Genomic DNA, 115,343 nt, shown 5'->3' with positions numbered 1-115,343 from the left:
AGATAGGCTAAGTCTTCTTTACTTTCAACTCCCTCAGCTAAAGCTAGTGCACCCATTTCGTGTGTAATACTCAGCACTCTCTTAGCAACCTTTTGTTTGGAAGGATCTTTACTTACACCATTCGTAAATTCTATGGCGAGTTTTACAAAATCCGGATCCATCTTTTTAAGTGTTTCTATATCATTAAAACCAACACCAACATCATCTAATGCATATTTAAAGCCATGAGATCGATAGTAATTCAGGATTCTCATTAAATGATTTAGATCCTTTACCTCATCAGTTTCCACAACCTCAAACACAACTTGTTCCGGTTCAATATCCATTTGTTTAATTAATTCGAAAGTAGAGGCAAGGCAATGTTCAGGCACATAAATAGCTGTTGGGATAAAATTGATAAAAATTAGCTTGTCTCCTACAACAGAAGCATTTCGTACCGCTTCTAATCGACACGTGCGATCTAATGAAAACACACGATTTCGAATTCTTGCAGCCTCAAACATTTTAAAAGGAGGAATAATCTTTCCTGTCTCATCTAGTCCTCTTGATAAAAGTTCTTGACCAACGATTTCTAATTGCCCCTCTTCTATACCAACGATAGGTTGATAATGTGTACAGATGGATCTATTTTTAATTACATCATCTACCCAAATCGCTTCTCTTTCAGCTTTAAACAAGGACAAAAGTTTTTTTTCTTTAACATTTTCTAATGGATTAACTACCTCTGATTGAACTGCATAAATAGATTTTATATCCATATGTGCCTCAAGATAGTCCATTAAATCGTATAGAACCGATTCAACCATCCAAAAGGTATGGTCATCTATTTGCTTCCAAAATGTTTCAGAGTAGTTACAGAAATAATGTATTAGCTGATCTATGTTTTGGTTTACACTGAAAAATACAGTATATCCTCTTTCTTTAGGTTGACAAACATCACAAATCATTTAGTTCTCTCCCCTTTTTCTTCCTAGACAATTATTATACGATGTTTAGTACTAATTGACTATAAAAAAGGACCAAAAAGCAAATGCTTCTTGGTCAAACATGTTAAGAAACTCTATTCTGTTTTTTTTTATTTTTCGTTAATTCCGTTTTAATATAAGAAATAAACTCATTCGCTTTTTGTTCAGGAGCTTTAGATAATAAACTTACCGTAATAAAGAGAGTTGTTGAAATGAGCAGTCCCCAAATTCCTGATGCGATTCCGAATGGTTTAATCTTGGCAAATTCGAGGTAAAGAACGATTACCCCACTAAAGATAACACTTGTCATTACACCTGCAGCTGTTCCTCTTTTCCAGAAAAATGCACCTATAATTGCAGGTACAGTAACCAGTAATCCAGCAGATGATGCAACCGATAGAACAGCAATTAAACTAACATTCATTTGTGCAAATAGATAGGCTAATATTGCAATGACAGGAATGACTAACTTACCTACTAATAGCTGGTGCTGATCATTTGATTTTTTAGATAGATTTCCATAAACATCACGTGCAAATAATGAGGATAACGTTAATAAAATCGAATCAATCGTTGAAATAGCAGCAGCCATAATCCCAACCATAACAATTGCCCCCAAAACAGGTGGAACTAATTCAGAAGAAAGAATCATAGGTGTCGCAAGGTCTGCATTTTCAAGTCCTGGGAACATAACGAGTGCTGAAAAGCCCCAGACTACAGAAACGATTGTATAGATAAAACCAAATACTAAGAAGCCCATTAGCATTCTTTTTAGACTTCCTAGTGAATCAGGCATAAATAACCTTTGGCTAACCTGAGGGTTAGATAAACTAAAAAAGAACCATGGTACGGTTAATCCTAAGAATGTTAAGAAACTAAAGAATCCATTCCCTGGAACTGTCAAAAATTCCGGATGATTTGTTTCAAGTGTGTTAAAGAATCCACTGGCTCCACCTAAACCATTAACGATTAACACAACAACAATCGTAGCAGTAATGATCATGACTAATGCCTGCAATGAGTCAGTCCATGCAACTGAACGAATTCCTGCGATATAAGAGAAGACAATCGCAAGAACTGTTGCGATAATAACACCGGTAGTAAACGGAATAGCATTATTCGTTACCCCAGATAGTAAATAGCCAACACCTGCAAGCTGGACTGCACTATAAGGTATTAAAAAGATACAAGATGCAATTGCAACGATGGCAGCAACCTTTTTATTTTGATAACGATCACCTAACATTTCGGAAGGAGTAACATAGCCATACTTCTTTCCTACTAGCCAGAACCTTGGACCGAAAATAGCTACTAAAGAGACTCCCATAAAATAAACAATTTCAAATCCATATGCGCCAATCCCACCCTTATACGTTAAGCCGGCTAAACCTACGAGCATAAATGCACTATATGTTGTTGCACTATAACTTAGCGCAGAAACAAAACCACCAAGTTTCCGTTCACCAAGGAAATAGCTTTCCATACTTGTTTGTTTACCACTTCTAGATAAGTATGCAATATATAAAGATACAACAATATAAATGGCTAGGGTCCACCACACTAAGGTCGTACTCATTCTGAATCACCCCAATTTTTTGTGAAAAAATAGTTAATAACGATGATTGCTATTGCTAGTATTGTCCATAATAAGAAGCTTCCGTACCAAGCAGTTACATTTGATAGGACAGTATATGGGAGTATGTAGCCTAGTAATATAATGACTACAATCATAAGGCCCCATTTTACTTCACGTGCCGTCAATAGAATCCCCTCCAATTTACCTAAATGTTATAAAAAATGAATTAAGTTCCATACTAATTATACAATAGGATATACAAGTGTAAAGACACTTTTAAAGAATGAAACTATTTATGGTGTCTTTTAGTTTAAGCAATTGTAGCATTTTATATAAGAAAAAAAGTCTCAAGACCTTAGAGGACCTTGAGACTTGTGCTGCTGATAGATCGCAGTTACCAACCTTTACGATTAGTAAGGTTAGTAATATGTGCTAGATGATGACGGCCGTGCCAGGCATATATACCAATATTTTTAGCAATTGAGATTTCTCCAGAGTCAGGATGAATAAAGGTCTTTTGTAAGTCTGAGGGGTTAAGGTCTCTCAAAAGAGTGACAAATCGTTTATGTAAAGATTCAAGTAAAGTTAACGAATTTTCAATCGGTAATATGTAATCTGTATGCTCTGCCCATCGTGCTTCTTCGTATGTTTTAATGACCGGTTTAAATTCAGTCAATGCAAGTTTTATACGAATAAATGCATTCATATGACTATCTGCTACATGATGCACTACTTGGCGAATGGTCCATCCACCTTCACGATAGGGTGTGTCCAGCTGTTCCTCATTTAATTTACTAACAGCATCACGCAGATATACTGGTAGACGTTCAATTTCAGTTATCCATTCCTTAATCACTTCACTAGTTAGTTCGTCACGAAACTGAAACTTTCCAATAGGATATCTCTCATTCATCTTTATCAACCCTTTCTATTTCCTAATTTAAATTATAAATTAGATTACAAGAAAAGGTTGTAGTAAAATGTAATACTTTAGATTGCCTTCACAAAAAATGTTCTATTTCGAGGGCCGTCAAATTCACAGAAATAGATTCCTTGCCACGTACCTAACAGAAGTCGACCTTCACTTACAACGATATACTGCGAAGCTCCAACTGTACTTGCCTTCATATGTGCGGCCGTGTTCCCTTCCATATGCCGATCTAATTGATGATTCCAGGGATATATTTCATCAAAGCGACGAATCATATCGCGTTTTACATCAGGGTCTGCATTTTCGTTAATCGTCATTCCAGCAGTCGTATGCGGACAATAAACAATTACACCACCTTCTAGAATTTCCCATTCACGAATCACATCTTGAACTTTCTCTGTCACTTCAATCATTTGACTACGATTGTTTGTTTGAATTGAAAACTTTTTTAACATGGAACCACACCTCTTATTAGTTTTTGAGGGCTTCATCATAAACTCTCTGTAAAAACTCTTCAACAACTTTATTGTTGCTATTTTCACTACTAAGTTTTAGCATCGCTCTACCCACAAAATTTACGCCTTTATTATGTCCTTCATAAATGAGTTTTGTATTGTTCTCATCTATCTTTAACAGAGTATACGATAATCTGATTTCAAAGGCTTTGCCTAATGTAAAATGTATCTCTTTATGCTTTTTGTCTTCTCTATCCTCGTAAGCCAATGTTTCAACGATATAGGTTTCTAACCGTTTACCTTCACGGTATGTTTGTTGATGCTTAGCCCCTACCTTGTGTTCCTGCTTATCAATTAATGTATGCTTCTCTACTTTTGGCATAATACTTTTTATATTATCATCCGAAAATAAACTCCATACCTTTTCAATGTTGGTTGGAATACTTTTTTCACTTTTCCAGTTTATCATTCATTCTTCTCCTTCCCAGATTCGACGAAGTCATCTATTTCTTTAATTTGTAGTTTAAGGTCTTTAATTTGCATCTGGATTTTTTCACGTTTTTCAAGTAATAATACTTCTAGATTTTCAAAAGACTCATCCTCCATCACTGAAATCATTTCTTGAATGCTAAACCCAAACCGCCGAAGTTTACCTAAAAGTATTGCCAAAAAGTAGCTTCCATCATCATAGTAACGATAGTTGTTTTTCTGATCAATGTAAGCGGGTTCTAGTAATTTTACCTCAGCGTAGTAACGCAGTGTTTCTTTGGATAAACCTGTCATTTCAGAGAACTCACTAACCTTGTGCATTTTAACCTCCTAGCACTATCCTAAACGGTGGTGTGCACCACACAGTCAACTGTCTTTTTATCATATTTATATTTCTTTCATAATAAAAGAGCGTCATTATTATATTGACGCTCATGCTTCCTTCACTCTCCACCTGACTCTTTCAATTGGAGTTAGTGTTCCGATTAAGGCGATTGCACTACTAGCTAGTAAAATACCAGTTAGTCCTTCAAAGGCAATAACCGATAATAATCCAAAGATGACAAGGTCAAACGCTGAATCTAGTACAGAAATGAGTGACAAAGTAGTTGCACGTATTTCAGATGGAATTAAATCATTTTTTAATTGTGAGTAAATGGGTCTTCTAATGGCTTGCCCAATTCGTAGTACAAAAAATGCTCCAATTACAATCCAAATCGATTCTCCTAAAATAGCTGACAAGAACAAACCAATAGTAGCTAGAGCTCCAGTAACGGTCATTAAGAGCTTTCTTGGAAAGCGGTTAGTAAACCACCCTACCGACTGTGATGCGAAAAAACCAAAAACAGCTGCAAGTGCATATAGTACTCCTATCATCACAACAGGGACACCTGCATTAGTAAAGATTGGTTGATTAAATGCTTCATAGACAGAATCCGCTGGGATAAACACAAGAGTAAAGTTTAAAAACAAGAGTAATAGAGTTGGAGCTTTTCGTATTGCTTTAATTCCTGATTTAACTTGAGTGAAAGGATTTTCTTTATAAAATCCTCCATAGTTGCTAGGATTTTTCACAAAGAAAATTAGTATCAATTCTACGAAATGAAATGCTAAGCCGAAAGCAATTAAAAAGACAAACTGTTGATCTTGTAGGTCTTGTGCGAAATAGGCACCAAATAATACAGCTAAAATCATGGATACGAACCCAGCGGATTGGATTTTTCCCATTGCACGATCCATACGGTGATTATCATTGTCTTCTTTAAGAGATTCATAGATTAATGCTTCATCTGCACCTGAGAAAAATGTAACCGAAAGTCCGTTTAAGGCACTAAACAGGAAAAACATCCAAGGGTCATGTGAGTATATTAAGACAACAATACTTATTATTTTAATAATTACTCCAATAAGAAACGATACTTTTGCTCCAAAACGATCGGCAACGACTCCACCTGGAACCTCACCCAGTAATACAGCTCCACTCCAAAAGATTTGTAGCCATAGAATATGGATTGGCTCTAGTCCTCTTCCTAAGTAAAAGAGGGTTAATACTGGTGCAATAAAATTGATCGTTCCAAAAAAACGAACCCAAAACATCACCCGTATATTGTGAGTTGAGATTGATTGTGTTTTCATAAAATTCTCCTAGATTTTTAATCTAAGCAATTTTACCTTTAAATTTCTGAATAATCAAATGAAACTAGATTGTTAGTCTCTTCTCCCCCAAAAAAAAGCTTGGAAAAATTTCCAAGCTTTCATCCTACGATGGATTGGTTGACCAAAGTCCTGCAGATTTAACAAATACACGACGGTTAAGTTTCAAATGAGCAACCATTAACTCTGCAAGATCCTCAGGTTGCATAAATTTATCTGGATTGTTTTCACTAATTAAGTTCGTTTCAATTGCAAGATCTGTGGCTACAGTACTAGGTGTTAAAGCACTAACACGAATGTTATGTTTCCTTACTTCCAACATGAGTGATTCAGTAAGACCTAATACGGCAAACTTTGATGCACTGTAAGCACTTGTTACAGGTGCTCCCTTTTGTCCAGCCGATGAAGAAACATTGATGATATCACCAGTTTTCTTCTCGATCATTCCTGGTAAGACAGCTCTTGTCGCATTGTATACACCCATTAAATTAACCCGGATAATTGACTCCCACTCTTCTGGAGTTAGGTCAAGAAAGCCCCCAAACTTTGCAATTCCTGCATTATTAATAAGAATATCGATTGAACCTAGGTCCTCCTTTATATGTTCAACTGCATTTGTTATAGAATCTAAATCAGCGACATCTCCAACTGCTGCTGATACCTCAACGTTATACTCATTTAGTTCCGAAGCTACTTTTTCTAGATTTTCCATTGTACGACCAATAAGACCGATGTTAACGCCTTCTTTTGCAAGAGCTAGAGCAGTAGCACGGCCAATTCCTCTTCCCGCACCAGTAATAAGCGCTGTTTTACCTTGTAAACTTTCCATTAAGAACACCCCTTTTATGTAAAATATCACCATACTAATATACCCAAAGCTCATGATTGTTAACATTGTTTTGAGTTGCGAAATATATTAAAGGTATTTTTAAAAATATCTCGAAAATAGTAAACAAACAGCAATGAATTGGAGGTATATAGGTTGTTAATTGAGATGATACAAACTAAAGTAAAGGAAAATCTCCCAAAATCTGTGGAAGATTTAAAGGAATTCTGTGGCTTACAGACTATTTCTGCTCAAAAAAAGATGATACCGGAAACGGTTCAATACCTTTTGAATTTCATTGAAGAACTTGGAGGTAAAACAAAGGTATTAGATGATATTGAAGGTGGACATCCAGTTATCTATGCTTCCTTTGAAGCGGGTCCTGGAGGAAATCCTGAAAAGACTTTATTATTTTACAACCATTATGACGTTCAACCACCTGAACCATTAGATGAATGGGAGACTCCCCCGTTTGAGTTAACTGAAATAGAAGGGAAATTATTTGCAAGAGGTTCTGCTGACAACAAAGGTGACTTAATGGCCAGACTAACTGCTATTAAAATTTTAAAAGAGTCAGAAGCTGGTCTACCTTGTCATGTAAAGTTTCTACTTGAAGGTGAAGAGGAAATCGGCAGTCCGAATCTTGAATTCTATTTAACCCAATACAATGAATTATTTAAGGCGGATGCTTGTATTTGGGAGCATGCTGATAAAGATGATAAAGACCGAGTCAGCTTAATGGCTGGTGTAAAAGGCATGGCTTATTTTGAATTAGTATGTGAAAGTGCAGATATGGATCTTCACTCTAAAGTTGGTGCCCTTGTTGATAATGCAGCATGGAGACTTACCCATGCACTTGCATCAATGAAAAATGATAAACATGAAATTTTAGTTGATGGATTTTTCGATGGAATCCTCCCTCCAACAGATTTAGAGTTGGAGTATGTAAGGAGTATACCTTTTGATGAGCAATCTATTTCGAACCTATATGGATTAAAGCAACCATTGATCACTTCTTATAATGGACAAGATCCTCGTGAGGCAAATATTTTTAACCCAACGATGACAATCTGTGGTCTCGAGAGTGGCTATTACGGAGAAGGTTCTAAAACTGTTCTTCCAAAAAAAGCGATGGCTAAGTTAGATTGTCGCTTAGTTCCTGGCCAGGATCCTGCCCATATTCTAGAATGTATTGAAAATCATCTTCAAAAACAAGGGTTCTCAGATGTGAAAGTAAAATTATTAAGTGGTGTAAGAGCATTCCGTTCTGATTTATCTCATCCATTTGTCACGCTTATGGTCCGTACAGCACAGGAAGTTTATGATACCGAAGTGGTACTATCCCCTAATAATACGGGTACAGGTCCAATGACCGAATTCGGACACCACTTGCAACTTCCTATCGTTAGTACCGGAGTAGGTTGGGCTCATTCTCGATTACATGCACCCAATGAATCCATTCGCCTTAAAGATTTTGAAGAAGGCATTGTTCATATAGCTTACATTATTTCAGAATTTGCTAAAACAAATTAATTCGACTTTTGAAAGTGTGGAAATTATTCTACACTTTTTTTTGTCTATGAACCAAGGCCTTTTTCTTGCCAAAAGAAAACAAAAATTTTAAACTAAGTAAAGTTATCGGAAAAATGTTAGAATGCCCCCAACTGCTGAACATCACCTAGTTTATCATTTATGGAATAGCCAAAAGAAAACAACAAACACTAACGTTAAACTCTATTTGAATACGTAAAATAGTGGTTCGTATTCAATGAATTAAAGGATGAATTATTCTTGAAAGTAGTCTTAGTTACACCTAATTTTCATCAACCTCGTGGAAACACAGTGACTGTCAGGCGGATAGCAAATGAGTTACAAAACTTGAAAGTGCAAACAGAGATTATTTCTATGACAGAGGATAATGTAGCAGCTACTTTCCTACCAGAAGCCGATGTTTATCATGGTTTTCATGCCTATCGATTTTATCGCTTTACGGAAAGACTCGAAAAGAAGCCTAAAAGCTATGTCATTACTCTTACTGGGACAGATCTAAATCATAATTTATTTGATGAAAAAACAAGATCAATTGTCGTTTCTTGCCTACAGAATGCTAAAGCGATACACGTATTTAATGAGGAAGCTAAACACATCCTGTTAAATGAAATACCTGGCATTTCAGAGAAGACTCACATTATTCCACAAGGCATAGACAGATTTCCGCTGGCTGACCTTGATTATAAAAAGGAAGAACATACATTTCTATTTGTCCTCCCTGCTGGAATTCGTAAAGTGAAAAATGTTCCTTTTGCTATTGAGTCTTTGGCACGTTTAAAAGAAAAACACCAGAATGTTCGTTTATGGTTAGTAGGTCCTGTCCTTGAGGAAGATGAAGGTAAAATTGTAGAAGAATTTGTACATACAAATAGTAGTTGGATTACCTATCTCGGGCAAGTACCGCATAAACAAATGGGTGCGATATACCAGCAAGCAGATTGTATACTCAATACATCTATATCTGAAGGTCAACCCTCTTCTATTTTAGAAGCAATGGCTCACGAGCTACCCGTGATTGTCTCTGATAATCAAGGCAATCGAAGCATCGTTACTCATCAAGAAACGGGGTTAGTTTATAACACATCAGACGAATTTCTTGATTATACAGAACAAATCATGAATAATAACGAATTAAGACAAATGTTAGGGAAAAAAGCTAAAGACTTTGTAGACCAACATCACAATAGTCAAAAAGAAGCAAAACATTTGTTTGATATCTATCAAGATATTCAATCTAATTAAGCAAGGAGTGAAAACCATGTCAAAAGAAGAAATAATTAAGCTTACCTCTTTATCTTCAAAAGGTGGCTGAGGATGCAAAATTGGTCCTGAGGACCTGGCGCAAGTTTTGCGTCACTTACCTAAATCTGTTCCAGACCCAAATCTGCTTGTTGGATTAGATACTTCCGATGATGCAGGTGTTTATAAAATTAATGATGAGATAGCGCTGGTTCAAACATTAGATTTCTTTACCCCTATTGTCGATGACCCATATATGTTTGGTCAAATTGCGGCCGCCAATGCATTGAGTGATGTGTATGCGATGGGTGGAAAACCACTAACTGTTATGAACATCGTCGGCTTCCCTATTAGTAAGCTTGATAAAAGCATATTAGCAGATATATTAGCAGGTGCTTCTGATAAAGTGAAAGAATCTGGGGCCGTTCTCGTTGGTGGCCACTCTATTGATGATAACGAGCCAAAATTCGGTTTATCCGTGACAGGTACAGTTCACCCAGAGCGTGTTCGTGCTAATGCAGCTGCCCAGCCTGGAGATAAATTAATACTCACAAAACCAATTGGTGTTGGAATATTAACCACAGCTATTAAGAGAGATTTACTTGGTGAAGCAGAGTTAAACGAAGTGATGCAGATAATGGCTGCACTAAACAAGGACGCAGCTGAAGCTATGGAGAATTTCCCTGTGAATGCTTGTACAGATGTAACCGGTTTTGGTTTACTTGGCCATGCTCGGGAAATTGCTGAAGGAAGTCAAACTGGAATTACAATCTATAGTGATAAAGTGCCAGTACTAAGTAGAACTCGAGAGCTTGCTGAGCAAGATATCATACCAGGTGGTAGTAAAAAGAATCATAAATGGCTAGCAGATTGTATTGATTATAGTGAAAATATTGATGAAGTAACACAGTTCATATTGTGTGATGCAGTTACATCTGGTGGATTATTAATTTCAGTACCAGAGTCTGACGCTGAATCTTTGTATCAAGCATTACTAGACAGAAATGTTCCAGCTGCGATTATTGGTGAAGTAACAAGCGATAAAGCTTGTAGAATTACTGTAGTGTAATTCAAAACGTAGTGCTTAGGTGCTTATGGCATTCCAATGGCTATATTAAGGACTCCATAGGGGTCCTTTTTAATTAAAATAATGAGGTGTAGAAAAATGAAAAAATGTTTACAAATTTATATGGTTGTCTGTTTAGTCTTTATCCTCTCTGCCTGTGGAGCGGCTGATGAAAGTGAACCATTTACAATTGGAGTTATTCCTGCTCAAACCGAGGGTTCAATGGAATCTGCAATGGAAAAGTTACAAACAACAATTTCTGAAGGTATAGGAAAAGACGTGAAAGTTGAAGTTTACCCTGATTATAATGGTGTAGTTGAAGCAATGAACTACAATAAAATAGATATGGCCTACTTTGGCCCATTAACTTATGTAATTGCCCATCAAAAAAGCGGCGCTCAAGCAATCATCACGCAAGTTATTGATGGTAAGCCTTATTATCATTCCTATGTTATTACACATAAAGATAGCCCATGGAACACTCTTGAGGACCTCTTAGAAGCACGTGGAGAAATCGATTTTGCTTTTGGTGATATTAACTCGACTTCTGGATCGTTAATTCCAAGTATTGAATTACAAGATCGGGGTGTATATCAATCTGAAGATGAACATGAATTTAAGTCAGTGCGTTTTACTGGATCTCATGACGCGACTGGGTTAGCCGTTCAGAATCAACAAGTGTCTGCTGGGGCAATTGACAGTGCTATTTATAACCAACTTGTAGAGTCAGGAAAATTAGATGGCGATCAACTTAAGGTTATCTGGACATCGAAGGAGCTTTTCCAATATCCATGGGCTGTTCATAAAGATCTAGATACTGAAACGATTAAAGCATTACAAGACACATTTTTAAGTATTACTGACCCAGAAATCCTTGATGCTTTTGGGGCAACTGGTTTTACAACTGCAACAAATGAAGATTATGAAAGTATTAAACAAGCAGCAATTAAACAAGGAATTATTGAAGAATAGAGCTGATTTTTCATGTGGTTTAAACCAAAGAGTATAGGCACTGCCCTCATACTTGGTATTCTCATTTATATAAGTGCCGTTTTTACTGAATTTGATTTATCAAAATTCAGGGACTTTCGTAATATGATTGACTTTTTATCACATTGGTTTCCAATGGATTTTTCAAAACTTCCATATATGATAAGAGACAGTGCTGAAACATTAGCAATGGCATTTCTCGGGAGCTTCCTAGGATTGGTTATTGCTTTACCAATCAGCTTTACCGCAGCCAGGAATACGACTCCTTCAAAATTTGTTTATCATTTTTCTCGAAGTACCCTTAGCTTTGTTCGCTCTATTCCGGAGATTGTTTTCGGTTTAATTTTATTAACAGCCCTAGGCCTTGGTCCCTTCCCTGCTGTATTGGCAATTATGTTTCACAATATTGGGGTTTTAGGAAAATTAATAAGTGAATTAATTGAAGCAGCAGATCCTGGACCACAGGAGGCCATGAAAGCAGTTGGTGCAAAAAGTGGATTTGGATACCTGTTTAGTATACTGCCGCAAATTTGGCCAAATGTTTTATCACAATACTTTTATCGATTTGAGGTTGCAATTCGAACATCTCTCATCTTAGGTTTCATTGGTGGCGGAGGGATTGGACAGCGGTTGTTTAACGATTTTAAGACGTTTCAATATTCTTCTGTTTCCTTAGATGTTTTAATCATTATGATTATTGTCATTATGGTGGACCTAATAGGCAGTAAAGTACGCAATAATGTCATTTAGAGGGGGAATCCCATTGTTATCTGTTACTAATCTTTCCGTTCGTTACACTGGTAGCGAAAGTGATGCTCTTTCTAACATCAATTTATCCTTTGAAAATCGGGAGTTTGTTTGTATACTTGGTAAAAGTGGTTCAGGTAAATCAACCTTTATCCGTTGTATAAATGGTCTTCAAAAACCAACAAACGGGGAAGTTTTTTATAAAGATACCTCCTTATCAAATTTGTCTGAAAAAGAACTGCGCATTGTTAGGCGTGAAATGGGAATGATTTTCCAACATTTTAACCTCATCCCCCGACTCACAGTAATGCAAAATGTCTTAACAGGTACATTTGGGTATCGATCTACTTTTAAAAATTTACTTGGATGGTTTTCACAAGAAGAAATTGACCGTGCCAAGCAAGCCATTGAAGATGTAGAATTAAATTCTCAAATGAATCGAAGAGTAGAGCAATTAAGTGGAGGTCAAAAACAAAGAGTAGGAATTGCTCGTGCATTGCTTCAGAATCCAAACGTATTTCTTGGTGATGAGCCGGTGTCAAGCCTTGATCCTGGTACCTCTACTCGCATTTTTACTTTGCTACAAGAAATACACGAAAGACACAACTTATTGACGATAATCAATGTTCATGACGTAGAGTTAGCGAAACGATTTGCTACAAGACTCATCGCGTTAAAAGAAGGAGAAGTTGTTTTTGATGGCTCTCCTAATGAGTTCAGTGACAAAGAGTTTAATCTAATTTATCATTCGAGTTCGGAAGAAGTGAAAGAGCTTGTTTATAGTTAGGTAAAGGAGAAATGTTGGTATGAATAAAAGTCCATGAGTGGTTGATCAAACAAGGGTCGTGTACGACTCAAGTGATAAAAATATAGTGACAATTGGATCACCTAACGAAAAGTCAGTTATTCTTACCTTCGATGACGGTCCAAGTAGAATCTTATCGCAGATTCTAGATGTCCTAAAGGATGAAAATGTGCCCGCTATGTTCTTTTGGCAATCCCGCTTGCTTCACCATGAGAGGCCATGGCTTAGAGTAATTAAAGAAGGTCATCTTATTGGAACTCATTCAATTAATCATAAAGATTTAGTGAAATTACCTTTTGAAAAACAGCTAAAAGATATAAAGACAAGTGTTAATGTAATTGAAGATATGACAGGTGAAAAGATATACTACTTCCGCCCTCCTTTTGGGCGGTATAATGAAGACACCCTTAAAGCAGCACAACAATTAGGATTAACAACCGTTATGTGGAGAATTGCCTCAATAGATTGGGAGTTAAAAGATAAGCCTCAACAAATAATATGCAATGTCGTTGATCACTTAGAAGAAGGAGCCATCATTCTACTTCACGAACTAAAACAAACCTTACACATTCTCCCAGAACTCATCCATGCAATTAGAAAAAAAGGCTACTCCTTTACCACTTTACCGCACCGGGGGTCAGGCCCCCGGTGACACAATTAATAGAAAAACAGCATGGTCTTATTGGACCATGCTTCTCCTTATTTTCCAAAAAGTACATAAACCACCTGCACGCTATTCATAAAAAGAGATCCCCCTGTATTCAAATTAATCTTTCTCTCTCCACCATGGTAAAGTAGACTTAGCCATATTAGATTGTAAGTGGACCGTTTCACCTAATTTTGGTGTTATCAATGTGACCCCTTTTGCTTCCGCTTCTACTAATGCACGTTCAATGGGCTCCTTCCAACTATGATAGGCCAATGTAAAAGCTCCCCAATGACTTAGTATCATATTTCTCCCAGCCACATCAAGATGAGCCTGAACTGATTCCTCAGGTTGCATATGTACGGCTGACCATCGCGGATCGTATTGACCACCTTCTACAATTGTATGGTCAAATGGACCATATTTCTTTCCGATTTGTTTGAAATGTGGCCCATATCCCCCATCCCCACTTACATAAATCCTTGAAGTTTTTCCTAATATGACCCATCCTCCCCATAAGGTACTGTCCCGATTAGTAATACCTCTTCCAGAGAAATGCTGTGATGGAACGAAACTAAAAGTAAACTCTGACCACAGTATTTCTTCCCACCAATTGAACTCTCTTATTTTATCTCTTTGTATTCCCCATCTCACTAAATGTGCGCCAACACCATAAGGTACGAAGAATTCACTTACTTTTTCTTTTAATTTAAGGATGGATGGATAATCTAGGTGATCGTAATGATCATGAGTGATTAGCACCGCATCAATAGGAGGAAGTTTATCAATAATTGCTAATACTTCTTTGCTATATCTTTTACTTCCTGCAAATGAAACAGGTGAAGCAGTTTGGCCAAACATTGGATCAACTAAAATGTGCTTTTTATCTATATTAAGTAAGAACGTTGAGTGACCGAACCAAGTCAGATTATCTTCACTAGAAATAGTTTTATTGTTGAAAGAAACAGGTAAAGGTGTCTTTGGTCTTCTCTCTTCTTTTCCTACCAATCCGTCTCTCATTAAGGTTACGATCGTTGCAGGACTCATTTTCATGTTTAAGTCAAATGTATTTACAAATTTACCATTTACATAATTCGGAAATGTTCGGTACATTTCTTTTTCTTCATCACTTAATGTACCACCAAACACTGGGTGTAACTTTAGAAAGAGGATAAGAGTTAATAGAAAAATAAGTATAAAACTTAGAATATAAAACATATTTTAATTTACTTGCTCCTTTCAACCTGGTAAGTTAAATTTATTGTAATAGTTTACCATACAGTTGACACGAAATTCCCTTTCGGAGAACAAAAAAACCAACTGTTTAAGCTTAAACAGTTGGTTAATTTAATAAAGTTAAGTTAATATCCTCTTTTCACCTTCGATTGCCTTAAGTGGATCTATGTTTTGTGTGAATTCAAGAGTACCAATGTATTTCCCACTCTCATCACGAACGGCAAAATAACGGATATATACATATTTATCACGGAACTTTATCCAGAAATCTTCTGTATCTTTTATACCAGATTTGAAGTCTCTTAAGAGGTCCTCAACTACATGTACACTTCTAGGTGGGTGACAGTTTTGTACTGTACGTCCAATTACTGCTTTTGTTCTAGCAAAGATACGTTCTTTTCCGTGAGAAAAATACCGAACAACATCGTCTTGGTCAATAAACGTAATATCTACTGGCAAATGGTTTAACATAAGTTCAAGCTGTTTTAACGATAAGATTCCAGTTTCCATTTTGATGAAACCTTCAGAGAGGGTATTTTCATTTATTGCTTTACGGTCTGGATACCACTCTTCTATTGAATCAATCAAGCATAAACCAATTTCATCACTTTCATGTGCTATTTTTATCCACTCATCTTCTGTTAAATTCATGAGAGCCATTGGAAATAAGATGTTTTCCTCACGATATACCATATTCAAAACTTCATTAATTACAAACGTCATCACATCTATAACCGCTTGGCTCTCCCCATTATAATTTGCTAATAGCCTCTTAGCATCTTTAATTCCATCACGGATAAAATCATCAATTCTCCACATATTGTTTGTGGGGCCATAGATTCCGTACTTCTCTAAATAAGGAAATAATAGGTTTTCTTTCCGACTGTAGTGCTTATCAATATCAAGTAATAAATTGCAATCTTCCAAAAGTTTGTTAATGCTTTCCGGTGAATCTGACTTAATAAATTCTTCTAAGTGAACTGTCACCTTTGTTTCAACCAACTTTGTGATTGCTTGATTTTCTAAAATAAATGTGTGCACGGGATGTCCAGGTTGATCCTCAGGGTGTTTCTCTCTCTCTACCTCAACAATTGATCCTTTTATAGTTTGTTGTTCACGGTTATTAATGATTTCACTCATAGTAGATACTCCTTTGCAAATAGGTTTCATCTTTAAGTGCGAAAAGTTCTCATTAATAACGTAACATGTTAGATAGATAAATTATGTGATTGGTGTCACATACTGGTGTTTATTCTAGATTTTGCTTCAATGATTTTACAAGAGCAACACTCAATATCTTCACCCCATTAAGCAGTGCATCTAAATCAAAACTCATTTCAGGATGATGTAATCCTGGCGATAAACCTGTACTTAAGCCTACTACAGTGGCTTGTAAATTAGGATAGGTTGCTTTATAAAAATGGAAGTCCTCTCCCCCAGGTGTGACTGGTGACGCTACGAGTCCGTTTTCTCCAAGTGCTTCCACTATAGCTTCACCTATCATATTCTCAAAAGCAGGACTGGGTTCGGCTGCGACCATTGTTGCCTGTGTTTCTATCGTGACCTTTGCATGATTTATTGAACCAGCGGTTGTTACTGCATGCTGGATTTTTTCCAAAAGCTCAGACATTAGTTCATTTCGTTCTGCTCGAACATCTATTCCAAATTCAGCGAAATCTGGAATAATATTAAGATTATCGCCTCCAGCTTTTACCATTGTCACTTTTGCTGATGCTGACACTGTCGGGTTAAGTTTTACCGAGTTAATAGATTGAAGGATGCTTCCTAATGAGTCAATCACGTTAATACCTAAATGGGGTCTTGCACCATGTGCTTGGATACCTTTTACTTCTCCTTTTAATAAGGTAGTTGCACCATGATAAATTGCTGGAGATGCAACACCAAATTCCATTTCTTGAACAGGTCTTAAGTGAATCCCCAGTAAGTAATCGAGGTCTGCAATAATCCCTTTTTCGATCAATGCTTGTGCGCCTTTTCCAGTTTCCTCTGCAGGTTGAAAGATAATCTTGATTAACCCCTTAGGCTCAAACCCAATCTCTTTCAAACATTTAATAGAATGTAGAACCATTGTCATGTGCGCATCATGACCACAACTATGATTTGCTTTCCATTCTCCATCAACAAGTTGCCATAGTGCATCCATATCAGCTCTTATTCCTACCGTTGGACCTTCTGAAGCACTCCCCCAGTATCCAATGACGCCTGGGTGGTCTTCAAAGGTTTCAACTTTTAGATTTAACTCCTGTAGTTGCTGACATAAATACTTTGTAGTATTTACTTCCTTCCAGCTTATTTCGGCATTTGTATGTAAATGGTTATACGTTGATTTTATTTGTTGTTCATTCGTCTTTACCCATTCCTGAATTGAGTTAATCATGTCTTCCTCCTACTTATTTTCGTTTATTCGCTAAAAAAGTTATCCAGTCGCCACTATCTATCAATTCTTTAAACATGGAACTTTTTGCATTAGGCTTATAATAAAGAAGAGCTTCATATTCTTGAGTGTCGGTATGAATGACTTGGATCTTTCTCTCATAGTAGTTGTTCTCGCCTTCTCCGTAATATCCTTCTAAATCATTTAGTTTTTCCAGTTGTGCTGCTGAAACCTCGTAGATTTCACCATAGACTGTACCTTCTTCGTTTTCTTGTAATACTGGATAACCTAGATGAGTGTCATAAAGGTAACCTTTTGTCCAAGCCCGATTTCCAATGCATTTAGCTCCATTTAAGATAAAATGGTTTCGTTCGTCCTTACGTAATGTTCCGTACACAAAAACTAGATGCTTTGTTTCCATCAAAATACCCCCGTAAAAATGATTTTATAAATGAATAAACTTTTTAATAAAATTGGGACATGCTATATGTAGGTACAAATTGCCATAAATAATGCAAATATGATTGTGGAGGCAGAAAATTGAGCTCAAATATTAAACTATCAAGTGCAGAAATTTCTAATCTGTGGTCTACATATGTTAATGACTCCTTAACCGTTTGCCTTATGACTCACTTTAAGGAAACTGTTGAGAATCAGGATATCAATCCATTGATAGACCAGACGATACAAGTTGCAAGAGATCATATGAATACAGTAAAAAGCTTATTTAATTTAGAAAGCATTGTACTTCCAGCTGGATTTCCTGTTGAAAAGCATGTTATTCCAAACGCACCGAAGTTATTTAGTGATCTTTTTTACCTTGAATACATGAGGCATATATGTAAAGTTGGTATAGGTTCACATGGAACAGCGATTACGTTATCAGCTCGAGAAGATGTTCGAGCGATTTATAGTGATTTTCTAAATGATGCAGTTAATCTTAATAATAACATCATGTCGTTCATGCAGAAAATTGGGGTTTTCATAAGAACTCCTAATATGCACTATCCTGAAGAAGTAAAGTTCGCTCACGATCAGAGCTATTTAAGAGGATATTTTGGTCATCGTCGCCCATTATTAGCTTTAGAAGTAACCCACTTAACTACGACTTCAATACATAATGTTTTAGGACAATCAACATGTTTAGGTTTTGCGCAAGTAATTGGTGAAGAGGAACTTCGACAATATTTCATTCGTGGAAAGAGAATCTCAGAAGATATTGTGGGTCATGTTCATGATATCCTATTAGATAGTGAGGTACCTGCCCCTATGACCTGGGATGCTGACCTTACAAACTCCACGACTGCACCTTTCAGTGATCAACTTATGCTATTTATTATTGGTACACTATCTAATGTTGGAATATCATTATATGGAGCAGCCATGTCAACTTCAATGAGACATGATGTTGGCGCTCTTTATGCCAACTTCATTCGAAAAGCTGCACTGTATGGTGAAGATGGTCTAAATCTCCAAATAGAAAGAGGTTGGTTAGAGCAACCACCTCAATTTATAGATCATGAAAAGCTTGCTAGAGAGAAGTAGAAAAATCTCTGCTTCTCTTTTTTACTACATTTATACACTCATATCTGTCCCTTTCGTCCAAAATATGGTACAATAATTAACAGAATTATCAATAATTATTTTATAAGGAGGAGTTTATGTACAAGTTAAAAGATAAAGAGATGATATTTATTTACACAGGTCCAGATGGATCAGGTAGAAAAACACTGGCCAAAATGGTGGCTACAACGTTTGACATGGAAACGATCCCCTCATTTACTACGCGCCCACCCCGTCCCTTCGAAACACACGGAAAGGATTATCACTTTGTAGGTGAAGAAACTTTTCTACAGATGAAACAGCAAGATGAATTTCTAGAGAGTGTTCAAATAGATGGATACTATTATGGTATTCGTGAACTCGATATCCAAAAAATCTTTAACAAGCATAAGATTGTTTATTTAACATTAAATACTGAAGGTGCACAATTGTTAAAAAATATGTACGGAGATCAAGTTGTACGAATTTTTGTTTACGCTGACAGAGATACTGTGATGCAGAGGCAAAAAGAGCGTGGTGATGATGAGTTAGCAATTCAGCGCCATATGAATCATTATGATGATACAATGGCTTACAAAGCTCAGTGCGAGCATTCATTACAAAATTATGACTTACCTCAAGTATCATTCCAAATTAGTGAAATTATAGAATCTTACTTAGAGAGAAACTTAATCGTGACTGATTATTAATTTCAAAAACCCTCAACATTAACGGTTGAGGGTTTTAATATTAGCTTATATTCTCTTGAACTTTTGTTTCTTCTGGCTTTTCTTTAGATAAGAACCAACCACCAATTGCAATTAATAACAGTACTGCATAGAAAGTGATTTTCCATTCTGGTGATTTAGCAAAGCCTTCTGCTAAAACTCCAACTTCTGGGTGGGATAGTGTAAAGACTGTAAGTTTAACACCTACCCAACCTACAATCATAAATGCTGCAATTTCAAGTCCAGGTCTCTTTTGTAAGAGTGTAACAAAATAGTTCGCTGCAAAACGCATGATGATTAATCCAATTAAACCACCGGCAAAGATGACAAGAAATTTACCACCGTCTAATCCACCGATTTTAGGAAGGTTTGTATTAGGAAGTGTTACAGCTAATGCTACTGCTGCAAGTATTGAATCAACTGCAAACGCGATATCTGCTAATTCAACTTTAATAACAGTGCCCCAAAACCCTGATTTTTTCTTCTCTTTTACCATTCCTGCTTTTTCTTTCTGCTTTTTTACCACTAGTTTTCTAAAAATATGATTAAAAGCAATGAATAGTAGGTAAAGCGCACCTAGTGCTTGAACCTGCCACACGTTTACAAGGAACGATATAGCAAAGAGTGAACCAAGTCGGAAAACAAATGCTCCGGCAAGTCCGTAAAACAACGCTCTTTTACGCTGCTCTTCTGGCAAATGCTTAACCATAATCGCTAAAACGAGTGCATTATCAGCTGCTAAAAGCCCTTCTATGGCAATTAATAAAAGTAATACCCAAGCATATTCTAGTAAAATTGAAATTTCCAATGAATGTTAACCCCCTTAGGTTAAAACGTTATTTTTCGATAAATTTATGTTTTTTCTTTAAAGACTCTGGTGCAATTTTAACGAATCTTTCTAAAACAAAAGAGGCTATGACAACATCATCAATGAGTCCTAAAAATGCCAGATAGTCTGGAATTAAGTCAAATGGGAAGAAAGCATAAGTTAGAAAAAACAAAACCCCTAGTGCTTTTTTATGAATCGGTACTTCATTTGTTAGAAAGAAATCCTTCAAAAAGGGGACAAATCTCCTGAATTTAAATATAAAAGTTATCCTTTTAATAAATTTCACTTTTATCACCTTTTTCTCTTTGTGATTTAAGGTTTTACAGAAATTTCATTGAATCCTTGAATCATTGTTACAATTGCGTTTTGATAACGAGGTGGGTTTTTCGCCTCTAGCGTTATCGAAGTTGAAATATGTGTTTCTAGTATGGTTAATAGGGACATCGTTAAAAATATGTTCCTTCATTTCAAGTGAAATCGTTTCTCCTTCTAATCTATTTAGTTATGATAAGAAGCCGATTTTTTTTACAAGTGTACTCTTCCCTTCGCAATTGTCTCAATTCGTTATTTTATTTAGATGAACTTAGTATTTGTTTCTCTTCAATGCGTTTCTCGATTTTTTCAAGCAAAAGTTTATCCTTCAGTAATTCCTCTTTATTTCTCTTCATTAGTTCTTCCATGGATAACATACCCTTTTTCATTACTCGTCAATCCTTTCATTATGGTTTTTATCTTTCAGTTGAGCCAGTTTCTGTATCTAGAATCATTTTGGCAAACAAAAAGACCTTCACCGTGGATGGTAAAGGCCTAATAAATCACAAAAAGACCCTTACCTGGTAGGTAAAGGTCTTGCTAACAACGTTTGTAATGTTGCCAACAAAGCCGAGAGTATATAACTCCGAAATGACGACTTTGTTGTAAAAGCTACTCCCCTTTAGGAGAAACTATTCAACTGTATGAACTAATAATATAGTAATCTATGTTTACTGTCAATTAATTATTTTTACACATCTTTAATTAGTATTAAATCATAATAAATTCTATATCCCTCCTATTTTTTCCTGTACAAAAAGGCATACTATCTATTAGATGCATTGATGGAGGCCATAAAAAATGAGCACGATTAAAGGGTTCTTAGAAGAACCATTATTATTGTTATTTTTTATTTTGTTTTTAGGATCATGGTTAGGCCAAACGAAGGTGAAAGGTCTGAATCTTGGTTCAGCTGGAGTACTTCTGGTTGCTATGGTGTTTGGTCATTTTGGTTATCAGGTCTCCCCTATTGTCCAAAACTTCGGACTTAGTTTGTTTATTGTTGCAGTTGGACTACAAGCTGGCCCTCGTTTTTTCAGGATGATTCGTACGAGTGGTGTAATATTTGGTATCATTAGTATTTTAATTGTACTACTTGCCGCTATTACAACTGTCCTTGTTTCAAAGGCCTTTAACCTTTCAGTAGCTTTGAGTATTGGAATTATGACTGGTGCCCTAACTAGTACACCAGGACTTGCAGCCGCACTTCAAGCAACCAATGACCCAATTGCATCTGTAGGATACGGAATCGCTTACCCTTTTGGTGTAATTGCAGTGGTCCTGTTTGTTCAACTATTGCCACGTGTTTTAAAAGTTGATTTACAAAAGGACTTACAACAGAAAAATAACCCGGTTAAAAGTGAAGAATCACCTGAAGTAATAACGATTGAAGTCACGAATCCAGCTATAAACAAGAAAACCCTACAAGAGTTGAAGTTTCATAAAAGTTACTCTGTTGTTATTAGTCGTGTTATCCGAGGACAACGTAGTATTATTGCCTTAAGTGACACTGTCCTTTTAAAGGGGGATCGCCTTGTATCAGTAGGAATTAGGTCAGAACTTGATAAGTTTTGTAGATACGCTGGTAAGGAAGTACCCACTGATTTACAAAATGTCGATCATATTAAACTACGCAGAGTAATCGTGGATTCGTATGATATTATCGGAAAAAACATCAGAGAACTTAATCTTAGAAGAGATTACGGAGTAACTGTGACTCGAATTGAACGTGGTGGGATTGAGTATAGTCAGAACACTCGTATACGTCTCGAACGTGGTGATGTGTTAACGATTGTAAGTAGTGAGGATCGTTTAAACGACGTCGAAATGTTATTTACTCGTAACAAGCTAACGGTCACGAATATTCATATCTTTTCACTCAGTATTATTCTGTTATTGGGTATATTACTTGGAATGTTACCAATCCACCTACCTGGCTTAGGCACACTAACTTTAGGAGTGGCTGGTGGTCCCTTGTTTGTTGCCTTAATCATTGGCCACTTTGGTAAACTAGGTCCGATAAAGGCAAGATATTACCAGCCTTCAAATCAGGTGATTGGGGATATTGGACTCGCGCTATTTTTAGCTGGTGCTGGAACAACCGCAGGACAAGGAATCGTAGATGTAATTCAAACAGAAGGTATTCGCTTAGTCATTGCCGGTGCGATTATTACAATTGTACCTATTGTTGCAGGATTTTTTATTGCCCGAAAAGTTTTTCACCTAAGTATAATCCATTCACTAGGAGCACTCTGTGGAGGAATGACAAGTACTCCAGGTTTAGGTGCTGTCAATCAACTGATTGACTCAGAGGATCCGGCAATTGCTTATGCTGCAGCCTATCCATTTGCGCTTATTTTGGTTGCTGTCGTCTCACAGCTACTAGTGTTCTTTCTTTAGGACATATTTCCGCTATTTATAGGAATTATCATAAATATATTCAATAAAGCCATCTCTGTACCCTTCTTGATCAATGATTTTCCTTACGTAATAAGGATCTCGTAAAAGACCTGTTTCCTTTGATGCATCAAGTATCATCTTTACTTCTTGCTTTTCTAGCAAGTCTTTAAACCAATCTTGCTCATGAAGTTCTTTCCATAATTCTTCTATATTTGGCTCTTTTATACGCAGTATGTATTTCTGAACAAAGCTAGTAACAAGTCCAACTGTCAACATACAAAGAAATAAGAAAAGCACCTTGTACCCCACCTTAATAAAAACGCTAAATGATATGAGGATCATTTAGCGTTTCAAGTTTATTTAACAGGATGTTTTTTCCGGAAAAATTGTTCTGGGACCCAGTCATTTATAGGATGTGATCGATGATGAGGTGGTTCAACCGCAACATGTGGAGCATGTTGCGGTTTGTCTTCTTGTTTAATAGCCTGCTTCAACGAGGCATTAAGTGGTTCCCATCTTTTTAAGGCCAAAACAAGTAAACCTAATACCACACCAGATAGAGCGTATATAATCCATGATAGTCCATTCACTTCTACATTACCCAATAACGCTCCACCTACTGACTTTCCACCAGCCTCTCCAAGCCCAGAAACAACATTTGATACTGCGAAAAATAGACCTATCATATTTGCTTTGGAGAGTTGTGAAATTGTACTATCTGTAGTCGGTAAAATGAGCATTTCACCGAAAACAAAAATGGCACCACTAAAAACCAAATGCCAAAATGTACTGGCAAAAAAGAGTGAACCTACTCCTAATCCTATAAAAACAATACCTGCACTTAATGCTGACAGTGGATGCACGCGGTCTATAAAACGTCTTGTAATAAATCGTTGTGTGAAAACAACAATCACACTATTAATTGTCCAAATCAGAGCAACATTTTCAGGAGAAGGTAATATAGTTGTAGCTCTAATCGGGAGAGCTAGAGACAATTGTGCATATAATGCCCAAATTAAGATACTTACTAAACTGAACACTAAGAAAGGTTTATTTTTTAAAACCTCACCATATGCCCCAATAGGAAGCTGAGGGCAAGGATCTTCTCCACAGCTTTTTGGTAAAAGTGTCCAACTTATAGCTGCTAGAACAGCATAAATCGAACCTGCTGCAAAAAATAGAATGGAAGGTGTTCCTGATATGAGAAAGAAAATAATAAGACCAGCAGTCCCAGTTCCAATATTTGCTGCAATACCTCTTAAAGAAAAAGCAGTAGTTCGATTTTCTTCAGAAGCAAATGCAGCGATAGAGGCTTTGATAGAAGGTGCATGAAGTCCGTTGCCGAGTCCCATTATAATCGCAGCAACTATAAGGGGGCCATATTCTATAAAGAATCCAAACAAGCTAATTCCAACACCAGCAATTAACGCGCCGAGTCCGATTATGAATCTTCGTCCAATTCGATCGGCTAATATCCCTCCAAATATACTTCCAAATTGAAAGGCAATTGCAATGGCGGCTAGGACGCTCCCAATTTTAGTCACCGAAAGGCCTGCATCGTTTTTTAGCATTATTGGTAAGATTGGCATGACTAATAATGTCCCTAAATGCGCTAATAAAACGCCTAAAAGTAAAATTTGTAGTGGACGTTCGAGCTTTGTGATTCCTTTAATAGCCATAGTTACCACCCTTCAGATAATAAAATAAATTCTCTGTTTATTGATGCCCTTCATTTTTAATAGTATCCAAACCAAAACGGTTATTCCCTTTTTCTTGCTGATAAAAAAGGAATTAGTATACAATAACTACAGAAAGGAAGTGTTACGATGGCAATAAAGTTACCTCACATTGAAGATTCTGACCGAACATTCTATTTACCACCAAAAGGACAATTCGAGACTTTTACAGATGAAACAGACTATGAAGAAAAGGTTAGAGAATGGGGACTTTCCACTACGAAGGAAGTAAAAAAAGAGTTTTGGTATAAAGAAGCTACGTTTCAAAGGCTTGTTACTATCAAGGGTTACGAAGTATACGGTGAAGGAAATGAGTATAACACGATTGTTATTGAATTTCAGGATGGTAATTTAACCTGTATCCACCCTGCCTACTTAAAAGAAATGCAATCACCAAGTTTTGGCAAAGCAAGTGCATTAAATGACGAGGAAACATCACCTACTTCTAAAAGTAAAATAGAAAAAGAAGAGACTGCACCAACTACACCAGTGTCAAAGGCAAACAAGAAAGACCTTCCTGAAGACAAGCCTGTAGCTAGTAAGGAAAAAACAAAAGAAGAAAAGCCAACGAAAATAGATTTACCAGAAGATAAAGTACATATGACAGCAACTGTAAAACAATTTGCATTAAGCTGGAATCATTTTAATGAGGAACATGATGAAGTTGTCGTTCTTGAAAATGTCGTCATTGAACAAGATGAACCTATTGAAGTTGGACTTGCATGGTGCTCCCATTCGAAAACATTAAAAAAGTTTGAATTAGTACCAGGAGAAAAGCTTGAATTTGATGGCAAGATTGTCAAAAAAAGATTGCCTAAAGGTAAGGACGTAGAGGAAGAGTTCATTATAGAAGACCCAGTGCCTTATAAGGTAAATAACCCTTCTAAAATTAAGAAGAGCTAAAGGACATTATTAAGATGTTCCTTTAGCCTTTTACTTATTAAACTCTTTCAGGTGCAGAAATTAATCCACGTTTCACATTACTTTCTATAAGATTTAGTTTTTTATCAAGTTTAATAATTGCAATAAACGGTTCATCGATTTTAGATTGGTAGCGTAGGTCGAACCAATGTACCTCGTACCCATCTTTGTGATTAATTATGTTTGCGTGCAAATGTGTAGAATGTAACATCAAATAGTGAACAAATGAATGTTTTCGAGAAGCACGGATGATTTCGTTTTTTTCAGAAGCTTTCATTAACACTTTCGACCAAACAACACTATTTTTTTCAAATTTACCTAATTTGTATTGCTGATTATAGCTAGCAATGACTCCCCAATGGTTTAACCGAAACGAAGGAATAAGTGTATATGTGGCACCTGGCTCACTCTCTATCGTGGTTTGTTTCAACACACTTTGATGTATTATAAAACGGAGTAAAATATAAAGTACTATGGCGATATATATGATTATGAAAACAAGTCCAGAATGGAAGCCAACTAACCATAATGCAATTCCAACTACATGTAAACTCATTATAAATGGGTCGAAAATCGGTAAAATATTTAGTGCAAACCATTTATGAGTAATTGGACGGAATGCTTGAGTTCCGTAAATGTTACAGATGTCAAATAACACGTGTACAATTACAGCTAATAAGGTCCAGAAGAAAAACGTCGTAAAAAACAATCCCCCATTGGCCAATGTTGCTAGACTAGCAATGGATAATGCAAGTAACACTTGTGCAATCAGCGAATGGCTCATACCACGGTGCATTTTAACATACGTATCATTTCCTTTGTACTTATAGAGAAAATCAATATCAGGTGCATTTGAACCTACAATTGTACAAAAAAACATTGACGTAAGAAGTTCTGGATGATTAACCATGGTCGGATCTATAAAAGATAAACCACCTAATCCGACTCCTGTAATCACATGAGTTGACGTATCCATTATACTACCACTCCCCCTTACACTCTTCCGATTTTATTTTCAGCATGTTGCCAATAATAGGTTTGCAAAACATCATTAATAATTGTATCTGTGGCATGAGGTACATAAATGTTGGATAAGGAAGCTTTCATCTCTATCAATCTCTGTTCTTCAAAAACGAGTTTTTGAGTATCTTCTACTAAATCTTCCCACTTATCATGTAAAACGGCAGCACCGTTCTCCTGAAAATAAAGTGCATTCTCCCTCTCCTGTCCAGGTGTTGCTCCAGTTAACACAATTGGAACATTCTTAACTACGGCTTCAGATAATATAATTCCACCTGGCTTAGTAATGACACATGTTGCTAGCTCAAACAATTCAGCCATTTCAGTAACGTACCCTAAAATACGTATGTTTTTTTCCTGATGGAATTTAAGTTGTAGCTGATCATGGAGCTCAGTATTTTTCCCGCAAACAACGATAATTTGTAGATTTTCATTCATTGTTAGACCTTCGCAAATATATTTGATTTCCTTTGACACGCCATAAGCGCCAGCAACAATTAAAATTGTTTTTCTATCACCTTTAAGTTGGTATTTCTCCAATAAGCTTTGGCGACAAAATAACTTTTGAAACTGTTGTTGCACAGGGATACCTGTCACATTTATCTTTTCTTTATCAATCTTATTTTTAATTAATTGTGTTTTTAGTTCCTCAGTTGCAACATAAAATTTATCTATATCAGGCTGTACCCAAGAGTGATGCAAACAATAATCTGTCACAACATTATAAGTTGGAATGGAAGAATTAGTTTTCAATAAAAATGATTGAACAGCAAAAGAAGGAAACGTATTAATAATAGCATCAGGTTGCTCTTCAGCAATGATTTTCGTTAATTTAGAATAGCCATAAGAAAATATAGTTAATTTTTTTCTCTTTGCAATTCCTTGGCTACTATAGTAGAACAAACGGTAAATCTGTCTTCCACTTTTGGTATAACTTTTTAGATATAGATTTTTGGTCCATTCATGCAAACGGGGATTGGTTTCTTGATAAATATCTCTAACAACAACATTAGCAGTATTTTCACACACCAATCGTTCTTCAAGTGCACGTGCCACTTGAACATGCCCATTTCCATAATTTGTTGTTAAAATTAACACTTTTGGCTTTCTCATTTATACAACCGCTCCTCTGTGTTAAGATACCAAATTGGTTATAGATAAAGGTTTCTATAAATCTAGAAAGCTAATAAGATTGAAGGCTCGAATCTCTTTTTAACACTTCTTCCATGTACGATCGTACGTTTTGTCTTAGGTCATTTCTTTCTAAAGCAAAGTCAATGGTCGCTCGAATAAATCCAACTTTATCCCCAATATCATAGCGAATCCCTTCAAATTGATAAGCTAACACAGCCTGAGAAGCATTAAGTAAGTTAATCGCATCTGTTAGTTGGATTTCTCCTCCTGTACCTGGCTTAAGAGTCTTTAGAATTGGGAAGATTTCTGGGTTTAATATATAACGTCCCATGATGGCATAGTTTGATGGAGCTTCTGAGATTGATGGCTTTTCTATTAGACTATCAAGTGAAATAACACCTTGTTCATTTTCCACTCCTTTAGGAGCTACAATTCCATATTTGCTTACGTCATTATCACTAACAGTCTGTACACCTACAACGGAAGTATGATAACGTTGGTGAATGGCAATTAATTGCTTTAAGCAAGGAACACCTGTAGATCGAACAATATCGTCACCTAGTAAAACAGCAAAGGGTTCACTCCCAACAAAGGCTTGACAAGAAGCAATCGCATGTCCTAAGCCTAAAGGTTCTTTTTGCCGTATGTAGTGAATATTGGCTAGCTTAGTGATTGATTGTACCTCTTCAAGTTGAGCCCATTTCTCTTTTGTTGCCAATGTGTTTTCAAGCTCATAAGACTTATCAAAATGGTCTTCAATGGACCTTTTTCCACGTCCACTAACAATAATAATATCTTCAATTCCTGATTCCACTGCCTCTTCAACAATATATTGAATAGTGGGCTTATCGACTATTGGTAACATTTCTTTCGGTTGTGCTTTTGTAGCTGGTAAAAACCTTGTTCCGAGTCCGCCTGCTGGAATAATCGCTTTACGTACCTTCATAAAAAAGCCTCCTTAAAAAATATTCACCTACTTATTTTCATTGTAGCAAGTGAATATTAAGGAGTTGTTAAGAAGTTATAAAGAAGAAATCAGAATTTTGTTTACAAATCTCTAACTTGTATGCATGATGATATTTTTAAAAACGAACTCTGGTCTTTCTTCAGTGATTAAATGACCTGTATTTTCATACGTAATTAATTGTGCATCTGGTAAGTCGCGCACCAAGCGTTTTCCAACAGCAACTGGAACCACACGATCTTCTTTTCCCCAAATTAACAAGGTCGGAACTTTAATTTTCTGGAGTTGATGTGAAGGTAAATCACCTTCACGGTGCCTTAATAGCCGAATCAATGCCTTATAAAAACCCTTTTCAGCTAATGGTCTTCCGAATTCATGAATCAAATCTTCATTAATCAAATTTTGATTGAAAAATACATTTTTCAAATGATCCTTTACTTCCTTTCGTCGAATGTAATAATAAATAAATTTATCAAAAAAAGGGAAGTAAGAACTCCAAACAAGATATTTATTTGCAGGGTTTAAATAGCCAGAACTACATAACAACACTAATTTATTAATCTTTTCAGGCGCAAGGCGTGCCATATTTAAAGCTATTTGTCCTCCCATTGAATGTGCAACAATATGAGTAGTAGAAAAGCCAAATTTGTGAATACACTCAATCATTACTTTCGCATAGTTTTCAAAGCTGTAAATAAAGGATGTAGATTTTTCACTCTTTCCAAACCCAGGTAAATCAACAGCGATAATAGAATATCTCTCTTGCAATAAGGGTAAAATCCGTCGAAACGTATAAGTGGATGAGGCAAATCCGTGGATGAGAAGAATAGGTGGTTTGTCATTCAATAAATATTCACAATATAGCTTCATATCGGCCACTTTAATGTATGTTTGATTTAAACTACTGTTAGACAAATTGGTCAACTCCCCAACGATATTCTCATGTATTATTTACAAAATAGAATATGTTAATGTGGGAAAAAGTTTATTACTATCGTAAAAAAGAGATTCCTTGAGAAGAATCCCTTTTTTAGTGTTATATTTAGCTGAATCTTAAGTTAGCCTTCAAGTATCGCCTTAATTTTATTCAAATCCTTCATATTTGCTTTTTTCATCATTGTTGCCATAAAAGGTGAGAAGATTTTTGAAAATCCAGTTGGAACCCCTCTATTTCTAAGTGTCATTCGTGTAAGGTTTTCATTTACAGCATGCCAGATATATGTGGTTTCCATTGGAAAGGGTCCGTTGGCTGTTTTCATCACCATTTTTTGTTCAGGTATATATTCAACAATTTCATACACATAAGCCAAATCTCTACCTAAGAACTTTGCTTTAAAGGCGATTTGGGAACCAATTGTAAGTGGTTTTTTGGTCTTCCATTCTGCTGAATTGATATTCACATACCACTCCGGTGCATGGTCGGGATTGGCTGCATACTCTGATACTAACTTAATAGGTCGCTTAATATCAATCTCAGAAAAAACATCTACCATAACTATATCCTCCATCTTATCTTCTAGTTGTTATATCGTATTATAAGCAATGTGTGCTCTGTTTTAATTACTCAAAGCTAAAAAAGGAGACAATATTAAAATTGTCTCCTTTCTTCCTAAAACCTATATATCTAATTTCACATCAGATTTCATTTCCTGCTTTGATGTTTTTATAAAGAAAAGTTCATACACAACAGGAACAATAACTAGTGTTAGCAAGGTTGATGACGTTAGACCACCAATAACTGTCACGGCTAGCCCTTTTGATATGAGTGTTCCAGAAGAAGTCGTCATAGCAAGTGGGATTAACGCTGCAATAGTAGCAAAAGCTGTCATTAGAATCGGTCGCAACCTTGTTTTCCCTGCCTCAACTAGTGAATTTCTTATCGTTAATCCGCGAGATCTATTCTGACCTATGCGGTCCACTAATACGATTGCATTAGTAGTAACAATACCTATTAGCATTAAGAAACCAATCATAACACTTACTGATAAAGGCTCCTTGACAATAAATAGCGACACCAGTGATCCAATTGGTACAAACATAAGTGAAGATAGAATAATGAACGGTATTCTAGCTTGCCCAAACGTAACTAGCATGGTTAGATATACTAATCCAATGGCTACAATTATGGCGATACCGAGTGATTGGAAAATTTCAACCGTTTCGTCATTTCCACCACCACTTGTTAATGACACACCTTCAGGTAAATCAAGTTTTTCTACACCAGATTTTACTTCAGATGATACAGCCTGCACATCATTACCTTTTACTTGACCGGAAACACGGGCGTATACTTTCGTATCAAGCTTTTGAATAGAAGTAAACGCTTCTATTTCTTTTACTTCTGCAATCTCTGATAGTTCTACAGGTCCTTTTTGAGAGAATAGCATGATACTTTCCAACTGTTCTTTCGATTCTAAATCTTCTTCAAAAGAAAGTTGAACTGACTGATCTATGTTATCTAATTTTAATGTTCCAACATTTACTGGCATTGTTTGATTACTAACAGTACCAAGAATTTGAAAACCTGATAACCCATATTCACTTGCTTTCTGTGAGTCTATATCTATTAAAAATTGCTTTCTTTTTTCACTAAAGTTGTTCGTAATATACTTAAGATCATTGTTTTTATTCATATACTCTTCCACAATTGATGCAGCTTCTTGAAGTGCTTCTAAATCATTAGAAAACAGGTCAACGTCTACATTGTTGTTGGAAGGTGGTCCACCAGTTGACAACTCCTGAACACTAATTTTTAAATCAGTGTTTTCTTTTTTTGCAATTTCTTCTATTTTGTTCTCTAGCGATTTAATGGTGTTTTCAATATTTACACCTTCTTTTAGATTTACAAAATAGCTTGCCTTGTTATTCAACCTGAGACCCGTTGAGAAATCCCTTGCTCCGATAGCTGCTGTAACATTAGCTATTTCTGGCTGTTCGCCAAACATTTCTTCCACAAGAAGTGAAATTTCATTTGTTCCTTCCAAAGATGTCGATGAAGGTAATTCAATCGATGTTGTCAAAATTTTTGACTCTTCATTAGGAATAAAGGTAAAGCCTAATGAAGGTACAACTGCAAAAGATCCAAATAACAAAACAAAAGAAAGAATTAGAATGATTAACTTATGATTTAACGATTTTTCAATTAGTCTGCCGTAAAAACGTTGAAGTGCTCCCTCTTTCTCCTCAACTGGCACCTTCTTGAAAGAAAATTTTGCTAAAATCGGTACAATTGTAATAGAAACAAGTAGTGATGCTAATAATGAGAAAATAATTGTTAGTGCAAAAGGTAAAAAGAATTCACCTGTAATACCCCCAACAAATCCAATTGGAAGAAATACAACGACTGTGGTTAAAGTGGATGATGTGATTGCTTTCAAAATCTCCTTTGTAGATTCGATAATCACATGATCAGACATTCCCTCATTCGACTTTCGAACACGTCTAAAGATATTCTCTATTACTACGATACTATCATCAACTACTCGACCTACAGCTACTGCCATTCCACCTAGAGTCATAATGTTTAAAGAAATATCCATTTGCTTTAGGAAGATCGCTGCGATTAAGAGTGATAATGGAATAGATATAATAGCAATAATGGTAGCTCTTGCATTACGTAAAAAGATCAAAACTGCTATGGAAGCAAATAAAGCACCGAGTAGGCCTTCTTTCACTAATGTACTAACAGATTTTTCGATATCCTTAGCAGAATCAATTCCAATTTCATAATCTAACTGATCATCATATTTCTTTAGAACGTTCATAACTTGATCGGCTACTTCAACAGTGTTCGCATCCTGTTTTTTAGTGATTGCCATAGATAGGGAATTTTTTTGATTGTAACGAGATAACTCACTATTCTCAGTTATTGATTCAATTTTTGCAACATCTTTTAAGATAATCGGTTGCGGATTTTGTCCACCAACAAAAGTAGATGTAAGTTGCAAGTTTTGTAACGCTGAAATAGAGTCTAACTTTTCTTCCACTCGTATAGGTATTTGGACTTCATTGTCGTTTATCTTTCCTGCAGGGAATGAAAGAAACTTTTCATTAATTTGATTTTTAATACTACTAAGCGTAAGCCCCGCCTGTTCCGCTTTATCTTTATCGACAGTGATTTGAACTAGACTATTCGTTAGTCCAGCTACAGACACATTATTAATGCCCTTAATTTTTTTAAGTTCTGGTATGACAGAATCCTTCATTATTTCTTCAATACTTTCTCCATCTGAACTAAAGAAAGAAATATTATAGATAGGAAAAGCTCCGAAGGATAATCGGTTTAACTTGATATCAGCTTCCTCAGGTAAACCAATATCTCCTAAGCTAGAATTAATTTGTTGCTCCACTCTGTCTAAGTCTGTATCAAATGGAAACTCTAGATTAATAATTCCAATACTGTCGTAGACTGAACTTGTTATCTTTGTAACTCCTTCCAATGAATCAAATTGATCTTCAAGCTTAGAAACTACTTGTTCATTGACATCATCAGGTGATGCACCTGGATAAATCGCCTCAATCGTTATCTGTGGGAATTCGATTTCTGGAAATTGGTCTACCTTAAGTTTAGAAAAAGAATAGATTCCCCCTAGTACAAATAAGAATGAAATAATAAATACAGCAACCGCATTTTTCAAACTAAACCTCGTTAAAAAGTTCATACTTTTGTTTTCTCCTTCATGAAAATATAATGATAAATAGATTATACAAAATCTATACACACCTATCAAGTGATAGGTTAAGAAAAAAAGAAAAACTTTAACATTTCTTTTTGTTAAAGTTCTCCTGTGAACATTCTATGATGACGATAAACCATACAGAATCACATTTGTATAGAATCTTGCTTGGTCTTTAGCCATATTTTCTTTCATTTTATAGTCAGTATCCTTTGAAGAAAGTAAACCTAAAAGCAGGTAAGCTGTAGGGACAGGGAAAGAACCAAACTCGGTTGGATTTCTTAGTTTCCTGTCTTTAATCCCTTTATCAAATATTGAAGCAATTGGATCTTGATATGATGCGACCCACCATGCTCGAATTTGATCTTGCTCCTCTTTGTTTAATTCTCTTTCAATATCGTGAAACATCTGTCCCATCGAAGGAGGTTTGTTAATTAGAATATAGTAAGAGACCTGGAATATAGATTCCTCAATATCATTGTCAAATCTCTTTATAATTCGATTAAGAGCGTTTTGCATATCCAACAATTCAGTTCTTAAGACCTCCATATAAATGGCCTTTTTATTCGAGAAATGATGATATAGTGTGGGCTGAGTAATACCACATGCTTCTGCAATTCTTCTTGTAGATACGGCACGATAACCTAACTCCATAAAAAGTTCATGTGCTACTTTTACAATTTTTTGATGTGTATGGCTTGTATTATGTTCCATAGACAAAATCCTTTCACATAAGCGAGAGAAAAACCTATCACTTGATAAGATAATAACGGAAGCGTTTGATAATTCTCAACGAATTTCTTTTCTCATTTCTACCATTAAAGACTTTATTGTTATAATCTTATCTCATTTTTTCTTATTTTTCCATTCCTAACCTTTATTTATCATCATGACGAACTGAAATTCTCTACCGACCAACCCGTGATAAGATATCTTTATACAAATCATATACAATATTTCTATAAATAAAATAGCAAACGAATCAGTTGTGAATTCGTTTGCTATTTACGACTAAAAAAATTTATTCTATTACTATCTATCTAGTAAGGATGCACCAGAAATTCCTGGGTTTGTCATTTCATATGGATCTAAAATTATATTCAGCTCTTCTTCGGTCAGAACATCATATCTTAAGCATAGTTCTCGAACAGGCACACCGTTTAAAATAGCTTCTCTTGCTATTCTAGATGCTACTTCGTATCCGATGTGTGGGTTTACCGCTGTAAGAACTCCAGCACTCTTTTCCACATATTCTTTTAGCCTTTCTTCATTTGCTTTTATACCTTTTAGGCAATTATCAGTGAAAGTACGGAAAGCATTGTTCATAATACTAATCGATTGAAGAAGGTTAAAGACTAAGACCGGCTCCATTACATTCAATTCCAACTGACCAGCTTCAGATGCAAGGCATATCGTCTGGTCATTACCTACTACTTGGAACGCTACCTGATTAATAAGTTCTGGTAAAACAGGATTTACTTTACCAGGCATGATTGAAGATCCCGGCTGTCTTGCAGGCAACATAATTTCAGCCAAACCTGCTCTTGGCCCTGATGCCATTAATCTTAGATCATTAGCGATTTTTGACATGTTTAACATGCAAACTTTTAAAGCTCCTGACACCTCTGTGTATGCATCTGTATTTTGTGTTGCATCAACCAGATGCTCAGCTCCTGTTAACTCAAACCCACTAATATCTTTAAGGTATTCTACGACTAATTCAATGTACCTAGGATCAGCATTTAATCCAGTTCCGACAGCCGTTGCACCCATGTTCACTTCGTATAGATGTTGCCTAGATTGTTTAATTCGATTTATATCACGTTCGATTGCACGGCTATAAGCTTCAAATTCCTGTCCAAGGCGAATTGGAACAGCATCCTGTAAGTGGGTGCGCCCCATTTTAATAATATGATTAAATTCCATCGCCTTTTGTTTGAATGCTGCGTGCATATCTTCCATTGTTTTTAGTAACTTTTCTAACAGACTTAACACTGCAATATGGATTGCCGTAGGGAAAGCATCATTTGTAGATTGAGCCATATTCACATGTGTATTTGGACTACAATAGACATAGTCACCTTTTTCTTGTCCAAGAAGTTCAAGCGCACGATTGGCAATTACTTCATTAATGTTCATATTAATTGAAGTTCCTGCTCCACCTTGGATAGGGTCCACAATGATTTGGTCATGCCATTTTCCTTCTATCAACTCATCTGCTGCCTTGACGATATTTTCCCCAATCCCGGAGTAAAGGTGTTGAATATCCATATTTGCAAGTGCAGCCGCTTTTTTCACGATAGCCATTGCCTTAATAAGCTCTTCGTTAATTCTGTATCCTGTAATAGGAAAATTTTCAACTGCTCGAAGTGTTTGAATTCCATAATATGCATTGATAGGTACTTCTTTCGTTCCTAAAAAATCTTTTTCAGTTCGCATTTGATTCATAATTAATGACATTTCCTTTCAGACTCTTCTAGTTAGCTATACAACTAATCCAATTCTATTAATCTTAATCGTAGTTCTATCCTATTAAAACAAATAGTACAGAAAACCTCAAGTTGTTTTTGGTTTGTTTGGAAGAAAAAGAAAGCGTTAACAAAGTAAAAGCTAATTAGATGTTTTCTTAAGCATTCTACAGTATCATTGCCAGTAAGCTTCTTGTGATGCTAGCTTTTATTAGAATCATCGTTTTACTCTCCATTTCTAAAAAACTACTAGAAAAATATACCATGCCAATGAATGAACTGCTATCTAAAATTTTTTGATAAACTAAAAAAACAGCCAATCAAAATTGGCTGCTTAATTCCACTATTGTTTCTTACGAACATTATCATTTGGCGAATCTCCAGTTCCATCCTTTGCATCACTATTAGGGGTTCCAAAGATTTGATTGTCTTTGGTTACTTTTGCACCTTCTAGAAACTTTTCCTTCGTCTTCTTCATGGTCATTCATCTCCTGTTTCTATATGTAGATTATTTTGTTCGATTTTTACTTTCTTGAACTCCTACAATAACTTCTCCAATTTTAGGAGGTCTAACTAGATTTGATTCTTCTCTACCTTTTTCAAATCCAGGCTGGGTTGTACCTGTTGACATGAGTGGTTGTTCAACAAGATCTGGCGTTTTATCGTTGCCCGGCATACAATCTCCCCTTTCTACTATTACTATTTTTTGCTTGTGATTTAAGGAATATACAATAATAAAGTTGGATTGTTTTAGTTGCAAAAATAGTGAATAAAAAATGAGGTAAAAAGAAATATTGTAGAGAGACATTTAATGAAGGGGTGCGTTAGATGGAGAAAAAAGAACATGCCGAAAATCAAGTAATGTTCATAACCAATTCAGCTTATGATGAGCTTCATAAAAAGAAAAAACATGAGACCGAATATGCGGAAGAAATGTTTTATAAATATGACTGCCAGGATGAAGATTGTTGAATAGCTGAAAAGAGCAAACCCATGACAATTAGGCTCTTACAAACAACATAAAAGCAAACCCTATCTTGTATAGAGTTTGCTTTTATGTTTTATTTTCCATCCACAACTTCTTTTAAGATTTCATATGAACGTTTTTGTTTAACTGGGTCAAAGATATAAGATACCGCCATTAGTTCATCCACATTGTATTTCTCTTGAAAATTGGTTAACTGTTTACGAATGGAATCTTTACTACCTAGTAAAGTTACGCTTGTCATCGATGATGCCATTAGCTCTTCATGCTCTGTCCAAATACCTTCCATACTATCAACAGGAGGCTGCATTGGTCTTGAAGTGCCGCGAACAACATTTAGGAAAAACTGCTGCATTGTCGTCATTTCACGTCTAGCTTCTTCATCATTTTCAGTGGCAATTACATTCAAACATACCATCATATATGGTTTATCTAGGTATTTAGAAGGTTGGAATCGGCTACGGTAAATTGAAATAGCCTCCTCCATGTATCTTGGTGCAAAATGGGACGCAAATGCATAAGGTAATCCTAATTTTGCTGCTAAATACGCAGAATCGGTTGATGAACCTAGTATATAGATTGGAATGTTTGTTCCTAAACCCGGATAAGCTTTCACATTCGTTTGAAGTTCAATCGGTCCAAAATACTTTAATAGTTCATTCACATCTTCAGGAAATGTATAGACTGAATCATGCTGCGAACGTCTTAATGCACTAGCTGTTGTCATATCTGTCCCTGGTGCACGTCCTAAACCTAAGTCTAAGCGATCTGGGTAAATCGTAGCCATTGTGCCAAATTGTTCTGCTACTACAAGTGGAGAATGGTTTGGAAGCATAATTCCTCCAGAGCCTACACGGATTGTTTTGGTATGTTCTAATGTATGTTTAATTAATATTGCAGTCGCGGAGCTAACAAGTGTTGGCGTATTATGATGTTCAGCAATCCAATAACGTTCGTAGCCCATTTCTTCGGTTGCTTGCGCCAAATCAACCATCGCGTCAATCGCTTCTTTAGCGTTTTGACCCTCTCGGATAGGAGCCAAATTTAGTACAGAAACGGGAATATTTATATTTGTCATTTCTTTAATCCTTTCTTAATGGAAGTTACTTCACTATAGTAACAAGTCTGGTGAAAGAAACAAACTTTTATGCTTAAGATGTTGTTATGGCAATCATTTTTATTCAACTAGTATGTAGCACGATTTAAAAAAACGAGCAGGACAACGTAATCCTACTCGTACAAGAAATGTATTAAAGCGACTGATCATCAATCGTATTAAGGTATGTCTCAATCTCATCAATGACTGATTTAACACAACCATCTTCAAATGGAGAAATTAAATTTGCTTCTTTTACAAGGTCAGTAAATGATTGACTTCCACCTTGTTTGCAAAGATGCAAATAGTCCTTCCATGCATCTTCTGAATCTTCTTGTGTTCGTTTCCAGAATTGTAACGCACAAATTTGAGCTAGTGTGTAATCAATATAGTAGAAAGGTACTTTGTAGATATGACCTTGCTGCTGCCAGAACCCACCGTTTCCTAAGAAATCATTGCCTTCATAATTACGGTGTGGTAGGTACTTTTTCTCAATGTCTCTCCAAGCTTGTTTACGCTCTGCAGGTGTAGCGTCTGGGTTCCCATACACAAAATGTTGGAATTCATCTACTGCGACACCGTAAGGAATAAACAGTACAGCTTCACTTAAATGAGAGAATTTATATTTATCCGTATCTTCTTTAAAAAAAAGCTCCATCCACGGCCATGCAAAAAACTCCATACTCATTGAATGAATTTCACATGCTTCTAGAGTTGGGAAGCCATATTCAGGCACTTCGAAAACTCGGCTTTCAAATACTTGGAACGCGTGCCCTACTTCGTGCTTTAACACTCGAACATCACCCTTTGTACCATTAAAGTTAGCAAAGATATATGGTGATTTATATTTACTAATATACGTACAATAGCCTCCACCCGCTTTACCTGCTTTACTTAACAAGTCCATTAGGTTGTTCTCTACCATATAGGTATAAAACTCATTTGTCTCTGGAGACATTTCCTCATACATTTTTTTGGCTTGTTCAACGATCCATTCAGCATCTCCTTTTGGATCAGGGTTTCCTGTTTTGAAGCTGAAGCTATCGTCATAGTATCTAAATGTATCTACACCAATACGCTCTTGTTGCTTTTGTTTTAATTTTGAAGCCAAAGGAACAATGTACTCTTTTACTTGATCACGGAACTTAGCTACCATATCAGCATCATAGTCCGTTCGAGAAAGTCTTGCATAAGCTAACTCTGTAAAAGATGAAAAGCCCAGTTTTTGCGCAATACGGGTACGTACTTTTACAAGCTTGTCGTACAAATCATCTAATTGATCTGCATGTTCTACAAAGAAGTTGTACTTCGCTTCATTCGATTCTTGTCTAACAGTTCGATCAGATGATTGATGATATGGGGTAAGTTGAGCAAGGTTTTTCACTTCACCATCAAATGGTATTTTTGCAGAAGCTAGTAAATTCACATACTCACTAACTAGTTTATTTTCTTCCTGCATATCTTTTAACACATCTGGAGAGAACGTTTTTAACTGACTATCAGCTAATAGAAATAATTGTTTACCCCTCTTCTCCTCCAACTGGGTACGGAACTGCGATCCTGTTAGTGCCTCATAATACTTCGTAACTAGACCTTTATATGCGGGACCAACTTCATTAAAGAATTCTTTTTCTTTTTTATAAAATTCATCTGTTGTATTTATTGTTTGACGAATTTGAACAATCTGTCTCATGCTTTCAAACTCAGATCGTAATTCGTTGATTTTTGCCATAACCTCATCTTGTACCTCAAAGGTTTCAGCCAACTGAAACTTTTCTAAAAGTTCACTAAAGCTTGTCTCTACTTCTTCCATATTCGGTCTGGCATATTGGTAATCATTAAAATTCATTGTAGTTCCCCCTTTTACTATTTACAAATTATGTATAATTACTATTTTGACAATAAGAGGCAAAAAACCTTTATATGTTAAAAAACTTCGCCCCACGAAATAATTGTACCATAAATATAGTAGGATGTTAGAAAAATGGTTTTCTGATTAACAACAATTAGAATTACTAAACAAAGAATGATAAAATTATGGCTCGAGTAAACCTATATTAGAAAAGAAAGGTTTGAATAGCATGGTCTTTAAGGTAATTAATGAAGAAGATGATTTACAAAAAGCTTTTGATATAAGGAAAGAAGTATTTGTAAAGGAACAAGGTGTACCACTAGCAGATGAATATGATGAATTTGATACTCTTAGTAGCAATTGTAAACACATTCTAGTGTTTTATAACGATAAACCAGTGGGCACGGGAAGATTAAGAGTTGTAAATGACTATGGTAAATTAGAAAGAATCTGTATCTTAGAATCCTATCGTAAGTATGGTCTTGGTAAAACAATCATCAAATCTCTTGAGGAAATTGCAACAGGAAAAAACGTATCAAAGCTTAAATTGCACGGGCAAACCCACGCAGAAGGCTTTTATGAAAAACTAGGATATCATACAACTTCTGAAATATTTATTGAGGATGGAATTCCACATATAATAATGGAGAAAGAATTATAATATAGATCTTTAGCAACAGAAGAGGTTCCATCGATAGGATGAAACCTCTTTCTTTAATCTACATATATAACTAAACCATTTCTACTAAAGGCTTTTGGATCTTAGTCTTATTCTCTTTCTCAACGATTGCATCTGGAATATCTTTTTCCATATTTCTAACTTTTGGTTGTAAGTAGATAGCCACCGTAACAATGATGAATAAGAGACCTGTTACGATAAATAATAGTCCGATTCCACGGCCCTCTCCAACTCCAATGATTTGACCAATACTTCCTGCGAGCAATCCTCCTGGTGCCATCAAAGGATTAAACACTTTATCTACAAGTGGACCAGCCAAAATAATCGCAAATGGATATAACGAAGTTCCCAGCATTCTTCTAATAGAAAATACCCGACCTTGAATCTCCAGATCTACCTTACTTTGCCAAATTGCCTGGCTAGATGAATTCACAAGTGGTATTAAGAAGAGGAAGATCGTAAAACAAGTTGTAATGAATACAATGGACGTTGTAAAACCAGAAAGAGAAATAAGAATACCTGCCAAGATACAACTAATAAAAACGCCATGAATTCGTTTTTTTGGTCCACCCCACGCACTTACTACAATACCTCCAAGCAGCATTCCAAATCCTGTAACCGATAAAACAATTCCCAGCGTCTGTTCAGAAGATAATGAAATAATTAATGGCTGTAATAATACATTAATAAACCCTAGCAGTAGGTTGATAATTGCAGAAAAAATTAAGAGCCACTTAAAGCCTGGGTGCGCCATGATGTAACTCCATCCTTCCTTCGCCTCTGTCAAAAACTGACTGACGTCTAATTTGGCTTTCTCTTTGACACCAAGTTCAGGAATTTTAGCAATTAATAACGTTGTAACCCCGAATGCAAATGCAATTAAATCCACAATAATAACTGCATGTAGACCGTATGAATGGAGAAGGAAACCTGCAATAACGGGACCAATAATAACCGAGACAGACTCCCCAAGCTGAATCATACCATTGGCACGGCCTAGTTGATTTATCGGAACTAATAGAGAAATAACAGACTGATAAGCCGGCATTAGAAACGTATTAAAAACAGATGCTAATGCTGCTGTAAAATAAATGTGCCAGATTTCTAGACTATTGGTTAACACAAGTACAAGGATGATTACAGTTGATAGTGCTGCCATGCTGTTACTAAGAATCATTAGTTTTTTTCTTGAAAATCGGTCAATGATAACTCCGGCAAACGGTGATACGAGAATGGTTGGTAGCACAAAAGAGAGTATAATCATTGAAAACTCCGTCACGGATCCGGTCTCAGTTAATACCCAAAATCCTAGAGCAAATGACGTTAAACTGGTTCCAACTACCGAAATCAATTGCCCTAACCAAATTAGGGTAAACATTTTAAAACTTTTATTGGTTGTATTCATTGGCTTGATACCTACCTTTGTTTAATTCGAAATTGTTACCCTAATTATAAATTTTTGATAATTCCTCTTTAACGAGCGCAGGGTTGAATTTAACTTCCGTCTGGAGACTGAGTTACAAGTACTGAAAAGACCAGTTGGAGTGGCCAACTGGTCTGATAATATAGCATGAATGTTAATATCTGATGTTATTTTCTTTCAATTTCTATAAAAAGTAGTTAACTGTTAAGTATTTTACATTATTTTCCGAAGATTTAAACTATAATAATTTTAAGGGAAAAGCATTTTTTCATTGGCAAGTTCAGCAAGTTCATCAATATTGTAAATCAAATAAGATTTACCTTTTTTCACGATATATTTTTGGTCCTCTAGCCATTTTATGTTTTTAGCTATGGTCACTCTTGTTGTACCTAGTAAGTTTGCTAATTCTTGATGTGTGAAGTTAATTGTTAGTTTTACCTGCTTCTCCTCAACTATTTCTCCGTATTGGATAGATAGCTGTATAAATGCAGCACAAACACGAGGAAGAGATTTCATGTAGCTGAGTTGTAAGGACTGAGAACAAAGGAGACGATACTTTTTAGTTATCAGGTCGATAGTTTGATAGATATACTGAGGTTGTTTTGATAAAAACTCAATAAAACTTTGTTTAGAAATCCTGAGTAAAACTACCTCTGAAGCAGTAATTGCATTTGTCGCGTAACTTGAATCACCATTTAAGGAACATTCACCTAGAATTCCATTTTTCCCTATAATTGAAAGAGCTTTTTCTTCTCCACTTGGTGAAATTAAGAATAAACGAACACGTCCACTTTCAATAATGTATAAATAACTGCCAACTTCATTTTGACTAAAAATAATTTCATGTTTTTTGAACGTAACTCTTTCTCCATAGTCCTTCAATTGGCTCCATTCGTAAGGTAGATTATCAAACCAAGGGTTTAGCAAATTGAATTCTTGAACAAAGTCATTCATACTTTTCACCTCATTAACATTGAAAGGATTTGTTGTAATGGAAACTGAAACATTATTAAAAATAAGATCTGAATTCCCTAGCCTAGAGAATAAAATTATTCTTTCTAGCTGTTCACAAAGTGCTATTTCTCTGGATGTGTTAGACGCGATGGAAGAGTATAAAAATAGTTTACTAGAAGATGGGATGTCCTGGGAAACATGGATGGTAAAAGTCAATAACGCAAAAGAAAAGTTTTCTAGAATCATTAATTGTAATCCAGATGAAATTGCTATTCTCTCTTCTGTTTCTGATTCTATTTCATCTATCTTACATTCACTTGACCTAAATAATCAAGAAGTTTGTGTTACGGAAATGGACTTCCCTTGTATCGGACATGCGGTACTAGCACAACAAAAAAAGCAGAATTTTAAGGTTACTTTTATTCCAGCGGAAAATAATGTTATACCCATAGACCACTATGAAAAGTATATTCATGAGAATACAGGATTAACATGTGTCTCTCATGTATCTTATTATAATGGTTTCAAACAAAACATTAAGGAAATTGCGAAGATTGCACATCGGAATGATTCCCTTCTCTTTGTCGATGCTTATCAGTCAGCTGGTGGTGTTAATATTGATGTAAAAGAAATGGATATTGACATTTTAGTAGCAGGAATGCAAAAATACCTTCTGGGAGTGCCAGGGATTTCTTTTATGTATATAAAAAAGGAAATTGCTGAAAAACTTTCTCCAACAACCATTGGATGGTTTGGCCAGAAAGAGCCTTTTGCCTTCGATTTAAAAAACTTAGACTATGCAAATTCAGCACAGCGCTTTAATACAGGAACTCCACCTGTGATTAATGGATATATTGCAGATGCTGCTCTATCATTTATTGAACGTATTGGTATGGAAACGATTGAAAGACACTTATCAAAGCTATCCTATCATACTATTGAAAATGCATTACAAATGGGCTTCAAACTAGCTAGCCCAAGGGATATTAATCAAAAAGGCGCTAGTACAGCAATTTACGTGGAAAATGCAAACAAGGTTGAAGGTTTGTTAAAAGAAGCTGGTTACGTTGTATCTGCACGTAAGGATGTTATTAGAATTGCTCCACATATATACAATACAGAAGACGACATTCTAAATTGTTTAAAACAATTAGAGAAACTCATTTAATATGTTTCCCTCGATTTTTATAATGGTAGGCTAGTCTAAACTTAGGCTAGCCTATTTTTATTCTTATAGAATATCTTCAACAAAAAACACCTCTAAAATTGAGGTGTCAAATTAATAATTAGCTATTTAGTTCTAACCTTAGTCTCTGTTGACCCTTTGTATGAATTAATTTACCAATCTCCTCTAGCTCCTCCATGTCTTCATCTAGAACTCTTGCAAAAAGGTTTCCAGGAAGCCAACCTGCCGGAAAAAAGGTACGTGCATCTCTACCATAAAACAGACCAAAATCGTAGATAGGAGTAGGAACTCCACCCCAAGCATATGCTGGCATAAATGTAAAAAGAATATCGCCCGGTTGTGGGAAACAGGTTAAGTTCTCCTTTGCTGGATCATGAAGTTCAGTTCCTTCACAACTTTTTACAGGTAACTGAATGGAGATCTCTTTTCCAGTATACATTGCATGCTTTCCTGTTGATGGAATTGGATTTTTAAGTAACTTTAAAAATGCCTCTGTTGTTGCTGGTGCTTTTTCACTTAATAAACGCGCTCTAATTGAAACATCGATATCTATAAAATTGATGTTAAATAAACTCAATACAACCCCTCCTTATACGACACTTGGTTCAAAAATAAGTTTATTATTAGCAAATCGACGAAAATGTAAACTTGAAACGTCTAGTGTTGGAGTTTTTTCTGCTACAAGTGAAGCCACTGATTCTCCAATGGCTGGTGACATCATAAACCCATGACCACTCATCCCAACAGCTTGATAATAGCCAGGTAAACCATCCACATCACCCAATATCGCTTGATGATCAGGCGTACTGTCATATGTACCATCAATATGAGTATGGAACACAAGATTTTCTAGTGGTGGGAAAAGCTCAATCCCGACTTCTGCTGCACGTAATTGAAAATCAAACATATTAAATGGTGGCTTTACATCTTTGCCTAAATAACTTAAGTAAACCGTTCCGTCTGTTAATTGCTTTGCTGCAAATCCCTTCTCAAAGGAAATTAACAAAGGTTCTAGAATTCGTTCAGTTATGCGGTTTGTGTATAGAATTCGTCTCACTTCAAAATCAATTGGTAGTTCAACACCAGCTGTTTTAGCAAGCTTTTTCGACCCTAGGCCTGCTGCATTGACGACTTTGTCAGCTGAAATATATCCTCTTTTTTCACAATATACACCTTTTACGACACCCTGTTCTAAAACGATTTTTTCTACATCATCACTTACAAACTTCACACCTTTACGCTTGGCTGCATTTGCAAAGCTATTTGTTACATGGTAAGCATCATCCGCAAATCCATCTGTCTCACAAAAGGAAGCTGATAGAAAGCTTGATTCATTGATACCAGGCACTATTTCTTTGGCTTCTTGAGGCGTTAAAAACCTGGTTGGAATTCCTAACGAATTTTGGAGTGCAACGCTTTCCGCATATCTACTTTTAGCCTCATCAGAATGGAACGTATACAGATACCCTACATTCCTAAACTTAATTTCATATTCGGGATGTAGATGTTCATTAATATTTTGAAAAAAATCAGTTGAAGCTTTTGACATGACACAATTAATTTCCGTGCCCCATTGTTGCCTAACTCCACCTGGACAAATTCCTGTAATATCTGATGCGATTCCGCCTTTATCAATGACAAGTACATTGGAATATCCTTGTTCAGTCAAAAAATAGGCTATTGAACAACCTATTACTCCGGCACCAACTATGACAACTTCATAATTTTCCATTTACCTCTCCCCTTCTATTTGCTATAGCTCATCAAGATGACAAGCTACAAAATGCTGATTTCCGGTATTTCTTAACTCTGGAGATACGGACTTGCAGATATCCATTGCATAGGGACATCGAGTATGGAACCTACACCCACTAGGCGGGTTAACAGGGCTAGGAATATCACCGTTTAAAATAATCCTTTGTCGCTTTAACTTTGGATTTGGTTTTGGAATCGCTGATAATAGTGCTTCTGAGTAAGGATGTTTAGGATTCTCAAAAAACTCATCCCTATCTGCAATCTCCACAATTTTTCCTAGGTACATCACTGCGATTCGGTTTGATATATGTTTCACGACACTTAGGTTATGTGTAATGAATAGGTAGGTTAAGCTATACTTTTCTTGTAAATCTTGAATAAGATTTAGTACCTGTGCTTGAACAGACACATCAAGTGCAGATACTGGTTCATCCATAATTATAAGCTTTGGATTTACCGCCAATGCTCTAGCTATGCCAATACGTTGTCTTTGTCCACCAGAAAACTCATGTGGATAGCGATCAATATATGCGGTATTCAATCCAACATCAGACATAATCTGTTTTACTCTTTCTTTTCTCTCCTTTTTACTGATGTTTAAATGGATAGACATCGGTTCTTCTAGAATTTTTCCAACCTTTAATCTGGGGTTAAGGGAAGCATATGGATCTTGGAAAACAATTTGCATATCCTTACGCTTTTTCTTTAATTTATTAGCTGAAAGAGCCCTAAGATCCTCATTTTCGATAAGAATTCTACCTTCAGTTGCTTCAATCAATCGAAGGATAACTCTCCCAGCAGTTGACTTTCCACAACCTGATTCTCCTACCAACCCTAAGGTTTCCCCTTTTTCTATGTAAAAGCTAATATCGTCTACAGCTTTAACAACGTTTGAACCTTTCGAGAGTAGCCCCTTACCTTCAACTGGAAACCATTTTTTCAGATTTTCAACTTCTAGCAATCTCTCTGCCATTTTGCTCCCCCCTTTTTTCTTCCCATTTTTCAGAATACATCCAGCATCTAATTTTATTTTCATTTAATTCTATAAGAGGAGGCTCCTCCTGCAAACACATTCGTTGGACAAATTCACACCTACTCGCAAACCTACAACCATTTTTCACCTCAGATGGGTGAGGAACTTGACCTATGATAGGATTTAGTCGATTTACACGGCTTTCGATATTCGGGATAGACTTGATTAAACCCTGTGAATAAGGATGTTTAGGAGATTCAAAGAATGTCTCAACATCACTGTACTCAACAATTCTACCAAGGTACATAACCGCTACCTTATCGGCGGTCTCAGCAACAACACCCAAATCATGTGTGATGAGGAGAATGGCTGTATTAAATTTTTCTTTTAAATCATTCATCAGGTCTAAGATTTGTGCCTGAGTTGTTACATCAAGTGCAGTTGTTGGTTCATCCGCGATAAGTAAATCTGGATTACAAGCTAAGGCCATAGCAATCATAACTCTTTGTCTCATACCTCCGGATAACTGATGCGGATACTGATCTACTCTTTGTTCAGGAGAAGGAATACCGACTAAGCGCAACATATCTATCGCTTTTAACTTTGCTTCTTTGGAAGATAAGCCTTGATGCTGAGTAAGGACTTCCATAATTTGATTTCCCACCGTGAATACAGGATTAAGTGAAGTCATTGGTTCCTGAAAGATCATGGAGATATCATTACCACGTACTTTTCGAATATCTTTCTCAGCCATATCTACTAAATTCTTCCCTTTAAAAAGTACTTCTCCTTCAATTATTTTCCCGTGTGGTTTAGGGATCAGCTGTAAAAGTGAAAGAGAAGTTACACTTTTTCCACTTCCAGATTCACCTACAATTCCAAGCGTCTCACCTTTCTTCAAATCGAATGAAACCCCGTCAACTGCAGCTGTTTCCATCCCATCATTATAAAAATAGGTTTTTAGGTTCCTAACTTCTAATAAACGATCCATAACCAAACCCCTTTTCTTTTTCTAAATGTGAATATGCCTTGGGGTATTCGTCAGTATTTCGCACCCACTTTCTGTTACTAAAACGATATCCTCTACACGAACACCTACTTTTCCAGGTACATATAAACCTGGTTCAATTGTAAAAACCATACCGGGTTCTAATACTTCATTAGAATTTAATACAATTCTTGGATTTTCATGAATTTGTAATCCAATACCGTGTCCTAATCCTCTTAGACTGTATCCTTCAAGACCTTCTCTTAAAAAAACTTGTCTTGCGACAGTGTCTAATTCATGTCCGGTCATTCCTGGTTTGACTGCTTCTATTGATTTTTCTAGAGCATCATGAGTTAGGTAATAATATTCTTTTAGTTCTTCACTAGGTGAGCCAATCCAAAGTGTTCTAGTCATATCGGACATATAACCCATATATTTGACTCCATAATCAATCAGGAGAAAATGATCAGTTTTAATTTTATTAATAGAAGGGGTGGCATGTGGTAAGGCTGCTCGGGTATCTGAAGCAACAATTGTACCAAAGGCAGGACCTTCATGCCCATGTTTTCCCATCAAATACTCCAATTCAACAGCTACTTCCTTTTCAGTCATTCCTGGTGAAATCATTGGTACTAATTCCTTGAAGGATTGATCTGAAATCGCTATTGCCTTGCGAATAATTTCGACTTCTTCAGGATCCTTTTTACTACGTAATGTAAGGAGTTCTTTTGTAAGGGGAACCCAGTCACAATCTGTGAACATGGATGATAAAGTAGTGAATAAATGAACAGATATAGATTCTGATTCAAAACCAATTCTTGAGAATACGTTACCTTCAAAAACTTCTTGAATCGTTTTAAACGGTTCAATTCCATGTGTGACAACTTCAAAACTGGGCGATTGTTCTTTTGCTTGTTCTGTATACCTTTGATCCGTTATTAACCCACAATATGAATCTGTAATTAGCAAATAACCATTACTACCTGAAAAGCCCGAAAAATATCTTCTATTCTCATAGGAATAGATGAATAAAGCATCTAATCCCTCGACCTTCATGAATCTACGCAATTTTTCAATCCGCTTTATCATATATCCACCTCCGGCAAACGACTAAATAGGTAGATAGGGCGGTACCCCTCTCATTTCTTGAGGAATAACCCCCTACCTTTGAAACTACAAATCTACTTTTATTTTACGGACCAATCCTTCACATTAAATGTAGCTCCTCTAAAGTCTGGGGCAAATCCTTGTACTCGATTATTTACGACAAATGGCGATACCTGCTCGTATAACGGAATCCAAATCTCATCTTCTGCAAGTTTCTTACCTACTTCCCAAATTAACTGCTGACGTTTTTCAAAATCAACTTCTGTTGTTTGTTTTTCTAATAACTCGTCAACTAAAGGATCTGAGTATCCAACGAAGTTATAGCCATTTGGCGGCATGTATGCACTACCGAAATAACTTCTATATTCATCTGGATCTGCTTCAACCCCGAATCCAAGGATATAAGCATCATAGTCGTCTTTTGTTACTTCTCTTTGTTTTCCATCATCTGTTTTAGGTAAAAGTTTTGTTACCAATGTTGGAAAATCTAGTGAACGAATTTCCATTTTTACACCCATTGATTCCCACATCTGCTTTAGCAGTACTGCGGATTTTTCTCTTTCTTTTGTACCAGTTGGTACCTCCATTAAGAAGCTTAATTCCTTGCCATCTTTCTCGTAAATTCCATTGCCATTCTTTTGATATCCTGCTTCCTGTAATAACGCATCTGATTTAGAAGTATCAAAATCATAAATTGGTAGATTTGGATTATGTGACCAGTGATTAGATGGGAAAATATCATCTGCAACTTTTCCATATTCACCCAAAATTGAACCAACAATTGCTTGCTTGTTAACTGCATGTGCAAGTGCTTGCCTTACTTTCGGTTCTTTAAAATGGTCATTTTTTGCATTAAAACCTACGTAATATACACTTAGTGATGTTTGATTAACGAGGCTAGCATAGTCAAGTGTGCTTACTGACGGTGTCTCTGCAATTGGTACAGAAGTAATATCTACATCTTTACTTAATACTGAAGCTAACATTGTGTTCGCATCGCCAAAACGTACAATGACTTTATCTAAATTTGGTGGACCGTCAAAATAATCTTTGTTCGCTTCTAGCTCAATATATTGACCAGTCTCCCATTTCACAAATTTGAAAGGGCCAGTTCCAATCGGTGCACGATTTGATTCATGCTTTTCCCATTCACCAGGAGAAACATCCCCTAAAATATGTTTAGGTAATACACCAATAAATAATCCAGAGATAAACGGAGCAAACGACTCTTTCGTCGTAAACTTAATCGTATGCTCATCCACTACTTCAATTCCTGCAACCTTATCGGCTGTGCCTGCCTTATATTCAGCTGCACCTACAATCGGGTCTACCCTCCAATAAGCACCAGCATCGTACGTGCTATCTGCTAAAGAAGTAAATGTGAATTCTACATCTTCTGCTGTAAATGGCTGACCGTCATGCCACTTTACATCTTTTTTCAAATTGAATGTGTAAGTCTTACCATCATCTGATACCGTCCAGTTTTCTGCTAATCTTCCTACCATTTTCAGTTCTTCATCAGGAATAACTAACGAATCAAACACCATGTGTGTTACATTCGTATCTGAGGTTGTTGCCCATACCATGGGGTTAAGATTCCCCGGCTCACTATTAAAGGCAATGGTTACACTTCCACCCTCTTTTGCCTGTTCTTCCGCTGGTTTCTCATTTGTAGTCTTCGGTTTTTGTTCATCTTTTGGCTTCTCATTTGTAGTAGTGTCTGATGAAGAACATGCTGATAAAAGTAGTAAGAATAGTAAAACAAATATTCCTCTAACACTTAACTTTTTCATCATTTAATTTCCCCCTACATATTAATTTTTAACTTTTGGATCTAACGCGTCTCGTAAACCGTCACCAACAAAGTTGATACATAAAATGGTAAGTAGGATGGCAAATCCTGCAGGCATCCAAACCCATGGTTTAAATTGTAAAACCATAATTGATGTAGCTTCGTTCAACATATTCCCCCAACTTGGGGTTGGCTGCTGAACACCTACACCTAAAAAACTTAGTGCAGATTCGGTTAAGATTGCCTCAGCTGTCTGGAGTGTTCCTTGTACAATAATTGGTGCCATAATATTAGGTAAGATATGTCTCAAAATGATGATCACGTCTCGTTGTCCCATTGCTCTTGTAGCTTCAATGTACTCCATTTCTCGAAGGCGTAGTACTTCTCCTCTTACTAATCTAGTCATCGTTGTCCAACTGACCAAACCTATGATTATCATTACATTAAATAAACTAGGTTTTAGAATGGTTGCAACAGTGATTGCTAGGAAAAGAACTGGGAAACAGATAACAACATCGGTAATACGCATAATTAATGTATCGACCCATTTCCCGTAAAAGCCTGCAATGACTCCAAGAAGGACGCCGGTCACTGTTGCAATCATGACAGCAACAAAAGCAACACTTAAGGATACTCTTCCACCGTATATGATTCGGGACAACATATCTCTCCCTAGACTATCTGTACCAAGAATGTGTTCCTGACTAGGTGGAGCCAGAACATTATACAAACCGAGATCTCCTTCAGAAGATTCATATGGGTTGTATGGTGCAATAAGTGGTGCCAATGCTGAAACAATAAGTAAAGCTAAAAGTACGATAGCTCCGAACAAAGCAAGCCGGTTCCGTTTGAACCGCCTCCAAGCAGCGTTATCTTGCCATCTTCTGTTTAACTTCGGCTGCAATATCTCTGCTTGGTTAGGTTCTATTTCAATACTGCCATTCAATTGACTCCCCCCTTTCACTCGTAATCAATATCTGATTCTTGGGTCGGCCCATGCATACATGACATCTGCCAATAAATTACCTGACATAACTAGAATGGAGGTAAATAGATTCAAGGCCATGATGACAGGGTATTCTCTAGCCACGATTGATTGGATACCTAGACTCCCCATCCCTGGCCAGTTAAAAATGTGTTCAGTGATATATGCTCCTCCAAATAAAAATGGAATCGATAAACCAAAAATAGTGATTACAGGTATTAATGCATTTCGTAAGGCGTGCTTTAGATATACTTTTGGTTTACTTAAGCCTTTTGAGTCAGCCGTTCGAATAAAATCTTGATTTAAAACTTCTAACATACTTGAACGAGTAAAGCGCATTACAACTGCAATGGTTGGTAAAGCAAGAACGATTGCTGGCATTGCAACATGCTTCGCATAGTCAATGAATAGGGCAAAACCTGTATAGTTTGCTCCGATTGTAACCATTCCTGAAGTTGGTAGCCAACCAAGCTTCAGAGCAAAGATAAATATCATTCCTAATCCAAAGAAAAAAGAGGGAATGGATATCCCGATAAACGACAGGACTGTTAACACATAATCAGGCATCTTATAGCGATGTGTTGCTGAATACACACCTAATGGAACTCCAATTGTAAATGCGATGATAAAGGCTGTTCCCGTCAGTAATAGCGTGGCGGGAAGTCGTTCTAATATGAGTTCTCCTACCGGTTGACCGGTTTTAATGGTGTATCCTAGGTTTCCAGACAGCACTTCCTTAATCCATGTAAAGTACTGAACATGAAGTGGATCATTTAATCCAAGATTTTCTTGGGCTCGCTGCATTTCCTCAGAAGATATCTTTGGGTCTATCATCGTTTGCATCGGGTTCCCAGGCGCCATTTGCATAATGGCAAATGTCATGATGGTAATCCCTATAAGTATGGGAATTGATTGAAGTATTCTTTTAATCAGGTATTTTTTCAAGAATCTCCTTCCCTTCTTTCCTATTTGTGTGTATATATATCAACTCATTTTGACGTTCAGTTAAATACTTAACACCATTTGAGGTAACAACAACATTTTCCTCAACGATAAAGTGAATACCATTATCTAAAAATAATGTAGGTTCGATAGTGAAAACCATTCCCTCTTTCAACTCCCCATATGGAGCATTTCCATACCGTTTCCATCTAGGACCTAATAAAATTCCACCATCATGCGTATCTCTTCCAATTTGATGACCTGTTGCATGTGTGATTTCAGGGTATCCACTAGAGACATAATAGCTTCTTGAAGCAGAATCTACTTCGTACCCCTTCACACCCGGTTTTATCATTTCGGCTGCTTTGGTAATGGCTTCATGAACAGCGGAGAAAGCTTCTTGTATTTCTTTTGGTGGTTCTGATTCTCCCTCTTTCATAAAATAAACTGTCCTTGCAATATCTGAAACATAACCATCAACTTCAACACTAAAATCGAAAATGACAAGGTCACCTTCTTCAACAACAGCATCACTCGGCCCTCGATGAGCAATGTTTTCCTTCAATACGATAGGAAGGGAAAGGTTTCGATCAATACCATTTACAACCCCGCGTCTTTCCATCTCATTCACGAATAACGAACCTAATTCGATTTCGGTCATGCCAGCTTTCATCTGAGTGAATACTTCTTTATAAATTTCTTCTGTCACCTTTACTGCTTTCTCAATTCGATTGATTTCAGTTTCTGATTTAATGCTTCGTATCAATGTGAGGAATGGTTGTGATGAAACATAATCCCCCTTAAAAACTTGATTCAATGTCTTTTGTAACCATCTAAAACGTCCAGCGGTAAGACCGTCTGCTAAATACTCCTCTTCAGACACATTAAGAGCAATATTGGAAGGGTTAATCTTTTTTATAACATCAACTAGTAAATCCGCTAAGCTGCCAGAATGTTTATAAACCGTATCAAACAATTCGGATTCCTCTAGATCCTGGGCATCGATACTACTACAAAGGGCAAGCTTTTCGCCTTCTTTTGTAATGATAAACACACCTGGTCCAACTGTTCCCACTCCTGTCATTAGTGGAATGCATGGATCACTTCCCTCTGAAGTAAGAATTAACCACATGTCAATGTCTAGTTCACGTAAAAAATCGATTGATTGGTTCAGTTTCTCTCTTTGTACCTGATACACTAGCTCCACCTCCGTTACGAATACAAAAGTCTTCTAAAACAGCAATCATAAGATTTACACCATAGTTAAATGAATCTACTTCAATATGCTCATCTTTGTTATGAACTCTTTGAAGCACCTCCGTAAAAGGAGTTAAAGTTGGAGAAAGCCCATAGATTTGGCTTGCTGCGTCACCAACAAATCTCCCATCTGTCCGACCGAGTGCTGTAAATGGAACCCATTTCACTTTGGTTCCATAGTTGGATGATTGTTCTTTAAAGCGAATAATGATTTCATCCAACGGATCACTTTCATACCCTTTTTCAAAGGATAGTAAGGTACATTTCACAGTTGAAGGAATTGGCCATTCCTTCATAAATGACTCAAATTGTTCTTTAGTTTGATTTGGTAGTGTTCTGAATTCAAGAATAGCCTCTGCCTTATAAGGAATGACATTAAGCTGATCACCACCAACGTTTATTTTTTCTGGTGTAAATGTTATGGCTTTCATATAATCATAGAGTTTCTTTACTAACTGACCTTGTTCATTGCCTTTATTCATTAGAAACTTCAATTCTTGTTGGAGCATCTGAAGGATTGGATAATTATCAGACGGGATCTCCATCTTCATTAAACTGTCAAGTGCATCTGTTAATTCCATCACTGCTTGAACTTCAGGTGGACTACCTGCATGGCCTCCAACACCAGAAGCTGTAACGGATACTTTTGCCGTTCCCTTTTCTCCAGAAGCAAAGAGCATGAACACTTCATCTTCACTATGTACCGTAAATCCTCCACCTTCACTTAGGATGATTGCGTTTTGAAATAGTTCGGGATACTCTCTGGCAATAAACTCCATCCCTTCCTTACTTCCATTTTCCTCATCCGCTGTTGCAATGAAGTATACGTCACAGTTCAATGGCTTATTTAACCGTTTTAAATGTATAAATGCCATAAGATGCATAATGGTCAGCTGCTTCGTATCAAGTGTTCCTCGTCCCCATATCTTTTTATCGTGTATTGTGGCAGAGAATGGTGGAAATAACCAGTCTTCCTCTCTCGCTTCTACAACATCGTTGTGAGATAAAAGAACAATTGGTTTAGAAGTTGAATTAGTTCCTGTTAATCTTGAGATAAAGGAAGCACGATTATTGGGACTATATACAATCTCTGATTCTATTTGTTCTTTTCTCAAGACCTCTTTTAAGTATTCTGCAACCTTATATTCCGTTTGGAGCTTATTCGTCGTATCTAATTTTATTATTTCAACAAAGTGATGTAGTGCTTCATCAATTACATTCATCATCAATTACCTGCTAATGGAATGAGTACAAGTTGGGTTTGACGTTTACTTAATATAAGTGGTTCATGCTCGGTAACAAGAACATTTTCCTCGACAAGAATACATGGAAGGTTATTGTCTTGGATCACCGTTGGTTCGATTGCGTAAATTTCACCAACTTCGATAATTCCTTCTACCTCTGGTCTAGGTGGTACACGCTTAGGACCAAGTATTGTTCCCCCATCATGAGTGGCTCTCCCTATCTGGTGTCCTACCGAGTGGCGAATTGTTGGATATCCGCCTTCTTCTATTACTTTTCTACCGGCAGCATCTACCTCGAATCCAGCCTTCCCAGGAAGCAATTCTTCAATGGACACTGTAATTGCTTTGACCGCAGTATCAAACGCTTTCTGAATGTCTTCAGGCGCTTTATCTTCACCTGGTTTAAGGAAATAACAGGTTCGAGCAATATCTGAAACATAATTCATATATCTCAAGCTGAAATCAATAATAACAATATCACCTGGTTCAGTCTTATGGTTGGCCGGTTTTCGATGAGCCAATCCCTTTCGTACGATACACACTAGAGGTGGATCACTCGGATGTCCTAATCCGTTACCCACTCCCCTTACTTTCATTTCATCAACAAAGAGTTGGCCAATTTCTAGTTCTGTCATTCCACATTGCATTTTCTGGAATACTTCTTCAAAAATATCTGTCGTGTAATTTATTGCTTTTTGGACATGATTTAGTTCACTCTCGGTCTTAACACTCCTGAGTTTTTTTAACAGTTCTTCACTAGAAACCTCCAAACTAGCTAGTCTATCTTTACCCATTACATCCTCAAGCCAGAGGTATAGACCTTGTGTTAACCCGTCACATAAGTGATCGCTCTCTGAAATATTCAAAGCTAGTCTCACAGGCTTAATTTCATCTATCATCTTAAGAAAAGCTTCTTCCATACTTGCTTCATAGACTTCCACTCTTTTAAATAATTTCGTAGATTCATAACTTCCTTTATCACTTACTGAACTAAGGGCAAGATGTTCACCATTGCTTCGAATAAAAATTGCTGCTTTGTGGACAGATCGAATTCCAACTAATAAAGGCAGCGCAGGGTCCGAACCTTCCCTTGTCAGTAATAACCAAGTATCTAGCCCTTTTTCATTTAATAGTTTTGAAGCTTGTTCCAACTTTTCAGCTGTAATTGTCTTTGTAGCAGATATCATCCCTTAACGCTCCCTTCCATTTGGATAATAATGTTATACATATTTTGAATACCGAATCGGAGGGATTCTAAAGGTATTCTTTCATTGATTCCATGGACCATTTTGATGACTTTATCAAAGCTCATATCAGGCATCATAGGACAGTACCCATAGATTTGAGATTGGGACGAGTCTATATGTCTAGAGTCGCTTCCACCAATTGATAGAAAAGGAACTACCTTTGCATTTGGTATCTCTTTTCTAACTTCCTTTTCAAAAAGGGCAAGATGCTCTGTATTTATGTAAGATTCATAGCCTTGGGAGAACGATAAAATCTCATATTCAACTGGTAGACCGGCAAGAATTGTGTCTAACATCTTTTCATACGATTCTCTATTAACTGAAGGAACCGGTCTACTATCTAAGTAAACTTCATATTGTCCTCCTAAAGATGGATGCTTCTTACCGCCATCCCATTTTGTAATCGAAAAAGTTGTTTTTGACATTGCTTTGAATAAAGAAACATACGTTTGTGGAATCTTTTGAAGGAATGAGTCAAATTCGTTTTCTGAAAAAGTGATACCTAAATCTGAAGCAATTGTAGAATATAATGTATACGTTGACGAAGGCATGATTTCGTTGATGTCTGGAGTTTGGAATGCTTTAATGACTTGTAAAATTGCTTGTAATGAGCTGTTATTAGGAAGATAAGGGTTAGAGGTTGAATCGTTTTTAGCCGTGATCCTTACCCTTGCTAATCCTTTTTGTCCCATTTCACATAGATAGTACGCATGGTCTTCAAACAAGAGTGGGAACCCACCACCTTCATTGAACACAATACTATTATTAAGTAGTTTAGGATGGTCCTTTAAAAAAGGAATAAGTCCAAAATGACTTCCATTTTCTTCATCTGATGTGGCAACCAGAATAACATCTCTATTTAATCCAACCTTATTTCGTTTTAAAAGAAGAAGCGTCATCAGATGTGTGATAGTCATTTGTTTTGTGTCAATCGTTCCTCTTCCCCAGAGGACATCATCGATGATTTCTCCAGCGAAGGGTGGATGCTCCCAATCTTCTTCGTTGGCTGGCACTACATCAAGATGAGACAACAATACAATTGGATTCTCATATTCTGGCTTTAAAGAGATAACAACATTTCCTCTGTTTCCTCCTGTACGATGAACATATGTATACAAACCATTTTTTTCTGCAATTTTAACTAAAAATTGTATAGCTTCCATCTCATTTTCGAGATAGTTACTCGTGTTGATCTGTATAAGCTTACTTAGGTAATCAGCAGCCTCTGTTTTGATATCTACCCAAGTTTCTATCATATTCCTTCACCTCCCTAATCACTGTCCAAGTTTAAATTCATTATAATATTATCTTTTTGACTTCGATGTAAAGCAGTTTACAAAATTCAGATTTTTTAAAAAATATTAGACTTTAGGTGATAAAAGAATATTATTGTGAGATTCTTTGTGAGTTTCGTTGATTCTATGATTGTAAGTTGAAATCTAAAATATAAAAAAAAGTAGGTTTAGCCCTACTCTTTTTCACTCTATTCATTAGAATGTTTATTCTGCAACCAATCACGACCAAAATTAACTAAATACCGTTGACTCATAAGCTTACAATCTGCATTTCCTATTATTAGGAGATTGATTTGATGTTTCACTTCAAAGTCTTTTCCTAATTCCTCGAATACATCTGAGTTGTATTCAATTTCTTCAAAAGTCTTCCAAACTCGCTCGCCATCCTCAATCATTGCAGCGCCTTTTCGAACCATTTTTGGCATATCAATCGCATGTTCAGCTAAGTGTAATGATGTATTACTATCATGACCAACACCTAATAATAAAACATAGCCGTCTAGCTCATAGATTTTTGCTAGGGGTGATTGTGGTCCAAACCCAGATTCTAAAGGTTGTTCAGTTAGAACATACTCAGCATGCTTCCCCCAGGCAGCAAAAGAGTAAGCTGGATGAAAACTTCTTTTTACATTAGGATACGTGCGGAACGTTTCTACGATTTTCCCCATTGCACGAGTTGGTGTTACCTTTGGGTCATAGGCAGGCATTTCATTACGAATGATCGGCCACCACTCCTCTGGTACAGGTGGGTTCTGCCAACTTGATGGGTCAGAGTTATCACCGGTTTGTGTTGGCATGACAATCGTTCCCTCTTCCCCAACCACATCCATCAGTGCTTGTATAACTGCAACAGGTCCACCACATATCCACCCAAACGAACTTAGAGAGGAATGGACAATCACAACCATCCCTTTTTCTAAGCCTAGTTTTTTAAAATCGATTGCTAAACTAGTTCTTGTATTTGGTGTTTTTAATTGTTCAATTGATTTTAGTTCACTCATGGTAATCTCCCTTATCATAGTTTTCATCAATTCACTTAAGATACTGTAATTGTACTGTATATAATTTACCTCCTAAGTAACATACGCCGGTAGAATCTATCCGTATAAGGCATTGAGAAGCTAGTTAATTCGCATATTCCTCGGCATTCCGTTTCGGTATCCATAGCGTTACAAGAAGACTAACCAGAGCAACAATCGCTGAAATGATAAACACAGTATGCAATCCTTCTCCTATTACAAGTGGTGAAGCCATACCACTAGAAGCATTTGCATTCATGACGTAATTCATAGCTGCTCCCAACAACGCTACACCTAGTGTTTGACCTAATGTCCGCATGAGAGTATTTAACGATCCTGCTGAACCTCGCATGTTCATTTCTACAGATGATTGAATAATCACCGTGAAAGCAGTCGTTGCAAACCCAAATCCCATACCCATCACAAAAATGATGATAGAAAGAATCCATAATGAAGTTTCAGGTGTCACAAAGGTTAGAAGTAGTGAACTAATAAAAATGAGACTTCCACCAAAAATGGCAATACTCTTAATCCCATATTGAGGAATCACTCGACCACAAAGAATTGCACCAACTGGCCACCCAATCGAAAGTGGTATCAGGGTAAAGCCTGAAGACGTTGCGCCCATCTCTAATACATTTTGTGTCCATAAAGGTAAATAAGCTGTTAACCCAATTAAAATAATGCTCGTTAAAAAACCACCCAAGATAGAGATAGAAACATCAGGCATTTTAAATAAATGTAATGGCATCATTGGTTCTGAATGCTTTGTTTGAATTCCAAAGAATGCGAGTAGAAAGAAAAATGCAATTCCAAACAGTCCATATAAACTCAATGTACTAAGTTCAATTCCACTTTCTCCTTGATTAAAGGATAACAGTGCGAATAATAATGCACTAATACCAATCGTAAATGTGATGGCTCCACCATAATCAATTTTTCGTTCTCTCGTTTCTAAAGTCTCCTTGAGATATTTCGTGATCATCCATACAGAAATAACTCCAAAAGGTATATTAATAAAAAAGATCCACCGCCAAGAAAGGAAATCCGTTAATAGACCTCCAACTAGAGGACCAAAAACCCCTGCAATTCCCCACATCGAGCTTACAAGACCTTGGACCTTCGCTCTTTGTTGAAAATTAAACACGTCTGCAATGATTGTGAATGTAATCGGATTAATCGCTCCTGCTCCAATACCTTGAATAGCTCGAAAAATAATTAATTGAACCATGTTTTGTGAGACTCCACATAAGGCAGATCCAATCAGGAATACTGTTACCCCTAGTAAAAAAATCTTCTTCCTACCAATAAGGTCAGCAAGCTTCCCCCAGATTGGTGTAGTAATAGCTGTTGTTAGTAAATAAATTGCAAACACCCAACTAATCATCTCAAATCCGCCAAGACTATCGACGATTTGTGGCATGGCTGTACTAATAATGGTTACTTCGATTGCTGCCAAAAACGTTGAAATTAACAAGGCAGTCAGGATCTTTCGTTGTGTTGCTTCCATAATTTCTCTTCACCTGGACTTCCACATAATCTAAAAAAGTATTAATATCCTTTTTCAAAATCCACCTTATTTGTTAAAATTTCATTATTCTGCACTTTTCGTAATGTATCAAGAAAACAATCAATTGCTTCATCAATTTCAGTGACCGCAGAAATATGAGGTGTAATCGTAACATCTTCTCTTTCCCATAGTGCTGAGTTCACTGGAAGTGGTTCAGTAGTGACTACATCCAATATCGCTCTACGAACTTTCTCTGTATTCAAAGCGTGAAGCAATGCTTCTTCATCGACGGTTGCCCCTCTTCCAACATTGATAAAACCAGTGCCATTTAGCTTATTAAAAAAGTCACGATCAAATAGTTTTTCAGTATCTTTTGTTAGTGGAAGGGTACTAATAATCCAATCCGCTTTACTAAACAAAATAGCTGCATTGGATACAGTTGTGACTTCTGTAAAATAGTCTCTTGGCTTACCACTATGAGAAACTCCGTATACAGTAGTTCCGAAACTGGCAAACGTTTTAGCCACCTCTCGTCCAATTTCACCTGTACCAAAAATTAGAATCGTTTGGTCTCTTAGCATTTTAGGAGTCATTTGCTGCCACTTTTTCTGTTTTTGCTTCACCTGAAACTGACTATGGTATTGTAAATCTTGTAGTATATAACTTAAACAATATTCACTAATTCTTTGACCAAACGAACATACGGTGCGAGTTAGTAAAACATTATTCTCCTTCCATCCCTCTATCTCTAGATAGTTATTAACTCCTGCATTAAAAGAATGAACCCACTTGATATTTGAAAAATTGAAATTTGGACTAGGTCTAGGACCAACATATGCATCTGCCCAAGAAAGGTCAGTTGGTGTGATTTCTTCTACTGGTATAAATCGGAAATCTTTTAAAAGATTTGATGATAGATGACTTTTAAATTCTTCCTGATAGTTACCCGAGACAAGAATGTTATTAATATTCATTTAAGTACCTCCATCCATTTCACTCCGTACCTTTATTTACATCCAACTGGAAAGTGTGTTCTTTATACAATTCCAATGCAAAATCTCTTATAGAAGATCCATCTAGTCGACCAAGTTCTTGTTTAATTTTATAAGATGCAAAAAGGTGTGGGAAATCAGGGTTGTTTTTCGCTTCGTTCATGAATTTTACCAATAGATCTTCTGAATCTCCGTAAATTAATTCTACTAATTTAGCACGATATTCTATTTCCCATGGTTGTATATTTGGATATTTTTCAAGGTCATATACATGCTGTGCTTCATGCTTTAGAAAGGTAACTTGAAAATCATTTGTCTCCAGTGTGTCACCGTAGCGACTGCGAACACAATATAAGCCATCATGTTTTGCCCAACCTCCTGTAGACTTCACACCAAAGGTTGCAAAATGTAACCAACTTAACATTAAAAAATCATCCATTAAATAGATTGTTAAATTCTGTGTTGAAAATGGCAACTCAACCTGATAGTCTACCTTCTCCTGCTTTTGCCAAATATATGGTCCTCTAAAAGGCAAAGTATACCCACCAAGGAAATAGAAACCCTTACTATTAAAAGTAGCTTCCAATTCTTCCTCAACCTCATTTAAATCTTTTGGAATTCCTGATACGTATATTAGTAATGACTGGTACAAACGCTGTTCTGCTTCCTTATTTGATAATTGTTTTGTTAGGACGAGGATGAAGTAATTATAATAAGCACTGACTACACCTCTCACCCAAGGGTCATTACTATCAATAGAGAACGTAGGATTTGGTGTAAAAAATGTCTCTTTATATTTCTTTATTAATTCGTGTTGTTCGTCCGTTTTTGCATGCAGCCCTTTTAAATGATGATAGGCAGAGAATACGTCTCCTTCTAAACAATGTTGTATATATGTTTCCATATAAATCTCCTTATAGGACAATATTCTAGTAATGTATTATTGTGGATTTACTAAAGTTTTAGTTTGTATTGGTCTCGTTTCCTCTGTATTTTCTATACGTAATTTATGATTCTTTCCCCACTGACTCATAAGTTGCAGTAATGGCGTGGTAGATTCCCCATAATGTGTTAAAAAATATTCAACTTTTGGTATTTTCCCATCATAAGCATTACGCGCAATTAATCCATCTGCTTCAAGCTCCCGTAAGGATTGAGTTAGCATTTTTTGCGTAATTCCTGGAATCAATTTACGCAGTTCTCCGTATCGATACGAATTTTTAGTTAGATGCCACATGATTCTTGATTTCCACTTTCCACCCATTACTTCGACTGTGAGTTCAACTGGACAATTGTACTTTTTACTTTTCAAACAAACACCTCCCAAATGTACGAACAAAAAAGTGCCTACTTGTTATGGTAAATCATTGGCCATAATATGTAAATTATGTAAAGTAAAGGGGTTGAAGGAAATAGTTAATTTATTTAAATTTCGTTCGCATTTTAGGTCTTATTCTTCGAATACACAATACACTCTTATTTGGAATATGATCTTTTGTTTAGGGCTAGGGATTCACTTAGTTTTGTATAATTTGTTTTTACAAAGTATGGTAAGTAGTGAACTTGTTATAGGGAAGATTCTTGGCCTGAATTTTATAGCACAAGCAATTATATATATCCCTGCTGGATTTTTATCTGATCGTTTAGGTTCTAAAAAAGGAGTAATAGCTGGGGTATGTGTATTTACATTTGCTCTAACTGGCAATTTGTTCGCAACAACTCCAAGTGAGCTTGCATTCTGGGGATTTTTAATTGGTGTCGGTCACGCCGCTTCAATCGTAACGTTTGTACCCTTATTGACGGAGTATTCAAACGCAATTGAAAAGAAAGAATTGTTTACATTTGCTTTTAGCACTGGCACCTTTTTTACGTTTTTAGGAACATTATTGGGAGGAATTGTTTCGGATGGGATTCAGGAATTGTTTCATTTATCAAACTCATCTAGCATTCGTATCACACTTTCAATCACCATAATCATGTTCATTTTATGTCTAATACCTTTACTATTTGTCAGGGAAACCGAGTCACAACTTATAGCTAATAAAGCTCATTCGACTCTTTTAAGCATTCTAAAGAAAAAACCGAAATTACTCGTACCGATTATGACATTCAGTATATCAAAAGCACTTGCAGGAGCTAGCTTAGGTATCATTGCTCCTTTTATAAATTTATTCTTTTTGCACAAGTTTGCGTTATCTCCCTCTAACATCAGTTTCATATTAGCGATAGCTACTTTAGGGACTGTTGTATTTATGTCGTATAATTCCAGTGTCACGAGTAGAATTACAGAAGTTCAAACTGTTTCACTTTATCATCTATTATCGATTCCAGCGGTTCTATTGTTAGGAGCAACACAAAACATTTGGGTTGCAGCGGTTGCCTTTATACTATTCCGCTCAACCAAATTCGGACTGAATCCGATTGAAACTAAAATCATGATGGATAGAGTAGAACCAGAAGTCAGAGGATTAACGAACAGCTTTGGATTTATGGCAACTTCCATTTCTATTAGTTTACTTGGGCCTATTGCCATGTATATCGTTCAAGTTGCTGGAAATGAGCAAGGATACCTGATTTTGTGCATCCTCTCTGCCTTGGGGTCATTTGCTGCAGCTATCTATTTTCTTTTAGTATTTGGAAATAGAAAGATGCATGAAACAAATGTACTTAAGAGCAACACAGTATAGGAGAATCTATTTACACAATCATAAAACATAAAAAAATAAGGAGGACATATGGACTTCCATTAATCCTCCTTATTATTAAATAGTTTCAAAATCCCTCCACTCAACTGGGAAAAGTCCCTGATACTTCTGAGTTAGAAAGCGATCATCAACTAATACAATGACTCCCGTGTCTGCTTCAGACCTGATTAGTCGACCTCCTGCTTGTAGCACCTTGTTCATTCCTGGGTAGGTATAGGCGTAGTCGTATCCGTTTTTTCCAGAAGAGTGAAAATAGTCTTTTATTATATTTCGCTCTAGACAAAGCTGTGGTAGCCCTACCCCAACAACAACAACACCTTTCAATCTATTACCCTTTAAGTCCACACCTTCAGAGAAAATACCACCTAATACAGCAAAGCCAACGAGTGTACTTGTACTATCTTCTTTAAACTCCTCTAAAAATTGTTCACGTTCGTCCTCCCCCATATTGTTATGCTGAAGGATGGAACGGATTTCAGGATAGTTTGCAGTAAAGTCTTCAAATACACTTTTTAAATATTGATAGGATGGAAAGAAAACCAGATAGTTACCTTTTCGTTCTTTTACAAGATTTGATAACATGTTTACAATATGTGACTTTGAATGGTCTCTGTCATGATATCGAGTGGATAAAGGCTGAATGAATACGTCTGTTTGTTCTTTTAAAAATGGTGAAGGAATCGAAATGGTATAATCCTCTGTCGTACCACCAAGCATATCCATAAAATATTGAAATGGTAACAGTGTGGCAGAAAAATAGACAGTTGCTCGAAACTTTTTACTAATCTGCTGCAAGAGATAAGAAGGGTCCAAACAAAATAATTTAATTTGAACCTCATTTTTTTCAGTACTCACATAGAATACAAACCTTTCGTCGAAAAGTTTTGATATTCTGACAAACCCTGTTGCCGCAAAATAGGTATCCAATAGCAGTTGCTGATCTTGTGATTTAGTTTGATGCAATAATTCTAATTCAGCCACATGTGTGAATTCTTCAAGCAATTCTACAAGATCATCTTGTAAATCCTTCAAGACTATATGTCCTTTCTCTGCACACTTTTTCTTTAGTTCAATAAAATATTTATTTAGTTGAGTAACAGATTCGTACAAATTTGTTCCTTTATAGTCACGTTTTAATGTTAGAAAGCTAGATTTTTGCAATTCAGCTGAAAACATCTCCCGAGCACGATCAACTAGGTTATGAGCTTCATCAATTAATAATACAGTTTGTCTCTTATGTTCTTCAAAAAATCGCTTTAGTGCTACTTTCGGGTCAAAAATATAATTGTAATCACAAATGATTGCATCTGCTACAAAGGCCAAATCTAAAGAGAATTCAAATGGACATAGCGTATGCCTTCTCGCATATTCTTCGATTGTAGCACGGCTAATAAACGTTTCTTGAGAAAATATATCCAAAAAAGCTTCATTAAGCCGATCATAATAACCATTTGCAAACTCGCAATATTCCTTCTGACATATGGTTTCTTCTTTAAAGCATACTTTATCCTTTGCAGTAATAGTTACTGCACTCATACAAAGACCCTTGGTTTTCATAAGGGAAAAAGCTTCTTCAGCCGTTTGTCTTGTAATCGTTTTTGCAGTTAAATAAAATAGTCTCTCGAGTTTTCCTTCACCAATCGCTTTAACAGTTGGAAAAATAGTAGAAATGGTTTTACCAATACCAGTAGGTGCATTTGCAAATATATTTTTCTCCTCTGCGATTGTTTTATAAATAGCACCTGCCAGAGTACGTTGACCCTCACGATAAGTAGAAAAAGGAAATGGTAATTCTTTTATACTTTGATCTCTATTTATTCGATGCTTGTGCATGAGCAATGCATAAGGGGAATAGTTCTTTACCAGCTCATTTACAAACTGTTTTAGTTCTTGAAAGGTAAAACGTTTGATAAATTTCTTTTGTTCTTCTGTAACCACATGAATATAAGTTAATTGAACACTCATTTCTCGGTGCTCATGGTCTTTAGCATAAATATAAGCATAAACGATAGCCTGAGCCCAGTGGACAGGGAATGTCTCTTCATTAATTAAACTCAAATCCTTTGTGGTAGATTTAATTTCGTCAATGAGAACTTCATCACTACGAAAAATTAACCCATCACATCGCCCCTCAATTTTATAAAGCAACTTTTCATATTCAATTTCCGTTTTAAGAAACACTTCCTTTTGATCTGTCTCATTATACGTGCTCTGAATCACCTTATGGGCCTTTGTCCCCTCAGTAAGAGTTGAGGTAGTTCGAAATTTGTTATCAATACTTCCACTACGGTATACATATTCAACCAATGTGCGTACAGAGAGCTTTATTTCGGGCAGCATTTTTATCACCTGATATTTTAGGATAAGGAGTTATATATAGTCTAAAGTATAACAAAAAGTTGTCTTGGCTAGGTGTTAATATAAAAAACTACCAAAAAACTAGTAAACAAGAAGTTGTAACGGTTTTATAAAAAAACAGGGGTAATCTCCCCCTGCAATGAACTTTACTATTTGCCCACATTTGCTTGAGGACAACGCTCTCTAAGCAATTCCATAAAAGTATCTCGATTTTCTGGTGAGATAAGCACTATATTGTACTTCCCATACAAAATTTCTAACCTTTTCATAGAAAGTGCCGGACTAGAGAATGGATTTGTAGTTTTTTTCACTGAAGTAATTGAATCAAGTGGGACAGTTTTTTTGAAAGGGCCAAACCTTACGATTAAACTATCTTCAGTGAAAACATAATACGTTGTTATCCACATCCACAGTACAAAAAATGGAAGTCCTATTCCAATCGCTAAAATAATGAAATAACCCACAGCTCCCACTTCACTTTCCATCAAAGCATAGGTACTGTTTCCAATAGAAAAGAGCATTGCTCCCCAGACAATAATTGTCAGCCATAGGTCTTTCTTAGAGCGATATTTCATAAAAAGTTCCACCTTCACTAAGTGTCTATATTGGTTATACGTTTAGAACGAAAAAAGGTTTCCCATTCAGTATAAAAAGCATAGCTAATAATAAGATAGTTTTCCGTTTTTCAATACGTTAGTTTCTATATTTTTGTGCCGCTAGCAATATGAGAAAGGTGTCTTAAATTACAGTTTTTATCTCGAAGTTGTTTAGTTGTTAACCAGTTAGCAGAAAAAAAAGTAAGATTTATGATTACTTGATTCCGTTAAGATTCAAGGATGAGTATACAGACATGGAGCTATTTTAAAGTTGTAAAATAAATAACACCTTCACATAAAGAATGTGAAGGTGGTTATTTTTTTTTACAGTCAGCAAATACAAGTCTTACGCTTGATACCGACTTTATTTTTATCAACTACTTTTTCTATATATTCTACTGCAAGTGGAACTTTACATGCTGTATTGCCGACATCAACATGAACCTTCCCAATGGCTTCAGCTACTTGCTTAGCTTCTTTTGTTAACTCTGGAACGTAAGACCCAACAGAAATCACAAATCCATTCATAACATATCTTACTCTGTTATGCTCATCATGAATTGTCTCTCTTACCTTGTTCAACAAATCTCTAATTTCAGAGAAGTCCAATTCTTCATTAGATGTAATTGATAGGTAATTTGAATACGTACTCCAACCCGCAACTGCAATCATTTCTTGCTCTGATTTCATCCATTCTCTGGCCAATTCAAGGCCATACCCACTTTCAGCTGCAACCTGTGCGACTGTGTATTCTGCTATCATATACCAGTAAGCTTTTTGCACCCAATCTTGTAAAGTTTCTTTTGAGATGAGCTTTGGATTAACGGAAAGACCTGCCAGATACATGGCATCATGATTTCCTGAATCATATAGCTTCAATGTTAACTCATGGTCTTTTTTAACATACTTTACAAGCTTTTTTAAGTCTCCGATCTTTACGCCAAAGTAAGGTTCCTTTACCCCATGGTTTAAATAAATTTGCTTAGTTTGGTCCGTACCTAGTTCTTCAAGCTTTATCATTATTTCTTCAAACGTCATCCTTCTCACCCTTATCATCAAAAATACATTCACTCTCAACAATGTTTATTAGTTGCTTAAGCTGTTTTACACTTTTTTCTAGAGAGAGAGAATAATTTCGTACAGTTCCTATTTGTTCGATAGTCACAAGATTGTTGTCCCTCATAATTTTTAAATGGTGTGAAATAGCTGGACGGGACAACTTTGAATGGTTGGCAATCTCATTTACGCTAAGTGACTCATGTTCTGCAAGTAAAAGAACGATATCTTGCCTTGCGGGGTCACTTAAAGCATTGAATAAAGGAATACATGCTCTGAATACTTCAATTGCTTGTTGTGCCATCATTGATTCCCCCATAATTTTAGTCTAACTTCTTATTTTTCTCCTGCTACATATTTAGCTACTTTTGCAGCAAGGCTTCTTGGTAGAAATTTAGCACTAATTGCTCCCATTTTATTAAAGTTGCCTGTAATAATAACCCGCTTTCCTTTTAATAAACCAATATAGCCTTCTTTTGCAACACTCTCAGAGGACATAGCTCGACTAAACATTTTTGTTCCTTCGACACTTGCAACTGAGCCAAAATTCGTTTTTGTTGCACCAGGACATAAGGTGGTAACTGTAATTGAATGATTGTACAGTTCTTCAACAAGTGCTTCTGAAAATGATAGGACATATGCCTTCGTAGCATAATATACCGCCATTAAAGGACCTGGCTGAAAAGCTGCTGTACTAGCAACATTTAAAATTCTACCACTGTTCTTTTCTTTCATTTTCGGTAAGAAGTAATACGTTAATTCAGTTAAAGCTGTCACGTTCAATTGAATCATATTTACCTGAGCCTGCAAATCAAGTTTATCAAACTCACCCATTAAACCATATCCTGCATTGTTCACTAGGACATCGATGAATATCCCTTGTTTTTCAATTTCCTCATATACCTCTTTGGCTGCTCCAACTCTAGTTAAATCTTTTGTGATAATTGTAACCTTTATATTTTTGAAGGTTTGTTTAATTTCCTCCATTTTTTGTGTACTTCTCGCAACTAGGACAAGATTGTATCCATCATTTGCAAATAGTTTTACAAAATCATAGCCTAATCCACTAGTTGCTCCAGTTATTAATACTGTTTTGTTCATTTTTTTCCTCCTGAATAACGCTAAATAAGTTTATTTGTAAATAGCGTTTAAATGTTTAAGTGTTTAAACATATGGTAATTCATAATCCTATAAAGGTCAACTTTAAAGTTTGTAGTGTCATAGGAATGGTCATAGAATGTGTCTCTATAAAATCAATGTTATCTTTCGGTTCATCACCATAATAGGCATGTGTGCATAGGATATATCCAACCTGAAGGGGTTTCACATGAGGTAAAAAAGGAGGAAGTTAAGGTGGAATTAACACTTGCTCATTGGTTATATTTGCTTGTTACATTAGCTGTTATACTGACTATGATTTTCAAGAAAGGTGTCGTTTTACCAACATTACTAGGTACATTTCTTGTAGCGTGGGTATATAAAGGCAGTCTTGTAGGTGGTTTCACTTCCGTGTTTAACGCGAATTTAACCGCCGCAAAAGAACTGTTTAGTATTTTTCTAATTATTACCTTTATGGTTGCTTTGCTTCAATCATTAAAGGACTTAGGCGCAGATAAACAAATGATTTCCCCCTTACAAAAGGTGATGAAGAATGGACATATTGCTTACTTTACACTCATCGGTGTCACATATGCCATTTCGCTCTTTTTCTGGCCTACACCCGCAGTTCCTCTCATTTGTGCATTACTCGTACCAGCAGCGGTAAGAGCTGGGTTGCCAGTAATGGGTGCCGCTATGGCAGTAGCCCTTGCTGGTCAAGGAATGGCACTCTCTTCAGACTATGTCATCCAAGTTGCTCCAGGTTTAAGTGCCACAGCCGCAGGAATTGATCAAGCAATCGTTGCTCAAAAAGCATTAGTATTATCTTTAGTAACAGGAATTGTTGCTATTCTATTGGGATATCTAGGATTTAGAAAGCATATGCGAAAATCAGATGACCCTGCAATCGAAAAAGAAATAAACCTTTTACAAAGCAAACAGGATGAAGACGGTAAAAATAAACCTGTTCATCAAGGAGTAAAAAGTAAAGTATTCGCTATTATAGTTCCACTATCGATGCTTGCAGTTATGATTTTCATGGTTTATACAAAGCTTAGTGGTGGTCGAATGGGAGGCTTTGAAGGCGGTGACGGTGCTGCCTTTATCGGCGGCGTTGCTGTATTATTACTCGCCTTCGCGACTCTTACAAAAGATAAAAGTGATGCTTTAGAGAGAATAAGTGAACATATTACAGAGGGATTTGTCTTTGCCTTTAAAGCAATGGGACCCGTTATTCCTATTGCAGGGTTCTTCTTCCTTGGTAGTGGAGATTTTTCAGCAAGTATATTATCTCTAGGAGATCAAGCTAGTCCAGCCTTTCTATTTGATTTAGTTCAGGCTGGTCAGACAGTCATCCCCGAAAATATGATATTGTCAGCCTTTGGTATCTTATTAATCGGAATCATCACCGGACTAGATGGATCTGGTTTTTCAGGTTTACCATTAACCGGCGCTTTATCAGGAGCACTAGCATCCAATTCAGTTGACCCTTCTACCTTGGCAGCCATAGGTCAAATGGGTTCTATCTGGACTGGTGGAGGAACTATCATTGCCTGGTCCTCACTCGTTGCAGTTGCAGGATTATGTGGAGTTCCTGTTATGGATCTTGTTCGGAAAAACTTTAAGCCGGTAATATTAGGATTAATCATATCGACCATTGTTGCTTTGTTTATTTGGTAAAGTAGATGGCACCAGAGGAATAGTCCACTGGTGCCATTTTTGTTTAATCCAAGTGTAATCCTACTTTAAAATCTTCAAATAAAACATATTTCATTCCAGTTTGAGTACCAAAGCTGAAATTCGTCAACGAATTTCATAAATCGAATTAATTAATTAGGTGCAAAATCACGGTTTAAATCGGTTTTATGAGCCCTCTAATCAAGGAAACCAGCGAACTGAGGGCACATAAAGAGATATACGTGTACCAGGTTAGGTTATCAGGTGTCTCTTTCGACAAATGCCACGCATTTGTCGAAAGAGACTTCAACTAGAGCTCGACAACTTTCACCCTTCTGTCGAATGAGAGGCATGTCATTCGACACACAATACACTCTTGTCGAAATGCTGATTTTATAAATTCGACAAATGCCGAACGCACTTGTCGAAAGTGATTTCGAGTCAGATTCAATTGACATAGACCAACCTATCCCTTACACTTCTGTTAATTCAAAAACACTATGATTGATTCGAATAATGAAAGGATGAGAGAAATGAGTATGGAACAACAACCAACATCTACCTTTTCGCTTAAAGAAAAAGCAGTTTCTTTTCTTAAGCTCGTAGCATCAGGTAAAGTACGTGAAGCTTATGAGAGATTCATAGCACCTGACTTCAAACACCACAACCCTTATTTCCGTGGAGATGCAGAATCTCTTATGCTCGCGATGGAAGATGACGCAGCAAATAACCCTCAGAAGGAACTTGAGGTAAAACAGGTTATTCAAGAAAATGAGACAGTTACGGTATTCTCCCATGTGAAGCAGAATCCAGGTGACCTTGGTTTTGCACTTGTACATATTTTTCAATTTAAAGATGATAAAATAGTTGAGTTATGGGATATTGGCCAAGCGATTCCAGACAATTCAACTAATGAAAACGGTATGTTCTAATTGCAAAAAATAAACCTTTACAGTCCCTTCGCTCCTCCGAAGGGACATCCTCTATTACATCAAAAAAAGGCACCAACCATAATGGCTAGTACCAACTATACATTTTCTTATTTAAATAACTCCATCAAACGAGCCCAGAATCCTTTTGGTTCTTGATCTAATTTTACAGTCTCTATTGGTTCTTCCTTTTTAATACTTTCTGTTTTAAAAACAAATTGAACAGAATGGATGTTTTCATTTCTTGGTGAAACAAAGGAAACTGGTTCAAAATCGGATTTATCAAACTCTGCCATCATTTCACGAACTTCTTCTTTCATTTGTGCCGGTAAGTTGTTAGTCGATTCATGAAGTTCAGTTGTTCCATCATGAAGCTTACCAACACCTTTTCCTAATTCACCCGTTCCTTTAGAAAGCTCTGCAATTCCAGTGTGCATCTCATGATAAACGCTAGATAATTGCCCTACTCCCCCTGTATAGTCCACTAATCCAGTATGAAACGCTTTATAATTTGAAGATAATTGACTAAGTCCTTCCTGTAGTTGCGCCAGGGTATCGGCAACATTTGTGTCTGCCTGTGCATCTGCAAGACCCTTTGCCATTTTGTCTATACCGTTTGCCATTTCTGCAAGAGAACCGCTGACTTGCTCTAAAGTTGCAGTTACTGCGTCAAATGCTTCTTTTACAGCTAAATAGGTTCCTTTTGCTTTACGTGCAGCTGAGTAGGTTTCAATTAATTGATTAACTACCGTTTGATTTGCACCACTGTTATAGAGTTGTTGGATTTGCTCTTCTGTAATCACATAATCTGGAATAGCTTCCATTGAACTATTTAACGCACTATAAGCATTAACATAATTATCTTTTAAAGTAGCTAATCCTTCTGCTGTAATTGTTAATCCATCTGACATTTGAGCGAGCCCAGTTTCTAACTCTCTCAAATCACCGATCCCGGTTTCTTCTGGATTTGCAAGAGCTGTACTGAAAGTTTCAAGTGCTTCTTCTATGCTTTTTGATGCAGATATAAGTTCAGAAGAAGAACCAGCTATTGAAGCAATTCCATCTTTATATTTCTTTGAACCATTACTTAAACTTTTTACACCATTGTTTAAATCACTTACACCGTTATTTAATTCTCCCACGCCATTGTTAATCTCTTTAATGGCATCTGCCAATGTTTCCATATCATCTGTCATTTCATTAATGTTTGGTGCATCAATCGACATAGAAGATGGGATGGCTGTGATATCTATCCCGTCTAGCTCGAACCTCACAACATCCGCTTCGACGATAAACTCTTCCTCTTTTTCAGGCATGACCGTAAATGTTATTTGTTTGTTCTTTCCTGCATTTGCCTGTATCCCGTCAGGTGACTGAATGTTGCCAAAAAGGTCTAGATTGAGTGAAAGAGAAATTTGTAATAAATAGTTCTTAAAAAAGACAGGATCTACTTGCTCATTAGCTAAAGTTGCAATTCGGATTTCTACACGTCCGTCTTTTCCTGCAAGCTCTTCAGGTGTAATTTTATTCCCATTTAAGTAATATGCAACTGTAATTTCCCATGGTAACGGTTCATCATTTATGTTCCCCTGATAATAAAATTTTCCCTCTTGAGCAGTAAATTCCACCCTGTTGTCTGCTAGTTTTAGTTGCGATAAATCCGTTAAGTTTTTTAGACTGATATACGAACCATAGTCCACTATACTTCCTGCTTTTTCAATATCTAATATGTTTACTACATATATTTCTTGTCTCTCACCAGTCGCGCTAAGCTTAGCATACACCACTTCATCCTTTGAGGAGATTTTTCCTTGTTCTCCCCCTGACTTACTGTCATTTGAAGCTGCTGTTACAAGAAAAGTCGGCAGAACTAAGAGGATTGCTGCAAAGACAAGTAATAATTTTGTTATTCTCCTCATGAATCATTCTCCTTAAAAAAGTTTGCTTTCCATGTTGTTTTTCTAATGAATTTATCGAATACCAATAACATAGCTGGTAAGAAAAACACGACCATAATAAATGCCAGTAGCGCACCTCTTCCTAGTAGTAATCCAATTGATGAAACAATTGGATTAGACGAGGTAATCCATAAAATAAAACCTACACTCGATAATATGGCACCAGAAATCGCAATCGCAAATATTTTCTCATCGAGTGTTTTCTTAACAGCTTCAAACACAGGCATCTCTTTTCGATAGTCTTTATAGGCATCAGTTAGAAGGATTGCATAGTCTACCGTCGCAGCCAGCTGAATGATACTGATAAGCAAATACCCTACATAAACTAAGGATGAATCCGTAAAGTATGGTACAGAAAGATTAATCCAAACAGCTGATTGAATCGTTAAAAGAAGAACTATAGGAATTGAAATCGATTTAAAAGTAACAATCAGAACGAACGCAATCGTTAGGATGGTTAACAAGTTAACTAACTTGTTATCTTTTTGAACCGTAGTTTTTATATCATACAAGGTTACACTTTCTCCAATTGTATAAGCCTCTTTACCATAATAATTTTGTGCTGTACGTTGGACCTGTTCAATTAAATGAAATGCTAGTTCTCCCTCGTTTTTTGTATCAGTTTGCAAGATAATTCGACTATAATTTTCAGAATAAAATTGTTCTCTAATTGATGTATCTAAATACTCCGGAGGAATCACAGCACTTACAGTATTAACATAGGCAATTACACTTGTCACATGTGCAATTTTCTCTAATTCTTGAACCAGTTCTTCTTCCTTAGGGGTATCACCCTTAGGTACAAGTAAGACAATAGGTGTACTCTCTCCGAAATGTTCCTTAATTTTAATCAAATCACTTCCTGCCCTTGTCGTCTCTGGCTGATCCCCAATTCCATAAGTGAAATCCGTCTGACCTTGTGCTAAAAAGGCTGGTACAAGTAGTAGTAAAACCAGTACTAAACTCGGGTATCGCATTTTCACAACAGTACTGCCCTTTTTATTGATTCTAGGAAGTAGTGGTTTATGTTTCGTTTTATCAATCCATTTGTAAAATAATAGTGTTAACGCTGGTAAAAAGACCATAACGCTAATAAAACTTAATAAAATCCCTTTTACAAGGTTAATTCCTAGATCTGAACCAATTTCAAACTCCATAAATGATAATGCAATAAAACCGAAAAACGTAGTTGACGCACTAGCTGCAATTGCAGAGAAGGACTTCTTCATCGCAAGCTCCATTGCTTCATGAGGATCTGCTACCCTCTCTCTGTAATAAGCGAAGCTATGAAGTAGAAAAATAGCATAATCTAAGGAAACAGCTAATTGTAAGATAGGTGCTACTGATTGTGTAACAAAAGATACTTCTCCAAGAAAAATGTTTGTTCCCATGTTTATTAACACCGAGACACCTATAGCTGTTAAAAAGAATAATGGTTCAACCCATGAATTGGTCGATACAACTAAAATGAGGATGATAATTGGAACTAATAATGCAGCTGCATACATCGATTCGTTTCCAGCCATCTTTTGTTGGGTAGCTGTATTGAGCGACTCACCTGCCATTGCATTTTCTTCACCAATAAGGTTATAGATTTCATCGGCAATTGCCACTTCTTCTCCATCTCGTATACTAAACGAAAATAAGGCCTTGCCATCTTTATAGTAGGTTTCCACAACCTCTTTATCAGCCATTTCAAGTGGAGCTTTTATATCAATGACATCATCTAACCAGGTTACATCTGATACCCCATCAATTTCATCCAGTTTTTCTTTAAAAGCAAGGGCCTCTTGAATAGAGACATTATTCACCATCACTCTATTTGTAGGAACACTTCCCTCAAATTCTTGTTCCATAATCTCCAATGCTTTTGTAGACTGAGCGTCATCTGGTAAGTACTCTGTCATGTCATAGTTTACCGACACCCCTAACATAGCTACTGAACAGATAATTGTGAGAACGGTAAAGATAATTGCTACTGGTTTTTTATGTTTAATAATTCGTGCTGCAATACCTATAATCACTCACCCTCTCTTGCCGTGTTTTACTATTCCCTATATCATTATAGAGACACCGTGTTGCCTAATCAACAAACAGTAAAGCAACATCCGTCATTTATCAAACACATTCATCCCATGTGTTGGGTAATCTCGAAAAAGAAAGGAATCTTTACTATGACTAGCCAAAAACTAGACAGAAGAAAAAAATATACTCGGATGGTACTAAAGGATCATCTAGTGAAGCTATTAAGCGTAAAGCAAATTTCATCGATTACGGTAAAAGAGATTTGCGAACTTGCAGATATCAACCGTTCAACATTCTACTCACATTATTCCGATCAATATGACTTGCTAGATAAGTTAGAAGATGAAATCATAGAGGATATGAAGGGGTATCTAAGTCAGTTTAGTTATAAGAAAGAGGAAGACTCCTCTGAGGTTATTGAAAAATTACTTGAATACTTTGCATCAAAGTATGAAATATGTACAACACTTCTTAATGATAAGATACACACTACCTTTCAGAAGAAAGTGATGATTTTCGCCAATCATTTCTTTATGGAAAATTGGAGAGCTGTTACCAACCTAGACGAAGAGCCATCTGAATATATGAGCACATTTATCATCAGTGGTAGTATTCACGTTATAAAAAACTGGCTAAACAAAGGGATGGATAGAACTCCAAAAGAAATGGCTGAAATTATAAATAGTCTTATCTATAAGGGTCTTTTTGGAGTGAAGTAATTTTACCCCGTATTAGGGAGATTAAAAATTATGTTAAACATTTCCCATGTAAAAACAACAATAACTGTAGTGAGCAGTGCAGCATCTATTTTTGCCCAGGCTAATTTTTTTCCCTCTTCTTGAACTAAATAAGAGAAGCTATTATTTCATTAGCTTCTCAAAGATAAATTATGTTAAAAGAAAGCCTTTATGTGTAAAGAATCGCCCCATGTATTAATAAAGATATTGTTTAAATACCCTTTCCACCCATTGTTTTTAGAGTGCCGATTCTCTCCATTCCGGAAATGATTGGCTTCGCACGAGTTATTAGCGTTTGTGTAGATTCAAGGGTAAGAGAGGCTTGATGGGCAGTTTCATCATTCCACACTTCATAAACATAGACAGTATTTGGTTCACTGTCAGAAATATTTACAAGGTATATCTCGCATCCATCCAAATCTTTCATTGATTTTGCTGCTTCTAGCAAAATATCTACCATTTCCTCACGTTTCCCTTCTTGCACTGTAAACTTTCCAAATAAACTAAATTTGTTCAAAGGAACTCCTCCTAAGTATTGTTACTTGTAATTGTTTAAACATCAAAATAAGTTTCCATTATTATATCTATAATTGTAAACTTAATCTTAGGAAAGTTAAATTGAATATAGGATTTTTGTTCCTCAAAAAATATAGTTACCAAAAGGAGTAGAAAAATGAAACTAGGTGCGTTTTCTGTAAGTTTAAATGTCAAAGATATTCATGCTTCAAAAGAATTTTACGAGAACCTTGGTTTTCACGTGTTAAGTGGTGATATCAATCAAAACTGGTTAATTATGAAGAATGGTGATTCCGTCATTGGTTTATTTCAAGGGATGTTTGATAAGAACATTCTTACCTTTAATCCTGGATGGAATCAAAATGCAGAAAATATCGATACTTTTACGGACATACGGGAAATCCAAAATCATTTAAAAGAAAAAGGAATGAAAATGTTAACTGAAACAGATGCTGTTAACGAAGGTCCAGCTCATTTCACAATTGAAGATCCAGATGGCAATCTCATTCTTGTTGATCAACATCGATAAGAATTCATTTACAAGGCAATTTAAATAGCTTTTTGAAGTAGTATAATAAGTAATAATACTAATATAAAAAACAAATTCCACACCTTTAACAGTGTGGAATTTTTTAAATTTTTACAGAACCCTTATCTATTTAGATTGAGCAAACAGTGCTGTATACTTGATTGATGTACAAGCCCACGATAAAATTATACTTTGTGATAAGGTTCGTATATTTCATCTAGGAGGATCAAAATGAACGTAATTGAAGTTCAAAATTTGCGTAAGGAATTTAAGTCATATTCAAGTCGTTCAGGCTTGTCAGGAGCTTTTCGTGACTTGTTTACTCGTAATTATAAAGTGCTTGCGGCTGTTGATAATATTTCGTTAACGGTAAGGCAAGGTGAGATGGTCGGGTATATTGGAGAAAACGGTGCTGGAAAGTCGACTACTATTAAGATGTTAACCGGCATCCTAACACCAACTGCAGGCTCGATTACTGTAAATGGGATGAATCCACATAAGCAACGTGAAGAGTTTGTTCGTACGATTGGAGTCGTATTTGGTCAGCGTTCTCAGCTATGGTGGGATATTGCTGTGCAGGAATCTTTTAGATTGTTAAAAAAGGTGTACCGTGTATCGGATGAGGATTATAACAGACACATGGGCCATGTGATTGAGACGTTAGAAATTGGGCCTTTATTAGATAAGCCAGTTCGAAAACTGTCTCTTGGCCAAAGAATGCGCTGTGAATTAGCAGCTGCTCTTATTCACAACCCTCCCCTCCTCTTTTTGGATGAGCCTACGATTGGATTGGATGTATTAGTTAAGTTAAAGATTCGTAAGTTTTTAAAAGAGATCAATGAGCAGTATAAAACTACGATTCTACTAACGACCCATGACTTAACAGATATCGAGGCACTTTGTGAAAGAGTTGTGTTATTAGATGAAGGAAAAATCATATATGACGGTAAGCTTAATCAACTCCAAGCTCAAGCGGTTGAAGGTAAACAAGTTGAATTTGATTTTCTGAAGGTCATCACAAATGCTGACCTCCCTACTATACAAAATGTAACTTGGGAACAAAAAGACGCGACCACTTGGCTTGCTTTTGTAAACGGGGATGAGCAACTTGTATCCCAAATCATTAGAGATGTTATTCAAAAGAACCCGATTAAAAATGTTCGAATCAATGAAGTATCAACGGAAGAGATCGTCCGCAAGATTTATGAAGAAGGAATGGCCCTCTCATGAGTAAATATCTTGAAATGATTCGAATTCGCTTCTTAATGATGCTGGCTTACCGAACGAACTATTATAGTGGAATTTTAATTTATAGTATTAATATCGGGGCCTATTACTTTTTATGGTCAGCTATATATGGTGATAAACAAGAAATTCAAGGGATGTCAGTGCTTCAAATGACAACGTATGTAGCAGTTGCTTGGATGGCACGAGCTTTTTACTTTAATAATATTGATCGAGAAATTGCAAATGAAATTAAGGATGGGAAAGTTGCAATCGAAATGATTCGTCCTTATAACTATTTGGGGATGAAAACGATGCAAGGACTTGGAGAAGGGATTTTCCGTTTGTTATTTTTCTCAGTACCAGGGATGTTCATTGTTGCTCTAATTTTTCCAATCAGTTTTTCAGCTAGTTTTTCAACGTGGCTGTTTTTCTTTGTTTCACTTGCGTTTAGTTTCATTATTAATACTCAAATAAACCTACTGACTGGAATTATGACATTCTTTTTATTTAATAATACAGGATTAATTCGCGCAAAACGTGTGGTTATTGACTTATTCTCAGGTTTGTTACTACCGATTTCTTTTTATCCAGTTTGGGCGCAATCGGTTATGACGTATTTACCATTTCAGGCGATTAGCTATATCCCTAGTATGATTTTTACAGAAGGCTTTGTCGGTCAGGAAATTTTTACTGCTGTGATGCTACAAGCTGTTTGGGCATTCATCCTACTCATTCCGATTCGTATGTTATGGTCACTCGCAAAAAAACAATTAATTGTACAAGGAGGCTAATATGTTTTACGTTTCAATGTTCTTTCAATATGCCTCTCAATATTTAAAAACAAGATTAACGTACCGCGTTGATACTGTGGTCGAAATTCTATCAGACTTGTTATTTCAGGCTGTCAACTTAATTTTCATTTTAGTTGTATTTGGTCACACCTCCTTTCTAAGCGGTTGGAGTCGCGATGAGATAATCTTCATCTACGGATTCTTCCTTGTTCCCTATGCTTTATTTTCATCCTTTTTTAACATCTGGGACTTTAATGATCGTTATATTGTAAAAGGCGAAATGGACCGTGTGTTAACACGACCAATTCATAGTCTATTTCAAATAATTATGGAACGCATGGAGTTAGAATCATTATTTGGTGTGGTTACTGGTTTAGTAATTATGGTGTATGCTGGTGCGAACTTAGGTTTAACCTTCGCTTGGTATGATGTGTTTATCTTTATAGCAATGGTAATTGGCGGTGCATTTATTTATGCTGGTATCTTTATCTCCATTGCTACAATTGGATTTTGGTCTGATAGCCGAACAGACATCATGCCAATGATGTACAACATAGGTAACTACGGCCGTTATCCAGTTGATATTTATCACAAGGTCATACGGTTTGTGCTAACCTGGATTTTACCATTTGCCTTTGTCGGGGTGTACCCTGCAGCCTACTTCTTAGGAAGAGATGAATGGTACATGTATGCGTTTTTTACTCCTGTGATGGGAGTGATCTTCTTAGGCATTGCAATTTCCCTTTGGAATGCTGGTGTTAAAAAATACCGAGGAGCTGGGAACTAAATATATCCCACTTCTCTTCATTGCTGGGGGTGAATTTATGATACCTATATCTATAGAAGAACTTCTTGAGAAAATGGCTAAAGATAACTCTGCGTTAAACAAGCGAGAAACGAAAGAAAGAATGCTGGTGTTTGCAGAGCGTAAGAAAAAAGGCGCTCGTTGCTTATGTGGTCAAAGTATATGGGCAATTGGTTCAGCACTATCTGGCTTTGATATGTGTTTCCCATGTCTAATGGGAGAAGATGATGATAAACAAGAATATGAACTGGATATCGTTTGTGAGACAAACTCTTAACTGAGTTTGTTTTTTTATTCAAAAAAAGAGTAACTCCAAATTCTAGTTACTCCCTCTTTATAGTTAAGATCCTATTAATCTAGTGAGATTTCTACCACGTCATCAATATAATTGATAGTACTATATCCATGTATTTGCAGCTTATCTGGAAATACACCTTCATTAGATCCCTGCTCAAATAACTCAACATCAATTTTCGTTTGGAAATAGCGCGGAGGTTCTGTATTGCTCATAAAATAATTATATTCTGTTTGATCATACGTTTTTCCATTGCGGTCAATTAATACTCCGTCACTAGAATGATAATTCATGTTTAATGGTTCATCATTCTCCGTTTTAAACTCGAAATGCAATGATTCATATTCTCTACCTTCGACTTGGGCATCTATAAATTCAACCCTCTTCCGCTCCCCATCTATAATATTGTTAATTGATATTGTATTACCTAAATACTCAATCGTTTGAGGGCTTGTGGATTCCTTATTAAGGTCAAAGGTGACACGATCTTCTATAAATGAAAGAATCGAACTAAACTGGACTTTGATTTCTTTTGGTTTTTCAAAATAATGTGAATCAAAACTACTTTGATAAAATCCATTTCTTGAATAATGATACCCATAAAGGTGGGCTTTAGATATTTTCCCCTCATTTTCAAGACTTTGGATACGGATTTCATTAATGTGTTTTTGCCCTTGCATTCTTTCAAAGTCATATTCAAGGACAGTTGTTGTTGGGGCAAAGTATATCTTTTTAAAAGTAATTGGGACACCATCTATTTCAATTTGCTTATTTAATTCTTGTTCTACTGAAGCATGCTTTGTCACCGGAATATCAAAACTCCAATCACCAACAACAACCTCTCTCTCATTATAGTTTCTATAAATCAGTTCCTCAGGACTAGATGAATCCTCTGTTACCTTTAGCAGGTTTGTTAGTTTTAATTTAATAGTCCCACTTTCTTGGGAAATCGGTAACAAACTGAACTTTCCACTAAATATATTTTCATTTTTTTCTTGCCCTATTTTTTCTATAGGAAAATTAAAGAAAGGAAAAGATCGATCATCTAAGATGTCTCTTTCATTTTCAATATACACCCCATCAAAAACATTAATCATATACTTATTACTTTCTTCATTTGTATCTTCTATTTCAAAATAGATAAGTGTTTGATATTCGTCAGCTATAGCCGTTTTAATCTTCACTTTAATTCCATTGCTTTCTTCTTCGAGGTTTAATGGTTCACCTAAACCACTTTTTAAATAGCCGAGCATTTGTTCATCTTCTAGTTGGCGAAAGTCTAACCAGGAATAGTAAAGATATCCGAAACCATTTGTGAAAAATCCTACAACAAGGATTATTCCTAAAAGTGATGATAACACTATACTTTTGATTGTTCGCTTTTTTTTGACTAACAGCCTTCTAGTTAAAGTTTCATTTACTTTTGAGGTTATATGTTTCATGAACCCATTGGGAATTTCCAGATTGCCTACCTCTCTTAGTGTTAAAACCACATTTTGTACAGAACCTAATACTCTTTGACAACTTTGACAGGTGTGTATATGTATCTCTAAATCTATCTTTTTCTCCCTAACTAACGACCAATTTAGGTAATCGAAAAATTGATTCTGAAACTCCTTACAATCTTCTTGTTGGGTCGTGTTACCAAAGTCTTTGCTGAGCAATTGAATTCCTGTTAACAAATTGGTTTTTACCGCTTGAATAGGCACTTGTAGGATATGAGCGACCTGATCATGTGGCAAGTCCATGAAGTAGGATAGGATAATCGTATCTTTATATTTACTTTCCAATTGACTCAAATCGTTTAATATCACATTATCCGTGACAAAAGGCTCTTCTTGGTTATTTTTTTGGATTTCCCAGCATTCTTTTAAAAAAATTGAAATAACCCAGGCCTCAAAATTAGTGTTCTTTTTAAGTTTACGATTTCCATCATAAATGTTCATGATGGAATTATAGAATAAATCTTCAATCACCTTAGGATCTTTATTATAGTTCCAAGCAAATTTATAAAATATGTCTCTCTTTGAATCAAACCAATCTAGGATAGATTTCATGTCCTTCTCTTTTACGCTTTCTATCAAAATTGGATTTGTTTGCAATTTAATCACCTACTCTATTTATATTTTTGGAGTTAATTAATACTTTTCATAAGAGCCTTTATAAACAAGAGTAGAGGCTCTTTAGTGTATCAAGCCTAGGGGTGAATATGAATAAATCGTTATAGTTTCTATCTACATATTCTTCAATAACGGTCATTCCCTCTCTAAAGCTATTAACTAGTATCGTTGTGTATTTTTCATTCCAAACAAATTGGTTTATCCGCCATAGTTCATCTGCAAGCAGTTGAAACTTGTACTCGTCTACTAGTAGTTTTAGTTGATAATATTTATCAGGATTTTCTATGTAACTCTTATATCTATTTTCATTATTTATTTGAACAAATTTAACAAAGCCGTCTATATTCTCAGCCAACATCCTTGCAATTCGCATTTCGTAGTTCAATTTTACAACCCCTTAACCACCCACGACTTTTTCTCTATTTTATCACTTAATGATAATGTTGTCAGAAAATTACAAGTTAAAGTGAAGTGATTTCTCATTAAATAGTTTACTTAGTATATACATGTACATAAGTTAGACATAACATCTTTAAACATAAACTTGAATAGTATAAGAACAGTACCGTAGTGGAAAGGAGAACTACATGATACAAATATCTGGTATGCCCTTTCAACCAAATGGATTTAACGTTGGGAGTATTGAGAATGAAATTCTTCAGCAAATGTCCAACACTCGCGTCTTATATTCTTATTCTTCGTCTAATGAACTTCTATTTGAACTGAACCTCCGTAAAAACATTATAGAAAGTGCAAGGGAAATGAATAATAGTCAAGCTGAGTTTACGACTTTTCAGTATGCATATTGTAATGAAGCCTATTGGAGACGAACAAGTGAAGGTGGATTCCTGTTAAAGTCGAACGTAAATCCTTCGGATGCCATTCTCGACATTTATCAAAGTAGTTCACAGTATGCCTTTGAATGTGCGACTGCTTGTATCATTGTCTTTTACCATGCTGTGCTCAAGAGTATTGGAAAGCCTCTATTTAACTCTCTATTTCAGTCTCTCTATTTATATAGCTGGCATTCAGATCCTGACCTCGGAATTTATACCTACTATGGGGACCATATTTTACCTGGGGACGTTGTTTATTTCCGTAACCCAGATTACAACCCAACAACCTCATGGTATAGAGGGGTAAATGCGGTAACGATGAGTGCTGGAACTTTTTTCGGACATGGTGTGGGAATAAAGAGCACTCAAGAAATGATTGAGTTTTTGAATAAATACAGGCGTGCAGGTAGTAGTCAATCAGCTTATTTAACAAGATTGGTTACTAACCCTTCCTTTAAGGGCCTATTTGCAATATCCACTCTACAAAGAGGTCCCTTACCTAAAAAGCAATATAAGGTATGTCATCATAATAAAAGCTCAATTTCTTTTCTACACTATCTTTCGTATTATCACCAGCAATTTAACAATAAACGTCTGTGACATTCACCCATTTTCTTTACGAATTGGGGCAATTTTAACATAGGTGAGTATAATGTAGTGAAAATACCCTATTTCGAAAGGAAGTATGATCATGGAGGCATATGTCAATGCAGCACCCTATATGGGAGCTAACGTAAACGCAGCACCAGTATTAGGAGCTAATGTTCCACCTCAACCAACAATGATTGCGCCTAGTTACGGATACACTTGTCCCACACCATGTAACAATACCTTCGTACTAATTGTTGTGTTATTTATCCTATTAATCATCGTAGGTACTTGCTACTATCCTAAATGCTAGGAAAATTTGTGGGAGTTTAATAAACTGAGCAAAAAAACAAGAACATGTTAATATAACATGTTCTTGTTTTGCTAAATAATGCTTAAATTAGGTAAATAACCAGGGCAAAATCCCATATAACCGCATAAATTGTGAAAGTATTGCAAATAGATGATGGAGGTAAACCAAAAATGAATAACATGTATAACCATATGAATCAACCAATGCATATGCAACCTACTATGCAACCAAAACAAGTTGTAGTGGTAGAGCCATTTGTGTATGCAACAGTTAGCACCCTTGTAGGAAAAAGAGCAGTAATTGAAACATCTAGAGGCAACTTATCAGGGACAGTGATAGATGTTAAACCTGATCATATAGTACTCCAAGAACGTGATTCCACCTTTTTTTTACGTTTATGTGAAGTTATTTGGATCATGCCAGAATAGCAAATTCCATCAAACAAGGAGAAAACAATATGAATAATATGTATCCTCTAGTCCGGCAGCCAATGCAATCAATGTCTATGTTGCAGCCAGAACAGGTTGTAGTGGTTGAGCCATTCGTATATTCTGCTACTTGTTCGCTAGTAGGTAAACCTGTTGTCCTTGAAACAACAAGAGGTAGATTAACAGGAGTAGTAATGGATGTTAAACCTGATCATTTAGTTATCAAGGAACGAGATTCTACGTTCTTTGTACGTTTATGTAAAGTGGTCTGGATTATGCCTGACATAAATTAAAGGTTAAAGTAACCTGATTCAGAGATAAAACTTTACTTCTCAACTAGAGAAATGTAAAGTTTTTACATAATGTCGTTCAAACCAAAACCATTTAAATATAAATATCATTGTGCTTTTATTTAAACACCAATTGAATACACCACTAGTAAGAAGAAAAACTAATAACTTGCGTATTTAAAACCTATCATTTAAACTTTTTTCTATGCTTGTTTTAAGTAAGGAAGTGGATATATGGAAAGTCATTTATTAGCCAATTTATATCGGTTAAGGTACATTGAACGCTGGAGCTTAATGAGAAATGTGATGAAGGAGAATGTAGCTGAACACTCCTTTCATGTATCTGTCTTAACACATTGTCTCTGCTCAATCGCAAATGTTGTATTTAATAAAGAAGTGAATACAGAAAGAGCCGTCACTTTATCTCTCTTTCATGACGTTACAGAAGTTTTTACTGGTGATATACCGACTCCAGTCAAGCACCATAATCGTGATATTCTAAAGAATTTTAGAGATATTGAGGAATTGGCTGCAGAAAAATTAACTAGTCAAGCTCCTGAAGAATTAAGAGAAGTCTATAGAGATGTAATACAAAAACAGGCTGAGGAAGAGCTGTCACGATATATAAAAGCCGCAGATCTTTTGGATGCATACTTAAAGTGTGCAACTGAATTATCCGCTGGAAACAGAGAGTTTGTTGTAGCAAAAAAACAAATAGAGGAAAAAATAAACAGCTTAAACATGCCTGAGGTGGAATACTTTCTAACCCACCTCGCACCGAGCTTTGAAAAAACGTTAGATGAAATTTCGGAGTAGGAAGAACTCTAGGTTGCTCTCATTATTATTATGTCATATTCAATGTAAAAGGACAGGTTTTAATCACCTGTCCTGTTTTATTCATTCTGATTTTTCTTTTGAAAGTTTTGGCACCAAATAGATTGCTAGACCACTTACAATTAAATGTAGGATATGAGCAGTTACCTTATATTGCGCATCTAAACTTGCCTCTGCCGTGTAGGTGTTGTACAAAAAACCTAGCAAGACAATAATTGAAAACCAAAGCACTGGTTTCTTCGTATACTTTTGAAAAAAGTAAAACAAGATCGCTCCTATAAGCAGTGAGATAGAAGTTGCAAAAGAAATAAAAACAATATAAAGTGTATCACGATTTTGCCCAACAAAAGAAATATCATGACCAAAAAGTAAACCCATAATTAGAAACAACACATTTGCAATTAACAGTATAAGAACACCAGCTAAAATACCTGTTTTAACATAAGACATAAAATTCTTCTTAAACATTCTACCCTCTCCCTTAACATAGTTTCTACTTCCATTCCTCTTGAAAATCCTTCGCGTACTGTTCAAAAGTAATAGGCTTTCGTTTTAGAATTTTTTCAACATCATCTGTTGTCTTTTCGGCCGTACCTAAACGAGTTAGAACATAAAGCATGGTCATGACATTTGCATATTCCTTTTTAATTCCTCTCTTTATGATTGTTTTTCGAAACTCTAATACTCCGGGATTTTTATATTCTATTTCTCTTCCTAAAGTTTTTGATAGTATAGTAGCCACTTCATGATAGTCAATGGATTCTGCTCCTGTTAACGTATATTTTCCACCTAAATGACCTGGTTCAGTTAAACAAACGGTAGCAACAGCAGCAATGTCTCTTGTATCAATAAAACTAGTCTTTGCCTTCCCTACTGGCATAAATAATTCATTACGTAACGCAATATCATCACGATGGGTAGTATTTAAGTTCTGCATAAAAAAACCTGGTCGTAAGAAGGTATATTCTATTCCAGAGGCAACTATCATATCCTCTATTTTCCGATGAGGTACAACTGGGTTGTTCTCAACTCCCATTAAAGATACAAAAACAATTTCCTCAATACCTTTTTCACTGAGTTTATCGATAAAATGTTTCATATCTTTCTTTGGGTTTGCAAGCTGTGGAGGACGGATCAAAAATACCTTCTTCACTCCATCTAGTGCTTGATCATATGTTGATGGATCTAAGAAATCGAATCTTACCATGTCAACTTCATACTGTGAAAAAACTTCTTTATCTTTATTAACATTTCTTAATGCAACACGAACCCTCTCATTCTTTGCAGAAAGTTCTTTCACAACATAATATCCAATATTTCCTGTTGCACCGGTAACTAGTATGGCTGGTTTCATAATGGGCACTTCCCTTCAGTATAAAACTCAAGATAATAGACCAGTCTATATAATAATATGTCGATAAAAAGGCTATACATTCAATTTGCATAGCCTAAAGATTAAGACAGTAATTTCGGGATATGACGAGCTACCTTTCTTAAAGGATCACTGTTCTGTTGCAATAATACATTAATAAAAGCACCCTCGATCATTGCATTAATGACTAGACCCACTTCTTGTGCATCTTCTTTGTTATAACCGCCTGAGATTAATTTATCTGCAAAAACGTTATGCCACATTTCATAGGAGTTCAGACAAGATTGCCTAAGAACTTCACTCGTATGAGCTGTTTCAAGTGCTACAGCCGCAACTGGAAGACCCTGTTTGACATCACTTTTTTCGTAATCATCAGCTAAGTTGTTAATAAATGTTTGTATAGCTGTAATAGGGTCGTCGCTACACTGTAATCCTTCTCTAATACGATTGGCAACAAGAATCGAAGTACTTTCTACTGCTTCACTTGCCAACTGCTCCTTTCCCTCAGGAAAGTAATAGTACAATGAGCCTTTTGGTGCACCACTTTCTTTTGTAATCTGATTTAAACCTGTTGCATGATAACCTTGTGTTTGAAACAAGATGGACGATGTTTCTATGATTTTATCCTTGGATGATTTTTTAGTACTCAAAAGACTTCACCTCAAATTATACCAACTGGTCTATATACAGATTATCACGTAATTTATCTCCTGTCACGTGTGAACTTTGTGAATTTTTCTCGAATAACTAATCAGTATAGATGGATAGAAGCTCTTGATGGATACTTGGATGAGCAGCCAATATACTGCCACTTTCTTTAAATGAAACAGATGTTCCATCTAACCTCGTAATGACTCCACCTGCTTCTTTTAAAACAATAACTCCTCCAGCATAATCCCATGCACTTAACATTGGTGCAACATATGCACTAAGTGTACCCTTGGCAATTTCACATAAACTAATAGCTGCACCCCCAACTAAGCGAAGGCCCCTCGTGGTTTTGTAGATATGTAACAGACTTGGATGGATGGCATCCTTCTTCCTTGTATCTTCCCAAAACATTGTTGATGAGACAAGGGCTTCTTTGAACAACATTGGCTTATCTAGGCTTAACTTCTCACCATTCACATATGCCCCATGGTCTTTTTCTGCAAAATATAACTCATTCATTGAAGGATTATAGACGACTCCAATTACTCCTATCCCTTTATGTACAATTCCTACAGAAATGCCGTAATACGGAAAGTTATGTATAAAATTCGTTGTTCCATCAATCGGATCAATAATCCACTGCGTGTCGAAGTGAGAAACATTCGTCTCAAACACCCCTTCTTCGCCAACGATCCCATGACTAGGGTATCTCTCTACTATTTTGTCCACTAAAAACCTCTCAACTGCACTATCAACTACAGTAACTAAATCCGCATGATTCTTTTTTTCCTCAAAGTCTAAAGAATCGTTTCTTAACTTTAACAGCAATAGACCCGCTTCACTTACGATCCCTGATGCAAATTGACCAAGTTCCTTAATATCTAAATCCATGAACGCTAGCCTCCCTTTGTCATCTTAAATATAACAATACTACAAAGGAACAGGTATTCACAATCGACAAGTACGTGGCATTTGTCGAATCAGTATGTTTCCACACACAAAAACTATTCGACATTTGCCGCGCATTTGTCGAATACAAAAAAGACAAGGAACTCTCCCCCTTGTCCACTACTTCTGCTTCAATTGTTCAAAAAATCTTCCAATGTTAACAACACCAACGTTTTTATATTTACCTAAAATCACTAGTTCCATCGGCAATTGCCCAACTTTATAGATTTGTTCCTCGTTAAGCTGTTTAATAAGGCTTGGCACTCCCTTAAATTCTTCTGTGGTAAGTGGGACTTGCTTAAGTTCCTCAGTCAGAATAAAATGTTCAGCCTTATAAAATAGGAACAGTTCTCCTTGACGCTGTAGTTTAATCTTTCTCCGAATCTTTTCTTCCTCGATGAAGACTTTTAATTCATTAAACAATTGTTCATCGTTCTTTTCATTAAAGCGTTTTACATGAGTATAGAGACCTTCTAAATTACTAGGAAGTTCACTCATAATTCGAGCCTGTTGCTCTGCGCCAAGACGAATTAGAAACGTCTCTGATTTTTCAAACCGTTGTGGAAGTAAGAATGCGTCTCGTAAAAAGTAAGGAATATCTAATGTTTCACCCTTATAGGAAATGGTCCTGATTTTTGTAAATCCAGGTTCTTCAAATGTTATCGACTCTTCTGTCGTCGTTGCTGCCACTTCAGCTTCAGATGAATTTGAATTCGTTTCCTTCTGCATTGATACAATTAATAATTGTTCAAGTGTTTTCAAACGCACTTCTAGTTCACTAATGTCATAGGCTTGTTCTTTTGGTGCTGATGGATCTTGATAATCAGGTACTTTAATTGAAAGAGGTGCGTATACCTCAATGTACCATTTAACCACTTTGTATAGCTCTTCCCAAGACAACAGTGCTTCTGAGTAGCGGAACATTCTCGCATCATGCGAAGCTTGGTTACCTGCTTTTCGAATATTGTGCAATGCATCACGAATATCTGCTGTTAAAATACCATCATTCTCTAGCATTTGAAGTCGATCTTTTAACGTTATTGTAGGATGTTCTTTCATATTTTCATAGGCCATCACGTTAATTAAGATGTTTTCAACAAACACTCTAGCATGTGTTAACATCGTTCTAGGACTAGAAAAAATACTAGATTCAAGCTCCCTTGCAAGAAGGGCTAGTTCCTTTGATAATGGCTCTAGAAACTGATAAAAATAAGGTGTATTCTTCATGTATGGTTCCTCCGAGGGCGTAGTCAAGTAGATACCTATTTTACCATACAGTCCCGTTAATCGTATCTTTATAAAATCTGTTAATTTGTGGTTTACATTTAGACTAGTAAACTCCGTAATTCTTCTTCAGAATAATTCCCTTCTATTCCAGGCTTAGATATAAAATAATTGTAAATTTCCTCATTAGAATAATTTATTTTCAATCCTTTGATAATCGTACTTAAATAGGCATGTGAGGGCTTGTTTAATTCCACTTGATTTATATCCCAAGGTGCTGTAAACGTAAAGACTGCATATCCTTTACTTTCGCCTAAGTATAGAATGGTTCCATACCAAGATTTGCGAAGAGTTTTAATGCCTTTTTCTTTTATATCCCCAAGGTCTATATCAAGTTCAATACCACTATTCTCTTGCTTCACTACATCGAAGAATTGTTCAGTAGTAATTAGATATTTCTTACTGTACGTAATATCCTCACTTTTATTGTGCCCGATGAAAGCGACACCTTGGTTGTTCCATCTCCCTGCCTCTTTTGCAAAATAAAGTGGATGATTCATCGTAAAGGTGTCTTCTTCAATTGGAAGAGTGTTATCCCTACACCCTACTTCTACCTCAGACGAACCAACTGGCTGTCCTCCCTTTATATAACATAAAAAACGGTCTACATTTATATTTGAACCATAGCTTGCATACCAGACATACTCTTTTTCTCTATTCATTTCTTTTCCCCCTTATTATGATAGTAAAGTAGTTCGAAAATTGGTCGATATACCCCTTCATAAATTCAATAACTCATTCACTTGCTTCAATATCTTTCCCGCTTTACCCTCTATAGTTAAGTCAAATTGAGTAGCATGGTAGTCAATTTCAGCATTGATATACACTTTTCTCCCATTGGTCATACTAGGTAGTTCACTAGCAGGATACACTTCAAGACTTGTTCCGATAACAATAACAAGATCAGATTTTCTTATATGGCTCATTGCTGTATTCCAACTTTCTTCAGGAAGTGTTTCTCCAAATAAAACCACTCCTGGACGAAGCTTCCCTCCACAAGAATGACAACTTTCTTTATCTAAGAAGTGATCTATAGAGTCTGGAGTTGAGCACTTATCACAACGAATTTTATGAATTGAACCATGGAGTTCATATACAGATTCATTGCCTGCAGCAATGTGATATCCGTCTACATTTTGTGTGGCTATAGCTTGGATTAGCCCTCTACCTTCCCATGCAGACAGTATTTTATGTCCTTTATGGGGAGAACATTTTTCAAGCCCCCTAATTCGCATACTATAAAATTCATGAAATAAATCATAATCTCTTTTAAGTGCCTTAGTTGTAGCCACCGTTCTAGGATCAATATTATTCCACCATCCACTTTTCGAACGAAAGTCTGGAATATTCGATTCTGTAGACATCCCAGCCCCAGTAAGAACCGTTGTATGTCTAGCCTCTTTAAGCCATGATGCTAAAATAGCTACTCCATCTGAAGAGTTATCTTTCACTTTCATGTTTTCCCCCTTCCTTTTTAACCAAATAACTTATATAAAAACACCTACTTTTGATATTAGTAGGTGTCCAAGTTGATAGGATATTAATGTATAAATATATCATAAACATTATTTGCATCTAATCACAAATTATTCTATACCTTCCATAAACAATTCTGTTGTCTGAATAAAAGTTTCTTCATCTGGTTCAAAAAGGTTATGATCATGTCCTACAAATACTTCTACCTGCGCATGTGGGATTTTATCTTGATATTTTTTAACATCGTCTTCCGATAAAACAGCACCTAATTTACCGCCACGAATAATAAGGACTGGGCACTTAATCTTACTTAATTCATCCCAAAATGGTACAAGATAAGACTCTTGTTGAAGTCCACGTAAAGCATCTTTACTCATTCTTTGTTTTAACGCTTTCCCTCTCCAAGGTGGTAATGAAGAAAAAAAGTACACCCATCCTTCAGGGAGTTGAGTATGCACTGCTGGATAATCTCCTATGATGAGACCTTTTAAAGCTTTTGTATTTTGGAGCGCGTATCCAATTGCATAGGAAACTCCTCTTGAAAAGCCCATCAAAACATACTCATTTAATTTAAGATGAGTAATCACTGAATCAATATCTGCAATGTGGTCTTCTAGAGTGTATCCAGTTTTAGGAGAATCACTCTTGCCACGACCTCTAAGTGTGATCACAACACAATGTCTAGGAGCAAGCTTTTCCAGGACTGATATATAGTCCTCTGCACTTTCTGAAAGTCCCGGAACAATAACGAGAGGCGTAGTTTCTTTTAGATGACTGTTTATCTCTAAGTAATGGATTTTTGTACCATTGTGATCAACCCTGTATTCACTATACTCCATCATTACTGCACTTCCTTTCATAAAAAAATTTTATATGTTCTCTTCCTCCTTATCTTTCTTTTCTAACAGCTTCTTCAAACGATCTAAATGATCTGAATCCTCCGTTTTAATAATCCGTTCAAACATTGGTTTAAAAAAAAAGCTTTTGATACCCTTCGGACGAAGGATTCCATTAAACTCTATTGTTGTTCCTTCTCCATTTGGTCTAAGTGTGTATTGGTATTCTACGGTATAACCATTCACTTCATTTTTGAAGGCATATGTTTCATTGAGTGTATAAGCTAATACAGTTAGTGTACTTGTAATTTCTCTTCCTCTAATTTCTTTAACCTCTTTAATTTCTGTGCCTTCTTGTATAGGACCTTCTGTTACTTTCTCTGTTTTAACAACATAATCGTATATATCGGGTGCATTTTTTGTATCTGTCATAAACTCGAATACCTTTTCTAAAGGCACATCAATTGTTGTTTCTAGTTTAAATGCCATAACATTCTCTCCTTGAATATACTACTGCTTTTTATAAGATAATACCTTTGATTCACTATAAAGGCAAAATCTTTTCTACAATCCCTGAATAATGGAATTCACTGTATGAATTGGTGAGTTTTCCAAAAAGGAAGCATACTGAATTGGTCCGTTTTTCGGAAACAAGTCTTTTCGAATTTGTTTTACCGAATTGCCTCTATGATAAGCATGTATAACCTGTTCTTGAAGACCTAATAGATAGTCCCGTTTCTGCTCTAAAAGTTTTCGTCCACCTTGTATATATCCACGATGCGAGCAATACACATCCTTGAAACGGTACTTTAATGTCTTATCTATAGAACGAATGATTTCTGGTACGGATTCAAAAGAAAAATTAGACGTCGGAGCATGATGCAAATACAGATCTCCTGTAAAACAGATGCCCTTCTCTTCATCAATCAAAACAATATGATCCTCTGCATGACCAGGTGTATGAACAATTTTGAGAAGATGTGATGTAGTTTGTACGTAAGAACTCTCTAAGGCTTGCGGATGAAAGGGTTTGCGATTGTGCCAGACTACCGCTCTGTACAATGGTAGTTTTGTAGCTTTTTCACAATGTTTTACTCCAAGAGGATGAATCCACTGTGGAATGTTGTAATTGTTCTCAATCCACGGACTATTCCCTGTATGATCTTCATGATGGTGGGTGTGAATGACTTGTTTTATCGTTAATTCTTTAAAAATCCTACGGACTTCCTGACCAACACTACTTGGTCCGGTATCGAGTAGAATGTCATCAATTTGAAAGAGGTACACCCTCATCTTAGTACCTATATTGTTGGTCGTAAGTTTAAAAGCTTGTATCAAAACATTTCATCTTCTTTCTATTTAACTAGCTAATTAAAAGTGTACTACAAATTATTTTTATTTTGTAAAAAAATTCTATATTTACATAATAAAAAAACGGACAGCATCAAATACTGTCCACTAATTCTAATTTATTGGTCCTACTATTTCTTTTTCTGGAAAAGTTAATACGTATTTTGTTCCTTTACCTACTTCACTATCAATCTCAATTTCCCCATCCATCTTTTTAATTATAGCATAGGAAACCATCGTTCCGAGTCCGGTTCCTTTTTCCTTGGAAGAATAAAATGGTGTTCCTAGTCTTTTCAGTTGTTGAGGTGACATCCCTTGACCGTTATCACGAATATAAATCGTATTGGTTTTACCCAGTTTTTTTAGTTCAATTTCTAGTATTCCACCTTCTTGCATAGCCTCAATTCCATTTTTGCAAAGATTAATCAGTGCTTGCCTAAGCTTGTTCCGATCTCCAACAATATACATATCACTTTCATCAGGTGAACTTGTTTTTATTTCTATGTTATTAAAACTTGCGTAGGTAAATAGAACATTAGAAAGATAACGAACTTCTTCCTGAAGGTCTATATTTTCAACCACGTCTATCGTGGGCTTTGCAAGTGATAGATAATCACTAATGATTAAATCTGCCCGATTTAGTTCCTCTAGACAGATTTGTTTAAATTCTTCCTTTTTGCTTTTATCTAAATGATCTTCAGCAAACAGTTGAATGAATCCCTTCACAGTAGTCAATGGATTCCTAATTTCATGAGCTACAGAAGCGGCCATTTCACTTACCATTTTTAACTTTTCACTTCTATATATTTCTTCCTCCATATAATAATAATGATTTAACTTCTCAAGCAAATAAACGCAAAAACCAATAATTATCCCCTGGACGATATACGTTTGAAGTGTTTCTCTAAGACTACTAATTAACAAGTCTAATTGACCTATAAATGATAGATAAAGTGAAAAGGTTAATATTTTCATTAAGGTACATAACACAACAGCCATGATGATTTTTTGATAGATCTTAATTGAATTAAATCTCTTAAGTGTCAGAAAAACAATGAATATCGTTGGTATTAATGAAATTGCGTATAAAAACGTGTTCGCATTACCCAGGATAAATCGATATATGATTAGTACACCAAATAAAACAACTGAAACAACTGGTCCACCATAAAGTGAGCCAACAATCACAGCAATGGACCTAAAATCATAAGTCAGCCCATTTACGTTAATGGGCAATGTCATAACAATAATTAAAATGACAGAAAAAAGAATGGTCAGAAGAAAACGGTAAAGGAAGACTCTATGCTTTATTTTATAGATATATGGGTAGAAAATTAATGGTGAAAAGATAAAGAAAATGTTTAAAATAAAATCCTTAAAAATTGTAACCATCTTTTTCCTCCGCTACGCTGAATAATTATTCTACTGTTGAGAATTAATTTCATCTCACAAGCATAATTATTCGACAACATTTTCATAATCCCTTCATAGCGAAAAAAATATTTAAACTTAAAACTTTCTTTCCAGATACCCATACGTACAAATATGACATGTTTTGTTATCTTTCCCCTTACACTGCTCACAAATATGAAATCCACATCGATCACAAACAAACCAAACGATTTCCCTCGGATATTCATCCTTACAATTTTGACAAGGAATATACGTAATCATTGTTCCAACCCCCAAAATAACAATTAAGCGTTATATCTAATATTTATACATGTCAGCTGGTTTTTAGACATTCTTCTATTTGTTTATTGTATAATTTTTCTAGACATTCTTGAAACTTAATGGTAACTAATTCGTCTTCTATAATGGAGGTGGATTAAAATGTCTTGGAACGCAGTCTTGTTTGGTGTTATCGCTGGTATTCTTTCATTTATTTTTATCGGTGGGGTAAGTGAATTAACAATAACAAATATTCTACTAGGTTTTATTGCAGGTAAACTAATGGATAAAAAATAAAGGAAAATGCATATCAAAACCCGCATAGGCAGCTCTATGCGGGTTTTACGTTCATACGTATTTACTACCCTCTCGGACACTTAATTTAGCTAGGGAATTCTGAGCAATAAATTGTCTTACAGAAGTAGGATTTGTCTTAGAGTATTCTCTCAGCGCCCAGCCGATGGCCTTTTGAATAAAGAATTCCTTGCTATTGGCATTTTTTAAAATATATCGATATAGCCTATCTTCATCTGTCTCAGCCTTATAGCGAAGCTGATATAGTATAGCTGTTCTACGAAGCCATAAGTGTTCATCAGTTACCCAACTTTCGATTGTTGGTGCAACTATTTCGGGGTACTCTTTAGCAATCTTTCCAACAGGATGTGCGGATAGAGTATCAACAGTATCCCACCATGATTTGGTCTTTATAAGCTTTTCCATTAGCGGCATATGAGTAGAGTTAACTTTTTTCAAAGATTTACTAATATAGTCTAAGGCCGCATATTGGTACTCTCTCTCTTCCTTCTCCCATAACTGCTCAACAAGAGTAGGTTTAAACGCTTCTTTTAAGATCCCTGTCTCTTTATAAAATAGCCTCATTAGCTCCCTTCTTAGTGGCGTTTTAATTCCGAGAAAGGGAAAATGATCTTTCATATATTTCTTCATTGGAAATGAATTTTCCTCATTGCGTTTTTCTTCAAATAAAATAACTAGAAAGCTTAGTTCGTTCATTGTCTAACCTCTATTCGAGCGTATTTCTAAAGCTCTCTTACTGATACATTTTTTCATTCAACTAACCTTCAACCTCTAATAAAGTCGGCAAAGCTGAAATCGCACCAACCTTTGTACAAACAATTGCACCCACCCGGTTACTAAATGACACTATCTCTTTTAACCGGTCAAAATCAGACAACAACTCAATTGGAGAATTTTCGGTTGAAAGTTGGTATAGAATCCCCCCAACAAACGCATCTCCTGCTCCAGTCGAATCAATGCTCTTAACCTTGATACTCGGCACCGTCACACTTTTTACTCTATTGGATAAATATGTTCCTTCTTGCCCCAAAGTTACTGCTACGACTTTTGCACCTAAGTCATGAAGCCTTTGAACAGCTTCTTCTATATCATTATAGCCAGTAATAATATCTAACTCTTCAAGACTCACCTTTACAAAATCTGCTAAAGATATACCCTCCCTAGCAATCGAGATAAAGCTATCTTTTGAACCTTTCCAAAGATCATCCCGAAAGTTCGGATCAAATGATACAAGTTTACCAGTCGATTTTGCCTGTTTCATAAGATTCAGGTAAGTTGACTTAAAAGGGTCGCCAAGAAGAGCTGTTGCTGACCCAAAATGAAAAATAGAAAATTCATCAAGCCTTGCTTCATAAATGTCTTCCTTTGTCATATAAGCATCTGCACCACGATTGAAAACAAAATCACGTTCTCCATCTTCCTTACGAGAGACAAAGGCTAAAGTAGTCGAATGATTTTCATCAAAAACAATCATTGAGGTATCAATACCCAAGTCATCTAATGTCTTTTTTAGAAAGTAACCAAAAGGGTCTTTACCAACCTTCCCGCTAAATACCGCATCGCCACCCAGTTTTACGATTGCAGCACAAACATTTGCAGGAGCACCACCTGCTTGTTTTTCAAATGTACGCCCTTCAATTAGATCAACATTGACATCCGTACAGAAAAAATCAATTAGAAGTTCACCTACACATAATACTTTCTGATTTGAACTCATTCCCCTAAACCTCTCCTCTTTTTAAAATGCACCTGCAACCGTCCATTTTTCTACCTTTAATAACTCAATTTCCCCTTCACTAAAGAACTGAATACCTATCGATTCTTCATTTGGGTAGATTCGACCTGTCATTACCTTTTCACCTTCATTAATAAATAACTCAACAGAAGAAGAATCAAGAAATAAATGTAGGTGTAGTTTGTTGTCAATTAATTCGACGGGAGCTTGACGGATTCCTTTAGGACCAGCCCCTGAATTGTCTCGATTAAAGGTGATCACCTTTGTTCTAGTGTCATAATACAACACTGTTTCTTCACCTAAATCTTCGTTCACCCTTACCTTTAGTCCAAACTGTGTTGCATCTTTTGCGTCTATCGTTACTTTTAATTCAACGAAACTCCCATCCACTTTTGGCAGCAGTTCATTACCATTTACCTGGATCCTTTCATAAGCAACCTTGTCTTTACGCAGCGATTTTAGTTCAGGAACTGGAGAAATGCGTAGCGTTCCATTTTCAAGTGTCATCACTCTTGGTAAGGTTATCGCACCTGCCCACTCATACTTCTGTTCAGGCATTTCACTTTCCCACATATTCATCCATGAAAGTACAATTCGACGGCCTTGTTCGTCAACGGTTGTTTGTGGAGCATACACATCAAATCCATAGTCGAGTAATTGAAAAGGACCATGTTCTAAGATCCCTGTTTCATAATCCAGCTTTCCAACCACATATCCTGACTGGTGAAGATTATGGTACATATATCCCTCTGGTGCCATTCCTTGTGGAGACATAAGAAGAATATCCTGTCCATCGATGTTAAAGATATCCGGGCACTCCCACATATAGCCAAAGTTTCCTGTCCCAGTAGCAGCCACATTCATAAATTCCCAATCCACTAAATCTTTTGAACGATAAAGTAAAATTTGACCGATGTTCTGATTGGTTTTAGAGCCTAATACGCAATAATAGTGCTCACCTTTTTTCCAAACTTTAGGATCTCTAAAATGAAAAGGATGAATGTTGCCTTCAGGAGCAGTCGAGATAACAGGGTTTTGTTCATCTTTTGTAAAATGAATCCCATCTTGACTAGAAGCTATACATTGAACCTGCTTTAACTGGTGGTCATGGTCATCACCGGTCCACACATTCCCTGTATACATAAGATACAATTTATCATCGATTTGAATCGCACTTCCTGAGAAGCAACCATCTTTATCATAATCTTCACTTGGAGCAAGCGCGATTGGAAGATGCTCCCAACTTGCCAAATCTCTGCTTTTCGCATGCCCCCAGTACATTGGTCCCCATTGAGGTGAAAATGGATAATGCTGATAAAATAAATGGTACTCTCCATTATAGAAACTAAACCCATTTGGATCATTCATCCATCCAGCTTGAGGAGCAACGTGATAGGTGGGATACCACTTGGTCTTACGAATTTCTTCATGCTTTGACTTAAGTACTTCTTCTGCCTGAATAATTTTATCATCATGGTTCATATTTCATCGGTCCTTTCTTTCTTCCTATGTACATAGTGTCGTTCCTTTTTATAAATCTCAAACATTTTTTCAACCGCTAAGTACAAAAACAAACCTTGGCATCTGAACCAAGGTCTTGTTTTTATTATTTATCACCTGTAAAGGAAATACCTTTGATAAAGTAACGATTGAAGAATGCGTAAAGCAACAAGACAGGTAGTGTAAATACCATCGAAGCTGCCATAATATAATTCCAATAACTAATATACTGTCCCTTAAAGGTGTTCAATCCTAATGGAAGAGTGAATAGTTCAGGATCTGATAGAATAATTAACGGTCTCATAAAATCATTCCAAGAACCCATGAACACAAATATTGCTTGTGCAGCAAGAGCTGGAGTAGCCATTGGTAATACGATTCTAAAAAACGTTCCGAATTTTCCTAATCCATCTAGCTCTGCTGCTTCCTCTAGTTCCTTAGGGAAGTTGATGAAAAACTGTCGCATCATAAAAATAAATGTAGCATTGACCATTCCCGGAATAATCATGCCCTGGTAGGAATTTAACCAACCTATTTCTTTTAAAATTAAGTAGTTTGGAATCATCGTTACTTGTCCTGGTATCATTAAAACGGCAAGAATTATTATAAAGAGTGTTTTTTTACCAGGAAAGCTTAACCTTGCCAATGCATACCCTGCCATTGAGTTAAAAAGAATATTTAAGCTAGTTACAGATAATGCAATAAAAATACTATTAAATAACCAACGTGGAAAGAGCTCTTGTTCTACGAAAATCATTTTATAATTTTCTAACGTAAACTCCCTAGGGATAAAACTGATAGTCCCACTCACAATCTCCTCTAATGTTTTAAAAGAAGAGGACAGTGCCCACAAAAAAGGTATTAACGTGATTAACGCGTATACAGTTAGGATCGTGTATAATAGTCCTTTACCGAAACCGATCTTTCTCTTCATGTTCTACTGACCTCCTTTTAGTATAGAGATTCTTCTTTTGAAAATTTCCGTTGAAGTACTGTTGCAGTTAGAATAACAACCGCTAAAGCAAATGCTAGGGCAGCTGCATATCCCATTGTGCCTAAGTTTTTAAACGCATATTGATAGATAAGTAAGACAACGGTAAGGGTTGAATTATTCGGACCACCTGAACCGGCCGAGAAGATATACGATTGATCAAATAATTGGAAGGTACCGATAATACCCATAATGACCACAAAAGAAGTTACTGGACGTAAGTTAGGAACCGTAATATAAAAGAACTTTTGAATTGCATTGGCACCATCTAAATCGGCAGCTTCATAAAGCGAATCTGGTATTCCTTGAAGCGCAGCTAAGTATATTACCATGAAGAACGGTGCTGTTGACCAAATATTCATGATCATAATTGCATTTAACGCTACTGAAGGATCACCCATCCAGTTATAAGTTGGTAATCCAACGATATCTAACATCTTATTGATAAGTCCGTTTTGATTATACATCCACATGAATATTAGAGTTAATACGGCCGAAGACGTTAACGTAGGTAAAAAGTATACAATTCGAAAGAATTTCTGTCCTTTTAGCCCAGCATTAAGTGACGCAGCTAAAACTAATGCTAAAAACGTTTGCGTTGGAACAACAATCGCGACATATTTAAACGTATTCCAAAGGGCAATTTGTGCACGGCTGTCATCTGCTATTCTTGTAAAATTATCAATGCCTACGAAATCAAACGATACCGTTCCTAATAGCTGTACTTTGTGAAAGGAAAGAAAAATCGCATATAGGATAGGACCTATTATAAAGAGTAGTAGTACGAATAGTGTCGGGGACATAAACAAATACCCTTGACCTGCTTCACGTAATAACTTTTTCCGATTTCTCATTTTCTCAACTCCCTCTTTCTGTTAACCTTTAAGTCTTGTGATTGCATGTGATTGGAAGTTTCCTAGTTGATACTTTCTATCTCAACTCTTTCTAACGATTTTCATTCAAATCATTACAAAGAGTTGAATAGAAAGAGTCGAGGAGGGAAGAACCCCTCCCCTATCTTTTCAAGTTAAATATTAGTTATTGTCGATTTCTTTATTTGCCACTTCTTGTGCTTCTTTCAATGCTTCAGCAAGAGGACGATCTCCTAGGTACGCACTTACAAATTGATTGTTAAAGTTTGTGAAAATGATTGGTAAGTTTGTTCCATCAGACCAAACTGTTGCATAAGGAGCACCAGCAACAAGTGCACCACGTAATTCATCTTTGTCATACCCTAATTTTTCAGCAACTGACTTACGTGAAGGTAACTCAAAGCCTTTTGAAGTCCACGTTTCCATTCCTTCTTTACCAGTAAGGTACGAAATTAACGTCGCAGCAGCTTCTTTCTTCTCAGATGCAGCGTTCATTACGTAAGCTACAGTAAATGCCATTGTTCCATTTTTACCATCAATCGTTGGAACTTCAGCTGTTCCGAAATCGATATCTGGGAATGTGTTTTGAATATAAGGAATTGCCCAGTTTCCTTCAATAACCATAGCTGCTTTACTTTGACCGAACATTTCTCCTGTCCAACCAGCACCAACTTGGTTAGGTTGTGCAGCCGTCTTATCAACTAATGCTTGATCAACATATGGTTGAAGCCCTGCAACAACTTTTGAATCAGCAAAGTTTGCTTTATTATCTACAACTACTTCTCCGCCTTTTGATTCAGCTATAAACATTAAACGAGCAAGCTCTGGATTTTGTCCAAATCCATATACATCAGTACCTTTTGTTAGTGCTTTAGAAACTTCACGTAATTCATCCCAAGTTGTTGGAACTTCTACACCAGCTTCCGCAAACATTGCTTTGTTATAGAATAATGCTAATGTAGAGTACCCTTTTGGATAACCATACGTTATGCCATCTTTTTGGAATGCTTCTAATAAAGGAGCTTCAAAATCCGCCGCATCAAAGTCTTCAGGCATATGCTCATCAAGTGGTTCAATTACACCAGTTTCAATTAAACCAGGTGCTTCAAAAGCATCTAGGTAGAACACATCTGGACCTTCTCCACCTATTAATCTAGTTTTAATAACATCCATGTATTGATCAGCAATTACTTCATGTTTTACCTTAATGTTTGGATGTTTGTCTTCAAAGTCTACTAATACTTGCTTTAATAGGGCTGCTTCTTCGGGAGATGAACCCCAACCTGCAAGTGTAATTTCTACTTGTTTTCCTTCTTCTTTTGGAGCATCTTTAGAAGTAGTGTCTTTATCCTCACCACTACAACCTGCTAGAATACTACTAGCTAATAATGTGGTCATACCAAGTGTAGCAAGCCATTTCTTATTAAACATTTTTCTTTCCCCTTTCATTTTTAAAAAATTTTATCTATCGAAGAAATCTTCGAATAAGATCATTTATTAATAACTTTATATCCAGTGGTGTTTTCTAAAATTTCAATTCCTTCTCTAGTCACTCGAAGGGATAGCAGTCCTTCTCCGATTGATAGATTGCTTACCTCAAGTTCATTCATAGGTTTTAGCAGATTAGGAGAAATTGTTATCTGTTTTTTCATACTGTTAGGAAATAGGCCTAACATGGATTGAACAAAAACAAGTGGTGTTCCAGCTGCCCACGCTTGTGGAGAGCATGCAACCGGGTATTTTACAGCCTTACCAATCGATTTTTCATAACCGCAGAAAAGTTCAGGTAAGCGATCATATTCAAAATAACTTGACGCATCGATTAGACCTTGCATTACCGTATTGGCCTCTTCACTCTTTTGTAGCTTACTCATCCCAAGAAGAATTAAGCTATTATCATGAGGCCATATACTTCCGTCATGATAGCTCATTGGGTTATAACCAGCCTCATCTGCTCCCATTGTTCGAATGCCGAATCCTGAGAACATTTTTGGAGATACAAGCATTTCTACTACTGAATTTACTCTTTCAGGTGAAAGCATTTCTGAAAATAATACATGCCCTGGATTTGATGTAATTGTACCTACCTGCTTTTTATTTTCATCCAATGCAATGGCGTAATAGTTCAGATCATTCATCCAGAATGCTTCTTCAAACTTTTCTCTAAGAGAACTTGCTTGTTCTTTTAGCACTTTTGCTTTCTCACCATTTCCAAGAGTGTCAAAGATTTCAGCTAGCTCCATTTTTGCTTGGTACACATAGCCTTGAACCTCACTTAAAGCAATTGGTGTTTTCGCGTAGTCTCCATTACGGTGAACAATGGAATCACCGGAGTCTTTCCATCCTTGGTTGGCAATTCCCTTACTTGATTCTTGATGGTACTCGATAAACAAATCACCATCACGATCCCCATAATGATCAATCCAATTTAATGCTGCTTCGATGTTATCATTTAACGTAGTTACAATTTCTAAATCCCCCGTCCATCGGACGTATTGAGTTAACAACACTAGAAAGAGCGGTGTAGCATCAATTGTTCCGTAATATGGTGTAAAAGGAATTTGGTTTGTGTTCGCAAGCTCTCCATAACGAATTTCGTGCATAATCTTCCCTGGTTGTTCATCTCTCCATGGATCGACCTTTGTCCCTTGCTGACTTGCCATCGTTAGTAATGTTCCTTTAGCAACTACAGGATTAAAAGGTAGCATTTGTAGTGCAGCTATCAAACTATCTCTTCCAAATGGAACACCAAACCAAGGTAGTCCAGCAACAGGGAACTTGCCATATCCTAAATCCGTTAGTAGTACTCGTAAATCACCAATTCCACGGTCTATTAGACGTTGTAGCGGTTCAAAATCTGTCTTAACTTTTGTAATTGAACTGTCCCACTCTTCGTAGGAATTTTTAAGATTTACTAACGCTTGGTCAAATGCTAATGGTTCCGTCACATCTACCTGACCAATCGTTGGTTGAATCATAAAAATGAATGTGTCTTCTTCTAAATGATTCAATTCAAAATCAAAGTAAACGCTTCCATCTGAATCAGATGATTTTTCTGCTTTATCCCAGCTAATGATTGTTGATCGATGTAGCTGGTCTGCTCCTTCATAGTGGAAGGTTAATGACTTGTTTGAAATCGTTTGGCCTTTTCTTTTTCCAATCTCACCTGTTTGAAACCCACGTACAATGAACATATCTGAGAAATCAACATCGAAATGAAGACTCACATTGAAATTAACGGATTTTGGGTAGTAGTTCTTCACCTTAATAGACTCGTATAAAACTTCATCATAAATGAATCGAGTTCTTGTTATTTCGACAGATTCACGCCATAAGATCAATTCGCCGTCTTTTTCCATATGAGGGTTGGTTAGTAAGATTTTTGACATATAGTTCTCAGCTGCATCTGAAGCTAGCAAAACTGGATTTTCCCCATTAATCTTTAAATCTAACTTACTTAAAAATCTTGTATCCTTCGTATAAAGACCAAGTCCATACTGATGGTTTTCCGTAATGTTTCCATTTGTATCTGTTAGTAAGAAGAGATCGTTTTCTTTGATGACTCTGTAATCCATAGGTACCTCCTTAATCTCTATTGCCAAGAGAACTTGTTTTTAGTCTCTCTTTTTCCGAAACGTTTTGGTCGAACTTGAAAAAAATATCGCATTTCGTCATGTTATGTCTACCAAAACGTTTCGGATTTTATGCAAAAGAATCAAATGATTCTTTTCATTTCCTTAGAGTACTCGTTGTTTCCCTGATTTTTAACTCTGTTGGTAGCGTTATCGTATGTGGTTCATTATCATTCTCAAGCATGTTTATTAATAACTTTGCCGCTTCAAAACCCATTTGTACCTTGTCTTGGGCAATAGTTGTTAAAGCTGGTGTAATGTGTTCTGCGAGAATAATATCATCATAACCTACAATGGAAAGTTCTTCAGGAACTTTCTTACCTAGTTGTTTAGCAGCCTTTATTACCCCCATTGCCATCAAATCACTTGCACACAATATGGCTGAAATCTCAGGGTAAGTTGATAATAGTTCAAGTGCCTGTTCTTCGGCTTTCTTTTCTTCAAAGTCACCATTGGTGACCCATTTAGGGTTTATTGGTATTCCAGCACCCTCAATTGCTTGGTAATAACCTTCAAGTCTTTGCCTGCTTACAAAAGCGTACTCATGTCCATTGACCATCGCAATATTTCGGTGACCTAGTTCAATTAAATGCTGTACTCCCTTTTTAACTCCTTGGACATTATCAGTTGTAACATAGCCAACGGAATCAGACTGTATCGGAATATCTATTAAGACACAAGGGATTTCGCTATCAACAACTTCCCTCAAATAAGGATCATCGGTACGAATTCCAGAAATTATAACACCGTCTACCCTTCGTTCGCGACATAGTTCAGAATAAGTCTTTTCACGTTGCTTTGAAGATGTTGTACTAAAAATGACAAGGTCATAGTCTGTTTCACCCACATATTGATTTAAGCCTACTAAAACCTCGAATGTAAAGTTATCTTTTATACTGCCTCGGTTAAGGCCCGAAATAAGTAAACCAATTGTTTTGGACTTATTCATTACAAGGCTTCTTGCCAACGTATTGGGACTGTACTTTAATTCTTTTGATATCTCAATAATTTTCTGCCTTGTTTTTTCATTTACATCAGAATATCCGTTTAGGGCTCTTGAAACAGTTGTCACGGAGACTCCAGCAGCCTTTGCAATATCTTTAATTGTTGTCATTGTGAAACTCCTCCAAAACGTTTCGGATATCTCTTACTTTGGATTCTACTATAGGTAGAAATCGTTTTCAATAAAAATATTTAACTATTTTCTTTCATTTTATTTTGCTCTAAAGAAAGTATCTAACAATTGGTTGTTTTATTATTGGGGTTTCACTGCATTAAAGATGTGACGAAATGGTGAAAGAGGTCTCTCAGACCACATCCCTCTCTCTAGAAAGAGGAATATAGTCTAATGAAGAACCTTTTACATTAATCCACATTCTTTAAAAAGCCGCCTATCACTCTTACATACTCTTCACGTTCTTCGATATACGGCATATGTGCACTTTGTTCAAAAACATGAAACTTCCCATTTCGCGTTAGAGAACTAAAATACTCCGTAGATTTAGGTGTTGCTTCATCATATCGGCCACATGTATATAGAGTTGGAACAGCGATGTTGTTTAACTCTCCTGTGCAATCAAAGTCTTTTAAGTTCCCTGTTACATGAAATTCAGAAGGACCCCACATGATGTTATACACTTCAGGATTTTTAAAATGTGCACCTTGTTTTAGAAACTCTGGGAATGGGTCAAGTCTGCATACGAAGTGTTGATTAAAAACTTTCGTAGCTTCCTTATACTCTTCTGAATCTGTTGTTCCATTTTCTTCACATCTAGTTAATATTTCTTGAACTTCTTGCGGTAATAGCTTTCGGTTTTTTTCTTGGTCTTCTGCCCATAATGGTGCACTTAGACATGGACTAGAGAAAATTATGCTCTTTACACCCTCAGGCTTTTGTAAATAATAAGCTGCAGCTAAGGTTGTCCCCCAAGAATGTCCTAATATATGAAATTCTTCAAGATTTAATGCGTTACGGATTTGACTTAATTCCTCAACAAAGCGGTCTAGCGTCCATAATGAAGTATCTGTTGGACGATCAGATTTTCCACATCCTAATTGATCATAAAAAATGACAGGTCGGTCTTCTGCTAGAATTCTTAACCCTTGTAAAGAGTAATGCGAAGAACCTGGACCACCATGTAAAACAATTACAGGTGTATTCTCGGTACCGTTGTCATGAAGTTGATAAAATACCTTTCCACCTGTTACTTCAATCATACCTTCTTTTAAATTCATAGTAGCTCCCCCTTTTATATATGGAGATATTGTACCATTTTTCTAAAGTAACAGTAGAGTCTTAAATTATTTAAAGCGAATTATAAACTTTAGTTATTTAAAGAGGAATAACTTACCACCTTCTAAAGAATGCTAAACATAAGGGGGTGCATATATGAGAGAGTTTCCAGATGAACAAAGTACTGACGAAGGAAATAGCAGGACAACGGAAAACGTAGCGATTAGTCCTAAGGAAACAATGTATCCAACAGTTGATCACATTATTAATGAATTTCAGGATTGTGGCGACTTAGTGCACAGAACCTACCCTCACAATCAAGTTCATGTATTTTATTTTGATCATTTAGTTGATTATAAAAAACTAAAACAGTCTGTTTTAATGCCATGCTCAACATTTTCATTAGACCAACTTCAAACAATGTTAACAGAGAGGCAATATACACCCGTTGCTGAGTCTAAAAAAGCCATATCCGAGATTTTAGATGGAAAAGCATTACTTTTTTTGAACAAGAATGCTTACATCATAGACATTTATGGTCCTAAGGAAAGAGCCATTGTTCAATCTGAAACTGAAACCGTTATTACTGGACCACATGATGCGTTTGTTGAGGGCATCGGGACAAACCTTTCAATCGTACGTAGAAGAGTAAAAAGTTCACACCTGAAAGTCCTAAAGTTTTCAGTTGGAGAGATTGCGAAAACAGATGTGTATCTACTCTATATAAAAGATGTAGCTAATCCAGATTTAATTCATCAGGTTATCGGGAGAATAAAATCGGTTGAACTGGATGCTATACATGATACAAATATGTTTGTTCAGATGATTGATGAGAATCCTAACTCGATTTTCCCCCAATATCTAACGACAGAAAGACCTGATACGATTGCATCTAAATTAGTTTCAGGCCGTATAGTTGGAATTGTAGATGGTAGTCCATCGGTCTTTATTGCACCAACAAGCTTTTTTGAATTTTTTGCTTCACCTGATGATTACTATCAAAGATGGTGGCTAGGTTCTTTTATTCGGTTATTACGTTTTTTTGCATTTATTATCACTATACTATTTACAGCATTATATGTATCTGCAACTACCTATCATTATGAAATCATTCCTGATACTTTATTAATTTCATTAGCTGAATCCCGGAGTAGAGTTCCTTTTCCTCCTATTTATGAAGCTCTTCTCTTAGAAGTCACAATTGAGTTATTAAGGGAGGCAGGTGCAAGACTGCCGACGAAGATTGGACAAACAATCGGTATCGTTGGTGGGATTGTTATTGGGCAGGCAGCAGTGGATGCTGGCTTCACTTCCAATATTTTAATTATTGCAGTTGCAATATCTGCCATCGCATCATTTGTAATTCCAAGCTATATCATGAGTGCTTCTATCCGTTTAATACGATTTGGATTCATCCTCTTAGCTGGTCTATGGGGTAATTTCGGGATTGTTGTTGGAATTGCTTTTTTAATAATTCACCTCAGTGGGGTAACGAACGTGGGAACTTCTTATGTAACCCCTATTGCTCCATTTTATAAAAAAGAATGGTTGGACACATTCGTCCGTGGTCCATTATGGGCCTTACGAAAACGTCCTGTTTTATCAAAATCAGATAACCCGAATAGGAACAAGATGAGGAGATAAAGGTATGCTAAACCCTGTTAAAGAATCATTAAGTAGCTTTCATATCATTCTTCTAACATACCAAATCCAATCTGGAGTTGTGCTGTTTAGCTTGCCCGGACTACTAGCAGAACACTTTGGTACAAATGGCTGGATGGTTACTTTATTTCTTTCAAGTATAGTTATGGTAAATATCTTTGTTATTTCTTTGGCCTACAAATACAGTAAGGGTACTTCTATTTGGGTTGTGTTAGAAGATACTTTTTCAAAAATAGTATTATATCCCTTTTATATAGGTCTTGCTGTTGTATGGTCCATTCTTGGATGTATGGTTGGAAAAAAATACATTCTACTTTTTCAAATGCTCTCATTTCCGACAACTAATCCGATGATGTTTAAATTTGCCATGGATGTACTGGCTTTTCTCTTATTAATAAAAGGATTATACAATATTTCCAAGGCATCCACGATTATCTTCATGCTTACAGTTTGGATTGTCTTCTTAGAGGTTTTTCATATACCAGAAATTGAACTATCGCGCTATACTACCTTTTTCCTTCAAGGTGGAACAGATTGGGTTAAAGGACTTCTTGATGGATATAGTGCATTCTTAGGATATGAACTGGCCATTCTATTTTTTCCTTATGTCACAAAGGAATCAAAGCTAATACGCTCAGTGTATATCGGAAACCTAGTTACAACCTTCGTCTACCTCACTGTTATGATCGTATGTTTTGGTTTTTATAGCTATCAACAGCTGGCACATATGTTATATCCAGTTCTTGATTTATTAGCATTTATTCAACTTCCCTTTATGGCTAGAATTGAAAACATTTTATTTACAACATTTTTCCTCAAAACGATTGTCACTACCGTATTATATTTTTGGGCTGCCAAGCAAGCCTTAAAGCGTATTTTTAAAAGATCAAATGAGAAAATGATTAGTTTAAGTATCATTATTTTTACATTTATAATCGCATTTTTCCCGAGGGTTATCACAGAGGTTGATTTATGGTTAACTAACCTTGCCTACATTGAAACAGTGATTGCATTTGTATTACCTCTAATAGTACTTTCGGCTTTATTTATTCAGAAAATGAAGAGGAAAGGTAAGGATGTCAGTGTATAGATTCTTTTTCCTCGTGTTTATTCTATTCCTTACTGGATGTTCAGACCAACACATTCTTGAAGATTTAGGGATGATTCATACCGTAACCTATGATCTTGCAGATGATGGTGAGAAGTACTCAAAGAACCCAAAGTTGAAGGTGTCTGTATCAATACCAGTTACCTCAGAGAGGGTAAAAGAAGACCGAGAACTTTTAGTAACAACAGCTGCTAGTAGTAAGGATGCACGAAGTAAATTTGCAGCAATGACAAATCGTCAAATTGTGAGTGGTCAATTACAAAATTCACTCTTTGGTGAAGCACTTGCTAAGGGTGGATTGTGGCCTCATATTGATACGTTAGTCAGAGATCCAGCAATAGGCCAAACTGTTAGGCTTATCATAGCAAACCAAGATGCATATGAAGTTGTTAATCAGCATTATAAAGCTAGACCAAGAACCGGTGATTATATAAGTAATCTCTTAGAGCAATCGGTCAATGGCAACGCAATACCCAGGGTAACTGTATATCACTTTACTAGAGATTATTTCGATGATGGCATTGATCCTGTTATGCCCATGTTAAAAAACGAGGGAGATAATATTGTCGTAGCGGGTATCGCCCTCTTTCAAGACGATAAATATATCACAAAAATCAGTCCAGAAAAAGGTACACTGTTTGTCCTCTCTTATAAAGATATAAGCGGAGGGAACTTGAATATAAAGTTAAACGAAGGTGAAGAAAACCAAGAATTAGTTATGCTCACCGCTGTCATAGGCAACCGAAAAATTCGAGCGAAAAAAATACAGGATAGACATTATGAGGTAAGCTTAACCCTTGAAGTTGAAGGATCCGTTTTAGAGTATATTGGTGACAAGACCATTTCCGACGACAAAGACAGAGCAAAACTTGAAGAAGATTTATCGTACTATGTGAAAACTGAAGTAGGAAAATTGATTGCTACTATGCAAGAAAATAAAGTGGATAGCATTGGAATTGGTAAATTCGTTAGAAATGCTATTACTTACGAAGAATGGAAAAGTCTCGATTGGCACGAGGTTTTTCCTACAGTAAAAGTAAATACAGAAGCAAAAGTTGTCATAAAGGAAATTGGAAAGTTTAAATAAATCTCGGGCGAACATTGCTCAGAAATTAAGACGAAAATTTACGAAGAATGCGGAGTTTTTGTAAAACATAAAAGCGAACAGTGTATTTTGTCTGTTCGCTTTTTCATTATTTAAAGAATGTAGCTAGAAGCTGATCAATTGACATACCACTATTAACTTCGTAAGTACCAGGACGTAGCTTATTAGCTAAACCTCTATCCTCTACGATTTTAGTAAAATTAAAGGCATTTTCAATATAACCTGCTTGTTGAAGGGCTTTACCAACATCAATACTTGTCATACCGTCTGCAACAGTGACTGTTGTCTTGGTAACTTCGGGTGTTTTCTTTTTCGTATCCTCTTTGGTCGAATTCTCTTTTTGTTCCGTTTCTCCAGATTCCTCTTTTGTAGACTCTTCTCCTTCTACTTCCTTAGGACCTGTGATTTGTTGCCACTCTTCATCAGACAAAACGACATAGCCTTTAGTGGTAAGTTGCTTTTTCATCTCGTCTTCAGTTACGCCAATTGTCGACTCAACCACACTTTTTTCAGTATTAGGCTCAGCGTAATATACTGCACCACATACACCTGTCGAAACAATCAGTCCTGCTGCAAAGCTTATTATCATTTTAGGATTCATTTGCAACTTTTCTCCTTCCATCAAGAGCTACATAAGGAGAAAGTAATTGTTGAATTTCGTTTATAGATAAATCTTTTTGTGCAGAGATCCCTTCGAGTGAATACCCTCGTTTATACATATCTAAAACTTCTCTTATGACAACACGCTTGCTTGATGAAGTAGTTTGAATTCCAACCTCTTTTGCAAATATTTCTGCATCAAGCTCAAGATTACGAACTTGATTTCCAAGTCTATTAATCTCTTCCATTAACTGAATGGACACTAAATCTATTTCTTTTTTCTCTTTTTTCGCTAATTGTTTCATTCGTACAAATGAAAAGATAAGTAACAACATTGCAAAGCCGAATAAAATTGTTAAAGCCAAACCCATACTATTTTGCCTCCATTAACTGAATCTAAATTCTAGCAAACTTATTATACTACAATCTTGTCGATTTTTGCCCCAAAACATCAAAACAAGTCGAAAGTAAGTGAATTTGTTATAATTAAGTAAAAGAATTGTAACAGTTAATAGGTAGATTGGACCTTGATTTTGAAATAGAAAATAAATAATCCCAAATCGTATGTTGATTTGGGATTAGTTCTTACTTTATAGAGCAGTAACCTCTTCTGTTACTGTTTTTACGATAAACTTTAGATCTTCTTCTAGAATATTTAATGGAGGAGAAATCGATAAGACATTGTTGAATCCAGCAACCGTAGCACCATTCTTACCAATGATTAAGCCTTTTTGTTTGCAGCCAGCAATGACTTTGTTAACAAGCTCCACTTCCAGTGGTTCCTTTGTGCTTTTGTCTTTTACAAGTTCAATCCCTACAAGTAAACCTTTACCTCTTACATTCCCTACATAGGGATGGTCTTGTATATTGGTTGCTAAGCTTGTTTTTAGTCGCTCCCCAAGTGTCTTTGAGCGGGCAAAAAGATTCTCATTTTCCATGATTTCAAGATTCTTCAAGGCTAGTGCACATGCCGCAGGATTACCGCCAAATGTGTTTATATGACGGAAATAATCGTATTCCTCTGTCCCTTTAAATGATTCATAGATTTCCTTTTTCACAGCAGTGGCTGATAAAGGTAAGTAAGCACTTGTAATCCCCTTAGCCATTGTGATGATATCAGGTGTTACGCCATAGTTCATGAAACCAAATGGTTTTCCAGTTCTTCCAAAGCCACAAATAACCTCATCCACAATGAGCAGTGCTCCATGCTTTTCACAAACTTCTTTAACCCCTTTCATGTATCCATCAGGAGGTATTAAAATACCACCTCCAGTGATAATAGGTTCCATAATGACACCTGCAATGGTTTCACTTAACTCCCATGTCATGGCACGATCTATGTCTTGGACTGAGTTCAATTCGGTTGGCTTTGTGTTATCGTTTTCAGGGTTACGATATGAATCAGGTGGAGCAACGTGAATAAATCCCGGTGCTAGTGGTTCATACTTAAACTTTCGTTGTGCCTGACCAGTAGCAGCAAGTGAACCCATTGAGTTCCCATGATAGGAACGGTATCTGGAAATAAACTTATAACGAGACCCTTCTCCTCTTTGCTGATGATATTGTCTAGCAATCTTAAATGCGGTTTCATTTGCTTCAGAACCACTATTCGAGAAGAAAATAACATATTCCTCTCCTAACATTTCGTTGAGCTTTTCAGCTAGTTTAATTGCAGGGTTATGGCTTTGCGTCAGCGGATAATAGGCCATTTCCTTTAATTGCTCATAAGCTGCTTCGGCAAGCTCTGTTCTGCCATAACCTATGTTTACACACCATAAACCAGCCATTCCGTCTAGGTATCGCTTTCCCGTATGATCCGTTACCCACGATCCATCTGCTTTCTCAACAACCATTGTCCCATCCGGGTTATAAGGCTTCATCGAATGCCATACATAATCTTTATCCTTTGAAAGGATGTCGTTACCTTGTTTCATTTTTGTCATCACGTCTTTCCCCTTTCCATTCATGAAAATCGGACAAAAACACGAGGAGAGTTCTTGATAGGGATACTCCCCTTTTACAACAGTGTATTAATAATCAAAACGTGATGTAATCATTTTTTTACGAGTAAAGAAGTTTACTCCATCTTTTCCGTTTACATGAAGGTCTCCATAAAAAGAATCCTTCCAGCCTGAGAATGGGAAAAAGGCCATTGTTGCAGGTACTCCTACATTGATTCCTAGCATTCCAGCATCGGCTTCTTGTCTAAATTGTCTAACTGCTCTTGCATCTTTCGTGTAAATTGTTGCTCCATTTCCATAGCGTGACTTACGAATAAATTCAAGCCCTTCATCAAGATCATTTGCACGAAGAAGGCTTAGTACAGGTGCAAAAATTTCGTCTTTTGCAATTGTCATTTCTGGTGTAACATGATCAAAAATCGTTGCCCCAAGGAAATTTCCTTCTTGCATTTTCTGCATATCCACTCGACCATCTCTTAAAAGTGTTGCGCCTTCTTCTAGCCCTTTTTCAATATACCCTAACACCTTTTGACGGTGAGAATCTCTAATAACTGGAGTAAGAAGAACTTCATCGTCTATTCCATTTCCGATAATCAGGTCATCTGCCTTATTTTTAAGTGCTTCAACAAACTTGTCACCATCACCAACAACAATCACTGCACTGCAAGCCATACAACGTTGCCCAGCACTTCCAAACGTTGAGCTAATGATATTAGCTACCGCTTTTTCCATATCGGCATCAGGCATAACAATGTGATGATTTTTTGCACCTGAAAGGGCCTGAACACGTTTACCTTGAGCAGCTGCTCTTTCGTAAACGTATTTTGCAACTGGTTGTGAGCCAACAAATGATATCGCTTTCACTTCAGGGTGATCTAAAAGTCCATTTACAACATCATGTGCACCATGGACGATGTTAAATACCCCTTTTGGAGCACCAGCTTCTGTAAACAATCTAGCAAGCTCGTTTGCTAAAATCGGTGTACGTTCTGAAGGTTTAAGAACGAAAGTATTTCCACACGCAATCGCTAGTGGGAACATCCACATTGGGACCATCATTGGGAAGTTAAATGGCGTAATTCCGCCAACAACACCTAAAGGAAACCTGAACATTTCAGAATCGATATCCTCAGCAATGTTAGCTAATGTTTCGCCCATCATTAATGTTGGAGCACCTGCTGCAAACTCAACACACTCTAGCCCTCTTTGCACCTCTCCATGAGCTTCTTTATATGACTTTCCATTTTCTTGAACAATGAGTTGAGCTAGCTTTTCATGATTTTCAGTTAACAGGTAGTGATACTTATAGAGGATTCTCGCTCTTTTCGGAACCGGTGTATCTCTCCATGTTTTAAAAGCGTCGGAAGCTGCTTTAACCGCTAAGTCTACATCTTTTTTTGTAGAAATTGGGACTCTTGCTAGAATTTCACCAGTTGCTGGATTTGGAACCTCAAGTGTTTCAGTACTTGTTGCTTCAACCCATTCTCCATTAATATAGTTTCGTAGAACCACTGTCTCATTTTTAGTTACAGTCATATAGAAGCCTCCTCTTACTTGTCTGTATTTCTTATTATACTAATCTATGTTAATTATCGCTCATTTTAAACATGCATTCATTAGACATTTTGTAAAATAAGTGGTGGGGGTTATTCAACAATCTGATTAAAGAAGAAACCTACTTAGGTGGGTAAGTAGGTTAATAGTTAAATATGGTTACGTTACATTCTCTATAGTTGTGTAATTCGTTCT

At 36.3% G+C, this 115,343-nt stretch carries 114 protein-coding genes and 1 pseudogene (1 of these 115 only partly in view); 32 read left to right on the top strand and 83 right to left on the bottom strand.

Going from position 1 to position 115,343, the window contains the following annotated elements:
* From J2Z26_RS05705 to J2Z26_RS05665, 9 genes are all read right to left on the bottom strand, one after another.
* Positions 1-947, bottom strand: partial view of an EAL domain-containing protein gene (locus J2Z26_RS05705; RefSeq protein ID WP_193536386.1) — the 5' portion only. Its footprint begins 97 nt before the window's first position; the window shows 947 of its 1,044 coding nt (coding positions 1-947); the start codon lies at positions 945-947; the stop codon falls past the left edge of the window.
* A 103-nt stretch (positions 948-1,050) separates the two neighbouring features.
* Entirely contained in the window at positions 1,051-2,541 is a 1,491-nt protein-coding gene (locus tag J2Z26_RS05700; protein ID WP_193536384.1) for a sodium:solute symporter family protein, read from the bottom strand.
* Complete coding sequence (locus J2Z26_RS05695; protein WP_193536382.1) at positions 2,538-2,726, bottom strand: hypothetical protein; 189 nt, start codon at positions 2,724-2,726, stop codon at positions 2,538-2,540. Before J2Z26_RS05695 ends, J2Z26_RS05700 begins: the two co-directional genes overlap by 4 nt.
* A gap of 209 nt (positions 2,727-2,935) precedes the next feature.
* On the bottom strand, positions 2,936-3,454 hold the full coding sequence (locus tag J2Z26_RS05690) for a YfiT family bacillithiol transferase (RefSeq protein ID WP_193536380.1): 519 nt from the start codon (positions 3,452-3,454) through the stop codon (positions 2,936-2,938).
* A 77-nt stretch (positions 3,455-3,531) separates the two neighbouring features.
* Entirely contained in the window at positions 3,532-3,927 is a 396-nt protein-coding gene (locus J2Z26_RS05685) for a secondary thiamine-phosphate synthase enzyme YjbQ (protein WP_193536378.1), read from the bottom strand.
* A gap of 16 nt (positions 3,928-3,943) precedes the next feature.
* Entirely contained in the window at positions 3,944-4,396 is a 453-nt protein-coding gene (locus J2Z26_RS05680) for an SRPBCC family protein (protein WP_193536376.1), read from the bottom strand.
* A complete protein-coding gene (locus J2Z26_RS05675; protein ID WP_193536375.1) occupies positions 4,393-4,737 on the bottom strand; it encodes a MerR family transcriptional regulator in 345 nt (114 codons plus the stop codon). The genes J2Z26_RS05680 and J2Z26_RS05675 overlap by 4 nt, the downstream gene beginning before the upstream one ends.
* 111 nt (positions 4,738-4,848) lie before the next feature.
* Positions 4,849-6,051, bottom strand: coding sequence for an MFS transporter (locus tag J2Z26_RS05670; RefSeq protein ID WP_193536373.1), 1,203 nt, complete (start codon positions 6,049-6,051; stop codon positions 4,849-4,851).
* Between the two features lie 124 nt (positions 6,052-6,175).
* Complete coding sequence (locus tag J2Z26_RS05665; protein WP_193536371.1) at positions 6,176-6,898, bottom strand: 3-ketoacyl-ACP reductase; 723 nt, start codon at positions 6,896-6,898, stop codon at positions 6,176-6,178.
* Positions 6,899-7,063: 165 nt separating this feature from the next.
* Between J2Z26_RS05665 and J2Z26_RS05660 the strand changes: the two genes are divergently transcribed.
* From J2Z26_RS05660 to J2Z26_RS05630, 7 genes are all read left to right on the top strand, one after another.
* Positions 7,064-8,428 carry a M20/M25/M40 family metallo-hydrolase gene (locus J2Z26_RS05660; protein WP_193537333.1) on the top strand — a complete coding sequence of 455 codons (1,365 nt, stop codon included), beginning with the start codon at positions 7,064-7,066 and terminating at the stop codon, positions 8,426-8,428.
* Between the two features lie 258 nt (positions 8,429-8,686).
* Positions 8,687-9,688, top strand: coding sequence for a glycosyltransferase (locus J2Z26_RS05655; RefSeq protein WP_193536369.1), 1,002 nt, complete (start codon positions 8,687-8,689; stop codon positions 9,686-9,688).
* A 16-nt stretch (positions 9,689-9,704) separates the two neighbouring features.
* The gene (gene selD, locus J2Z26_RS05650; protein WP_193536367.1) at positions 9,705-10,754 is read left to right on the top strand and encodes a selenide, water dikinase SelD; all 1,050 of its coding nucleotides are present in this window, start codon (positions 9,705-9,707) and stop codon (positions 10,752-10,754) included.
* A gap of 96 nt (positions 10,755-10,850) precedes the next feature.
* Positions 10,851-11,723, top strand: a complete 873-nt coding sequence (gene phnD / locus J2Z26_RS05645; protein WP_193536366.1) for a phosphate/phosphite/phosphonate ABC transporter substrate-binding protein — start codon at positions 10,851-10,853, stop codon at positions 11,721-11,723.
* 12 nt (positions 11,724-11,735) lie between these two features.
* Positions 11,736-12,491: a phosphonate ABC transporter, permease protein PhnE gene (gene phnE / locus J2Z26_RS05640; protein ID WP_193536364.1), complete on the top strand. Its 756-nt coding sequence runs from the start codon at positions 11,736-11,738 to the stop codon at positions 12,489-12,491.
* Positions 12,492-12,504: 13 nt separating this feature from the next.
* Entirely contained in the window at positions 12,505-13,275 is a 771-nt protein-coding gene (gene phnC / locus J2Z26_RS05635; protein ID WP_193536362.1) for a phosphonate ABC transporter ATP-binding protein, read from the top strand.
* 85 nt (positions 13,276-13,360) lie between these two features.
* Entirely contained in the window at positions 13,361-13,945 is a 585-nt protein-coding gene (locus J2Z26_RS05630; RefSeq protein WP_325168874.1) for a polysaccharide deacetylase family protein, read from the top strand.
* 114 nt (positions 13,946-14,059) lie between these two features.
* Here the strand turns inward: J2Z26_RS05630 and J2Z26_RS05625 are convergent, their stop codons facing one another.
* The 4 genes from J2Z26_RS05625 to J2Z26_RS05610 all read right to left on the bottom strand — a co-directional run bounded on the left by J2Z26_RS05625 (position 14,060) and on the right by J2Z26_RS05610 (position 17,991).
* Positions 14,060-15,157: an MBL fold metallo-hydrolase gene (locus J2Z26_RS05625; RefSeq protein ID WP_193536360.1), complete on the bottom strand. Its 1,098-nt coding sequence runs from the start codon at positions 15,155-15,157 to the stop codon at positions 14,060-14,062.
* A 138-nt stretch (positions 15,158-15,295) separates the two neighbouring features.
* Entirely contained in the window at positions 15,296-16,315 is a 1,020-nt protein-coding gene (locus tag J2Z26_RS05620; RefSeq protein WP_193536358.1) for a DUF438 domain-containing protein, read from the bottom strand.
* A gap of 109 nt (positions 16,316-16,424) precedes the next feature.
* Entirely contained in the window at positions 16,425-17,573 is a 1,149-nt protein-coding gene (locus J2Z26_RS05615) for a M20 peptidase aminoacylase family protein (RefSeq protein ID WP_193536356.1), read from the bottom strand.
* Positions 17,574-17,586: 13 nt separating this feature from the next.
* On the bottom strand, positions 17,587-17,991 hold the full coding sequence (locus J2Z26_RS05610; RefSeq protein WP_193536354.1) for a gamma-glutamylcyclotransferase family protein: 405 nt from the start codon (positions 17,989-17,991) through the stop codon (positions 17,587-17,589).
* Between the two features lie 119 nt (positions 17,992-18,110).
* On the opposite strand from J2Z26_RS05610, the gene J2Z26_RS05605 reads away from it, so the two are divergent.
* A complete protein-coding gene (locus J2Z26_RS05605; protein ID WP_227413707.1) occupies positions 18,111-19,115 on the top strand; it encodes a DUF3231 family protein in 1,005 nt (334 codons plus the stop codon).
* 116 nt (positions 19,116-19,231) lie between these two features.
* Positions 19,232-19,822: a guanylate kinase gene (locus J2Z26_RS05600; protein WP_193536352.1), complete on the top strand. Its 591-nt coding sequence runs from the start codon at positions 19,232-19,234 to the stop codon at positions 19,820-19,822.
* A gap of 40 nt (positions 19,823-19,862) precedes the next feature.
* On the opposite strand, the gene J2Z26_RS05595 is transcribed toward J2Z26_RS05600, so the two are convergent.
* The 3 genes from J2Z26_RS05595 to J2Z26_RS05585 all read right to left on the bottom strand — a co-directional run bounded on the left by J2Z26_RS05595 (position 19,863) and on the right by J2Z26_RS05585 (position 21,370).
* On the bottom strand, positions 19,863-20,648 hold the full coding sequence (locus tag J2Z26_RS05595) for a TerC family protein (protein ID WP_193536350.1): 786 nt from the start codon (positions 20,646-20,648) through the stop codon (positions 19,863-19,865).
* A gap of 28 nt (positions 20,649-20,676) precedes the next feature.
* Positions 20,677-20,898, bottom strand: coding sequence for a YkvA family protein (locus tag J2Z26_RS05590; RefSeq protein WP_227413706.1), 222 nt, complete (start codon positions 20,896-20,898; stop codon positions 20,677-20,679).
* 340 nt (positions 20,899-21,238) lie between these two features.
* Positions 21,239-21,370 (bottom strand): FbpB family small basic protein, encoded by a 132-nt coding sequence (locus J2Z26_RS05585; RefSeq protein ID WP_193536346.1) that lies wholly within the window; start codon positions 21,368-21,370, stop codon positions 21,239-21,241.
* A gap of 412 nt (positions 21,371-21,782) precedes the next feature.
* Between J2Z26_RS05585 and J2Z26_RS05580 the strand changes: the two genes are divergently transcribed.
* Positions 21,783-23,381, top strand: a complete 1,599-nt coding sequence (locus J2Z26_RS05580; RefSeq protein WP_193536344.1) for an aspartate:alanine exchanger family transporter — start codon at positions 21,783-21,785, stop codon at positions 23,379-23,381.
* 12 nt (positions 23,382-23,393) lie between these two features.
* Here J2Z26_RS05580 and J2Z26_RS05575 read toward each other — a convergent pair whose 3' ends face one another.
* Together J2Z26_RS05575 and J2Z26_RS05570 are read right to left on the bottom strand one after the other, a co-directional pair.
* The gene (locus tag J2Z26_RS05575) at positions 23,394-23,678 is read right to left on the bottom strand and encodes a hypothetical protein (RefSeq protein ID WP_193536342.1); all 285 of its coding nucleotides are present in this window, start codon (positions 23,676-23,678) and stop codon (positions 23,394-23,396) included.
* A 59-nt stretch (positions 23,679-23,737) separates the two neighbouring features.
* Entirely contained in the window at positions 23,738-25,060 is a 1,323-nt protein-coding gene (locus J2Z26_RS05570; protein ID WP_193536340.1) for an MDR family MFS transporter, read from the bottom strand.
* A 147-nt stretch (positions 25,061-25,207) separates the two neighbouring features.
* Between J2Z26_RS05570 and J2Z26_RS05565 the strand changes: the two genes are divergently transcribed.
* Positions 25,208-26,020, top strand: a complete 813-nt coding sequence (locus J2Z26_RS05565) for a hypothetical protein (protein WP_193536338.1) — start codon at positions 25,208-25,210, stop codon at positions 26,018-26,020.
* 37 nt (positions 26,021-26,057) lie between these two features.
* Here J2Z26_RS05565 and J2Z26_RS05560 read toward each other — a convergent pair whose 3' ends face one another.
* The 10 genes from J2Z26_RS05560 to J2Z26_RS05520 all read right to left on the bottom strand — a co-directional run bounded on the left by J2Z26_RS05560 (position 26,058) and on the right by J2Z26_RS05520 (position 36,976).
* On the bottom strand, positions 26,058-27,014 hold the full coding sequence (locus J2Z26_RS05560) for a metal-dependent hydrolase (RefSeq protein WP_193536337.1): 957 nt from the start codon (positions 27,012-27,014) through the stop codon (positions 26,058-26,060).
* A gap of 17 nt (positions 27,015-27,031) precedes the next feature.
* On the bottom strand, positions 27,032-28,171 hold the full coding sequence (locus J2Z26_RS05555) for an MGDG synthase family glycosyltransferase (RefSeq protein WP_193536334.1): 1,140 nt from the start codon (positions 28,169-28,171) through the stop codon (positions 27,032-27,034).
* A 70-nt stretch (positions 28,172-28,241) separates the two neighbouring features.
* The gene (gene galU / locus J2Z26_RS05550; protein WP_193536333.1) at positions 28,242-29,138 is read right to left on the bottom strand and encodes a UTP--glucose-1-phosphate uridylyltransferase GalU; all 897 of its coding nucleotides are present in this window, start codon (positions 29,136-29,138) and stop codon (positions 28,242-28,244) included.
* Positions 29,139-29,249: 111 nt separating this feature from the next.
* The gene (locus J2Z26_RS05545; protein ID WP_227413705.1) at positions 29,250-30,071 is read right to left on the bottom strand and encodes an alpha/beta fold hydrolase; all 822 of its coding nucleotides are present in this window, start codon (positions 30,069-30,071) and stop codon (positions 29,250-29,252) included.
* 143 nt (positions 30,072-30,214) lie between these two features.
* A complete protein-coding gene (locus J2Z26_RS05540; protein ID WP_193536331.1) occupies positions 30,215-30,649 on the bottom strand; it encodes an SRPBCC family protein in 435 nt (144 codons plus the stop codon).
* 123 nt (positions 30,650-30,772) lie between these two features.
* Positions 30,773-33,817, bottom strand: a complete 3,045-nt coding sequence (locus J2Z26_RS05535) for an efflux RND transporter permease subunit (protein ID WP_193536329.1) — start codon at positions 33,815-33,817, stop codon at positions 30,773-30,775.
* A gap of 135 nt (positions 33,818-33,952) precedes the next feature.
* Entirely contained in the window at positions 33,953-34,546 is a 594-nt protein-coding gene (locus J2Z26_RS05530) for a TetR/AcrR family transcriptional regulator (protein ID WP_193536327.1), read from the bottom strand.
* Positions 34,547-34,864: 318 nt separating this feature from the next.
* Positions 34,865-36,292, bottom strand: a complete 1,428-nt coding sequence (gene aspA, locus J2Z26_RS05525) for an aspartate ammonia-lyase (RefSeq protein WP_193536325.1) — start codon at positions 36,290-36,292, stop codon at positions 34,865-34,867.
* 351 nt (positions 36,293-36,643) lie between these two features.
* Positions 36,644-36,778, bottom strand: a complete 135-nt coding sequence (locus tag J2Z26_RS22265) for a hypothetical protein (protein WP_264467103.1) — start codon at positions 36,776-36,778, stop codon at positions 36,644-36,646.
* Between the two features lie 30 nt (positions 36,779-36,808).
* Entirely contained in the window at positions 36,809-36,976 is a 168-nt protein-coding gene (locus J2Z26_RS05520; protein ID WP_193536323.1) for a hypothetical protein, read from the bottom strand.
* 152 nt (positions 36,977-37,128) lie between these two features.
* On the opposite strand from J2Z26_RS05520, the gene J2Z26_RS05515 reads away from it, so the two are divergent.
* A complete protein-coding gene (locus tag J2Z26_RS05515) occupies positions 37,129-37,272 on the top strand; it encodes a hypothetical protein (protein ID WP_193536321.1) in 144 nt (47 codons plus the stop codon).
* Between the two features lie 89 nt (positions 37,273-37,361).
* On the opposite strand, the gene J2Z26_RS05510 is transcribed toward J2Z26_RS05515, so the two are convergent.
* Positions 37,362-38,363: an LLM class flavin-dependent oxidoreductase gene (locus J2Z26_RS05510; RefSeq protein ID WP_193536319.1), complete on the bottom strand. Its 1,002-nt coding sequence runs from the start codon at positions 38,361-38,363 to the stop codon at positions 37,362-37,364.
* Between the two features lie 172 nt (positions 38,364-38,535).
* Positions 38,536-40,230: a M3 family oligoendopeptidase gene (locus tag J2Z26_RS05505; RefSeq protein WP_193536317.1), complete on the bottom strand. Its 1,695-nt coding sequence runs from the start codon at positions 40,228-40,230 to the stop codon at positions 38,536-38,538.
* A gap of 232 nt (positions 40,231-40,462) precedes the next feature.
* Between J2Z26_RS05505 and J2Z26_RS05500 the strand changes: the two genes are divergently transcribed.
* A complete protein-coding gene (locus tag J2Z26_RS05500; protein ID WP_193536315.1) occupies positions 40,463-40,894 on the top strand; it encodes a GNAT family N-acetyltransferase in 432 nt (143 codons plus the stop codon).
* Between the two features lie 70 nt (positions 40,895-40,964).
* On the opposite strand, the gene J2Z26_RS05495 is transcribed toward J2Z26_RS05500, so the two are convergent.
* Entirely contained in the window at positions 40,965-42,317 is a 1,353-nt protein-coding gene (locus J2Z26_RS05495; RefSeq protein ID WP_193536313.1) for an MFS transporter, read from the bottom strand.
* A gap of 267 nt (positions 42,318-42,584) precedes the next feature.
* Entirely contained in the window at positions 42,585-43,289 is a 705-nt protein-coding gene (locus tag J2Z26_RS05490) for a Crp/Fnr family transcriptional regulator (RefSeq protein WP_193536311.1), read from the bottom strand.
* A gap of 37 nt (positions 43,290-43,326) precedes the next feature.
* Between J2Z26_RS05490 and J2Z26_RS05485 the strand changes: the two genes are divergently transcribed.
* Positions 43,327-44,457 carry an aminotransferase class V-fold PLP-dependent enzyme gene (locus J2Z26_RS05485; protein ID WP_193536309.1) on the top strand — a complete coding sequence of 377 codons (1,131 nt, stop codon included), beginning with the start codon at positions 43,327-43,329 and terminating at the stop codon, positions 44,455-44,457.
* A gap of 118 nt (positions 44,458-44,575) precedes the next feature.
* Here the strand turns inward: J2Z26_RS05485 and J2Z26_RS05480 are convergent, their stop codons facing one another.
* The 17 genes from J2Z26_RS05480 to J2Z26_RS05400 all read right to left on the bottom strand — a co-directional run bounded on the left by J2Z26_RS05480 (position 44,576) and on the right by J2Z26_RS05400 (position 62,845).
* Positions 44,576-45,052 carry a DUF3830 family protein gene (locus tag J2Z26_RS05480; protein WP_193536307.1) on the bottom strand — a complete coding sequence of 159 codons (477 nt, stop codon included), beginning with the start codon at positions 45,050-45,052 and terminating at the stop codon, positions 44,576-44,578.
* Between the two features lie 12 nt (positions 45,053-45,064).
* Positions 45,065-46,207: an NAD(P)/FAD-dependent oxidoreductase gene (locus J2Z26_RS05475; protein ID WP_193536305.1), complete on the bottom strand. Its 1,143-nt coding sequence runs from the start codon at positions 46,205-46,207 to the stop codon at positions 45,065-45,067.
* Positions 46,208-46,228: 21 nt separating this feature from the next.
* Complete coding sequence (locus J2Z26_RS05470) at positions 46,229-47,203, bottom strand: ABC transporter ATP-binding protein (RefSeq protein WP_193536303.1); 975 nt, start codon at positions 47,201-47,203, stop codon at positions 46,229-46,231.
* Positions 47,178-48,194, bottom strand: a complete 1,017-nt coding sequence (locus J2Z26_RS05465; RefSeq protein ID WP_193536301.1) for an ABC transporter ATP-binding protein — start codon at positions 48,192-48,194, stop codon at positions 47,178-47,180. Before J2Z26_RS05465 ends, J2Z26_RS05470 begins: the two co-directional genes overlap by 26 nt.
* 21 nt (positions 48,195-48,215) lie before the next feature.
* Complete coding sequence (locus J2Z26_RS05460; RefSeq protein WP_193536299.1) at positions 48,216-49,280, bottom strand: M24 family metallopeptidase; 1,065 nt, start codon at positions 49,278-49,280, stop codon at positions 48,216-48,218.
* Positions 49,281-49,378: 98 nt separating this feature from the next.
* The gene (locus J2Z26_RS05455; RefSeq protein WP_193536297.1) at positions 49,379-51,094 is read right to left on the bottom strand and encodes an ABC transporter substrate-binding protein; all 1,716 of its coding nucleotides are present in this window, start codon (positions 51,092-51,094) and stop codon (positions 49,379-49,381) included.
* 18 nt (positions 51,095-51,112) lie between these two features.
* A complete protein-coding gene (gene opp4C, locus J2Z26_RS05450; RefSeq protein ID WP_227413704.1) occupies positions 51,113-52,036 on the bottom strand; it encodes an oligopeptide ABC transporter permease in 924 nt (307 codons plus the stop codon).
* A gap of 24 nt (positions 52,037-52,060) precedes the next feature.
* On the bottom strand, positions 52,061-53,020 hold the full coding sequence (locus J2Z26_RS05445) for an ABC transporter permease (RefSeq protein WP_193536295.1): 960 nt from the start codon (positions 53,018-53,020) through the stop codon (positions 52,061-52,063).
* On the bottom strand, positions 53,001-54,215 hold the full coding sequence (locus J2Z26_RS05440; RefSeq protein WP_319638049.1) for a M24 family metallopeptidase: 1,215 nt from the start codon (positions 54,213-54,215) through the stop codon (positions 53,001-53,003). The genes J2Z26_RS05445 and J2Z26_RS05440 overlap by 20 nt, the downstream gene beginning before the upstream one ends.
* On the bottom strand, positions 54,163-55,500 hold the full coding sequence (locus tag J2Z26_RS05435; protein ID WP_193536294.1) for a M20/M25/M40 family metallo-hydrolase: 1,338 nt from the start codon (positions 55,498-55,500) through the stop codon (positions 54,163-54,165). The genes J2Z26_RS05440 and J2Z26_RS05435 overlap by 53 nt, the downstream gene beginning before the upstream one ends.
* Positions 55,500-56,705: a M24 family metallopeptidase gene (locus J2Z26_RS05430; RefSeq protein ID WP_193536292.1), complete on the bottom strand. Its 1,206-nt coding sequence runs from the start codon at positions 56,703-56,705 to the stop codon at positions 55,500-55,502. The genes J2Z26_RS05435 and J2Z26_RS05430 overlap by 1 nt, the downstream gene beginning before the upstream one ends.
* Positions 56,702-58,021: a M20/M25/M40 family metallo-hydrolase gene (locus J2Z26_RS05425; protein WP_193536290.1), complete on the bottom strand. Its 1,320-nt coding sequence runs from the start codon at positions 58,019-58,021 to the stop codon at positions 56,702-56,704. The genes J2Z26_RS05430 and J2Z26_RS05425 overlap by 4 nt, the downstream gene beginning before the upstream one ends.
* Before the next feature lie 227 nt (positions 58,022-58,248).
* Positions 58,249-59,061, bottom strand: coding sequence for an AAC(3) family N-acetyltransferase (locus J2Z26_RS05420; RefSeq protein ID WP_193536288.1), 813 nt, complete (start codon positions 59,059-59,061; stop codon positions 58,249-58,251).
* 124 nt (positions 59,062-59,185) lie between these two features.
* Complete coding sequence (locus J2Z26_RS05415) at positions 59,186-60,589, bottom strand: MDR family MFS transporter (protein ID WP_193536286.1); 1,404 nt, start codon at positions 60,587-60,589, stop codon at positions 59,186-59,188.
* A 41-nt stretch (positions 60,590-60,630) separates the two neighbouring features.
* Entirely contained in the window at positions 60,631-61,563 is a 933-nt protein-coding gene (locus tag J2Z26_RS05410; RefSeq protein ID WP_193536284.1) for a D-2-hydroxyacid dehydrogenase, read from the bottom strand.
* Positions 61,564-61,582: 19 nt separating this feature from the next.
* Positions 61,583-62,485, bottom strand: a complete 903-nt coding sequence (locus J2Z26_RS05405; RefSeq protein WP_193536282.1) for a hypothetical protein — start codon at positions 62,483-62,485, stop codon at positions 61,583-61,585.
* A gap of 36 nt (positions 62,486-62,521) precedes the next feature.
* A complete protein-coding gene (locus tag J2Z26_RS05400; RefSeq protein ID WP_193537323.1) occupies positions 62,522-62,845 on the bottom strand; it encodes a winged helix-turn-helix transcriptional regulator in 324 nt (107 codons plus the stop codon).
* Here J2Z26_RS05400 and J2Z26_RS05395 point away from each other — a divergent pair.
* Entirely contained in the window at positions 62,817-64,268 is a 1,452-nt protein-coding gene (locus J2Z26_RS05395) for an MFS transporter (RefSeq protein ID WP_319638048.1), read from the top strand. The two genes, J2Z26_RS05400 and J2Z26_RS05395, sit on opposite strands and share 29 nt — an antisense overlap.
* Before the next feature lie 75 nt (positions 64,269-64,343).
* Here the strand turns inward: J2Z26_RS05395 and J2Z26_RS05390 are convergent, their stop codons facing one another.
* The 5 genes from J2Z26_RS05390 to J2Z26_RS05370 all read right to left on the bottom strand — a co-directional run bounded on the left by J2Z26_RS05390 (position 64,344) and on the right by J2Z26_RS05370 (position 69,397).
* Entirely contained in the window at positions 64,344-66,626 is a 2,283-nt protein-coding gene (locus tag J2Z26_RS05390; RefSeq protein WP_193536278.1) for an ATP-dependent DNA helicase, read from the bottom strand.
* Between the two features lie 167 nt (positions 66,627-66,793).
* Positions 66,794-67,219, bottom strand: coding sequence for a PH domain-containing protein (locus J2Z26_RS05385; protein ID WP_193536276.1), 426 nt, complete (start codon positions 67,217-67,219; stop codon positions 66,794-66,796).
* Between the two features lie 351 nt (positions 67,220-67,570).
* Entirely contained in the window at positions 67,571-68,278 is a 708-nt protein-coding gene (locus tag J2Z26_RS05380; RefSeq protein WP_193536274.1) for a DNA alkylation repair protein, read from the bottom strand.
* On the bottom strand, positions 68,268-68,600 hold the full coding sequence (locus J2Z26_RS05375; RefSeq protein ID WP_193536272.1) for an ArsR/SmtB family transcription factor: 333 nt from the start codon (positions 68,598-68,600) through the stop codon (positions 68,268-68,270). The genes J2Z26_RS05380 and J2Z26_RS05375 overlap by 11 nt, the downstream gene beginning before the upstream one ends.
* Before the next feature lie 32 nt (positions 68,601-68,632).
* Entirely contained in the window at positions 68,633-69,397 is a 765-nt protein-coding gene (locus tag J2Z26_RS05370; RefSeq protein WP_193536270.1) for an SDR family NAD(P)-dependent oxidoreductase, read from the bottom strand.
* A 252-nt stretch (positions 69,398-69,649) separates the two neighbouring features.
* On the opposite strand from J2Z26_RS05370, the gene J2Z26_RS05365 reads away from it, so the two are divergent.
* Together J2Z26_RS05365 and J2Z26_RS05360 are read left to right on the top strand one after the other, a co-directional pair.
* Positions 69,650-71,074, top strand: coding sequence for a hypothetical protein (locus J2Z26_RS05365; protein ID WP_193536268.1), 1,425 nt, complete (start codon positions 69,650-69,652; stop codon positions 71,072-71,074).
* 530 nt (positions 71,075-71,604) lie between these two features.
* On the top strand, positions 71,605-72,003 hold the full coding sequence (locus J2Z26_RS05360; protein ID WP_193536266.1) for a nuclear transport factor 2 family protein: 399 nt from the start codon (positions 71,605-71,607) through the stop codon (positions 72,001-72,003).
* A 107-nt stretch (positions 72,004-72,110) separates the two neighbouring features.
* Here the strand turns inward: J2Z26_RS05360 and J2Z26_RS05355 are convergent, their stop codons facing one another.
* Both J2Z26_RS05355 and J2Z26_RS05350 read right to left on the bottom strand, forming a co-directional pair.
* Complete coding sequence (locus J2Z26_RS05355) at positions 72,111-73,919, bottom strand: methyl-accepting chemotaxis protein (RefSeq protein WP_193536264.1); 1,809 nt, start codon at positions 73,917-73,919, stop codon at positions 72,111-72,113.
* On the bottom strand, positions 73,916-75,979 hold the full coding sequence (locus J2Z26_RS05350; protein ID WP_193537321.1) for an efflux RND transporter permease subunit: 2,064 nt from the start codon (positions 75,977-75,979) through the stop codon (positions 73,916-73,918). Before J2Z26_RS05350 ends, J2Z26_RS05355 begins: the two co-directional genes overlap by 4 nt.
* 153 nt (positions 75,980-76,132) lie before the next feature.
* Here J2Z26_RS05350 and J2Z26_RS05345 point away from each other — a divergent pair, with 153 nt between their 5' ends.
* The gene (locus J2Z26_RS05345) at positions 76,133-76,702 is read left to right on the top strand and encodes a TetR/AcrR family transcriptional regulator (protein WP_227413702.1); all 570 of its coding nucleotides are present in this window, start codon (positions 76,133-76,135) and stop codon (positions 76,700-76,702) included.
* A 229-nt stretch (positions 76,703-76,931) separates the two neighbouring features.
* Here J2Z26_RS05345 and J2Z26_RS05340 read toward each other — a convergent pair whose 3' ends face one another.
* Positions 76,932-77,237, bottom strand: a complete 306-nt coding sequence (locus tag J2Z26_RS05340; RefSeq protein WP_193536262.1) for a putative quinol monooxygenase — start codon at positions 77,235-77,237, stop codon at positions 76,932-76,934.
* 156 nt (positions 77,238-77,393) lie between these two features.
* Here J2Z26_RS05340 and J2Z26_RS05335 point away from each other — a divergent pair, with 156 nt between their 5' ends.
* From J2Z26_RS05335 to J2Z26_RS05315, 5 genes are all read left to right on the top strand, one after another.
* Positions 77,394-77,765 (top strand): VOC family protein, encoded by a 372-nt coding sequence (locus tag J2Z26_RS05335; RefSeq protein ID WP_193536260.1) that lies wholly within the window; start codon positions 77,394-77,396, stop codon positions 77,763-77,765.
* 231 nt (positions 77,766-77,996) lie between these two features.
* Positions 77,997-78,995: an ABC transporter ATP-binding protein gene (locus J2Z26_RS05330; RefSeq protein ID WP_193536258.1), complete on the top strand. Its 999-nt coding sequence runs from the start codon at positions 77,997-77,999 to the stop codon at positions 78,993-78,995.
* Entirely contained in the window at positions 78,992-79,783 is a 792-nt protein-coding gene (locus J2Z26_RS05325) for an ABC transporter permease (RefSeq protein WP_193536256.1), read from the top strand. Before J2Z26_RS05330 ends, J2Z26_RS05325 begins: the two co-directional genes overlap by 4 nt.
* A 1-nt stretch (position 79,784) precedes the next feature.
* On the top strand, positions 79,785-80,570 hold the full coding sequence (locus tag J2Z26_RS05320; protein ID WP_193536254.1) for an ABC transporter permease: 786 nt from the start codon (positions 79,785-79,787) through the stop codon (positions 80,568-80,570).
* Between the two features lie 37 nt (positions 80,571-80,607).
* A complete protein-coding gene (locus J2Z26_RS05315; RefSeq protein ID WP_193536252.1) occupies positions 80,608-80,865 on the top strand; it encodes a hypothetical protein in 258 nt (85 codons plus the stop codon).
* A gap of 74 nt (positions 80,866-80,939) precedes the next feature.
* Here the strand turns inward: J2Z26_RS05315 and J2Z26_RS05310 are convergent, their stop codons facing one another.
* Together J2Z26_RS05310 and J2Z26_RS05305 are read right to left on the bottom strand one after the other, a co-directional pair.
* Positions 80,940-82,985 carry a DUF4179 domain-containing protein gene (locus J2Z26_RS05310; protein WP_209794315.1) on the bottom strand — a complete coding sequence of 682 codons (2,046 nt, stop codon included), beginning with the start codon at positions 82,983-82,985 and terminating at the stop codon, positions 80,940-80,942.
* Between the two features lie 58 nt (positions 82,986-83,043).
* Complete coding sequence (locus tag J2Z26_RS05305; RefSeq protein ID WP_193536248.1) at positions 83,044-83,388, bottom strand: hypothetical protein; 345 nt, start codon at positions 83,386-83,388, stop codon at positions 83,044-83,046.
* Positions 83,389-83,590: 202 nt separating this feature from the next.
* Here J2Z26_RS05305 and J2Z26_RS05300 point away from each other — a divergent pair, with 202 nt between their 5' ends.
* From J2Z26_RS05300 to yfbR, 5 genes and pseudogenes are all read left to right on the top strand, one after another.
* Positions 83,591-84,439, top strand: a complete 849-nt coding sequence (locus J2Z26_RS05300; RefSeq protein WP_193536246.1) for a protein-glutamine gamma-glutamyltransferase — start codon at positions 83,591-83,593, stop codon at positions 84,437-84,439.
* A gap of 196 nt (positions 84,440-84,635) precedes the next feature.
* Positions 84,636-84,740: pseudogene (locus tag J2Z26_RS22085) on the top strand (YjcZ family sporulation protein); the annotation flags it as partial.
* Positions 84,741-84,910: 170 nt separating this feature from the next.
* Entirely contained in the window at positions 84,911-85,168 is a 258-nt protein-coding gene (locus J2Z26_RS05290) for a DUF2642 domain-containing protein (RefSeq protein ID WP_227413701.1), read from the top strand.
* A 29-nt stretch (positions 85,169-85,197) separates the two neighbouring features.
* Entirely contained in the window at positions 85,198-85,461 is a 264-nt protein-coding gene (locus tag J2Z26_RS05285; protein WP_193536242.1) for a DUF2642 domain-containing protein, read from the top strand.
* Positions 85,462-85,692: 231 nt separating this feature from the next.
* Positions 85,693-86,274 (top strand): 5'-deoxynucleotidase, encoded by a 582-nt coding sequence (yfbR, locus tag J2Z26_RS05280; RefSeq protein WP_193536240.1) that lies wholly within the window; start codon positions 85,693-85,695, stop codon positions 86,272-86,274.
* A gap of 81 nt (positions 86,275-86,355) precedes the next feature.
* On the opposite strand, the gene J2Z26_RS05275 is transcribed toward yfbR, so the two are convergent.
* From J2Z26_RS05275 to J2Z26_RS05225, 11 genes are all read right to left on the bottom strand, one after another.
* On the bottom strand, positions 86,356-86,760 hold the full coding sequence (locus J2Z26_RS05275; RefSeq protein ID WP_193536238.1) for a hypothetical protein: 405 nt from the start codon (positions 86,758-86,760) through the stop codon (positions 86,356-86,358).
* Positions 86,761-86,785: 25 nt separating this feature from the next.
* Positions 86,786-87,646 carry an SDR family oxidoreductase gene (locus J2Z26_RS05270; RefSeq protein ID WP_193536236.1) on the bottom strand — a complete coding sequence of 287 codons (861 nt, stop codon included), beginning with the start codon at positions 87,644-87,646 and terminating at the stop codon, positions 86,786-86,788.
* Between the two features lie 101 nt (positions 87,647-87,747).
* A complete protein-coding gene (locus J2Z26_RS05265) occupies positions 87,748-88,314 on the bottom strand; it encodes a TetR/AcrR family transcriptional regulator (protein WP_193536234.1) in 567 nt (188 codons plus the stop codon).
* Between the two features lie 97 nt (positions 88,315-88,411).
* A complete protein-coding gene (locus tag J2Z26_RS05260) occupies positions 88,412-89,206 on the bottom strand; it encodes an inositol monophosphatase family protein (protein ID WP_193536232.1) in 795 nt (264 codons plus the stop codon).
* A 177-nt stretch (positions 89,207-89,383) separates the two neighbouring features.
* On the bottom strand, positions 89,384-90,490 hold the full coding sequence (locus tag J2Z26_RS05255; RefSeq protein ID WP_193536230.1) for a DUF4145 domain-containing protein: 1,107 nt from the start codon (positions 90,488-90,490) through the stop codon (positions 89,384-89,386).
* A 98-nt stretch (positions 90,491-90,588) separates the two neighbouring features.
* Entirely contained in the window at positions 90,589-91,209 is a 621-nt protein-coding gene (locus tag J2Z26_RS05250) for a hypothetical protein (protein ID WP_193536228.1), read from the bottom strand.
* Between the two features lie 57 nt (positions 91,210-91,266).
* Positions 91,267-92,004, bottom strand: a complete 738-nt coding sequence (locus J2Z26_RS05245) for an SIR2 family NAD-dependent protein deacylase (RefSeq protein WP_193536226.1) — start codon at positions 92,002-92,004, stop codon at positions 91,267-91,269.
* 129 nt (positions 92,005-92,133) lie between these two features.
* Positions 92,134-92,865 (bottom strand): alpha/beta fold hydrolase, encoded by a 732-nt coding sequence (locus J2Z26_RS05240; RefSeq protein WP_233459429.1) that lies wholly within the window; start codon positions 92,863-92,865, stop codon positions 92,134-92,136.
* Positions 92,866-92,892: 27 nt separating this feature from the next.
* Positions 92,893-93,348, bottom strand: a complete 456-nt coding sequence (locus J2Z26_RS05235; protein WP_193536224.1) for an SRPBCC family protein — start codon at positions 93,346-93,348, stop codon at positions 92,893-92,895.
* Positions 93,349-93,423: 75 nt separating this feature from the next.
* Positions 93,424-94,197, bottom strand: a complete 774-nt coding sequence (locus J2Z26_RS05230; RefSeq protein WP_193536222.1) for an MBL fold metallo-hydrolase — start codon at positions 94,195-94,197, stop codon at positions 93,424-93,426.
* 126 nt (positions 94,198-94,323) lie between these two features.
* The gene (locus tag J2Z26_RS05225; RefSeq protein WP_193536220.1) at positions 94,324-95,601 is read right to left on the bottom strand and encodes an ATP-binding protein; all 1,278 of its coding nucleotides are present in this window, start codon (positions 95,599-95,601) and stop codon (positions 94,324-94,326) included.
* 441 nt (positions 95,602-96,042) lie between these two features.
* Between J2Z26_RS05225 and J2Z26_RS22260 the strand changes: the two genes are divergently transcribed.
* Positions 96,043-96,177, top strand: coding sequence for a hypothetical protein (locus J2Z26_RS22260; RefSeq protein WP_264467098.1), 135 nt, complete (start codon positions 96,043-96,045; stop codon positions 96,175-96,177).
* A 51-nt stretch (positions 96,178-96,228) separates the two neighbouring features.
* Here the strand turns inward: J2Z26_RS22260 and J2Z26_RS05220 are convergent, their stop codons facing one another.
* From J2Z26_RS05220 to J2Z26_RS05180, 9 genes are all read right to left on the bottom strand, one after another.
* On the bottom strand, positions 96,229-96,891 hold the full coding sequence (locus J2Z26_RS05220; RefSeq protein ID WP_193536218.1) for a DNA alkylation repair protein: 663 nt from the start codon (positions 96,889-96,891) through the stop codon (positions 96,229-96,231).
* Positions 96,892-96,952: 61 nt separating this feature from the next.
* Positions 96,953-97,912 (bottom strand): carbohydrate kinase family protein, encoded by a 960-nt coding sequence (locus J2Z26_RS05215; RefSeq protein ID WP_193536215.1) that lies wholly within the window; start codon positions 97,910-97,912, stop codon positions 96,953-96,955.
* Positions 97,913-97,933: 21 nt separating this feature from the next.
* Positions 97,934-99,412, bottom strand: a complete 1,479-nt coding sequence (locus tag J2Z26_RS05210) for a glycoside hydrolase family 32 protein (RefSeq protein ID WP_193536213.1) — start codon at positions 99,410-99,412, stop codon at positions 97,934-97,936.
* A 124-nt stretch (positions 99,413-99,536) separates the two neighbouring features.
* Entirely contained in the window at positions 99,537-100,364 is an 828-nt protein-coding gene (locus J2Z26_RS05205) for a carbohydrate ABC transporter permease (protein WP_193536211.1), read from the bottom strand.
* Between the two features lie 17 nt (positions 100,365-100,381).
* A complete protein-coding gene (locus tag J2Z26_RS05200) occupies positions 100,382-101,275 on the bottom strand; it encodes a carbohydrate ABC transporter permease (protein ID WP_193536209.1) in 894 nt (297 codons plus the stop codon).
* 180 nt (positions 101,276-101,455) lie between these two features.
* Positions 101,456-102,724 carry an ABC transporter substrate-binding protein gene (locus J2Z26_RS05195; protein WP_193536207.1) on the bottom strand — a complete coding sequence of 423 codons (1,269 nt, stop codon included), beginning with the start codon at positions 102,722-102,724 and terminating at the stop codon, positions 101,456-101,458.
* A 59-nt stretch (positions 102,725-102,783) separates the two neighbouring features.
* Entirely contained in the window at positions 102,784-104,868 is a 2,085-nt protein-coding gene (locus J2Z26_RS05190) for an amylo-alpha-1,6-glucosidase (protein ID WP_193536205.1), read from the bottom strand.
* Positions 104,869-105,022: 154 nt separating this feature from the next.
* Positions 105,023-106,039 carry a LacI family DNA-binding transcriptional regulator gene (locus J2Z26_RS05185; RefSeq protein WP_193536203.1) on the bottom strand — a complete coding sequence of 339 codons (1,017 nt, stop codon included), beginning with the start codon at positions 106,037-106,039 and terminating at the stop codon, positions 105,023-105,025.
* Between the two features lie 251 nt (positions 106,040-106,290).
* Complete coding sequence (locus J2Z26_RS05180; protein WP_193536201.1) at positions 106,291-107,160, bottom strand: proline iminopeptidase-family hydrolase; 870 nt, start codon at positions 107,158-107,160, stop codon at positions 106,291-106,293.
* A gap of 154 nt (positions 107,161-107,314) precedes the next feature.
* Here J2Z26_RS05180 and J2Z26_RS05175 point away from each other — a divergent pair, with 154 nt between their 5' ends.
* From J2Z26_RS05175 to J2Z26_RS05165, 3 genes are read left to right on the top strand one after another with little or no spacing between them, the layout of a single operon-like run.
* On the top strand, positions 107,315-108,802 hold the full coding sequence (locus tag J2Z26_RS05175) for a spore germination protein (RefSeq protein ID WP_193536199.1): 1,488 nt from the start codon (positions 107,315-107,317) through the stop codon (positions 108,800-108,802).
* Between the two features lie 4 nt (positions 108,803-108,806).
* Positions 108,807-109,910: a GerAB/ArcD/ProY family transporter gene (locus tag J2Z26_RS05170; RefSeq protein ID WP_193536197.1), complete on the top strand. Its 1,104-nt coding sequence runs from the start codon at positions 108,807-108,809 to the stop codon at positions 109,908-109,910.
* A complete protein-coding gene (locus J2Z26_RS05165; RefSeq protein ID WP_193536195.1) occupies positions 109,897-111,015 on the top strand; it encodes a Ger(x)C family spore germination protein in 1,119 nt (372 codons plus the stop codon). The genes J2Z26_RS05170 and J2Z26_RS05165 overlap by 14 nt, the downstream gene beginning before the upstream one ends.
* Before the next feature lie 106 nt (positions 111,016-111,121).
* Here the strand turns inward: J2Z26_RS05165 and J2Z26_RS05160 are convergent, their stop codons facing one another.
* The 4 genes from J2Z26_RS05160 to J2Z26_RS05145 form a co-directional block, all read right to left on the bottom strand.
* Positions 111,122-111,634 carry an MltG/YceG/YrrL family protein gene (locus J2Z26_RS05160; protein WP_193536193.1) on the bottom strand — a complete coding sequence of 171 codons (513 nt, stop codon included), beginning with the start codon at positions 111,632-111,634 and terminating at the stop codon, positions 111,122-111,124.
* Positions 111,624-112,004 (bottom strand): hypothetical protein, encoded by a 381-nt coding sequence (locus tag J2Z26_RS05155; protein WP_193536191.1) that lies wholly within the window; start codon positions 112,002-112,004, stop codon positions 111,624-111,626. The genes J2Z26_RS05160 and J2Z26_RS05155 overlap by 11 nt, the downstream gene beginning before the upstream one ends.
* Before the next feature lie 219 nt (positions 112,005-112,223).
* A complete protein-coding gene (locus tag J2Z26_RS05150) occupies positions 112,224-113,576 on the bottom strand; it encodes an aspartate aminotransferase family protein (protein WP_193536189.1) in 1,353 nt (450 codons plus the stop codon).
* A gap of 87 nt (positions 113,577-113,663) precedes the next feature.
* Entirely contained in the window at positions 113,664-115,130 is a 1,467-nt protein-coding gene (locus J2Z26_RS05145) for a CoA-acylating methylmalonate-semialdehyde dehydrogenase (protein ID WP_193536187.1), read from the bottom strand.
* Positions 115,131-115,343 lie beyond the last annotated feature (213 nt).

It is taken from the genome of Cytobacillus luteolus, from assembly GCF_017873715.1.
Taxonomy (GTDB): Bacteria; Bacillota; Bacilli; order Bacillales; family Bacillaceae_L; genus Bacillus_BV; species Bacillus_BV luteola.
The sequence above is the reverse complement of the archived record's forward strand: the minus strand, read 5'-3'. Positions and strand labels throughout refer to the sequence as shown.

Bases quoted from the DNA above. Each gene is read 5' to 3' on its own strand.
- J2Z26_RS05285 (WP_193536242.1), top strand. From the start codon at position 85,198: ATGAATAATATGTATCCTCTAGTCCGGCAGCCAATGCAATCAATGTCT.
- J2Z26_RS05145 (WP_193536187.1), bottom strand. From the start codon at position 115,130: ATGACTGTAACTAAAAATGAGACAGTGGTTCTACGAAACTATATTAAT.
- J2Z26_RS05180 (WP_193536201.1), bottom strand. From the start codon at position 107,160: ATGAATTTAAAAGAAGGTATGATTGAAGTAACAGGTGGAAAGGTATTT.
- J2Z26_RS05325 (WP_193536256.1), top strand. From the start codon at position 78,992: ATGAGTAAATATCTTGAAATGATTCGAATTCGCTTCTTAATGATGCTG.
- J2Z26_RS05435 (WP_193536294.1), bottom strand. From the start codon at position 55,500: ATGATGAATGTAATTGATGAAGCACTACATCACTTTGTTGAAATAATA.
- J2Z26_RS05220 (WP_193536218.1), bottom strand. From the start codon at position 96,891: ATGAACGAACTAAGCTTTCTAGTTATTTTATTTGAAGAAAAACGCAAT.
- J2Z26_RS05420 (WP_193536288.1), bottom strand. From the start codon at position 59,061: ATGAGTGAACTAAAATCAATTGAACAATTAAAAACACCAAATACAAGA.
- J2Z26_RS05165 (WP_193536195.1), top strand. From the start codon at position 109,897: ATGTCAGTGTATAGATTCTTTTTCCTCGTGTTTATTCTATTCCTTACT.
- J2Z26_RS05395 (WP_319638048.1), top strand. From the start codon at position 62,817: ATGATTCTTGATTTCCACTTTCCACCCATTACTTCGACTGTGAGTTCA.
- J2Z26_RS05385 (WP_193536276.1), bottom strand. From the start codon at position 67,219: ATGAAATATCGCTCTAAGAAAGACCTATGGCTGACAATTATTGTCTGG.
- J2Z26_RS05275 (WP_193536238.1), bottom strand. From the start codon at position 86,760: ATGTTTAAGAAGAATTTTATGTCTTATGTTAAAACAGGTATTTTAGCT.
- J2Z26_RS05610 (WP_193536354.1), bottom strand. From the start codon at position 17,991: ATGGAAACAAAGCATCTAGTTTTTGTGTACGGAACATTACGTAAGGAC.
- J2Z26_RS05390 (WP_193536278.1), bottom strand. From the start codon at position 66,626: ATGCTGCCCGAAATAAAGCTCTCTGTACGCACATTGGTTGAATATGTA.
- J2Z26_RS05585 (WP_193536346.1), bottom strand. From the start codon at position 21,370: ATGAAAAAGGGTATGTTATCCATGGAAGAACTAATGAAGAGAAATAAA.
- J2Z26_RS05685 (WP_193536378.1), bottom strand. From the start codon at position 3,927: ATGTTAAAAAAGTTTTCAATTCAAACAAACAATCGTAGTCAAATGATT.
- phnD (WP_193536366.1), top strand. From the start codon at position 10,851: ATGAAAAAATGTTTACAAATTTATATGGTTGTCTGTTTAGTCTTTATC.
- galU (WP_193536333.1), bottom strand. From the start codon at position 29,138: ATGAAGGTACGTAAAGCGATTATTCCAGCAGGCGGACTCGGAACAAGG.
- J2Z26_RS05540 (WP_193536331.1), bottom strand. From the start codon at position 30,649: ATGGTAGATGTTTTTTCTGAGATTGATATTAAGCGACCTATTAAGTTA.
- J2Z26_RS05535 (WP_193536329.1), bottom strand. From the start codon at position 33,817: ATGAACTTTTTAACGAGGTTTAGTTTGAAAAATGCGGTTGCTGTATTT.
- J2Z26_RS05215 (WP_193536215.1), bottom strand. From the start codon at position 97,912: ATGAGTTCAAATCAGAAAGTATTATGTGTAGGTGAACTTCTAATTGAT.
- J2Z26_RS05515 (WP_193536321.1), top strand. From the start codon at position 37,129: ATGGAGAAAAAAGAACATGCCGAAAATCAAGTAATGTTCATAACCAAT.
- J2Z26_RS05205 (WP_193536211.1), bottom strand. From the start codon at position 100,364: ATGAAGAGAAAGATCGGTTTCGGTAAAGGACTATTATACACGATCCTA.
- J2Z26_RS05600 (WP_193536352.1), top strand. From the start codon at position 19,232: ATGTACAAGTTAAAAGATAAAGAGATGATATTTATTTACACAGGTCCA.
- J2Z26_RS05520 (WP_193536323.1), bottom strand. From the start codon at position 36,976: ATGCCGGGCAACGATAAAACGCCAGATCTTGTTGAACAACCACTCATG.
- J2Z26_RS05260 (WP_193536232.1), bottom strand. From the start codon at position 89,206: ATGGATTTAGATATTAAGGAACTTGGTCAATTTGCATCAGGGATCGTA.
- J2Z26_RS05225 (WP_193536220.1), bottom strand. From the start codon at position 95,601: ATGGTTACAATTTTTAAGGATTTTATTTTAAACATTTTCTTTATCTTT.
- J2Z26_RS05195 (WP_193536207.1), bottom strand. From the start codon at position 102,724: ATGTTTAATAAGAAATGGCTTGCTACACTTGGTATGACCACATTATTA.
- J2Z26_RS22260 (WP_264467098.1), top strand. From the start codon at position 96,043: ATGTCTTGGAACGCAGTCTTGTTTGGTGTTATCGCTGGTATTCTTTCA.
- J2Z26_RS05430 (WP_193536292.1), bottom strand. From the start codon at position 56,705: ATGATATCTGCTACAAAGACAATTACAGCTGAAAAGTTGGAACAAGCT.
- J2Z26_RS05405 (WP_193536282.1), bottom strand. From the start codon at position 62,485: ATGGAAACATATATACAACATTGTTTAGAAGGAGACGTATTCTCTGCC.
- J2Z26_RS05290 (WP_227413701.1), top strand. From the start codon at position 84,911: ATGAATAACATGTATAACCATATGAATCAACCAATGCATATGCAACCT.
- J2Z26_RS05620 (WP_193536358.1), bottom strand. From the start codon at position 16,315: ATGAGTGAAATCATTAATAACCGTGAACAACAAACTATAAAAGGATCA.
- J2Z26_RS05250 (WP_193536228.1), bottom strand. From the start codon at position 91,209: ATGAATAGAGAAAAAGAGTATGTCTGGTATGCAAGCTATGGTTCAAAT.
- J2Z26_RS05210 (WP_193536213.1), bottom strand. From the start codon at position 99,412: ATGAACCATGATGATAAAATTATTCAGGCAGAAGAAGTACTTAAGTCA.
- J2Z26_RS05560 (WP_193536337.1), bottom strand. From the start codon at position 27,014: ATGGATACGTCAACTCATGTGATTACAGGAGTCGGATTAGGTGGTTTA.
- J2Z26_RS05455 (WP_193536297.1), bottom strand. From the start codon at position 51,094: ATGATGAAAAAGTTAAGTGTTAGAGGAATATTTGTTTTACTATTCTTA.
- J2Z26_RS05330 (WP_193536258.1), top strand. From the start codon at position 77,997: ATGAACGTAATTGAAGTTCAAAATTTGCGTAAGGAATTTAAGTCATAT.
- J2Z26_RS05690 (WP_193536380.1), bottom strand. From the start codon at position 3,454: ATGAATGAGAGATATCCTATTGGAAAGTTTCAGTTTCGTGACGAACTA.
- J2Z26_RS05665 (WP_193536371.1), bottom strand. From the start codon at position 6,898: ATGGAAAGTTTACAAGGTAAAACAGCGCTTATTACTGGTGCGGGAAGA.
- J2Z26_RS05505 (WP_193536317.1), bottom strand. From the start codon at position 40,230: ATGAATTTTAATGATTACCAATATGCCAGACCGAATATGGAAGAAGTA.
- J2Z26_RS05245 (WP_193536226.1), bottom strand. From the start codon at position 92,004: ATGAAAGTGAAAGATAACTCTTCAGATGGAGTAGCTATTTTAGCATCA.
- J2Z26_RS05410 (WP_193536284.1), bottom strand. From the start codon at position 61,563: ATGAATATTAATAACATTCTTGTCTCGGGTAACTATCAGGAAGAATTT.
- J2Z26_RS05580 (WP_193536344.1), top strand. From the start codon at position 21,783: ATGAGCACGATTAAAGGGTTCTTAGAAGAACCATTATTATTGTTATTT.
- yfbR (WP_193536240.1), top strand. From the start codon at position 85,693: ATGGAAAGTCATTTATTAGCCAATTTATATCGGTTAAGGTACATTGAA.
- J2Z26_RS05680 (WP_193536376.1), bottom strand. From the start codon at position 4,396: ATGATAAACTGGAAAAGTGAAAAAAGTATTCCAACCAACATTGAAAAG.
- J2Z26_RS05240 (WP_233459429.1), bottom strand. From the start codon at position 92,865: ATGATGGAGTATAGTGAATACAGGGTTGATCACAATGGTACAAAAATC.
- J2Z26_RS05190 (WP_193536205.1), bottom strand. From the start codon at position 104,868: ATGGATTACAGAGTCATCAAAGAAAACGATCTCTTCTTACTAACAGAT.
- J2Z26_RS05675 (WP_193536375.1), bottom strand. From the start codon at position 4,737: ATGCACAAGGTTAGTGAGTTCTCTGAAATGACAGGTTTATCCAAAGAA.
- J2Z26_RS05615 (WP_193536356.1), bottom strand. From the start codon at position 17,573: ATGATTAACTCAATTCAGGAATGGGTAAAGACGAATGAACAACAAATA.
- J2Z26_RS05465 (WP_193536301.1), bottom strand. From the start codon at position 48,194: ATGGATCGTTTATTAGAAGTTAGGAACCTAAAAACCTATTTTTATAAT.
- J2Z26_RS05570 (WP_193536340.1), bottom strand. From the start codon at position 25,060: ATGGCTATTAAAGGAATCACAAAGCTCGAACGTCCACTACAAATTTTA.
- J2Z26_RS05625 (WP_193536360.1), bottom strand. From the start codon at position 15,157: ATGTTTTATATTCTAAGTTTTATACTTATTTTTCTATTAACTCTTATC.
- J2Z26_RS05355 (WP_193536264.1), bottom strand. From the start codon at position 73,919: ATGAGGAGAATAACAAAATTATTACTTGTCTTTGCAGCAATCCTCTTA.
- J2Z26_RS22265 (WP_264467103.1), bottom strand. From the start codon at position 36,778: ATGAAGAAGACGAAGGAAAAGTTTCTAGAAGGTGCAAAAGTAACCAAA.
- J2Z26_RS05400 (WP_193537323.1), bottom strand. From the start codon at position 62,845: ATGGGTGGAAAGTGGAAATCAAGAATCATGTGGCATCTAACTAAAAAT.
- J2Z26_RS05380 (WP_193536274.1), bottom strand. From the start codon at position 68,278: ATGACGTTTGAAGAAATAATGATAAAGCTTGAAGAACTAGGTACGGAC.
- J2Z26_RS05415 (WP_193536286.1), bottom strand. From the start codon at position 60,589: ATGGAAGCAACACAACGAAAGATCCTGACTGCCTTGTTAATTTCAACG.
- J2Z26_RS05150 (WP_193536189.1), bottom strand. From the start codon at position 113,576: ATGACAAAAATGAAACAAGGTAACGACATCCTTTCAAAGGATAAAGAT.
- J2Z26_RS05425 (WP_193536290.1), bottom strand. From the start codon at position 58,021: ATGATAGAAACTTGGGTAGATATCAAAACAGAGGCTGCTGATTACCTA.
- J2Z26_RS05700 (WP_193536384.1), bottom strand. From the start codon at position 2,541: ATGAGTACGACCTTAGTGTGGTGGACCCTAGCCATTTATATTGTTGTA.
- J2Z26_RS05200 (WP_193536209.1), bottom strand. From the start codon at position 101,275: ATGAGAAATCGGAAAAAGTTATTACGTGAAGCAGGTCAAGGGTATTTG.
- J2Z26_RS05300 (WP_193536246.1), top strand. From the start codon at position 83,591: ATGATACAAATATCTGGTATGCCCTTTCAACCAAATGGATTTAACGTT.
- J2Z26_RS05500 (WP_193536315.1), top strand. From the start codon at position 40,463: ATGGTCTTTAAGGTAATTAATGAAGAAGATGATTTACAAAAAGCTTTT.
- J2Z26_RS05255 (WP_193536230.1), bottom strand. From the start codon at position 90,490: ATGAAGAATACACCTTATTTTTATCAGTTTCTAGAGCCATTATCAAAG.
- J2Z26_RS05375 (WP_193536272.1), bottom strand. From the start codon at position 68,600: ATGGCACAACAAGCAATTGAAGTATTCAGAGCATGTATTCCTTTATTC.
- J2Z26_RS05470 (WP_193536303.1), bottom strand. From the start codon at position 47,203: ATGGCAGAGAGATTGCTAGAAGTTGAAAATCTGAAAAAATGGTTTCCA.
- J2Z26_RS05660 (WP_193537333.1), top strand. From the start codon at position 7,064: ATGATACAAACTAAAGTAAAGGAAAATCTCCCAAAATCTGTGGAAGAT.
- J2Z26_RS05530 (WP_193536327.1), bottom strand. From the start codon at position 34,546: ATGGAACATAATACAAGCCATACACATCAAAAAATTGTAAAAGTAGCA.
- J2Z26_RS05345 (WP_227413702.1), top strand. From the start codon at position 76,133: ATGACTAGCCAAAAACTAGACAGAAGAAAAAAATATACTCGGATGGTA.
- J2Z26_RS05315 (WP_193536252.1), top strand. From the start codon at position 80,608: ATGATACCTATATCTATAGAAGAACTTCTTGAGAAAATGGCTAAAGAT.
- J2Z26_RS05460 (WP_193536299.1), bottom strand. From the start codon at position 49,280: ATGATAAAGCGGATTGAAAAATTGCGTAGATTCATGAAGGTCGAGGGA.
- J2Z26_RS05670 (WP_193536373.1), bottom strand. From the start codon at position 6,051: ATGAAAACACAATCAATCTCAACTCACAATATACGGGTGATGTTTTGG.
- J2Z26_RS05235 (WP_193536224.1), bottom strand. From the start codon at position 93,348: ATGGCATTTAAACTAGAAACAACAATTGATGTGCCTTTAGAAAAGGTA.
- aspA (WP_193536325.1), bottom strand. From the start codon at position 36,292: ATGTCATTAATTATGAATCAAATGCGAACTGAAAAAGATTTTTTAGGA.
- J2Z26_RS05155 (WP_193536191.1), bottom strand. From the start codon at position 112,004: ATGGGTTTGGCTTTAACAATTTTATTCGGCTTTGCAATGTTGTTACTT.
- phnE (WP_193536364.1), top strand. From the start codon at position 11,736: ATGTGGTTTAAACCAAAGAGTATAGGCACTGCCCTCATACTTGGTATT.
- J2Z26_RS05170 (WP_193536197.1), top strand. From the start codon at position 108,807: ATGCTAAACCCTGTTAAAGAATCATTAAGTAGCTTTCATATCATTCTT.
- J2Z26_RS05360 (WP_193536266.1), top strand. From the start codon at position 71,605: ATGAGTATGGAACAACAACCAACATCTACCTTTTCGCTTAAAGAAAAA.
- J2Z26_RS05270 (WP_193536236.1), bottom strand. From the start codon at position 87,646: ATGAAACCAGCCATACTAGTTACCGGTGCAACAGGAAATATTGGATAT.
- J2Z26_RS05185 (WP_193536203.1), bottom strand. From the start codon at position 106,039: ATGACAACAATTAAAGATATTGCAAAGGCTGCTGGAGTCTCCGTGACA.
- J2Z26_RS05565 (WP_193536338.1), top strand. From the start codon at position 25,208: ATGGCAATAAAGTTACCTCACATTGAAGATTCTGACCGAACATTCTAT.
- J2Z26_RS05555 (WP_193536334.1), bottom strand. From the start codon at position 28,171: ATGAGAAAGCCAAAAGTGTTAATTTTAACAACAAATTATGGAAATGGG.
- J2Z26_RS05510 (WP_193536319.1), bottom strand. From the start codon at position 38,363: ATGACAAATATAAATATTCCCGTTTCTGTACTAAATTTGGCTCCTATC.
- J2Z26_RS05370 (WP_193536270.1), bottom strand. From the start codon at position 69,397: ATGAACAAAACAGTATTAATAACTGGAGCAACTAGTGGATTAGGCTAT.
- J2Z26_RS05160 (WP_193536193.1), bottom strand. From the start codon at position 111,634: ATGAATCCTAAAATGATAATAAGCTTTGCAGCAGGACTGATTGTTTCG.
- J2Z26_RS05175 (WP_193536199.1), top strand. From the start codon at position 107,315: ATGAGAGAGTTTCCAGATGAACAAAGTACTGACGAAGGAAATAGCAGG.
- J2Z26_RS05475 (WP_193536305.1), bottom strand. From the start codon at position 46,207: ATGGAAAATTATGAAGTTGTCATAGTTGGTGCCGGAGTAATAGGTTGT.
- J2Z26_RS05320 (WP_193536254.1), top strand. From the start codon at position 79,785: ATGTTTTACGTTTCAATGTTCTTTCAATATGCCTCTCAATATTTAAAA.
- J2Z26_RS05490 (WP_193536311.1), bottom strand. From the start codon at position 43,289: ATGAATGACTTTGTTCAAGAATTCAATTTGCTAAACCCTTGGTTTGAT.
- J2Z26_RS05495 (WP_193536313.1), bottom strand. From the start codon at position 42,317: ATGAATACAACCAATAAAAGTTTTAAAATGTTTACCCTAATTTGGTTA.
- J2Z26_RS05485 (WP_193536309.1), top strand. From the start codon at position 43,327: ATGGAAACTGAAACATTATTAAAAATAAGATCTGAATTCCCTAGCCTA.
- J2Z26_RS05335 (WP_193536260.1), top strand. From the start codon at position 77,394: ATGAAACTAGGTGCGTTTTCTGTAAGTTTAAATGTCAAAGATATTCAT.